Origin of the sequence: Occultella aeris, assembly GCF_902703175.1 — a bacterium.
GTDB classification, from domain to species: Bacteria; Actinomycetota; Actinomycetes; order Actinomycetales; family Beutenbergiaceae; genus Occultella; species Occultella aeris.
The window spans coordinates 112,251-200,232 of the sequence record NZ_CACRYJ010000034.1 but is presented as its reverse complement, the minus strand read 5'-3'; the positions used below and the strand labels follow the sequence as shown (position 1 = coordinate 200,232).

Annotated in this window: 84 protein-coding genes, 1 tRNA gene and 1 pseudogene (1 of these 86 running past the window's edge); 38 read left to right on the top strand and 48 right to left on the bottom strand. The window is 70.4% G+C overall.

The window, feature by feature from the left end; all coding sequences use genetic code 11:
• Positions 1-239: 239 nt before the first annotated feature.
• The 6 genes from ccsB to HALOF300_RS12850 are packed head-to-tail and all read right to left on the bottom strand — an operon-like array spanning position 240 to position 5,597.
• Positions 240-1,232 (bottom strand): c-type cytochrome biogenesis protein CcsB, encoded by a 993-nt coding sequence (ccsB, locus tag HALOF300_RS12875; RefSeq protein WP_231955317.1) that lies wholly within the window; start codon positions 1,230-1,232, stop codon positions 240-242.
• Positions 1,229-2,968 carry a cytochrome c biogenesis protein ResB gene (gene resB, locus HALOF300_RS12870; RefSeq protein ID WP_231955315.1) on the bottom strand — a complete coding sequence of 580 codons (1,740 nt, stop codon included), beginning with the start codon at positions 2,966-2,968 and terminating at the stop codon, positions 1,229-1,231. The genes ccsB and resB overlap by 4 nt, the downstream gene beginning before the upstream one ends.
• Positions 2,969-3,763, bottom strand: coding sequence for a cytochrome c biogenesis CcdA family protein (locus HALOF300_RS12865; protein ID WP_156741326.1), 795 nt, complete (start codon positions 3,761-3,763; stop codon positions 2,969-2,971).
• Positions 3,764-3,791: 28 nt separating this feature from the next.
• Positions 3,792-4,406: a TlpA family protein disulfide reductase gene (locus HALOF300_RS12860; RefSeq protein WP_231955313.1), complete on the bottom strand. Its 615-nt coding sequence runs from the start codon at positions 4,404-4,406 to the stop codon at positions 3,792-3,794.
• On the bottom strand, positions 4,403-5,047 hold the full coding sequence (locus HALOF300_RS12855; RefSeq protein ID WP_156741325.1) for a histidine phosphatase family protein: 645 nt from the start codon (positions 5,045-5,047) through the stop codon (positions 4,403-4,405). The genes HALOF300_RS12860 and HALOF300_RS12855 overlap by 4 nt, the downstream gene beginning before the upstream one ends.
• Positions 5,048-5,090: 43 nt before the next feature.
• The gene (locus HALOF300_RS12850; RefSeq protein WP_156741324.1) at positions 5,091-5,597 is read right to left on the bottom strand and encodes a MarR family winged helix-turn-helix transcriptional regulator; all 507 of its coding nucleotides are present in this window, start codon (positions 5,595-5,597) and stop codon (positions 5,091-5,093) included.
• A 144-nt stretch (positions 5,598-5,741) separates the two neighbouring features.
• On the opposite strand from HALOF300_RS12850, the gene HALOF300_RS12845 reads away from it, so the two are divergent.
• On the top strand, positions 5,742-6,296 hold the full coding sequence (locus tag HALOF300_RS12845) for a YceI family protein (protein ID WP_156741323.1): 555 nt from the start codon (positions 5,742-5,744) through the stop codon (positions 6,294-6,296).
• A 109-nt stretch (positions 6,297-6,405) separates the two neighbouring features.
• Here HALOF300_RS12845 and HALOF300_RS12840 read toward each other — a convergent pair whose 3' ends face one another.
• Positions 6,406-6,669 carry a glutaredoxin family protein gene (locus HALOF300_RS12840; protein ID WP_223408471.1) on the bottom strand — a complete coding sequence of 88 codons (264 nt, stop codon included), beginning with the start codon at positions 6,667-6,669 and terminating at the stop codon, positions 6,406-6,408.
• Positions 6,670-6,793: 124 nt separating this feature from the next.
• On the opposite strand from HALOF300_RS12840, the gene HALOF300_RS12835 reads away from it, so the two are divergent.
• Positions 6,794-7,594, top strand: coding sequence for an HAD family hydrolase (locus HALOF300_RS12835; protein ID WP_231955309.1), 801 nt, complete (start codon positions 6,794-6,796; stop codon positions 7,592-7,594).
• 197 nt (positions 7,595-7,791) lie between these two features.
• Here the strand turns inward: HALOF300_RS12835 and HALOF300_RS12830 are convergent, their stop codons facing one another.
• The 3 genes from HALOF300_RS12830 to HALOF300_RS12820 form a co-directional block, all read right to left on the bottom strand.
• Positions 7,792-7,890, bottom strand: coding sequence for a 30S ribosomal protein bS22 (locus HALOF300_RS12830; RefSeq protein ID WP_003792170.1), 99 nt, complete (start codon positions 7,888-7,890; stop codon positions 7,792-7,794).
• 193 nt (positions 7,891-8,083) lie between these two features.
• On the bottom strand, positions 8,084-8,293 hold the full coding sequence (locus HALOF300_RS12825; protein ID WP_154792838.1) for a helix-turn-helix domain-containing protein: 210 nt from the start codon (positions 8,291-8,293) through the stop codon (positions 8,084-8,086).
• 146 nt (positions 8,294-8,439) lie between these two features.
• Positions 8,440-9,627, bottom strand: a complete 1,188-nt coding sequence (locus HALOF300_RS12820; RefSeq protein ID WP_156741320.1) for an acetoin utilization protein AcuC — start codon at positions 9,625-9,627, stop codon at positions 8,440-8,442.
• A gap of 75 nt (positions 9,628-9,702) precedes the next feature.
• Here HALOF300_RS12820 and HALOF300_RS12815 point away from each other — a divergent pair, with 75 nt between their 5' ends.
• Positions 9,703-11,079, top strand: coding sequence for a TrkH family potassium uptake protein (locus HALOF300_RS12815; protein WP_231955307.1), 1,377 nt, complete (start codon positions 9,703-9,705; stop codon positions 11,077-11,079).
• Positions 11,072-11,770 (top strand): potassium channel family protein, encoded by a 699-nt coding sequence (locus HALOF300_RS12810; RefSeq protein WP_154792836.1) that lies wholly within the window; start codon positions 11,072-11,074, stop codon positions 11,768-11,770. The genes HALOF300_RS12815 and HALOF300_RS12810 overlap by 8 nt, the downstream gene beginning before the upstream one ends.
• A 144-nt stretch (positions 11,771-11,914) precedes the next feature.
• Here HALOF300_RS12810 and proC read toward each other — a convergent pair whose 3' ends face one another.
• The 3 genes from proC to HALOF300_RS12800 are packed head-to-tail and all read right to left on the bottom strand — an operon-like array spanning position 11,915 to position 14,412.
• Positions 11,915-12,784, bottom strand: coding sequence for a pyrroline-5-carboxylate reductase (gene proC / locus HALOF300_RS12805; protein WP_231955306.1), 870 nt, complete (start codon positions 12,782-12,784; stop codon positions 11,915-11,917).
• Positions 12,781-13,371, bottom strand: a complete 591-nt coding sequence (locus HALOF300_RS27345; RefSeq protein ID WP_231955305.1) for a hypothetical protein — start codon at positions 13,369-13,371, stop codon at positions 12,781-12,783. Before HALOF300_RS27345 ends, proC begins: the two co-directional genes overlap by 4 nt.
• A 48-nt stretch (positions 13,372-13,419) precedes the next feature.
• Entirely contained in the window at positions 13,420-14,412 is a 993-nt protein-coding gene (locus HALOF300_RS12800; RefSeq protein WP_156741318.1) for a carbon-nitrogen hydrolase family protein, read from the bottom strand.
• Between the two features lie 343 nt (positions 14,413-14,755).
• Between HALOF300_RS12800 and HALOF300_RS12795 the strand changes: the two genes are divergently transcribed.
• The 3 genes from HALOF300_RS12795 to disA all read left to right on the top strand — a co-directional run bounded on the left by HALOF300_RS12795 (position 14,756) and on the right by disA (position 18,821).
• A complete protein-coding gene (locus HALOF300_RS12795; protein ID WP_156741317.1) occupies positions 14,756-16,195 on the top strand; it encodes a phospholipase D-like domain-containing protein in 1,440 nt (479 codons plus the stop codon).
• 87 nt (positions 16,196-16,282) lie between these two features.
• Positions 16,283-17,686: a DNA repair protein RadA gene (radA, locus tag HALOF300_RS12790; RefSeq protein ID WP_156741316.1), complete on the top strand. Its 1,404-nt coding sequence runs from the start codon at positions 16,283-16,285 to the stop codon at positions 17,684-17,686.
• Positions 17,687-17,741: 55 nt separating this feature from the next.
• A complete protein-coding gene (gene disA, locus HALOF300_RS12785; RefSeq protein WP_154792831.1) occupies positions 17,742-18,821 on the top strand; it encodes a DNA integrity scanning diadenylate cyclase DisA in 1,080 nt (359 codons plus the stop codon).
• 148 nt (positions 18,822-18,969) lie between these two features.
• On the opposite strand, the gene HALOF300_RS12780 is transcribed toward disA, so the two are convergent.
• Both HALOF300_RS12780 and HALOF300_RS12775 read right to left on the bottom strand, forming a co-directional pair.
• Positions 18,970-19,908, bottom strand: a complete 939-nt coding sequence (locus HALOF300_RS12780) for a hypothetical protein (protein ID WP_156741315.1) — start codon at positions 19,906-19,908, stop codon at positions 18,970-18,972.
• A gap of 68 nt (positions 19,909-19,976) precedes the next feature.
• Positions 19,977-20,354: a DUF5997 family protein gene (locus tag HALOF300_RS12775; RefSeq protein WP_156741314.1), complete on the bottom strand. Its 378-nt coding sequence runs from the start codon at positions 20,352-20,354 to the stop codon at positions 19,977-19,979.
• Positions 20,355-20,391: 37 nt separating this feature from the next.
• Between HALOF300_RS12775 and HALOF300_RS12770 the strand changes: the two genes are divergently transcribed.
• From HALOF300_RS12770 to HALOF300_RS12760, 3 genes are all read left to right on the top strand, one after another.
• On the top strand, positions 20,392-21,231 hold the full coding sequence (locus tag HALOF300_RS12770; RefSeq protein ID WP_156741313.1) for a LysR family transcriptional regulator substrate-binding protein: 840 nt from the start codon (positions 20,392-20,394) through the stop codon (positions 21,229-21,231).
• Positions 21,232-21,279: 48 nt separating this feature from the next.
• A complete protein-coding gene (locus tag HALOF300_RS12765; RefSeq protein WP_156741312.1) occupies positions 21,280-22,245 on the top strand; it encodes an HhH-GPD family protein in 966 nt (321 codons plus the stop codon).
• A 154-nt stretch (positions 22,246-22,399) separates the two neighbouring features.
• Positions 22,400-22,951: a hypothetical protein gene (locus tag HALOF300_RS12760; RefSeq protein ID WP_156741311.1), complete on the top strand. Its 552-nt coding sequence runs from the start codon at positions 22,400-22,402 to the stop codon at positions 22,949-22,951.
• A gap of 88 nt (positions 22,952-23,039) precedes the next feature.
• On the opposite strand, the gene HALOF300_RS12755 is transcribed toward HALOF300_RS12760, so the two are convergent.
• Together HALOF300_RS12755 and HALOF300_RS12750 are read right to left on the bottom strand one after the other, a co-directional pair.
• A complete protein-coding gene (locus HALOF300_RS12755) occupies positions 23,040-23,615 on the bottom strand; it encodes an amino-acid N-acetyltransferase (RefSeq protein WP_231955304.1) in 576 nt (191 codons plus the stop codon).
• A complete protein-coding gene (locus tag HALOF300_RS12750; RefSeq protein WP_156741310.1) occupies positions 23,612-24,598 on the bottom strand; it encodes a sugar-binding transcriptional regulator in 987 nt (328 codons plus the stop codon). Before HALOF300_RS12750 ends, HALOF300_RS12755 begins: the two co-directional genes overlap by 4 nt.
• Before the next feature lie 170 nt (positions 24,599-24,768).
• Between HALOF300_RS12750 and HALOF300_RS12745 the strand changes: the two genes are divergently transcribed.
• The 7 genes from HALOF300_RS12745 to HALOF300_RS12715 all read left to right on the top strand — a co-directional run bounded on the left by HALOF300_RS12745 (position 24,769) and on the right by HALOF300_RS12715 (position 34,765).
• Positions 24,769-26,505 (top strand): glycerol-3-phosphate dehydrogenase/oxidase, encoded by a 1,737-nt coding sequence (locus HALOF300_RS12745; RefSeq protein ID WP_231955303.1) that lies wholly within the window; start codon positions 24,769-24,771, stop codon positions 26,503-26,505.
• Between the two features lie 91 nt (positions 26,506-26,596).
• The gene (locus HALOF300_RS12740) at positions 26,597-27,346 is read left to right on the top strand and encodes an MIP/aquaporin family protein (RefSeq protein ID WP_156741308.1); all 750 of its coding nucleotides are present in this window, start codon (positions 26,597-26,599) and stop codon (positions 27,344-27,346) included.
• Between the two features lie 109 nt (positions 27,347-27,455).
• The gene (gene glpK, locus HALOF300_RS12735; protein WP_156741307.1) at positions 27,456-28,973 is read left to right on the top strand and encodes a glycerol kinase GlpK; all 1,518 of its coding nucleotides are present in this window, start codon (positions 27,456-27,458) and stop codon (positions 28,971-28,973) included.
• Positions 28,974-29,386: 413 nt separating this feature from the next.
• Entirely contained in the window at positions 29,387-30,973 is a 1,587-nt protein-coding gene (locus tag HALOF300_RS12730; protein WP_156741306.1) for a glycoside hydrolase family 43 protein, read from the top strand.
• Positions 30,970-32,892 carry a DUF6807 family protein gene (locus HALOF300_RS12725; protein ID WP_231955302.1) on the top strand — a complete coding sequence of 641 codons (1,923 nt, stop codon included), beginning with the start codon at positions 30,970-30,972 and terminating at the stop codon, positions 32,890-32,892. Before HALOF300_RS12730 ends, HALOF300_RS12725 begins: the two co-directional genes overlap by 4 nt.
• 47 nt (positions 32,893-32,939) lie before the next feature.
• Positions 32,940-33,827, top strand: coding sequence for an NAD(P)-dependent oxidoreductase (locus HALOF300_RS12720; protein WP_156741305.1), 888 nt, complete (start codon positions 32,940-32,942; stop codon positions 33,825-33,827).
• Complete coding sequence (locus HALOF300_RS12715; RefSeq protein ID WP_156741304.1) at positions 33,824-34,765, top strand: AEC family transporter; 942 nt, start codon at positions 33,824-33,826, stop codon at positions 34,763-34,765. Before HALOF300_RS12720 ends, HALOF300_RS12715 begins: the two co-directional genes overlap by 4 nt.
• Here the strand turns inward: HALOF300_RS12715 and HALOF300_RS12710 are convergent.
• Positions 34,734-35,957: a glycosyltransferase gene (locus HALOF300_RS12710; RefSeq protein WP_156741303.1), complete on the bottom strand. Its 1,224-nt coding sequence runs from the start codon at positions 35,955-35,957 to the stop codon at positions 34,734-34,736. The two genes, HALOF300_RS12715 and HALOF300_RS12710, sit on opposite strands and share 32 nt — an antisense overlap.
• Positions 35,958-36,222: 265 nt before the next feature.
• On the opposite strand from HALOF300_RS12710, the pseudogene HALOF300_RS27735 reads away from it, so the two are divergent.
• Both HALOF300_RS27735 and tyrS read left to right on the top strand, forming a co-directional pair.
• A pseudogene (locus HALOF300_RS27735) lies at positions 36,223-36,615 on the top strand (tyrosine--tRNA ligase); the annotation flags it as partial.
• A 64-nt stretch (positions 36,616-36,679) separates the two neighbouring features.
• A complete protein-coding gene (tyrS, locus tag HALOF300_RS12705; protein WP_269455287.1) occupies positions 36,680-37,426 on the top strand; it encodes a tyrosine--tRNA ligase in 747 nt (248 codons plus the stop codon).
• 38 nt (positions 37,427-37,464) lie between these two features.
• Here the strand turns inward: tyrS and uppS are convergent, their stop codons facing one another.
• Genes uppS through xylA form a run of 4 tightly spaced genes read right to left on the bottom strand, consistent with a single transcriptional unit; the run spans position 37,465 to position 41,252 of the window.
• Entirely contained in the window at positions 37,465-38,211 is a 747-nt protein-coding gene (uppS, locus tag HALOF300_RS12700; RefSeq protein ID WP_156741302.1) for a polyprenyl diphosphate synthase, read from the bottom strand.
• Between the two features lie 42 nt (positions 38,212-38,253).
• Positions 38,254-38,610 carry a cupin domain-containing protein gene (locus HALOF300_RS12695; protein ID WP_156741301.1) on the bottom strand — a complete coding sequence of 119 codons (357 nt, stop codon included), beginning with the start codon at positions 38,608-38,610 and terminating at the stop codon, positions 38,254-38,256.
• Between the two features lies 1 nt (position 38,611).
• Entirely contained in the window at positions 38,612-40,060 is a 1,449-nt protein-coding gene (locus tag HALOF300_RS12690; protein ID WP_156741300.1) for a xylulokinase, read from the bottom strand.
• A gap of 10 nt (positions 40,061-40,070) precedes the next feature.
• Entirely contained in the window at positions 40,071-41,252 is a 1,182-nt protein-coding gene (gene xylA / locus HALOF300_RS12685; RefSeq protein WP_154792813.1) for a xylose isomerase, read from the bottom strand.
• Between the two features lie 79 nt (positions 41,253-41,331).
• Between xylA and HALOF300_RS12680 the strand changes: the two genes are divergently transcribed.
• Complete coding sequence (locus HALOF300_RS12680) at positions 41,332-42,522, top strand: ROK family transcriptional regulator (RefSeq protein WP_156741299.1); 1,191 nt, start codon at positions 41,332-41,334, stop codon at positions 42,520-42,522.
• 51 nt (positions 42,523-42,573) lie between these two features.
• On the opposite strand, the gene HALOF300_RS12675 is transcribed toward HALOF300_RS12680, so the two are convergent.
• Positions 42,574-43,146 (bottom strand): ArsR/SmtB family transcription factor, encoded by a 573-nt coding sequence (locus HALOF300_RS12675; protein WP_156741298.1) that lies wholly within the window; start codon positions 43,144-43,146, stop codon positions 42,574-42,576.
• 101 nt (positions 43,147-43,247) lie between these two features.
• On the opposite strand from HALOF300_RS12675, the gene HALOF300_RS12670 reads away from it, so the two are divergent.
• The 3 genes from HALOF300_RS12670 to HALOF300_RS12660 are packed head-to-tail and all read left to right on the top strand — an operon-like array spanning position 43,248 to position 46,684.
• Positions 43,248-44,591: an MFS transporter gene (locus HALOF300_RS12670; protein WP_156741297.1), complete on the top strand. Its 1,344-nt coding sequence runs from the start codon at positions 43,248-43,250 to the stop codon at positions 44,589-44,591.
• Positions 44,592-44,630: 39 nt separating this feature from the next.
• Positions 44,631-45,605 (top strand): GNAT family N-acetyltransferase, encoded by a 975-nt coding sequence (locus tag HALOF300_RS12665; protein WP_156741296.1) that lies wholly within the window; start codon positions 44,631-44,633, stop codon positions 45,603-45,605.
• A 56-nt stretch (positions 45,606-45,661) separates the two neighbouring features.
• Entirely contained in the window at positions 45,662-46,684 is a 1,023-nt protein-coding gene (locus tag HALOF300_RS12660; protein ID WP_156741295.1) for a LacI family DNA-binding transcriptional regulator, read from the top strand.
• Positions 46,685-46,772: 88 nt separating this feature from the next.
• On the opposite strand, the gene HALOF300_RS12655 is transcribed toward HALOF300_RS12660, so the two are convergent.
• On the bottom strand, positions 46,773-47,114 hold the full coding sequence (locus HALOF300_RS12655; protein ID WP_197522525.1) for a hypothetical protein: 342 nt from the start codon (positions 47,112-47,114) through the stop codon (positions 46,773-46,775).
• Between the two features lie 240 nt (positions 47,115-47,354).
• Here HALOF300_RS12655 and HALOF300_RS12650 point away from each other — a divergent pair, with 240 nt between their 5' ends.
• The 3 genes from HALOF300_RS12650 to HALOF300_RS12640 are packed head-to-tail and all read left to right on the top strand — an operon-like array spanning position 47,355 to position 50,735.
• Positions 47,355-48,518, top strand: coding sequence for a Gfo/Idh/MocA family protein (locus HALOF300_RS12650; protein ID WP_156741294.1), 1,164 nt, complete (start codon positions 47,355-47,357; stop codon positions 48,516-48,518).
• Positions 48,518-49,390: a sugar phosphate isomerase/epimerase family protein gene (locus HALOF300_RS12645; RefSeq protein WP_156741293.1), complete on the top strand. Its 873-nt coding sequence runs from the start codon at positions 48,518-48,520 to the stop codon at positions 49,388-49,390. Before HALOF300_RS12650 ends, HALOF300_RS12645 begins: the two co-directional genes overlap by 1 nt.
• Before the next feature lie 55 nt (positions 49,391-49,445).
• Entirely contained in the window at positions 49,446-50,735 is a 1,290-nt protein-coding gene (locus tag HALOF300_RS12640) for an alpha-L-fucosidase (RefSeq protein ID WP_156741292.1), read from the top strand.
• A gap of 57 nt (positions 50,736-50,792) precedes the next feature.
• Here the strand turns inward: HALOF300_RS12640 and HALOF300_RS12635 are convergent, their stop codons facing one another.
• A complete protein-coding gene (locus HALOF300_RS12635) occupies positions 50,793-51,875 on the bottom strand; it encodes a fatty acid desaturase family protein (protein WP_156741291.1) in 1,083 nt (360 codons plus the stop codon).
• Positions 51,876-52,080: 205 nt separating this feature from the next.
• Between HALOF300_RS12635 and HALOF300_RS12630 the strand changes: the two genes are divergently transcribed.
• Together HALOF300_RS12630 and HALOF300_RS12625 are read left to right on the top strand one after the other, a co-directional pair.
• On the top strand, positions 52,081-53,424 hold the full coding sequence (locus HALOF300_RS12630; protein ID WP_156741290.1) for an outer membrane protein assembly factor BamB family protein: 1,344 nt from the start codon (positions 52,081-52,083) through the stop codon (positions 53,422-53,424).
• 322 nt (positions 53,425-53,746) lie between these two features.
• Complete coding sequence (locus HALOF300_RS12625) at positions 53,747-54,238, top strand: outer membrane protein assembly factor BamB family protein (RefSeq protein ID WP_156741289.1); 492 nt, start codon at positions 53,747-53,749, stop codon at positions 54,236-54,238.
• 125 nt (positions 54,239-54,363) lie between these two features.
• Here the strand turns inward: HALOF300_RS12625 and HALOF300_RS12620 are convergent, their stop codons facing one another.
• The 7 genes from HALOF300_RS12620 to HALOF300_RS12595 form a co-directional block, all read right to left on the bottom strand.
• Positions 54,364-57,297, bottom strand: coding sequence for a polysaccharide lyase family 8 super-sandwich domain-containing protein (locus tag HALOF300_RS12620; RefSeq protein WP_197522524.1), 2,934 nt, complete (start codon positions 57,295-57,297; stop codon positions 54,364-54,366).
• A 58-nt stretch (positions 57,298-57,355) separates the two neighbouring features.
• A complete protein-coding gene (locus HALOF300_RS12615) occupies positions 57,356-58,039 on the bottom strand; it encodes a DUF1961 family protein (RefSeq protein WP_156741287.1) in 684 nt (227 codons plus the stop codon).
• The gene (locus HALOF300_RS12610) at positions 58,036-59,697 is read right to left on the bottom strand and encodes an extracellular solute-binding protein (RefSeq protein WP_197522523.1); all 1,662 of its coding nucleotides are present in this window, start codon (positions 59,695-59,697) and stop codon (positions 58,036-58,038) included. Before HALOF300_RS12610 ends, HALOF300_RS12615 begins: the two co-directional genes overlap by 4 nt.
• 68 nt (positions 59,698-59,765) lie before the next feature.
• Positions 59,766-60,653 (bottom strand): carbohydrate ABC transporter permease, encoded by an 888-nt coding sequence (locus HALOF300_RS12605; protein ID WP_156741285.1) that lies wholly within the window; start codon positions 60,651-60,653, stop codon positions 59,766-59,768.
• A complete protein-coding gene (locus tag HALOF300_RS12600; RefSeq protein ID WP_156741284.1) occupies positions 60,650-61,678 on the bottom strand; it encodes an ABC transporter permease in 1,029 nt (342 codons plus the stop codon). Before HALOF300_RS12600 ends, HALOF300_RS12605 begins: the two co-directional genes overlap by 4 nt.
• Positions 61,678-61,812: a hypothetical protein gene (locus HALOF300_RS27530; protein WP_269455286.1), complete on the bottom strand. Its 135-nt coding sequence runs from the start codon at positions 61,810-61,812 to the stop codon at positions 61,678-61,680. The genes HALOF300_RS12600 and HALOF300_RS27530 overlap by 1 nt, the downstream gene beginning before the upstream one ends.
• Before the next feature lie 151 nt (positions 61,813-61,963).
• Positions 61,964-62,974 carry a LacI family DNA-binding transcriptional regulator gene (locus HALOF300_RS12595; RefSeq protein ID WP_156741283.1) on the bottom strand — a complete coding sequence of 337 codons (1,011 nt, stop codon included), beginning with the start codon at positions 62,972-62,974 and terminating at the stop codon, positions 61,964-61,966.
• A 164-nt stretch (positions 62,975-63,138) separates the two neighbouring features.
• Here HALOF300_RS12595 and HALOF300_RS12590 point away from each other — a divergent pair, with 164 nt between their 5' ends.
• Genes HALOF300_RS12590 through HALOF300_RS12580 form a run of 3 tightly spaced genes read left to right on the top strand, consistent with a single transcriptional unit; the run spans position 63,139 to position 66,710 of the window.
• The gene (locus HALOF300_RS12590) at positions 63,139-64,593 is read left to right on the top strand and encodes a sulfatase family protein (protein WP_156741282.1); all 1,455 of its coding nucleotides are present in this window, start codon (positions 63,139-63,141) and stop codon (positions 64,591-64,593) included.
• 58 nt (positions 64,594-64,651) lie between these two features.
• Complete coding sequence (locus tag HALOF300_RS12585; protein ID WP_231955301.1) at positions 64,652-66,109, top strand: sulfatase family protein; 1,458 nt, start codon at positions 64,652-64,654, stop codon at positions 66,107-66,109.
• 37 nt (positions 66,110-66,146) lie between these two features.
• Complete coding sequence (locus tag HALOF300_RS12580; RefSeq protein ID WP_156741280.1) at positions 66,147-66,710, top strand: outer membrane protein assembly factor BamB family protein; 564 nt, start codon at positions 66,147-66,149, stop codon at positions 66,708-66,710.
• Here the strand turns inward: HALOF300_RS12580 and HALOF300_RS12575 are convergent.
• The 4 genes from HALOF300_RS12575 to HALOF300_RS12560 form a co-directional block, all read right to left on the bottom strand.
• Complete coding sequence (locus tag HALOF300_RS12575; protein WP_156741279.1) at positions 66,665-67,843, bottom strand: flavin-containing monooxygenase; 1,179 nt, start codon at positions 67,841-67,843, stop codon at positions 66,665-66,667. The genes HALOF300_RS12580 and HALOF300_RS12575 overlap by 46 nt on opposite strands.
• Before the next feature lie 111 nt (positions 67,844-67,954).
• Complete coding sequence (locus HALOF300_RS12570) at positions 67,955-70,069, bottom strand: FAD-dependent oxidoreductase (RefSeq protein WP_156741278.1); 2,115 nt, start codon at positions 70,067-70,069, stop codon at positions 67,955-67,957.
• A gap of 57 nt (positions 70,070-70,126) precedes the next feature.
• Positions 70,127-70,891: a 3-ketoacyl-ACP reductase gene (locus HALOF300_RS12565; protein ID WP_156741277.1), complete on the bottom strand. Its 765-nt coding sequence runs from the start codon at positions 70,889-70,891 to the stop codon at positions 70,127-70,129.
• 276 nt (positions 70,892-71,167) lie between these two features.
• Positions 71,168-71,602, bottom strand: coding sequence for a hypothetical protein (locus HALOF300_RS12560; RefSeq protein ID WP_156741276.1), 435 nt, complete (start codon positions 71,600-71,602; stop codon positions 71,168-71,170).
• A gap of 65 nt (positions 71,603-71,667) precedes the next feature.
• Here HALOF300_RS12560 and HALOF300_RS12555 point away from each other — a divergent pair, with 65 nt between their 5' ends.
• Both HALOF300_RS12555 and HALOF300_RS12550 read left to right on the top strand, forming a co-directional pair.
• Positions 71,668-71,997, top strand: a complete 330-nt coding sequence (locus HALOF300_RS12555) for an ArsR/SmtB family transcription factor (protein WP_156741275.1) — start codon at positions 71,668-71,670, stop codon at positions 71,995-71,997.
• Between the two features lie 28 nt (positions 71,998-72,025).
• Positions 72,026-72,967: an SRPBCC family protein gene (locus HALOF300_RS12550; protein ID WP_197522522.1), complete on the top strand. Its 942-nt coding sequence runs from the start codon at positions 72,026-72,028 to the stop codon at positions 72,965-72,967.
• A 49-nt stretch (positions 72,968-73,016) separates the two neighbouring features.
• On the opposite strand, the gene HALOF300_RS12545 is transcribed toward HALOF300_RS12550, so the two are convergent.
• The 3 genes from HALOF300_RS12545 to HALOF300_RS12535 all read right to left on the bottom strand — a co-directional run bounded on the left by HALOF300_RS12545 (position 73,017) and on the right by HALOF300_RS12535 (position 75,856).
• Positions 73,017-74,000 (bottom strand): NAD(P)-dependent alcohol dehydrogenase, encoded by a 984-nt coding sequence (locus HALOF300_RS12545; RefSeq protein ID WP_156741273.1) that lies wholly within the window; start codon positions 73,998-74,000, stop codon positions 73,017-73,019.
• An 84-nt stretch (positions 74,001-74,084) separates the two neighbouring features.
• On the bottom strand, positions 74,085-74,441 hold the full coding sequence (locus HALOF300_RS12540; RefSeq protein ID WP_156741272.1) for an L-rhamnose mutarotase: 357 nt from the start codon (positions 74,439-74,441) through the stop codon (positions 74,085-74,087).
• Entirely contained in the window at positions 74,441-75,856 is a 1,416-nt protein-coding gene (locus HALOF300_RS12535) for a Gfo/Idh/MocA family protein (protein WP_156741271.1), read from the bottom strand. Before HALOF300_RS12535 ends, HALOF300_RS12540 begins: the two co-directional genes overlap by 1 nt.
• A gap of 329 nt (positions 75,857-76,185) precedes the next feature.
• Between HALOF300_RS12535 and HALOF300_RS12530 the strand changes: the two genes are divergently transcribed.
• Positions 76,186-77,193: a LacI family DNA-binding transcriptional regulator gene (locus tag HALOF300_RS12530; RefSeq protein WP_197522521.1), complete on the top strand. Its 1,008-nt coding sequence runs from the start codon at positions 76,186-76,188 to the stop codon at positions 77,191-77,193.
• A gap of 66 nt (positions 77,194-77,259) precedes the next feature.
• Here HALOF300_RS12530 and HALOF300_RS12525 read toward each other — a convergent pair whose 3' ends face one another.
• The 3 genes from HALOF300_RS12525 to HALOF300_RS12515 form a co-directional block, all read right to left on the bottom strand.
• Positions 77,260-78,072 (bottom strand): carbohydrate ABC transporter permease, encoded by an 813-nt coding sequence (locus tag HALOF300_RS12525; RefSeq protein WP_231955299.1) that lies wholly within the window; start codon positions 78,070-78,072, stop codon positions 77,260-77,262.
• Positions 78,065-79,018 carry a carbohydrate ABC transporter permease gene (locus tag HALOF300_RS12520; RefSeq protein ID WP_156741270.1) on the bottom strand — a complete coding sequence of 318 codons (954 nt, stop codon included), beginning with the start codon at positions 79,016-79,018 and terminating at the stop codon, positions 78,065-78,067. The genes HALOF300_RS12525 and HALOF300_RS12520 overlap by 8 nt, the downstream gene beginning before the upstream one ends.
• 64 nt (positions 79,019-79,082) lie before the next feature.
• A complete protein-coding gene (locus HALOF300_RS12515; RefSeq protein WP_156741269.1) occupies positions 79,083-80,393 on the bottom strand; it encodes an ABC transporter substrate-binding protein in 1,311 nt (436 codons plus the stop codon).
• A 433-nt stretch (positions 80,394-80,826) separates the two neighbouring features.
• On the opposite strand from HALOF300_RS12515, the gene HALOF300_RS12510 reads away from it, so the two are divergent.
• Positions 80,827-81,864: a LacI family DNA-binding transcriptional regulator gene (locus tag HALOF300_RS12510; protein WP_156741268.1), complete on the top strand. Its 1,038-nt coding sequence runs from the start codon at positions 80,827-80,829 to the stop codon at positions 81,862-81,864.
• A 102-nt stretch (positions 81,865-81,966) separates the two neighbouring features.
• Here HALOF300_RS12510 and HALOF300_RS12505 read toward each other — a convergent pair.
• A tRNA-Ser gene (locus HALOF300_RS12505) sits at positions 81,967-82,054 on the bottom strand.
• A 79-nt stretch (positions 82,055-82,133) separates the two neighbouring features.
• On the opposite strand from HALOF300_RS12505, the gene HALOF300_RS12500 reads away from it, so the two are divergent.
• On the top strand, positions 82,134-82,967 hold the full coding sequence (locus tag HALOF300_RS12500) for an NAD-dependent protein deacetylase (RefSeq protein WP_156741267.1): 834 nt from the start codon (positions 82,134-82,136) through the stop codon (positions 82,965-82,967).
• Between the two features lie 142 nt (positions 82,968-83,109).
• On the opposite strand, the gene HALOF300_RS12495 is transcribed toward HALOF300_RS12500, so the two are convergent.
• Positions 83,110-84,198 (bottom strand): mechanosensitive ion channel family protein, encoded by a 1,089-nt coding sequence (locus tag HALOF300_RS12495; protein WP_156741266.1) that lies wholly within the window; start codon positions 84,196-84,198, stop codon positions 83,110-83,112.
• 127 nt (positions 84,199-84,325) lie between these two features.
• Between HALOF300_RS12495 and HALOF300_RS27630 the strand changes: the two genes are divergently transcribed.
• Positions 84,326-85,093 (top strand): VOC family protein, encoded by a 768-nt coding sequence (locus HALOF300_RS27630; protein ID WP_156741265.1) that lies wholly within the window; start codon positions 84,326-84,328, stop codon positions 85,091-85,093.
• A gap of 21 nt (positions 85,094-85,114) precedes the next feature.
• Here HALOF300_RS27630 and tadA read toward each other — a convergent pair whose 3' ends face one another.
• Positions 85,115-85,633: a tRNA adenosine(34) deaminase TadA gene (tadA, locus tag HALOF300_RS12485; protein WP_156741264.1), complete on the bottom strand. Its 519-nt coding sequence runs from the start codon at positions 85,631-85,633 to the stop codon at positions 85,115-85,117.
• A gap of 54 nt (positions 85,634-85,687) precedes the next feature.
• Between tadA and upp the strand changes: the two genes are divergently transcribed.
• Positions 85,688-86,326 (top strand): uracil phosphoribosyltransferase, encoded by a 639-nt coding sequence (gene upp / locus HALOF300_RS12480; RefSeq protein ID WP_156741263.1) that lies wholly within the window; start codon positions 85,688-85,690, stop codon positions 86,324-86,326.
• Positions 86,327-86,333: 7 nt separating this feature from the next.
• Here upp and HALOF300_RS12475 read toward each other — a convergent pair whose 3' ends face one another.
• The 3 genes in view from HALOF300_RS12475 to HALOF300_RS12465 are tightly spaced (each overlapping or abutting the next) and all read right to left on the bottom strand, a layout consistent with a single transcriptional unit that may run on beyond the window.
• Positions 86,334-87,557 (bottom strand): O-succinylhomoserine sulfhydrylase, encoded by a 1,224-nt coding sequence (locus tag HALOF300_RS12475; protein WP_156741262.1) that lies wholly within the window; start codon positions 87,555-87,557, stop codon positions 86,334-86,336.
• Positions 87,554-87,973 (bottom strand): rhodanese-like domain-containing protein, encoded by a 420-nt coding sequence (locus HALOF300_RS12470; protein ID WP_156741261.1) that lies wholly within the window; start codon positions 87,971-87,973, stop codon positions 87,554-87,556. Before HALOF300_RS12470 ends, HALOF300_RS12475 begins: the two co-directional genes overlap by 4 nt.
• Positions 87,970-87,982, bottom strand: the 3' end of a protein-coding gene (locus tag HALOF300_RS12465) for a DUF1737 domain-containing protein (protein ID WP_156741260.1). The gene runs 224 nt beyond the window's last position; the window shows 13 of its 237 coding nt (coding positions 225-237); the start codon falls outside the window, past its right edge; the stop codon is at positions 87,970-87,972. The genes HALOF300_RS12470 and HALOF300_RS12465 overlap by 4 nt, the downstream gene beginning before the upstream one ends.

Sequence of the window (87,982 nt, the reverse complement as noted above, 5' to 3'; positions counted from 1 at the left end):
GCCCCACCCCCGGAAGAAGCCCAAGGACCCGAGCCAGCCCGACGACCCCCGCACCGGCTCGAACCCCGGCGACACCGAGGACCGCGCCTAGCGACCACGGTGCCTCCCGCGTGAGGTGGCACCCCCGCTGTCACACAGAACGCCCCGCCCGACGAAGAACGCCAGGACCGACTTCTTCAGGCATGAGGTACTGCCTCACGGGCGACCCCGGTGAGCGGGAGGTGCTGTCGCGGGGTTGGTCAGACGCCGGCGTAGGAGTGCTTGCCGCTGAAGAAGATGTTGACGATGTAGAAGTTCGCGAGCACCGCCATGAACCCGACCAGCGCGAAGTACGCGAACTTCTCGGCCGCCCAGCCCGTCGTGACCCGGGCGTGCAGGTACGCCGCGTAGATCACCCAGATCACGAACGTCCAGGTCTCCTTCGGGTCCCAGCCCCACGGGCGCCCCCAGGCGTGCTCGGCCCAGATCGCACCGGCCACGAGCGTGAACGTCCAGGCCACGAACCCGACGGCGTTGAGCCGGTAGGCGAGGCGCTCCATGTTGGCCGACGCCGGCAGCGAGCCGACGATCCTGGAGCCGAACGTAGCGCCGGACTCCGTGGCCGTCTCGGCGACCGCGGTCGCCGTCGAGGACGTGCCGCCACCGGCAGCGCCCGAGGTGACCTCCGCCGTCGACCCGGACGCCGCCATGGTGGCGGAGCCGGCCGACGCGCGCTCGCTGCGCGCCTTGATCAGCTGGGCTATCGAGATGATCGCCGCCAGGCCGGACAGGCCGGTGGCGAGCGTCGCCACGGACACGTGGATCACCAGCCAGTAGCTGCGCAGGGCGGGCTGGACCCCGTCCGCCTCGACGTAGAGGACGCTGACCGCGAGCATCAGCGCCAGGAACGCGAGCATCGACACCGCGACGCCGAGGTAGCGCACGTCCCGTCGGGTCTGCAGGCCGAGGAAGATGGCCACGACGAAGAACGTGAACATCAGGGTGAACTCGTACATGTTCGCCCACGGCACCCGCCCGGCGGCGAGGCCGCGCACCACGATCCCGACGAACTGCAGCCCGGCGCCGAGCCACATCGTCGACAGGCCGATCCCGGCGGCGCGGCGCCTGCGATCCTTGGGTGCACCGACGCCGAGCGCGCTGACATCCACCGCGAACGCGATCATCGCGACCACGTAGGACGCCATCGCCCCATAGATCAGCAGCGTGCTGATGTCACCGAGATCGCTGTTCACCGGTCCTCCTTCGACGTTGCGGCCTGATCGGAGTCCAGGACCGCCAGGACCCGGTCCAGTTCACGCTGGAGACCGGGATCGTCGCCGCGGGCCAACGCCGCCGCGGAGACCACTGTATCCCCGTCGGCGCCTGCCACCAGGCGCACCCAGATCCGGCGCCGCGGCAGGAACAGCGAGGCCACCAGTCCGGCGAACGCAAGTCCGGCGAACACCCCCATCCACACGATCGACGGGTCGTAGCGCACGTCGAACGCGGCGAAGCGGGGCAGATCCTCGAAGGTGATGGTGCCGAGCCCGTCCGGCAGGTCCACGGACTCCCCGGGCCGCAGCACCACCTGGACCGGACCCTCGGTCCCGTCCTCGGCGGTGGTCAGGACCTGCTCCATGTTCGTGGTGTCCAGCAGGTAGAGGTTCTGCGGCACGCCGTTGTCCAGGCCGAGGTCCCCGACCCACACGTTGAGCACCACGGCCGGGTCCAGGGGCTGGGGGTAGGCGGACCCGATCAGGTTGCCCTCCTCGTCCGCGGTGGCTGTGGGCAGCAGGACCCCGTTGAAGCCGAGCTGGCGTTCACCGCCGTTCGCGTCCGGCACCATCACCACCCCGTTGGAGGTGTAGTTCGGGTCCGCGGTGGGCAGGAACGGGACGGCGCCGGAGAACGCCACCTCGCCGCTGCCGTCGGTCACCGTGAACCGTGGTGCGAAGCCGTTCCCGGTGAGGTAGATGCGGGTGTCGTTGGTCTCCAGCGGGTGGTTGACCCGGACATCCGCGGTGCGGGTGGCGCCGTCGGTCTCGGTGAGGGTCACCCCGGCCACGAAGTCCCGAGCCTGGGAGTCGACCGTGAACTCGGACTCGAACGAGTCCAGGCGGACCCGGAACGGCTCCTGGGCGTCGGCGCCGTACCAGCTGCCGGTGTCGAAGGAGTCGAAGTCGAGCGGGGAGTTCACGAACGTGTCCCCCTGCACCACGACGACCTGGCCGCGGTAGTGCACCAGCTGGCCCCACGCCGTCACCACGAGCAGGCCGACCAGGGCCAGGTGGAAGACCAGGTTGCCGGTCTCACGGCCGAAGCCGCGCTCCGCGGAGATGGTCAGTGCCGTCCTGGCCTCGCCGTCGGCGGTCCGGCCCCGCTCGCTCGCGAGCCGGCGTCGGTACCGGCGCCCGAGGGCAGCGTCGAGGCTCCTCCGGACCTGCTCCGGCGTGCCGACGGCCCGCGCCTGGCCGCGCACGTCGAACCGGGTGAACCGGCTCGGCACCCGGGAGGGCTCGGCGCGCAGGTTCTTCAGGTGCACCCAGGTGCGCGGCAGGATGCAGCCGATCAGGGAGACGAACAGCAGCAGGTAGACGGCGGAGAACCACGGCGAGGCGTACACGTCGAACAGGTGCAGCGAGTCCAGCAGGTCCGCCGTGTCCGGGTGGTCCAGGAAGTACTGCTGCACCGCGTTCGGGTCGGAGGTGCGCTGCGGGAAGAACGCACCCGGCAGAGCCACGACCGCGAGCAGCAACAACAGCAGCAGGGCCACGCGCATGCTGGTCAGCTGCCGCCACGTCCACCGCAACCACCCCCGCACGCCGAGCCCGGCGTCGCCGCGGGGCGCACCGCTCCCCCGGCCGCCCGAGGGTGACCGCGGCCCCGAGGAGCCCGCGCCGCCGCCGCCGGCCCGCTTCGGGGCGGGTTCGATCCCGTCGGCGGCGTCGTCGGTCGTCGCCAGCCCTTCCGGTTCGTACCTCGTCGCCACTCAGATCACCGTCACGAATCCGTCGATGAAGCCCTGCAGCCAGTTCGCGAGGGCGGACCAGATGCCGGTGACCAGGGCCAGGCCGAGCAGCACCAGGAGGCCACCACCCAGGCGCATGATCAGGAGCCGGTGCCGCCGCAGGAAGTTCATCATGCGGTCCGAGGACTTCAGCCCGAGGGCGACGAGCACGAACGGCAGGCCGAGACCGAGACAGTAGGCGATCACGAGCGTCATCGCCCGGCCCAGGTCGCCGCCGTCGATCGCGAGCGCCTGCACGGCGGCGAGGGTGGGGCCGATGCACGGCGCCCAGCCGAGGCCGAACACGATGCCGAGCAGGGGCGCGCCCCACACCCCGGCCTTCGGGCTCATGTGGAACCGGCGCTCGCGCTGCAGGAACGGGACCGCCCCGAGGAACGCCAGACCCATCAGCAGCACCAGCACACCGAGCACCCGGGTGATCACGTCCTGCCACCGGAACAGGTACATGCCCACCGAGGTCAGCGCCAGGGTCATCACCGCGAACACCAGGGTGAAGCCGGCGACGAACCCGAGGATGCCCAGCACCAGCCGGGCCCTCGATCCGTTCGAGGCACTCGAGCCGCCGCGCCCGGTTCCGCCCGCATCCGCACCGACCATGCCGCCCACGAATCCGAGATAGCCGGGCACCAGCGGCAGCACGCACGGGGACGCGAACGAGACGAACCCGGCCAGCAGGGCGATGGGGACCGCCGCCACCATCGACCCGGAGAACACGGTCTCGGCGAACGTCCGGCTGAGCTGCTCGAGCCAGGTCATGGCAGCTCGACCCGCGGGCGCACGCCGATCATGCGCCGGCGGCGAGTTCGTCGTCGATGAGCCCGCGCAGGATCGTCGGGTCGGCGATCCCGATGATCCGGGCGGCCACCCGGCCCTCTGCGTCGAGGACCACGGTGCTCGGCATCGCGGTCAGCGGGACCACGCCCTGCATCGCGGCGACGCCCGCCGCGTCGTCGTCGTCCAGGCTCGGGTACGGCAGCTCGAACCGGCGCTCGAAGGACTGCGCGGTGCCGGCGTCGTCGGTGTGGTTCACGCCGAGCAGGTGCACGCCCTGACCGGAGTAGTCGGTCGCGATCGCGGCGAGGTCCGGTGCCTCGGCACGGCACGGCGGGCAGGCGGCGTACCAGAAGTTCACGACGACGACGTCGCCGCGCCAGTCCGCGATATCGATCGGCTCCTCGGCGTAGGACCGTCCTGCCAGCTCGACGACGTCGCCGCGATCTGACTGGGCCCAGGACTGTACCGAGCCGTCGCCGGAGACGTAGCCCTGGTTCGCGTCGTCGGCGGTCGACGGTGTCGGGTCGCTCGCGCAGCCGGCGAGCACCAGGGCCCCGGCAAGCAGACCCAGCGCGGTGAGCCGCGCCCTGCCCACGGCACGACCAGCCGGACGGACCCGCGTCACGGAAGCACCGCCGTCGTCGCATCGGGCAACAGGTCCGCGCACGGCTCGGTGTAGTCGACCGCGAGCAGCGTGCCGCGCTCGAACGTCAGCGTGGTCAGCGACGCCAGGGTCAGGCGGCGGCGGCGCGGGTCGTGCAGCATGGACCGGCCGAGGATCGTGCTGCGGGCCACCCAGATCGGCAGCTGATGGGACACGATCACGGCTTCGTGACCGTCGGCCGCGGCGCGGGCGTCCCGGATCGCCGCGTACATCCGCGCGGCCTGCTCGGCGTAGGGCTCGCCCCAGGACGGCCGCATCGGGTTGACGAGCTTGGCCCAGTGCGCGGGGTTCAGCAGTTCCGCCGGGTTCTTGCCGACGGTCGAACCCTCGAAGAAGTTCTCGGCCTCGATCACCCGCTCGTCCGTGCGCACCGGCAGGTCGAACGCGGCCGCCAGCGGGGCGGCGGTCTCCTGGGCCCGCTGCAGCGGCGAGGCGACCAGGTGCACCAGGTCCGCACCGCGCGCGGTGAAGGTGTCCGCGATCCGCTCGGCCATCCGGTGACCGCGCTCGGAGAGCCCGTAGCCCGGGATGCGCCCGTACAGGACGCGATCGGGGTTGTGGACCTCACCATGACGCAGCAGGTGGACGGTGGTACGCGACATGGTCCCAGTCTCGCAAAGTTTTCGCCGATGCCATGCACAGGCCTCAGCCCGCGTGGGACCGGACCCCCTCGTCGATCTGGCTGAACGCCGCACCGAGGGCCAGGAGCTGGTCCCTGCTGAGGACGTCCACCAGCCGTCGTCGGACCGAGGCCACGTGCACCGGTGCCGCGGCCTCCAGCTGAGCCATGCCCGCGTCGGTGAGCATGCAGTCCACGCCACGTCCGTCCTGGGCACTGCTGCAGCGGGACACCAGGCCGGCGCGCTCCATCCGGCTGACCGTGTGGGTCAGCCGCGAGCGCGAGTGCACGAGTTCCTCCGCGAGGACCGACATCCGCAAGACGCGGCCGGGCGCCTCGGAGAGCCGCACCAGCACCTCGTACTCGTTCAGGCTCAGGCCGGCACCGTGTTCGAGATCACGGCCGAGCGCGTCGAAGAGGACTGACGTGCCGGTCAGCAGCGCGCGCCAGGCGACCTGCTGTTCGGCGTCGAGCCAGGGCACCGGGGCGCCTGGCGGCGCCTCGCTCGATAAGTCGATGGGCGTCTGTGTCATGGGACCTGCTCCTGCTCCTGTTCGCTGCCGAGGCTGCTGCGCGGAATCACCCCTTGACATCAGCCTAGGTGTCCGGCATTCTCATTACTACAACGTTCAACTACTCGTTCAACCAATTCGACCCCACCCCGAGGAGCACCCAGTATGAGCAACGTCATCCCCGCCGGCACCTACGTCATCGACGCCAGCCACAGCGAGGTCGGTTTCCAGGTCCGCCACTCCGGCATCGCCAAGGTCAAGGGCCGCTTCACCGAGTTCTCCGGCTCTTTCACCGTGGCCGAGAACTTCGCGGACTCCGCCGCGACCGTGACCATCGCCGCCGGCTCCGTGCACACCGGCAACGAGGGCCGCGACGGTCACCTGACCAGCGCCGACTTCTGGGACGCGGCGACCAAGCCCGAGTGGACCTTCGTGTCCACCTCCGTCGAGGGCTCCGGCGAGGAGTTCGCCCTGATCGGCGACCTCACCGTGAACGGCGTGACCAAGCCGGTCACCCTCGATGTCGAGTTCAACGGCGCGCTTGCCGACGCCAGCGGCGCCGACAAGGTGGGCTTCTCCGCCAGCACCGAGATCTCCCGCAAGGAGTTCGGCCTGACCTGGAACGTCGCCCTCGAGGGTGGCGGACTGCTGGTCGGCGACAAGGTCAAGCTCTCGATCGAGGTCGAGGCCGTCAAGGAGCTCGCGTCGGTCGACGCCTGATCACCCGCACGCCGGGGCACCGTCCCCGAGTTGTCGAACACTGACGACGGAGCGCAGCCCGATCGGGCTGCGCTCCGTCGTCGTTCGTGCCAGGAATCGCCGCAATGAGTCAGTGCAGCGCCTTGCGGATCCGCTCCGGGTCGATGCGCCAGTACCCGACCTGCACGCCATCGACCGTGACCACGGGAACCAGCTCGCCGTAGCGCTCCTGCAACCCGGGGTCGGCGTCGATGTCCACCTCGGCCCACGCGACGCCGTCGGGCTCACAGACCGCGCGCACCGCGCGCCGGGCGGTCTCACAGAGGTGACATTCACGCCTGCTGAACAACGTGACCCGCGGCGTAGCGCCGTCGGTCGTGCCCGTCTCGGCCATGCGGGACATCGTATCGACCACCCGGCCCACGGGCGCCGACCGGCACGCGGAAGGCGCGCCCGACGCACTCGACGGTGCCGGCCGGCCGCGGCCGGTTGCGGGCATCGGTGACTACAGTGAAGTGGTGTCAGCCGACCAGTCGCCGGATAGCGAGCCCATCCGGGCCGCCGCGTTCTTCGACGTCGACAACACGATCATCCGGGGCGCGTCCGCGTACCACCTGGCCCGTCGGCTGTACCAGCGGGGCTTCTTCCGTCGCCGGGACATCGTCTACTTCGGGCTCCACTCGGTCTACTACCTGACCTTCGGGGAACGCCTCAGCGCCATCGACGAACTGCGGGGGCGCGCCCTCGGCCTGATCCAGGGGCACTCGGTCGCCGAGGTCGCGGCCATCGCCGACGAGGTCTACGACGAGGTGCTCGCGGACCGGGTCTTCCCCGGCACCCGGGAACTCATCGAGGCGCACCTGCGGGCCGGTGACCAGGTGTGGATCATCACCGCCGGGCCACGCGAGCTCGGCGACCTGGTCGCCCGCCGGCTGGGCGCGACCGGGGCGCTCGCCACGGTCGCGGAATCGCGCGACGGCTTCTACACCGGCCGGCTGGTCGGGCACATGATGCACGGCGAGCGCAAGGCCGACGGCGCGCGCGGGATCGCCGCGGACCAGGGGCTGGACCTGGCCCGGTCGTCGGCCTACGGCGACTCGGTGAACGACGCGCCCCTGCTGGGCCTCGTCGGGCACCCGTTCGCGATCAATCCCGACGCGCGACTGCGGCGGTACGCCGCCGAGCGCGGCTGGCAGGTCCGGGACTTCCGCCGTCGACGGCGGGACGTGCGTCGCGGGGTCCGGACCGCCTCGTGGGCCGGTGCGGTGTGGGTGACCGCGGTGGCGGCCCGCGCCGTGGTGCGGCGCCTGCGCGGCTGAACGTCCGCCGTCGGGCAGTTTCGCCGACGAGCAGTCGGCAGCGCACCCGCGCGAGGCCCGCCCCCGGAACGCACGAAACCGGACGCCCGGCCCGGAACAGGACCACGGCGGGTCCGGTTCCGGTCGAAGGGTCCGGTCTCGGCAAGGGCCGGGCGCATGAGAGCACCCAGCGCCGGCGGGCGGAACGCCCGCGAAGGCTACTTCTTGTTGCGACGCTGGTGACGCGTCTTGCGAAGCAGTTTGCGGTGCTTCTTCTTCGCCATCCGCTTGCGACGCTTCTTGATGACAGAACCCATGGGACCTCACTACGGCTGGGATGAGGCCCGTCGCGAGCCGGACGGAAGCCGTGCGGCTCCGGCCGAATCTCGACGGAGACTCACCGATGAACAGAGAACTTACGACGGGGTGCTAGCCGACGCCGACCCGGTCGGGGCGCACGCACTGAAACAGACCAGTACTACATCTTCCCGGTATCTTACCCGGACCCGGTCAGCGCCCGGTTCCGGTCCCCTCCCAGGAGCCGAGACCGTCGGAGAGCATCTCCTGCACGGCCGCCTGGGGCACACGATAGGACTTGCCGACCCGGATCGCGGGGAGTTCGCCCGCGTGCACCATCCGGTACACGGTCATCCGGGAGACCCGGGCCAACTCGGCGACCTCGGCCACGGTGAGGAAGCGCGGCGCCTCGGCCTCAGCCATGTGCCTCACCTCTCCCCGGTTCCGGTGCCCGTCGGCGGACACAGCCACGCTCATGCGTGCCGGTGAACACGTCGAAAGGCCCGCGCACCGACACAGGAGTGAATCCTAGAGGGTCAGGGACCCGTTCGGGAATCCAATGACCGAATTCATGCCGTGAGCGGGTCGAGCCCGTGCCACGGGAACACGCTGCGACGCGTCGTCATGATTGCCCGGTCGACCGGATCGTCCGGGTCGAACCCATCCACCCAGGTCCGGAACGTCACATCCACGCCGTCGCCCATCGTCTGCGGCGCGTCCAGGTCACCGAGCGCGGCGACCTCCTCGCGCCAGGACGCCGGCACGGGTGTCGATCCCGGCAGGTCCACGCCGGCGCTCACCGCGACGAGGTGGGCCCAGGCCCGTGGCACCGTGGAGAGGATGTCGTAGCCGCCGCCGCCGGTCGCGAGCCAGCGGCCCCCGGCATGACGCTCGGCCAGTTCTGCGATGAGCACCGCCGCCGCGCGCAGCCCGTCCATCGAGATGTCCATGGTGGTCAGCGGGTCCCGACGGTGGGTGTCGCAGCCGTGCTGGCTGACGATGACCTGTGGGGCGAACTCCTCGGCGAGCGGCGCCACCACCGCCTCGATGGCGCGCAGCCAGGGGATGTCCGAGGTGTGCGCGGGCAGTGGCACGTTCACCGCGCAGCCGCGGGCGTTCGGCCCACCGACGTCCTGGGCGAAGCCGGTCCCGGGGAACAGCGACTCCCCGCTCTGGTGCACCGAGACGGTGACCACCCGTGGGTCGTCCCAGAAGGCCCGCTCCACGCCGTCGCCGTGGTGGGCGTCGACGTCGACGTACAGGACCCGGTCGCAGCCGTGCTCCAGCAGCCACTGGATCGCCGCCGCGACGTCGTTGTAGATGCAGAACCCGGACGCCGCGGCCGCCATCGCGTGATGCATGCCGCCGGCGAGGCTGACCGCATGCCGGGACCGGCCCGACCAGACCTCCTCGGCGCCGGCCACGGTGGCGCCGACGATCCGCGCGGATGCCTCGTGCACCCTCGGGAACACCGGGTTGTCGGTGGTGCCGAGGCCGCGGACCGGGTCGCGGAAGCCGTCGCCACCTGCGCGCACCGCGGCGATGAAGTCCCGGTCGTGCACGGTCGCGAGCAGCTCGTCGCTGGCCTCGGTGGTCTCGACCATGCGCAGCCCCGGCGTGTCCAGGAGGCCGAGCGCGCGGATCAGGTCCATCGTGAGGCGCAACCGGGCGGGCGCCATCGGGTGCCCGACGCCGAAGTCGTATCCGAGCAGCTCGGAGCTCCAGGCGAGCGCGACGGACGCGGGCGGCATGGGCATGGTTCACCGTAACGCCACCAGCGCTTTGGTGGCACAGTAGGCTCCGCATCGTCGGGACAGGGGTGAGGAGAGCGGGTGGCGCGAGAGATCCCGTCGTTCCTGCGCGCCGGACGCGACGCCGTCGACGCCATCGCCCGGCACTCGCCCGCGCGCCTGACCCTGATGGTCTTCCTCGGGGTGATCGCGGTCGTCACTGCGCTGCTGTCGCTGCCGATCGCGACCACCAGCGGCGAGTCGGCACCGTTCATGGATGCCCTGTTCATGGCCACGTCGGCCGTGTGCGTCACCGGCCTGACGATCGTGGACGTGGCCAGCTACTGGTCCTCCTTCGGACACGCGGTGATCATGTTCGCGATCATGGTCGGCGGCCTCGGCGTGATGACCCTCGCCTCGATCCTCGGGCTCGCCGTCTCCCGCCGGATCGGGCTGACCCAGCGCCTGCTCGCCGCGCAGGAGACGAAGACCACCCGGCTCGGGGAGGTCGGCACGCTCATCCGGGCGGTCATCATCGCCTCGCTGAGCATCACCGCCGTGCTCGCGCTGGCGCTCATCCCCCGGTTCCTGGCGTTGGGCGAGAGCCTGGGCTCGGCGGCCTGGAACGGGTGGTTCCTGGCCGTCTCGATCTTCAACAACGCCGGGATCGGGATCATCCCCGGCGGCCTGTACGACTTCGTCGGGGACTGGTGGATGTGCCTGCCGATCATCGTCGGCACGTTCATCGGCTCGCTCGGCTTCCCGGCGATCCTGTCCGTGGCGACGCACCTGCGCCAGCCACGCCGGTGGACCCTGCACGCGAAGCTCACGCTGATCACCAGCGCCTCGCTGTTCGGGCTCGGCGCGGTCCTCATCGGTGCCTTCGAGTGGACCAACCCGGCCACGTTCGGCAGCCTCCCGGTGGGCGATCGGATCCTCGGGTCGCTGCTGGCCGGCATCACGCCCCGCTCGTCCGGGTTCTCCACGGTCGACATCGGCGAGATGCGCGAAGCGACCTGGTTCATGCAGGACGCGCTGATGTTCGTCGGCGGGGGCAGCGCCTCGACCGGCGGCGGGATCAAGGTGACCACGTTCGCGGTGATGCTGCTGGCCATCGTTGCCGAGGCCCGCGGCGACCGGGACATCGAGGCATTCGGGCGCCGGATCGAGCTGACCACCGTCCGGTTGGCGATCGCGGTCTCCTTCATCGGCGCCACGTTCGTGGGCTTGGCCACCCTGGCCCTGCTGGTCCAGACGGACCTGCACCTGGACGTGATCCTGTTCGAGGTGATCTCGGCGTTCGCGACGTGCGGTCTGAGTACCGGGATCACGGCCGACCTGCCGACGTCCTCGCACTACGTGCTGGTCGCGCTCATGTTCGCGGGCCGGACCGGGACAATGACACTTGCAGCCGCGCTCGCCCTGCGTCAACGACGCCGGGTCATCCGGATGCCCGAGGAGAGGCCGATCATTGGTTGAGAACAGAGCACGAGGGAACACGGCCAACGCCGCGCGACCGGGCAGCGACGCGGGGGTGCTGGTGGTCGGGCTCGGCCGCTTCGGCGCCTCGCTCGCCGCCACCCTCGACGAGCTGGGTCGCGACGTACTGGCCGTGGAGCGCGACCCGGACCTGATCCAGACCTGGAGCGGGCGGCTGCCCCTCGTGGAGGCCGACGCCACGAACGCCGACGCCCTGGTCCAGCTCGGCGCGAAGGACTTCCCGATCGCGGTGGTCGGCGTCGGCACCTCGCTGGAGGCGAGCGTGCTGATCACCGCGAACCTGGTGGACCTGGGCACGCCGCTGATCTGGGCGAAGGCGATCTCCGCCGAGCACGGCCGGATCCTGCAGCGCATCGGCGCGCATCACGTGGTCTACCCCGAGCACGACGCCGGCGCCCGGGTGGCGCACCTGGTCTCCGGACGGATGCTGGACTTCATCGAGCTCGAGGACGGGTTCACCATCGTCAAGATGCGCCCGCCGCAGGAGACGCACGGGTTCACGGTCGGCGAGTCGCACATCCGAAAGAAGTACGGGGTCACCGTGATCGGCGTGAAGCCGCCTGGGCAGCCGTTCGAGTACGCGACCGAGAGCACGCGCATCGACGCGGAGGACACCCTGATCCTGTCCGGCGACACGGTGCTGTTGGAGAAGTTCGCGCGCCGGCCCTGAGCACCCCCGCTGCCGTCCAGTTCCGCTCGAGAGCTGTAGTTGCTGCCACTTCAGCACTCACACCGCGCATGACTGCCGACGGCGGTGGTGCCGCCGGGCTCGACCGCTGGACGACGCCGGTGGTCCGGTCGTGCTGCGGACCGGTCAGGGCAGGTCGCGGCCGAGTTCCACGGACCGGGCCCGGGCCGCGTCCACGGCCGCGATGACCGCGGCCCGCACGCCCCGCTCGTCGAGTTCGCGCACGCCCGCGACCGTGGTGCCGGCCGGCGAGGAGACCCGCTCCCGCAGGATCGCCGGGTGCTCGCCGGAGGCCAGCGCCATCGCACCGGACCCGGCGACCGTCGCCCGGGCCAGGTCGAGTGCCACGTCCCGGCTGAGCCCGCCCAGGACCCCTGCCTCGGCGAGGGCGTCGATCAGGTAGAAGACGTACGCCGGACCCGAGCCGGAGATCCCGGTGACCACGTCCTGGTAGGCCTCGTCCACCCGCAGCACCGTGCCGGTCCCGGCGAGCAGCTGCTCGGTGCGGTCCAGGTGGTCCGCGGTGGCACTCGTCCCGGCGCTGAGCACGCTCACGCCGTGCCCGATCGTGGCGGGCGTGTTCGGCATCACCCGCACCACGGGGTTGGTGCCGCCGAGCCGGGACTCCAGGTACGCCGTCGGGATCCCGGCGGCGATCGAGACCACCAGCGCGGCGGCATCCAGCACCCCGTCGATCTCGGTCGCGAGGGCGCCCACGTCCTTCGGTTTGACGGCGATGACCACGGCACCGACGCCGTCGACGGCCTCGGTGTTCGTGGCGCACCAGCGCACGCCGTGGCGCTGCGCCACGGCGGCGCCGTGCTCGGCCCGACCGTCGCTGATCCGGATCCTCTCGGCCCCGACGGCATCGATCAGGGAGACCAGGACGGCCTCCCCCATCACGCCGGCGCCGATCAGGGCGACGTCCGCCCCGGTCCCTGACACGTTCTCGATCGGCACGTCGATGTCCTTCCTCGGCAGTTGTGCGGCACTCACAGCGGATACGCCAGGTACACGGCGCGGACGGAGTCGGCGTCCGGACCATCGACGACGAAGCCGACGGTGCCGTTCGTCCACACGGCCCGGCCCGCGCCGTCGGGCGTCTGAAGGATCTGGAAGGTGCCGGCAGCGGCGCCCGCGACGTCGACCTGACCGTCCTCGACGACGTCTGCGCCGTCGAGGACGGCCACGTCCGGCAGCGCTGCGGCGGCCTCCTCGGCGCTGCCCCACTGGCCGACCCGGACGGTCACGTCACCGTCGGCACCGGTGTAGGTGAGCTGCCAACCCTCGACGGCGCCGGCCGTCACCATCGCCTCGTCGGCGACCTGCGCGCTGACGGCGTAGCCGAGCACCGTGTCCGGGAGCGCCGCGAGCAGCGCGGTACCCGTGTCCCGCGCGATCGGCTCCGCCTCCGGGGTGGGCACCGGCCCCGTGGTGGTGATCGTCACCGACGGGTCACCGGCGTCAGCCCGGTCGGACAGCAGCATCGCCACGAACACCGTGATCACCGCGACCACGGCGATCACGAGCACGCCGATGCCGACGGTGCGCCGGTTCAGTGCGAGTTTGCCGATCGCGGCCATGGACGTCCCTTCGCGTGAGTCCGGGACAGCCTAATGGGCCACCCGAGCTCAGCCCTGCGCGTCGGACCTGCCGGTGCGGTACGCGTGCGATGTCCAGCGGTGCCACTGCCGCGCCGGGTCCTCGGGCCGCGCGGTCACGGTGGCGACCGTCAGCGCCGGGGCGTCGACGGCCTCGCACCGCGCCCGCCAAGTCCCGTTCGGATCGATGAGACCCGACGGCTCGTGTGGCGCCTTGTCACTGTGCACGGCGTAGCTGATCCACATCCCGTCGTGGCGGGCCGCGACGAGCGCCGAGGCGGTGAGAGTGTCGTCCGCCCCGGGATCACCGGGCCCCGCGGTGGAGTACAGCACGCAATCCGCACCGATGGCCTGATAGTCGCCGTAGATCTCCGGGAACAGGATCTCCAGCCCAGAGGTGCACCCGAACCGGACGCCGTCCACCTCGAACAGGATGGGTTCGGTGCCCGCCGCGTAGAGGAAGGCCGCCTTGGTCCGGGACAGCAGTCGTTCGTCATATTTCGCGTGGAGCCGGCCGGCCGAGTCGATGACCAGCAGGCTCAGGTGCGGACGCCCGGCATCCGCGGCCGAGCGGGTGACCGCGCCGACCACCACCCAGATGGTCCGCTCCGCGGCCCTGGCCCGGATCCGGGACAGGGCCGCAGCCTGGGCATCCCAGGCGAACCGCGCCCAGTCCGCCTCGGCCACCTCACCCGGCACGGACGAGAGCAGGTGCTTCGACGGGAAGCACAGAGCCGCCTCGGGCAGGTGCAGGAGGCTCGCACCCAACCCCGCGGCCTCATCGATCAGCGACACCACCTCGTCGCCGGCTGCAACGAAGCCGGCGACGTCGCCGGGATCCTCGCGTGGCCTCGTCTGCGCGACGGCCACCCGCACGGATGGTCCGTCCGACTCCTGCTCCGCGCGGCTCGTACCCGGCCCCGCGTCGGTACGGACCAGGTGCCGGCGGGCCGCTGTGTACGACTCGCCGGTGCGCGCAGCCCGGTCCCGGATCTTGCTCTTGAGTGCTCGATCGATCGTCATGTGAACTCCGATGCCACGCCCCGGCTCCCCCCAGCGGTCCCCGGTGCACGGCGTCCGAGTGACTGACGACGGCGACCTGAGACCGAGTCCCTTTGCCTCCGGTTGCGCAACGGTGCAGTGGACCGAGCTGGGGTCGGTCCGAGGAGGTTCGGCGTAGGCCACGCCGGAAGAACAGGAACGACGTTACCCGGTGCGGTGGTGGGCGCGTGCCCTTCGACACGCGGGGCGATCCGGATCACTTCGTCGCGGGATCTGCCAACTTCGGTCGCGGTTGTGCCAGGATCAGCCAAGACTGAGGAGACGAACTCATGGCTGGTGACGACGCTCGGCCCGGGGTGTTCCGATGACGACGCTCCTGATCGGCCTGCTGCTCTTCCTGATCAACCTCGTGGCCCTCGGGCTGGTCCCGGAGCGGCGGCGCCCGTCCTCTGCGATGGCATGGCTGCTGTTGATCTTCTTCCTGCCGGGCGTCGGCCTGCTGCTGTTCCTGCTGATCGGCAGCCCGTACGTGCCAAGCAAGCGCCGCGAGGAGCAGCGTGTGGCAGGGGAGGTGATCCGCGCCGGCCTGGCGGGGGTCCCCGTGCTGCCCGCCTCGCCGGACCGACCGGACTGGCTCGACCCGGTGATGGTGCTGAACCGGCATCTGGCGTGGATGCCGGCAGTGCAGAACAACTCGGCCGAGTTGTTCGCCGGCTACGAGGAATCGATCCAGGCGAAGGCGGACCTGATCCGCACCGCCGAGCGCTACGTCCACGTCGAGTACTTCATGATCTGCCGGGACACCACCAGCGAGCCCTTCATCGCGGCCCTGCTGGAGGTCGCCGCGCGCGGTGTGAAGGTGCGCGTGCTCTTCGACCACCTCTCCACCATCGGCCTGCCCGGCCACAAGGAGTTGTTGGCCACGTTCGATCGGGCGGGCATCGAATGGCACCCGATGCTGCCCATCCAGCCGCTGAAGCGCCAGTGGCGTCGGCCGGACCTGCGAAACCACCGCAAGATCGTGGTCGTGGACGGCCGGACCGGGTTCGTGGGATCGCAGAACATCATCGACGCGAGCTACCACAAGAAGAAGCACGAGGCGAACGGCCGGAAGTGGCGCGAGCTGACGGCCAGGGTCGAGGGCCCCGTCGTCCAGTCCCTCAGCCTCGTGTTCGCCTCCGACTGGTACATCGAGACCCACGAACGGTTGCGCGACTACGTCCAGACCGAGGAGTTCCCCGCGGATCAGGGTGATCTCACCTGCCAGATCGTGCCGAGCGGGCCGGGCTTCCCGGACGAGAACAATCTTCGCCTGTTCAATGCGCTGATCTACGGGGCGCAGGAGCGGCTGTCCATCGCCAGCCCCTACTTCGTACCCGACGAGTCACTCCTGTACGCCATCACGACCGCGGCCCAGCGTGGCGTCGCCGTCGAGCTGTTCGTCAGCGAGAAGGGCGAGCAGCTGATGGTGAGTCACGCCCAGTGCTCCTACTACCGGTACCTGCTGGAGGCCGGCGTCCGGATCTTCATGTATCCGTACCCGTTCGTCCTGCACTCGAAGCACTTCTCCGTCGACGACCACACGGCCGTCATCGGCTCCAGCAACATGGACATCAGATCGTTCAACCTCGACTTCGAGGTATCTATGATGTGCACCGGTGCTTCCTTCGTGGCGAAGATGCGCGAGGTCGAGGACTCCTACCGCTCGGTCTGCCGCGAGCTGACCCTCGCGGAGTGGAAGAAGCGCCCGCTGACGCAACGGTGGCTCGACAACGTCATGCGATTGACGTCCGCCGTCCAGTGACCTTGGGATGGGCGCCCGCGGCCCGCCCGTCCACACCCCGCTGCGCGCCTCGGCGTGGTGTCGCAGGTCGGCGGTACCGTCGTGGACATGAGCTCGACCGCCCGCGCCCAGCGCCCCGTCCACCGCTGCACCGAGTGTGGCTGGAGCACGGCGAAGTGGGTGGGCCGGTGCGGCGAGTGCCAGGCGTGGGGCACAGTCGTCGAGGCCGGCGCCGCCCCGGCCGGTCCGCGCACGGCCGTCTCCGCGCCGCTGCGGAGCCCGGCGCAGCCGATCGCGGAGGTCGACGCCGAGGAGGCCCGGTTCCGGCCGACCGGCGTCGGGGAGTTCGACCGCGTGCTCGGCGGTGGGATCGTGCCCGGGGCCGTGGTGCTGCTCGCGGGCGAGCCCGGCGTGGGCAAGTCGACCCTGCTGCTGGACGTGGCGGCCCGTGCGGCGGAAGGCGGCTCGAAGGTCCTCTACGTCACCGGCGAGGAGTCGGCGAGCCAGGTCCGCCTGCGCGCGGAGCGCATCGGCGCGATCCGGCCCGGTCTGCTGCTGGCCGCCGAGACCGACCTCGGCACCGTGCTCGGGCACATCGAGGCGAACGACCCGGACCTGCTCGTCATCGACTCCGTCCAGACGATCGCGTCCGCGCAGGTGGACGGCTCCGCCGGCGGCGTCTCCCAGGTTCGGGAGGTGGCCGCGGCGTTGATCGCCGTGGCCAAACGCACCGCAACGCCGGTGGTGCTGGTGGGCCATGTGACCAAGGACGGCTCGATCGCCGGGCCGCGGGTCCTTGAGCACCTGGTGGACGTGGTCTGCCAGTTCGAGGGTGACAAGCACTCCGAACTGCGCATGGTCCGCGCGGTGAAGAACCGGTACGGGACCACCGACGAGGTCGGCTGTTTCAGCCTGACCGAGACGGGCATCCATTCGCTGGCGGATCCGAGCGGCCTGTTCCTGTCCGGCAAGCGGGACCCGGTGCCGGGCACCTGCGTCACGGTCACGCTGGACGGGCGCCGCCCGATGCCGACGGAGATCCAGGCCCTGACGAACCGCACCGTGATGCCGAACGCCCGCCGCACGACGGCCGGTGTGGACTCCTCGCGGGTGCTGATGACGCTGGCCGTGCTCGGCTCCCGGGCGGGCATCGACACCGCTGGCATGGACATCTACGTGTCCACGGTCGGTGGTGCGCGGGCGCTCGAACCCGCCACGGACCTGGCCATCGCACTCGCGGTGGTCAGCGCCCGGCAGGACTTCGAACTCGTTGACGGCCTGGTGGCGATCGGGGAGGTGGGCCTCGCCGGGGACCTGCGCCCCGCCGTCGGCACCCGGCGGCGCCTGTCCGAGGTGGCCCGGCTGGGGTTCTCGCGGGCCATCATCCCCGCTGCGACGGACCTCGAGGGCGCCATGCCGGACGGCATCGACGTGGTCCGGGCCGAGGACCTGCACCAGGCGATCACGGCGGCCCAGTTCGGCGTCCGGCGGCGCCCGATCCGACTCGCGTAGAGTTGGGCCGAGCTGCGTCGGCAGCGAAATTCTCGAACCTCGTTGGGGGACCCCAGTGGCTGACGTGGCGTTGCCCGAACTCTTCCGGGAGACCCTGCGCGCCGTCGCGCCGGGGACCGAGTTGCGGGACGGCCTGGAGCGGATCCTGCGGGGGCGCACCGGCGCCCTGATCGTGCTCGGGTACAACACGGTGGTCGAGGAGATCTGCTCCGGCGGGTTCGAGCTCGACGTGGACTTCTCCTCCACCCGGCTGCGGGAGCTGGCCAAGATGGACGGCGCCATCGTCGTGGACCACAGCCGCAACCGGATCGTGCGGGCGGCGGTGCAGCTGCTGCCGGACTCCACGATCGAGACCACGGAGTCCGGTACCCGGCACCGCACCGCGGAGCGAGCGGCGAAGCAGACCGGTTACCCGGTGATCTCGGTGAGCCAGTCGATGCGGATCGTCGCGCTCTACGTCGGGGCGCACCGGTACGTGCTCGAGGACTCGGACGTGATCCTGTCCCGCGCGAACCAGGCACTGGCCACCCTCGAGCGGTACAAGTCCCGCCTGGACGAGGTGTCCGGCACCCTCTCCGCCCTCGAGATCGAGGACCTCGTCACCGTTCGGGACGTCGCGGCCGTGGTGCAGCGGCTGGAGATGGTGCGCCGGATCTCGGCCGAGATCTCCGACTACGTGGTGGAGCTCGGCACGAACGGACGCCTGCTGGCGCTCCAGTTCGACGAGCTCATCGGTGGCATCGGGCCGGACCTGGAGCTGGTGGTCCGCGACTACCTGGACGTGCGCAGCGCCCGCACCCTCGACGACGTGCTCGGCTCACTCGCGGAACTGGACTCGACCCAGTTGATCGACCTCACCCAGATCTCCCGGGTGCTCGGCGTGGGCGGCCGCCAGGGCGAGTCGCTGGACTCGGCGATCGCGCCCCGGGGCTTCCGGATGCTGACCAAGGTGCCGAGGCTGCCGATGTCCGTGGTGACGTCCCTGGTGGAGCACTTCGGATCCCTGCAGCGGATGCTCTCGGCCACGATCGACGACCTCGAGGTGGTCGACGGCGTCGGTACCCAGCGCGCCAGGGCCGTGCGCGAGGGACTGTCCCGGCAGGCGGAGTCCTCATTGCTCGAGCGCTTCGTCTGAGCACTGTCGCTCCCCGGACGTGTTCTGGGGCGATTCCGAGGCACCCAGTGCGTCGGAATCGCCCCGTTGACGGTCGGACCAGCGCGTCAGCGACCCTCGACGGCGCACGCCCAGCCCGCCGTGCGCGCTCGGTCGAGTGCAGTTCGGCTCACGAGACGGTGAAGGCCTGCTCGGTCGTGACCGGACCACCGTCGGTGGTCAGCCCCAGCACGAGCCGGTAGGTACCGGCGCCGGCGACGGGCTGCCCGCCCGGGCAGCCGGCCGCACTGCGGGTGCCGGGCCAGGTGAACGAGGCCGACTGGGCGGCGCCGGTGTCCAGCAGCACCGGCAGCTCGGCCGCGGCGACCGGGCAGTCCTGGGTGGACCAGACCCGGTCCTCGCCGGAGTAGACCTCCAGCGTCAGTGCACCGGCGCCGACGTCCAGCAGGCAGGCGACCTGGCCGGCATTGACGATCTCGACGGCAACCCCGAGTCCGGAACCGGCCGCCGTGCTCGCGGCCGCGGGGGTCAGGGTCAGCCCGACTGCCGCCGGGACACAGCTGACCGGGTTGGACAGGGCGTCCTCGTCGGGGGCGCCGGTGGCCGCGTCGGTGGCGCCGTCCGTCGGGGTGGGCTCGGCGCCCCCGGCGGAGGTCTCGACCGTGGTCGGTGGGTCCCCGGCGGAGAGCGCAGGCAGCAGGAACCTGGTCACCCCGAATGTGATGGCGGCGATCACGGCCGCGGCGATCAGCAGGACGACCAGCCGACGGCGCAGATAGGTGCCACGCGTCGGGCCGTTGGGGCCACCGCGACCGGAGCCGCCGGCCGCTGAGCGTCCCTTCGCCCCGGCCCCGCCGGCGCCCGGGGCTGCGGCGCTCTTCGAGGAGCCGGTGGCGCGCGTCGCGGAGCCCGCGGTGCTCCGCGTCGTCGTGCCGCGCGCCGTCGTCCCGGCAGCGGAGCGGGCGGTGGCGGTCGCCGTGGTTCGCCGCGAGGCGGTGCCGGCGGTCGCCGACGCGGAACGCGATGCCGAGCGTCGGCCCGCGCCCCTGCCGCCGGCGGCCGGGGCGGACCGCTGCCTCGAGCTCTTCCCGCGCGTCTGGCTGGTCACGACCCGACGTTAACGCCGGGAAAGGCGAACTCCGGCGAGGCTCTCCGAGGTGTGACGCGCTTCTCGCCTCAGTCCGCCGTGCGCTCGGCCGCGAGCCGCTCCTCCTCGGCGCGGACCTTGGCGTGGATGGCCCGCTCGGTCACGAGCCACGCAGGCGGGTCGTCGCGCAGTGCCTGGATCTGTTCGGTCGTGAGTGCCTCGGTCACCCCGCCGCGGGCGAGGCCACCGATCGAGATCGCAAGGCGGCCGGCCACCACAGGGCGCGGGTGCGGTCCGTTGCGACGCAATTCCACAAGCCATTCCGGGGGGTTGCGCTCCAGCTCCTCCAACTCGGCGCGGGTCGGGGTGGCGACCTGGAACTCCTCCGGCGCCGCCGGTAGGTAGATGCCGAGCCGCTTCGCCGCGGTGGTCGACTTCATGGTCTGGGAGGAATCCTTCGGGCTCATGGGCACCAGCGTAGGTCCTCACCGTTAGGGTGAGCGGATGCTGGCCGACGCCGATGAAACCGCGCAGGCCCCCGGCTTCCGCCTCGGCTACGTGCCGGGCGTCACCCCCGCCAAGTGGGTCCGGATCTGGCAGGAGCGGCACCGGATCCCGTTGATGCTCGTCCCGCTCGAGCCGGCGACCGCCGCCGCCGACCTGGTGGCCGGACTCGCGGACGCCGCCCTGGCCGGCCCACCCCTGGATGCCGCCATCTTCAGCGCCATCACCGTCTACGTGGAGGAACCGGTGGTCATGGTCTCCCGCGACCACCTGTTCGCGGCGCTCGGCGAGGACGAACCGGTGACCGCGGCGGACCTGGCCGACCAGACGATGCTGCACCCGCTCGACGACGTGTTGTACACCGGGGCCGCGGATCTGCCCGGGCTCGGCGCCCGCGAGCGGCCCGCGACGACCGCGGCCGCCGTGGAACTGGTGGCCGCGGGCATCGGGGTGCTCGTGGTGCCGAAGTCGCTGGCCCGGCTGCACCATCGCAAGGACGTCACCCACCGAAGCCTCGACGGCGGCCCCGAGGCGCCGGTTCAGCTCGCCTGGGTCAGCGAGCGCACCACGGATCAGGTCGAGGACCTGGTCGGCATCGTGCGCGGCCGCACCGTGAACTCCTCCCGTGGTCGCCAGGCAGAGCCCGACGGCGGTGCCTCCTCCGCGTCCGCCGCGCCTCGCGGCGAGGGTCAGGGCGGAAGGACCCGCCAGGGCGGGAACGACGGGAAGGGCGGGCGCGGGCGCGACGGTTCGCGCGCCGGTGGCCGGGGCGGGAAGGGTGGCCGAGCACGCGGGTCCACCGGCGGGCGGCGCGGCGGTTCCGGGCGACGGCGCGGCTGAGGCCGCGCTCGCACGCCCGGCGAGGTCGACCCACCTAGGCTTGGCGCCATGACCACACCCGTGGAGCGCCTCGACGTCGCTGCTCATGGCGCCGCAGGAGCGGGCCGCGTCGGCTCCGGGTCGGCACCCGATCTGCACCTGGCCCTGCTCGACTGGTTCGCCGCCAACGCTCGCGACCTGCCCTGGCGTGACCCGGCCGCCGGGGCCTGGGGCGTGCTGGTCAGCGAGATCATGCTGCAGCAGACACCGGTGGCCCGGGTGGAGCCGAGGTGGCGGGACTGGATGGCTCGGTGGCCGACCCCGACCGACCTGGCCGCCGCCAGCCCGGCGGACGTGCTGCGGGCCTGGGACCGGCTCGGGTACCCGCGCCGGGCGCTGCGGTTGCGGGAGGCCGCGGGAGTCATCAGCCGCGACCACGACGGCCGGGTGCCCACCGCGACGGCGGACCTGCTCGCCCTGCCCGGCGTCGGCAGCTACACGGCGGCGGCGGTGACGGCCTTCGCGTACCGGCGCCGCGCCGTCGTCCTTGACACGAACGTGCGCCGTGTCCTGACCCGCCTGGTCGGTGGGCAGGCGCTGCCGCCGCCGTCGGTGCTGGCCGTCGAGTCCGAACGAGCGCTGGACCTGCTGCCCGACGGCGACGAGGACTCCGCCCGCTGGAACGCCGCGCTGATGGAGCTCGGCGCGCTGGTATGTACGGCCCGGGCCCCGACCTGCTCGGCCTGCCCGGTGCGGACCGGGTGCGCCTGGCGTCGCGCCGGGGCACCCGCGGACTCACACGCCGCCAAGCGCCGGACGCAGGCCTGGCATGGCACGGACCGTCAGGCCAGGGGCCGGTTCCTGGCAGCGCTGCGGGCCGCGCCCGGTCCGCTCACGACTGCCGAGCTGGCCGCGGTCTGGGAGCCGGGCCCGCAGTTCGAGCGCGCCCTGGCCGGCCTGCTCGCCGACGGTCTGGTCGCCGCCGAGACCGCGCCCGACGGCGGTGTGCGCGGCTACACGCTCCCGCTCGCCTGAGGAGACCTCACCCGGTTCGCCGGAGGACTCTTCACCCAGGCACGGCGGCGCGCTGCGGCGCGCCCCGGCCGGCCGCGCAGTCCCGCACGGTCCACCTCTGTTCGGCCGGACCGTCGCCCGGTCGCGTGCGGTGTGGCCGGTACGCTCGGTTGCCGTGACCACGCCACCCCCGCAGCCCCCGGAGTCGGGTACCCCGGCCGACGACGCCCCGGCCGACGTGGTGATCGCGCGCGGCGTGCAGGCCCACACCCGGACGCTGCTCGCGATGTGCGCCGTGGCGGTGGTCCTCGGCTTCATCGGCGCGGGAGCGCTCAGCATGGCCGGGCCGCAGGGCCGGGACCTGCCGATGGTCGCCGGGTTCACACTGCTGGCGGTCGGCCAGCTGCTCGCGATCACCGGCGCCGTCCTGGCCGGGATCGGCCTTGCCGCGATCCTGCGCGGTGTCGGCGAGCCCGGCAGCACCGACTCGGCCGATGCGGGCCGCCGCCGGCTGCCCGCGCGCACCGTCGAGCGCACCGCCCGGTCGTTCGCGCTGCTGCTGCGCGTCGTCGTGGTGGCGGCGATCGGCGGGGTCGCCGTCTGGGCGATCGCCGCCCCGGCCGGCCTGCTCGGCGCCGTCGTGGGCGCGGTGCTCACGATCCAGGTCGCGGTCGTCATCGCGATCGTACGGGTCAAGGTACTGCTCGCGCCGATGCGGCGCGCCTGAGCCGCCCGCTCCCGGGCGACCATCCGGACCGACCGGGCCTGCGCCGTCGGGCCCTCCCGGCGACGTACCGCCGCCCGAGGCGACGCTGCTACTCGACCGGGGCCGCACCGCCAGGGACGTCAAGGACCTTCAGCATGCGGGTGTTGCCGAGCGTGTTGGGCTTCACCCGGGCGAGGTCGAGGAACTCGGCGATGCCGTCGTCGCGGGAGAGCAGCAGTTCGTGGAAGACGCTCGCCTCGACCACCTCACCGACGATCGGGGCGAACCCGTGCCGGGTGAAGAAGCCCACCTCGAACGTCAGGCAGAAGACCCGCTTCAGGCCGAGGTCGGCGGCCCGCGCCAGGAGCGCTTCGAGCATCAGATGACCGATGCCGGTGCCGCGGGTGTCCGCGCGCACCGCCAGCGTGCGCACCTCCGCAAGGTCCTCCCACATCACATGCAGGGCGCCGCAGCCGACCACCTCCCCGCGGAGCTCCGCGACCAGGAACTCCTGGACCCCCTCGTAGTAGCCGACCAGGTCCTTGGCGAGCAGGATGCGGCGCTCGGCGTACGGTTCGACGAGGGTACGGATCGTCGGCACGTCCCGGGGCAGCGCAGGACGGATCAGCGGGACCACAGCCGAATCGTCGATGCCGCTGGGGCCGCCGGAGCTGTCTGGTTTCACGGCACCAGCCTGCCACCCTCGGCGGTGCCCGGTGCACCGCGGAGCAGACCGAGCACGTGCCGTGCGGTCGTCTCGTCGGTCACCAGATCGGTGACCACGCGGGCCCGCAGGGCGCCGAGCAGCGCGTGTGCCTTCGCCTCGCCGACGACCACGCACACCCGGCGTTTGATCGTGCGCAGCTCGAGCGGGCTCGGGCCGGTGGCGCGTGCGTTGATGTCGATGTCGCGGAAGCTGCCGTCCTCGCGCAGGAACACGGTGCACACGTCGCCGACCACGCGGTCTGCGGCGAGCGAGGCGATCTCCGCGTCGTCGAGGTAGCCGGAGGAGTACACGTGGGACGGCACCTCGGCCGACAGCGCCCCGACGCCGAAGAGCGCAACGTCCACCCGCTGCTGCATCTGGAGCACCCGCCGTACGCTCCGCTCGCGCCACATCATCCGCTTGGTCTCCGGGAAGTCGAAGAACGCCGGCACCGGGAAGTGGTACATCGTGGAGTCGAACGCCGCGGCGATCGCCGCGATCAGGTCGCTGGCGTAGGTGACGCCGCTGGCATAGGTGTTCGCGGCGCCGTTGAGCTGGACCACCACGCTTCCCGGGCTCGGCGACGACTTCAGATGACGCGAGATCGCCGCGACCGTGGTGCCCCAGGCCACCCCGAGCACCATGTCCGGCCCGAACCACTCGGCGATGAGGCCGGCGGCGACCATCGCCACCTGCTCGAGCCGGTGCACCTCCGAGGCGCTCTCCCGGACCGAGACCACGTGCGCCTTGATCCCGAACGTCGCGGACAGCCGGTGCCCCAGCTGGGACCCCGTGCTGCTCGGCGGACGCAGCGAGATCCGCACCATGCCGTCCTCGCGGGCGGACTTGATGAGCCGGGACACGGTGGACCGGGAGATCCCGAGCGTGCGGGCGATCACATCCATGGTCTGGTCCTGCAGGTAGTACATCGTGGCCGCCCGGAAGGCGTCGTCCTCACGCATCGCTCACCTCACCCTCACGTATCGGTCACCTCGCCCGAGCGGCGCTGCACATTCGTGCACGATGATTGCGCACTCGTGCGGACAGGGCAAGCATGTCCTCAGGGCCTGTCGGGCGAGGAGTCCAGGTTGGAATCGGGCCCCGACAGCAGCCTCGAAGAGGAGAGATATCCGTGGCCACGATCGCGTTGACCGCCCAGACCCGAACCGATGCGCTTGCCGCGATGTCCGACGGCACCCCGCTCGACGTCCTCGTGATCGGGGGTGGTGTGACGGGCGCGGGAATCGCGCTCGACGCCGCGACGCGTGGCCTGCGAGTGGGCATCGTGGAGGCCCAGGACTGGGCGTCCGGCACCTCCAGCCGGTCCAGCAAGCTCGTGCACGGCGGACTGCGCTACCTGCAGATGCTCGACTTCACCCTGGTCCACGAGGCGCTCACCGAGCGGGACCTCCTGCTCACCGAGATCGCGCCGCACCTGGTGCGTCCGGTGCCGTTCCTCTACCCGCTCGAGCATCGGTTCTGGCAGCGCTTCTACGTCGGCTCCGGCGTCGGGCTCTACGACGCCCTCGCCTCGCTGACCTCGCGCCGTCGGGCACTACCGTTCCACAAGCACCTGTCCCGCTCCGAGCTCGAGCGGGTCTTCCCGGACCTGCGGCACGACGCCGCCATCGGGGCCATCCAGTACTGGGACGCGAGTGTCGACGACGCCCGGCTCGTGGTCACCCTGGTCCGCACGGCCGCCGAGTACGGTGCCCTGGCCGCGTCCCGCACCCAGGTGGTCGAGCTGACCAAGACCTCCGGCCGCGTGGACGGCGCGGTCCTGGTGGACGCGGAGACCGGGGAACGGCTCACGGTCAAGGCCGACCAGGTCATCAACGCCACCGGCGTGTGGACCGAGGAGACCGAGGGCCTCGCCGCCGAGGAGGGCGGACTGCACGTGCTGGCGTCGAAGGGGATCCACATCGTGGTTCCTCGCGAGCGGATCCGCGGCGAGAAGGGCCTGATCCTGCAGACCGAGAAGAGTGTCCTGTTCGTGATCCCGTGGTCCCGGTACTGGGTGATCGGCACCACCGACACGCCCTGGAAGCAGGAGTTGCGGCACCCGGTGGCCACGAACGCGGACATCGAGTACGTCCTCGAGCACGCCAATGCCGTCCTCGCGAACCCACTCACCAAGGACGACATCATCGGCACCTGGGCCGGGCTGCGCCCGCTGCTGCAGCCGGGCACGAAGGAGGGCACGTCCTCGGCGAAGGTCTCCCGTGAGCACACCGTGGCCTCCGTCGCCCCCGGCCTCACCGCGATCGCCGGTGGCAAGCTCACCACCTACCGGGTGATGGCCAAGGACGCGGTCGACTTCGCGCTCGGCGACCGGGCCGAGTCGCTGCCCTCGATCACCGACCACATCCCGCTCGCCGGCGCCGTCGGACTGCAGGCCGTGCGCCGCAAGTCCCGCGCCTACGCCGAGAAGTACGGCTGGACGAAGGCGATGGTCGATCACCTGCTGCACCGTTACGGATCCCAGCTGACCCAGATCGTGGACGCGGTCGAGGCACAACCCGACCTGGCCCGGCCGCTGGAGCACGCCCCGGCGTACCTGCGGGCGGAGATCGCGTTCGCCGCGACCCACGAACTCGTGCTCCACCTGGAGGACGTGCTGGCCCACCGGACCCGCCTCGAGTACGAGGTCCCGGACGCAGGCGAGGCCGCGCTCGAGGAGATCCTCGACGTCATCGCCCCCATCCTCGGGTGGGACCAGGCCCGCCGCGAGACCGAACGGCGCTCCTACCTCGACCGCCGGGCGGCCACCGAGGCGGCCGCCCTTACCACCACCGACGAGGAGGGTGAGCAGGCACGACTCCAGGCTGACGACATCGCCCCGATGATTTCGCTCGTCGAGCCTTCCTGACCACAAAGCTGTGAAGCGGCAGTATTTGCGTTGTGGCGCGCGATGGGGCGTTCACAGGTAACACCTCCCGAATCAGAAAGAGAGGCACATCGTGGACTTCAGTGCAATCTTCTTGCCGGAACTGCTCGGAACCGCAATGTTGACGTTGCTCGGCTGTGGTGTGGTGGCAAACGTCTTGCTGCCGAAGACCAAGGGCAACAACGGTGGCTGGCTGCTCATCAACTTCGGCTGGGGCCTCGCGGTGTTCGCGGGCGTGTACGTCGCGTATTCCACGGGCGCGCACATCAACCCGGCCGTCACCCTGGGGCTGCTCGCCAACGGATCGGATTTCTTCGCCGGCAATCCGGACGAAGGCCTCCCCGTGATCGCGGGCACAGTCCCGAATGCCTTCGTCTACATCCTCGCCCAGATGATCGGAGCGTTCCTCGGTGCGATCGTGTGCTGGCTGGCTCACAAGGCGCACTTCGACGAGCAGGGGCCCGCGGGCGACAAGCTCGCGGTGTTCTCGACCGGCCCGGCCATCCGTTCCTACGGCTGGAACTTCGTCACTGAGGTCATCGCGACCTTCGTGCTCGTCTACGTGATCATCGCGTTCGGCAGTACGCCCTCGGGTCTGGGGCCGCTCGCGGTTGCTCTGCTCGTGCTCGGTATCGGCGCCAGCCTCGGTGGCCCGACCGGGTACGCCATCAACCCCGCTCGTGACCTCGGTCCCCGGATCGCGCACGCCGTGTTGCCGATCAAGGGCAAGGGTTCCAGCGACTGGGGCTACTCCTGGGTGCCGGTCGCCGGACCGATCGTCGGTGGCGTCATCGCCGGCCTGTTCGCCACCGTTTCACTCTGATCCACCCGGCCGGGCGCGTACTCCTACCGATACGTGCCCGGCCATCTCAGTCCCCATCGCATGAACGTCCGCACACCGGGCGCACCACAAGGAAGTGAGAGGAAACACCATGGCCGACTACGTACTCGCCATCGATCAGGGCACCACCAGTTCCCGCGCGATCATCTTCAACCACGCCGGGCAGATCGTGGAGTCCGGTCAGCTCGAGCACGAACAGATCTTCCCCAAGGCCGGATGGGTCGAGCACGACGCCCTGGAGATCTGGAAGAACGTCCGTGAGGTCGTCGCGCTCGCCCTGACCCGGGCCAACCTCACCCACCGCGACATCGTGGCGGTCGGCATCACGAACCAGCGCGAGACCGCGGTGGTCTGGGACAAGACCACCGGGGAGCCCGTCTACAACGCCATCGTCTGGCAGGACACGCGCACGCAGAAGATCGTCGAGGAGCTCGGCGGCACCGAGGGCGCCGAGAAGTACAAGGCCAAGGTCGGCCTACCCCTGGCTACCTACTTCTCCGGACCGAAGGTCAAGTGGATCCTCGACAACGTCGAGGGTGCCCGCGCGAAGGCCGAGGCCGGAGACCTGCTGTTCGGCAACACGGACACCTGGGTGCTGTGGAACATGACCGGCGGCAAGGACGGCGGCGTACACGTCACCGACGTCACGAACGCGTCCCGCACGATGCTGATGGACCTGTCCACGCTCAACTGGGACGAGGGCATCGCCGCCGACATGGGCATCCCGACCTCGATGCTGCCCGAGATCCGCTCCTCCTCCGAGGTGTACGGCAAGGGCCGCGAGGGCGGCATGGTCCCGGGCGTCCCGATCGCGGGCATCCTCGGCGACCAGCAGGCCGCCACGTTCGGCCAGGCCTGCTTCGAGGTCGGCATGGCCAAGAACACCTACGGCACCGGCAACTTCATGCTGATCAACACGGGCACGGAACAGATCCCGTCGGAGAACGGCCTGCTCACCACCGTCTGTTACAAGATCGGGGACCAGCCCGCGGTGTACGCGCTCGAGGGTTCGATCGCCGTCACCGGGTCGCTCGTGCAGTGGCTGCGGGACAACCTCGGCATCATCTCCTCCGCCCCGGAGATCGAGGACCTGGCCAACACGGTCGACGACAACGGTGGCGCGTACTTCGTGCCCGCGTTCTCCGGGCTGTTCGCGCCGTACTGGAGGGCGGACGCACGTGGCGCCCTGGTGGGCCTGACCAGGTACGTGAACAAGGGCCACATCGCGCGAGCCGTGCTGGAGGCGACCGCTTTCCAGACCCGCGAGGTCCTCGACGCCATGAACGCGGACTCGGGCGTGGACCTGACCGAGCTGAAGGTCGACGGCGGCATGATCGCCAACGAGACGCTCATGCAGTTCCAGGCGGACATCCTGGGGGTGCCGGTGGTACGGCCACAGGTCGCCGAGACCACGGCGCTCGGCGCGGCCTACGCCGCCGGGATCGCGGTCGGCTTCTGGAACGGCGAGCAGGACGTCATCGACAACTGGGCCGAGGACAAGCGTTGGGAGCCCTCGATGGACGAGGGCGACCGAGAGCGCCTGTACCGGACCTGGAAGAAGGCCGTGACGAAGACGTTCGACTGGGTCGACGACGACACCGAGGCCTGAGCCACGCAGGTACACCGCCGAACGGCCCTCTCCCGCCCGGGACGGGGCCGTTCGGCCTCTGACCACTCCACTGTCCGACCTGACGATGCACCGGCGCCGAGCGGCGCAACCCCGTACAGTTCGAAGAACGCGCGAAGTCCTCGGAATCCGATCAGCGGCAACCGGTTTCCTCGCGATCGCAGTTCACGAAGGGCTCGCCCGGGGATCGGATCCGTCGAACCGCTACCACACCGTGGTGCCCGTGGATATGCCGATTGGAGCACTCTGTCGGCCATCGGAACCTCCAGCGACGGGCTCCACGCTGCCTTCGGATGTGCGACAGTTGCACGCGATTGCGGCCAAGTGACGTGCAACCGGTTTCTGATCGGGTACTCTGCACGCAGACCTCATGATCCGGAGGACACGCGATGCCGATGACCACCACGCCGCCCGGGCGATATCTCAACCCTGTCCTCGACGCGGACTGGCCCGATCCTGACGTGATCCGTGACGGCGACATCTATGTCATGGTCGTCTCCAGCTTCAACCGCGCACCCGGTCTACCGGTGCTGACCTCTCCCGACCTGGTGAACTGGGCGGTCGCCTCCCATGCCCTCGCGGCTGTGCCACCGGTCGACCACTTCACCCTCCCTCGGCACGGTGACGGGGTCTGGGCCCCCGCGATCCGGCGGCACGGCGACGACCTGGTGATCGTCTACCCCGACCCGGACCACGGCATCTTCACCACCCGAGCCACCTCGGCGGCGGGCCCGTGGTCCGAGCCCACGCTGCTGCTGGCCGGCTCGGGCCTCATCGATCCGTGCCCCCTCTGGGACGACGACGGCCGCGCCTACCTGGTGCACGGCTGGGCCGCGAGCCGGGCCGGGGTCAAGAACCAGCTGACGGTCGTGGAGGTGGCGCCCGACCTGAGCCGTCCGATCGGCCGCCCGCGCACGGTCATCGACGGCGACGCGTTGCCGGGCTACACCACCCTCGAGGGCCCGAAGTTCTACAAGCGGGACGGTTGGTACTGGATCTTCGCACCGGCCGGCGGCGTCAGCACCGGCTGGCAGTCCGTGTTCCGCTCCCGCGACGTGTTCGGCCCGTACTCCGGCCGGATCGTGCTCGCCCAGGGTGACACGCCGATCAACGGTGCGCATCAGGGTGCGTGGGTGGACACCGCCGACGGCGCCGACTGGTTCCTGCACTTCCAGGACCGTGGCGCGTACGGCCGCGTGGTGCACCTGCAGCCGATGGCCTGGGACGACGACGGCTGGCCGGTGCTCGGTGAATCGGGCCCCGACGGCGTTGGCCGGCCCGTGCTCGAGCACGAGACCCCGGTGCCGGGAACCGTACAGGCCGGCCACGGGCCGGACGGCAGCGACGACTTCACCGCCGCCGGGCTCGGTCCGCAGTGGCACTGGCAGGCGAACCCGGCACCGCATTGGGCGCACCCGGACGGGTCCGGTTCGCTCGCGTTGGCTGCCGTACCGGCGGACCGAGGCGACCTGCGCCGGCTCGGCAATGTACTCGGTCAGGTCCTGCCGGGACAGCCGCTCACCGCGACCACCAGCCTGAGCCTGCCCGACGGCGTTCCAGGCACCCGCGCCGGGCTCGTGGTCCTCGGTCAGGCGTACTGCTGGCTCGGGCTCGAGCACACCGACGACGGTGTCACCGTGGCGGCCGGCCGGTTGCTCGACGGCGTCACCGAGGAGCGCGTGCATCGCTCGGACCTGCCCGGCCCGGCAACGATCGAGATCCGCCTCACCAGCGACGGCACCGGCACCGCCGACCTGGCCTACCGGCTCCCCGATGGCGCGGACTGGGTCCGGGCCGTCGGAGGATTCGAGGTCCGCCCCGGCCGGTGGATCGGGGCCGAGCTCGGCCTCTTCGCCGTCGCCCCGGTCGGCACCGACGACGGCACCCGCGCCCGGTTCGGCCCGGTCACGCTCAGCATGCACGCCGCGACGTACGCGGCCCAGGTCCGGGCGAACGCGTCGACAACCGGGGTGATCGCGTGAACACCCCACGGGTCGCCACCATCGCCGAGGTCGCTGACGCCGCCGGGGTCTCCCGGGCCACCGTGTCCCGAGTCATGAACGGGCGGTCCACCGTCCGCGCCGACTTGGCCGCGCGCGTGCGCGCCGTCGCCACCGAGCTCAACTACAGCCCGAGCACCGTCGCCCGGAGCCTGTCCCTCGGCCGCACCCAGACCGTGGCGCTGTTGGTGCCGGACCTGTCGAACCCGATGTTCCAGCAGATCCTGCGCGGAGCCAATCAGGCCGCGGCCCGGGACTCCTATCGGGTCCTGGTCGCGGACAGTATCGAGGACCCGAGCCGCGAGCTCGAACTGGCCCTCGAGGCCCGGCGACGCTGCGACGCCCTCATCCTGTGCTCGCCCCGGATGCCGGACGCGGACCTCGCGCAGGTCCTCGCCACCGCCGGACCCGTGGTCGTGGTGAACCGGGACCCGGAGGACGCATCCGTACCCGTGCTCTCGGTCGACTACGCCGACGGTATCCGCACCCTCACCCAGCGCCTGATCAAGCTCGGGCACACCGCCTTCATCTACCTGGCCGGACCGGAGAGCAGCACCTCGAACACCGTCCGGCTGCGTGCACTGCGCGCCCTGGAGGGCGAGAACCCGCACATCAGCATCCGGTACGAGCCATGCGGCGCGATGATCGAGGACGGCTACGCCGCCCTCGACGCGGTACTAGGCTCCCGGGCGACGGCGGTCCTCGCCTACAACGACCTGGTCGCCTTCGGGCTGCTCGGCAAGCTGAACGAGTCCGGGGTGGGCGTGCCCGGGGACATCTCCGTGGTCGGCTTCGACGACATCGCGTTCGCCCGGTACGCGACGCCGGCGCTGACCACGATGGCCGTGCCGCAGGCCGAGCTGGGCCGCCAGGCATGGGAACAGCTGCACCAGCTGATCCTCGGCGGCGGCGAGCGCCCTTCCCTGTACTTCCGGCCACGACTGGTGGAACGGGCCAGCTCCGGTCCGGTCCCCCGCGAACGCAGCGGCCCGGCCGCCGAGGTCACCGGCGCGGAGGCACCCGCGACCCTGGCGGCGCCCGGGGTGCTGCTCTGGAGCCGGGACGACGAGGTGGGTGTCCTCGGCGTGGACGGCCTCGAGCTGGCCAGGTACGAGCGCCACGCGGCGATGCCCGATGTGCACGCCCCGCGCCCGTACCTCCACCCGATCTACACCCTCGCGGGCACCATGCTCACCGAGCAGAGCCCGGTCGACCACCGGCACCAGTACGGGCTGTCCCTGGCGGTCCCGGCCGTCAACGGCACGTCGTTCTGGGGTGGTCGCACGTTCGTGCGCGGCGCCGGACCGACGCTGCTCGAGAACCACGGCACCCAGGTCCCGCACGACCTGACCCTGACCGGCGCGACCCTGTCCGAGCATCTCGTGTGGCATTCCCACGAGGGCGAGGTGCTCGTCGAGGAGGACCGGACCCTGACCGCCGCGGCCCGCCCCGGGGCGGATGGCTGGCAGCTGTCGTGGCGCAGTGACCTACGGGCCGTGCGGGCCCTGACCATCGAGAGCCCGGCCACGTCCGGCCGCCCGGGAGCCGGCTACGGCGGGATCTTCTGGCGATTCCCGCTCGGCGGCCCGGCCGGCCTGCTGGTGGCCGACGGTGAGGGCGAGGACGCCGCACACGGCTCGACGTCCCCCTGGCTGGCCGTCTCCCGGGCCGGCGAGGAGGGTGCGTGGACGGCCCTGCTGATCCAGGGGCCAGCCGTGCGTCCGTGGTTCGCCCGCGCCGGGGACTACCTGGGGGTGGGTCCCGCGCTGGTCTGGGACACCCCGCTCACCGTCACCGAGGGTGCCGACCTGCCGCTGGAGCTGCATGCGCTCCTGGTGGACCGCGCCCTGGACCGCGACGAGATCGAGGCCCTGCTGCCAGGCCTGCCGGGCGTCCACTGATCGGCCGGGCAGCCGGCGGGCATCGCATCGGCGGTAGGTTGCCGCCCATGAACATCGGCGTGATCGGCCTGGGCACCATGGGTGCGCCGATGGCCGGGCACCTGCTCCCCGCCCGACGCGAGGATGGCCGGCTGCTCGTGACGGCGCGCCGCCCTGGGTCGGCGGCCGAACTCCTCCAGGCGGGCGCGGACTGGGCGCCGACCCCAGCGGCCCTCGCCGCCGAGTGCGCCGTCATCGTCACCGTGCTGCCGGACCTGCCCGAGCTGCGCGAGGTGCTGGAGGGTCCGGACGGTCTGCTCGCCGGACGCACCGGTGACCTGCTGCTCGTGGTCTGCTCGACCTCGTCGCCCGACGGCGTCCGCACCCTGGCCGGCGACCTCACCGAGCGCACGGGTGGCGCCGTGCGAGTGGTCGACGCCCCCGTCAGCGGCGGCCGGGAGGGTGCCGTCGCCGGGACACTGTCGATCCTCGTCGGGGGCGCGGACGAGGACGCCGCGACCGTCGTGGAGCTGCTCGCCCCGTGCGGGCGGGCCGTCCACCTCGGCCCACTCGGCTCGGGCCAGGTGGCCAAGGCGTGCAATCAGCTGATCGTTGCGGCCACCACGGTGGCGCTCGCGGAGGCTGCGGTGATCGCCGAGCGCTCCGGCCTGGACCTGGCCGCGATGTTCGACGTCCTCGGCGGTGGTTACGCCGGCAGCAGGCTTCTCGACGTGAAGGGCCCGAGGCTCGTCGCCCACGACCACGAACCCGCGAGCGCGGCGCGGTTGATGATCAAGGACCTCGACTTCGCCCGGGCGCAGGCACGGCTGACCGGCGGCCCGACCGAGCACGCGCAGTTCCTCCAGCAGGTGTTCGCCGGCGTCGTGGCCGCGGGACTTGGCGACCTGGACTCGTCGGTGGTGCAGCGCTACCTCGACGAGCGGTCCGCCTCGTGAGCGGGATCCTCATCGCGCTGGGCACGATGACGGTGATCGCCGTCATCGGCTGGATCCTCGGCACCACAAAGGTCCTCGGACCGAGCGCACAGCTCGTGCTCGCGAAGCTCGTGTTCACGGTCGCGACGCCGTCGCTGCTGCTCACCACGATCGCCGAGACGGACCTGGGTCTGCTGTTCACCTCCAGCGCGCTGACCACGGTCCTGGCCACGTTGATGGTCGCGGGCGGTGCGGGCGTGATCTTCAGGTTCGTGCTGCACCGCAGCACCGGGGAGGCGACGGTGGGCGCGTTGTCGAGCTCCTATCTGAACGCCGGCAATCTCGGCCTGCCGCTCGCCGTGTACGTGCTCGGCACCGCCGTGCCGGTGGTGCCGGTGCTCCTGGTGCAGCTGCTGGTGCTGGCGCCGGTGGCGTTCGCGGTCCTGGACACCCGGCCCGCGGGCAGTGCCTCCCGGCGCCAGCTCATCCTGCGACCGCTGACGAACCCGGTGACCATCGCCGCCGGCCTCGGCATCGTGCTCGCGGTGCTGCCGTGGTCGCCTCCCGAGTTCGTCCTGGAGCCGTTCCGGCTCGTCGGGGCGGCGGCCGCGCCGCTCGCCCTGATCACGCTCGGGCTCTCGCTGGTCGGGTCGAAGAAGGGCTCCGGCGCGGCCGAGCGGCCGGTGGCCACGCGCGCTCCGCTGCCAGACCTGATCGTGGTGACCGTGATTCGGGCCGTGGTGCACCCGCTGCTCACTTTCGGGATCGCCGCCGCACTCTCGCTCAGCCCCGGCGAGACCCTCGCGGTGGTCCTGATGGCCTCCCTCCCGACGGCGCAGAACGTGTTGGTCTATGCCCTCCAGTACGGGCAGGGGCAGGCGATCGCGCGGGACGCACAACTGGTCACCACGGTGCTGTCGCTGCCGGTCATGATCGTGGTCGTCGCCCTGATGCACTGACGTAGGCGGCGAGCAGGTCCCGGGCTGAGTTCTCCCAGTCCAGACCGAGCGCGCGCTCCCGCCCGGCCCGCCCGAGGCCGCCGGCGAGCTTCGGCTCGGTGAGGATCCGCTCGACCGCGGCGGCCCAGTCACCCGGGTCCCGGGTGGGCACGAGCAGACCGGTGACGCCGTCGACCACCGCCTCGGCGAGCCCGCCGGCGCCCGCGGCGGCCACCACCGGCACCCCGGAGGCGGAGGCCTCGAGGGCCACCAGGCCATAGGTCTCGGAGTGCGACACCACCAGGACGGCCCGTGCGGTACGCATCAGGCTCGCCAGATCGGCCCGGTGCTGCGCCCCGGCGAACTGCACGACTTCAGCGACGCCGCGATCCCGGGCAAGCGCGCGCAACCGCTCGGCGTAGGCGGCGGTGTCACTGGCCGCGTCGCCCGCGATCACGAGCAGCGGACGAGGTTCGGGCAGCAGCGCGAGGGTCTCGATGGCCAGGTCGATTCCCTTGAGTGGGTGCAGCCTGCCGGCCACAAGCAGATGCCCAGGCTCCTGGTGCTGCGCACCGGTGTCCTCATGGTGGCGCAGGTCAGGGTGGAACAGGTTGTTGTCCACGCCGGGTCCGACGATCACTACTCGTCCGGGATCGGCCCCGAGGCGGGTCGTGACCGTCCGCGCCTCGGCGGCGCTGATCGCGACCACCAGGTCGGACTCACGCGCCAGCATCGCCTCCCCGACGAGGCGCCCGGGCGACTCGGGTCGCTCCCCCGCCGACAGCGGGGTGGACTCCGGGGCCGCGATCGAGTGGAAGCTCTGCACGTGCGGCACGCCAAGGGTCCGCGCGAGGGGAAGTGCCGCGATCCCGGAGAACCAGTGGTGGGAGTGGATCAGGTCGTATCGCCCAGGACCGGCCAGCTGTCCCAGCGCGGCGCCGAACTCCGCCATGACGTCCTCGTGTGCCCCCTTCGGCAGCGGCTGGGGCGGCCCCGCGTCGAGGAACCGCAGGGTCAGGTGCGGGCTCGGCGTCGACTGATCGCTCTGGCCGGGATCGGATCGCCGGGTGATCACCTCGACCCGGTGCCCGAGCGCGGCGAGTGCCTGCGCCTGCTGCCAGACGACGACGTTCATCCCGCCCGCGTCACCGGCACCCGGCTCCGTGGCTGGTGAGGTGTGCAGGCAGACGAGCGCCAACCGCAGAGGTGACATCTGCACACGGTAGTGCGCGATCCGGGAGCGGCGCCTCGCCGACCGTCTCCGTCTCAACCCCGGTGATCGGATAGGCTGCCGAACGTGCTGATGCGTCGCGTGTATCCGAACGGCTCTGGTGTGAGCCGTTCGCCCGCGCGCCCCTGACGTAGCCGGCCGCCACCCCAGAGTCACTGGTGAGGACCACATGGTCCTCACCTTTCGTCGTCTCTGAGCGAGTGGCTGCATCGGTCCTCGCTCGAGCGCACCATCGAGGAGGACCTAAATGAACGACAGCCAGGCCGTGCTCACCCACCTGGGACGGACGACCGACCAGATCTTCGGCCGCACCGACCTGATCGACCGACTCGCATCGGGGCGGCCGATGCGGATCAAGTTCGGCGTCGACTGCACGGCGCCTGACCTGCATCTGGGCCACGCGGTCAACCTCTGTATGATGCGCTACCTGCAGGACCTCGGGCACGTCGTCGTGTTTCTGATCGGCGACACCACCACCCGGATCGGCGACCCGACCGGACGCAGCCGGACCAGGCCGGTACTCACCCCGGACGAGATCGAGACGAACGCCCAGGCGTTCCTGAGCCAGGTCACCATGGTGCTTCGCGACGACCCGGAGGTGCTCGAGGTCCGCCGCAACTCCGAGTGGTTCGACGGGATGGCCATCGCCGACCTGGTCAGCGAGCTCGGCCTCGTCACCCACGCCCAGCTCATCGCACGCCGACATGTTCAAGGCACGCATCCGCGAGGGTCAGGAGATCGGCGTCCACGAGCTGATCTACCCGGTGCTGCAGGGCTACGACAGCGTCGCGCTCGGTTCCGACCTGACGATCGTCGGCTCGGACCAGCTGTTCAACGAGACCGTCGGCCGCGACCTGCAGGCCAAGCACGGCCAGCGCCCGCAGACCGTCATCACGAGCACCATCACGCCCGGGCTGGACGGTGGCGCGAAGCAGTCGAAGTCACTGAACAACTACGTCGCCCTGGCGCACGCCCCGTCCGAGAAGTTCGGACGGTTGATGACGCTCCAGGACGACCTGATCGGCGCCTGGGCGCGCGTCTACACGGACCTGCCCGACGCCGTCGTGAAGGATCTCGAGAGCCGAGCGCGGCAGGGCGGCGCGAGCAGCCGCGATGCGAAGCTCGACCTCGCCGAGGCGGACGTGGCCCGCTACCACGGCTCGGTCGCGGGCGGGCGGGCACGGGCGGAGTTCACGCGCGTGTTCTCGGGCAACGGACTGCCCGACGGCGTCCCTCACCTCACCGTCTCGCCCACCAGTGCGGTGCTCGAGATCGTCCTGGCTGCCCGACCGGAACTGTCTCGCAATGCCGCCCGACGCCTGATCGCCGACGGCGCCGTGTCCCTCGACTCGGCGCCGCTGCGGAACGGCGACGCGCGCCCGGCGATCTCGACCGGCGCCATCCTGAAGGTCGGCCGGCGGAACTGGTTCGAGGTGGTGGTCGGCCCATGAGACGAGATCGGGCGCCGGACCGGGATCGACCGTCGCGGTCAGGTGTCGGCTGCCGCGCGTCGGCGGCCGTACTCCGCGAGCGCGACATCGAGGTCGGCCTCGGTGAACGCGGGCCACATCTTGGGTGAGAAGATGATCTCGGCGCGGGCGGCCTGCCACGGGAAGAAGCCCGAGATCCGGCGTTCACCGCTGGTGCGGATGACCAGGTCGATGTCACGAACCGGCCCGCCCGGCAGCCACTCGCTGATCGCCTCGACCAGGCCGGCGCCGTCCCGATCCGCGGCACCGTCCGCTAGCGCCGCACGCACGCCGGCGACGATGTCCGCGTGTGGGTCATAGCCGATGGCGAGCGTGAGATGGCCGGCCCGTCCCTGGCTGCTCTCGACGGCACGTCGCAGTGCTCGGCGCGCGCCTGGCGACACCAGGGCCAGGTCGCCGGAGAGGTGGACCTGCCAGTGCTGCGTCCGCTCGATGGTCGCCGGCAGGACGGACTCGATGAGGTCGAAGAGGTAGCCGACCTCTGCGGTCGAACGCTTCCGGATGTTGTCGGCCGAGAGGACGAACACGCTGACGTGGTCGACGCCACGCGTCCTCAGCCAGTCCAGGACCTCGCCGAGATGGTCGGCGCCCGCCCGGTGGCCGAAACTCGGGGCCCGGCCGATCGCCTGGGCCCAGCGCCGGTTCCCGTCCATGACGATGCCGACATGGCGAGGGTGGACCTGCTCCGGTGCGTCGCCGACCCTGCCGTCACGCGGCCGCCACCAGCGCCTGCCCTCCGTCTTCACCACCCCAGTATCGGCCAGGCTTGCTCGACACCTCGTCGACGCCTACAGCTCACGGTGATGCTCGGTCGTCTCGAACCGCCCGTCCGACTCGACGATCACCACCGACATCGCCGTGCTCGCCCAGGACTGGTGCATCTCACCGGCTTCCCAGATGACCAGCTGGCCAGCGGACAACGTGACGCGCACCCCATCGGAGCTCGCCACCTGCCCCTCGCCCGCGATCACCGCGAACATCTGCGACTTCGTGGCGCGATGCAGACCGATCGTGCCGCCCGGCTCGAGGGTGGCGACGTGCACGGACGATTCGGCCGCGCCGGCCACGCGAGGCAGGAAATCCATCTCGATGCCGACGCTCTCGAAGGCCTCGATGGTGCGCCGCGGCAGCTCGAACCTGCGCACGTCAGCGCTCGGCGGTCAGGGTCAGCTCGCGAGCGAGGGCGTAACGCTCGCGCAGCCCCGGCGTGACCCCTGTCTCGGCGCTGTAGGTCTGCTCCCCCGCGAGCGGCCAGCGCGGCGCCTCGTCCTCGCCGAGCAGCACCCACGCGGCCTGGCGGGCCGCGCCGTCGGCCACGTACTCACCCGGCTTCGGCACGGTCACGTCCAGGCCCAGCACACTCGGCGCGATCCGCCGGACGGCCTCGGACTGGGCGGCGCCACCGATCAGGACGATCCGGTCCACCTCGGCGTTCTGGCCGCGCAGGGCGTCCAGTCCGTCCGCGAGGCCGCAGAGCAGGCCCTCGACGGCGGCCCTGGCCAGGTGCGCGGGCGTCGTGTTCTGCAGGCGTACGCCGTGAATCGCGCCGGTGGCGTCCGGTCTGTTCGGGGTGCGCTCGCCCTCGAAGTAGGGCACCAGGACCAGGCCGTCGGACCCGGCCGGGGCGCTCAGCGCGAGTTCGGCGAGCTCACGGTGGGGCCGCCCGAGCAGGGTACCCATCGCATCCAGGACCCTGCTGCCGTTGAGGGTGGCCGCGAGCGGCAGGAACAGACCCGTGGCATCGGCGAACCCGGAGACCAGACCGGACGCGTCCGCCGTCGGGGTCTGCGACACGGCGCTGACTACGCCGGAGGTACCGATCGAGATCGCGACGTCACCCCGGCCCAGGCCGAGGCCGAGCGCGGCCCCCGCGTTGTCCCCGGCGCCCGCGCCGAGCACCAGGCCGTCGCGGCTGCGGGCCTGCTCGCTGGGGCCGATCACGGCGGGTACGCCGATCCGGCGCCCGAACGCGCGCTCGAGCAGGTCGAACCGGTAGGCATTCCGGGCGGCGTCGAAGTAGCCTGTGCCGGAGGCGTCCGAGCGGTCCGTGGTGAGGCGGCTCAGGCCGTCGGTGCCAGGCCCGTCCCCGGCCAGGCGCCAGGTCAGCCAGTCGTGCGGCAGCGCCACGGCCTCGACCCGGGCGGCGTTCTGCGGCTCGTGCTCGGCGAGCCAGCGCAGCTTCGTGATCGTGTACGAGGCGACCGGCACGCTGCCGGTCGCCTGCGCCCACGCCCGCTCGCCGGAGCCCGGCGTGCCGTCGCCCAGTTCGGCGATCAGGTCAAGGGCCGCCTGCGCGCTGCGGGTGTCGTTCCACAGCAGCGCAGGACGGACCACGGCGCCATCGGCGTCGAGGGCGACCATGCCGTGCTGCTGGCCGCCGACCGAGACCGCGTCGACGTCGTCGAGGCCACCGGCAGCGCCGATCGCCACCTGGAGGGCGTCCCACCAGGCCTCGGGATCCACCTCGGTGCCGTTCGGGTGCGGCGCGGAACCGAAGCGCACAAGCGCCCCGGTCCGCGCGTCGCGGATGACCACCTTGCACGACTGGGTGGAGGAGTCCACCCCGGCCACGAGCTGCTGCGACGTCGACGTCATGGGTCTACACCTAGCCGATGAGGTGCTGGATCGCCAACTGGTTCAGCCGCACGAACGCGTACTCACGCTCACCGGCGGCATCGGCGTCGTAGTCCTCGAACGCGGTCCGGTCGGCGAGCAGGTCCGCCACGCTCTCGCCCTCGCCAAGGGTGCTCTCGGAAAGCTCGAGCACACCGGAGGTCACGAACGCCTCCTGCACGGCCGGGTCCGCCCGGTAGGCCTTCGCCTTCTCGGCGAGCAGCAGGTAGGTCTCCATGTTCGCCCGGGCGGAGTCCCAGACGCCCTCGAGACCCTCGGTGCGGGACGGCTTGTAGTCGTAGTGGCGGGGACCGTCGTAGGTGGGTCCGCCACCCGGGAAGCCGTTCTCGAGCAGGTCCACGGTGAAGAACGCGGAGAGCAGGTCGCCGTGACCGAACACCAGGTCCTGGTCGTACTTGATGGACCGCTGCCCGTTCAGGTCGATGTGGAAGAGCTTGCCGGACCACAGCGCCTGGCCGAGGCCGTGGGTGTAGTTCAGGCCCGCCATCTGCTCGTGCCCGGTCTCGGGGTTCAGGCCGACGATGTCCCCGTGCTCGAGCTCGGCGATGAAGCCGAGCGCGTGGCCCACGGTGGGCAGCAGGATGTCGCCGCGCGGCTCGTTCGGCTTCGGCTCAAGGGCGATCCGGAGGCCGTAACCTTTTTCCTTGATGTACGCCGCCACGATGTCGACGCTCTCGCGATAGCGGTTCAGGGCGGCGTTGACGTCCTTGACGCCGTCGTACTCGCTGCCCTCGCGCCCGCCCCACATCACGAACGTGGACGCGCCGAGGGAGGCGGCCAGGTCCACGTTGCGGAGCACCTTCCGCAGCGCGAACCGGCGCACGGAGCGGTCGTTCGACGTGAACCCGCCGTCCTTGAACACCGGGTGGCTGAACAGGTTCGTGGTGACCATCTCGATCACGAGACCGGCCTCGTCGGTGGTCTTCTTGAAGTCGGTCAGGATCTGCTCACGGGTGGCGTCGTCGCTGCCGAACGGAACCACGTCGTCGTCGTGGAACGTGATTCCCCAGGCGCCGACCTCGGCGAGCTTCGTCGCGTACTCGCGGGGGTCAAGGGCGGGGCGGGTCGCTTCGCCGAACTGGTCGCGGGCCGTCCAGCCGACCGTCCAGAGGCCGAACGAGAACTTGTCATCAGCAGTGGGCGTGCGCACCATCGCGGGGCTCCTTGGTCTGGGTGGAACTCAGATTTGTTGTGCTGCTGAACTTATCCATCGATTCGGTTAGGGTCAAGCCATGCGAGGCAACGGCGGACGAGGCGGCGGCGCCGTGCGCCAGGAGACACTGCGTGAACACAACCTGTCCCTGATCGCCCGGACCGTGGTGAGCGCACCGACCCCGCCGTCACGAGCCGACGTGGCCACGGCGACCGGCCTGACCCGGGCGACCGTCTCGCGGCTGGTCACCGAACTCATCGAGGGTGGGCTCGTCGCCGAGGACGCCCCACTGACGGCCGGCCTCGCCGGGCGACCGGCCATCCCGCTGCGACCCGCCCCCGGCACGGTCGGCGCCCTCGGCCTCGAGGTGAACATCGACTACCTGGGCGCACGGGTCCTCGACCTGTCCGGGACCGTGCTCGGTGAGGCGACGCGCGAGCGGGACCTGCGCGGGTCCGATCCGGCGCAGGTGCTCGCCGAGTTGGGGGCACTGGGAGCCGAGGCGGTGACCACGGCCGGCGGTACCAGGCTGGCCGGAACGGGCCTGGCCCTGCCGGGCCTGCTGCGCGGCGGCGTGCTGCTGCGGGCACCGAACCTCGGCTGGACGGACGTCACCCCGGCGGACCTGCTCGGCGCACCGATCCCGGGCGGGCGCCTGCACCTGGGCAACGAGGCCAGGTTCGCGGCCGGTGCCGAGCTGGCCGCAGGCTCCGGGGGCGACTCGTTCCTGTACCTGTCGGGAAGCGTGGGCATCGGTGCCGCGATCGTGCACGGCGGCGAGTTCTTCGCCGGCGAGCACGGCTGGAGTGGCGAGCTCGGGCACGTCTGCGTGGATCCGACCGGCCCTGCTTGCCGGTGCGGCGCGACGGGATGCCTGGAGACCTACGCAGGAACCGCGGCCCTGCTCAGCCGCGCCGGCCTGGCCGAGGATGCCCGCACGCCGGACCTGATCGCCGCCCTCTCGGCGGGAGATCCGGACGCGCGCGCCGCCGTCGACGCCGCGGCACGTGCACTCGGGACGGCCGTCGGGGCCTTCATCAACCTCGTCGACGTCTCCGAGGTGGTGCTGGGCAACACCTTCGCCCCGTTGACCGAGCACCTCCGGCCCGAGCTCGAGCGGGAACTCGCCCTGCGCGTGCTGGCCGCGCCGTGGGCACCGGCGCAGGTACGTGCGTCGGTCGCGGGCGACCGACCCGCGCTCACCGGCGCGGCCCGTGCCGCGCTCGCGACCGTGATCGAGGACCCGAGCGCCTGGCTCGCCTCAGCCTGAGAACGCGCCCCGGGCGTCCACCCCGGTGCGGATCCCGGCAGCGTCGTGCGGTCAGTCCAACGGGAGCGGGAACCCGTCGTAGTACACCCTGATCCGACGCAGGCCCGCCGACCCCTCGCGCAGCGCAGCTTCTCGCCCGGACCCCGCTGAGGTATGCCGGTCGATCACCTCCTGGACCTCCCGGTTCAGAGCGGCCAGTTCGGGCGCCGTGAGGACGGCAGTCGTGGACTGCTCCAGGGACGCCGTCACCCACTCCTGCGGGGCGGAGTCGTCGGAGAGCCAGGTCTGCAGGGTCGCCGCCTGGTCCTCCACGATCGCCGAACGCAGGATCGCCTGCACCGGCCCGGCCCCATCGTCGGTGCGTTGCATGCTGAACGAGGCGGCGCGCCACCAGCGTTCCCGCCCCTTGCCGAGGCCGGTGTCCTCCTCGACGAGTCCGTGCCGCTCGAGCTGGCGCAGGTGATAGCTGGTCTGGGCGGTGTTCTCGCCCAGCCGCTCCGCCAGGCGGGTGGCCGTGGCCGGGCCGCCGTTCGAGAGCACCGAGAACATCCGGAGCCGGAGCGGGTGTGCGAACGCCTTCATCGCCGCGGCATCCAGCCGCGGCTCATGCGCGAGTTCGTCCATGTCCTTGCCCTCCCGCGCACACGGCGCTACAGTTCCAGAGATTTCTCTGCATAGGTTTCTCTGCATCACTTTCTCTGTTCAGTCTATGAGGAGCTCCCACCGTGACCGCATCAGTCGACACCGCATCGAAGACCCTCGTGCCACTGGGGCGCCGGTTCGTCGCCCTCTTCGCCTCGACCGCCTCCTCCAATCTGGCCGACGGGATCCTGCTGGTGGCCGTGCCGCTGATAGGCCTCGGGCTCACGACGTCGCCGCTACGGATCTCACTGCTCTCCGCCGCGACCTGGCTGCCGTGGCTGCTGCTCGGCCTGTACGCGGGTGCGCTGATCGATCGCGGTGATCGACGGCGGATCATGCTCGTGGCGATGGCGCTACGGATGGCAGTGCTCACCCTCGCGACAGGTGCCGCGCTCGCCGACGCGCTGTCCATGCCGGTGCTGCTCGGCCTGTTGCTCGTGTTCGGTGCCGCCGAGGTGTTCGCGGACACCGCAGCGGGCACCCTCATCCCGGCCGTGACGCCGCGTTCACGCCTGGCGTCCGGGAACGGCCGGTTGCTCGGCGTCCAACAGGTCGCGAACCAGTTCGTGGGCGCGCCGCTGGGCGGCTTCCTGCTCACCGTCGGGCCGGCCTGGGCGTTCGGTGTGCCGGGACTGCTCTGCGGTATCGCGATCGGGTGCATCGGCCTCGGCCTGCGGGGCTCGTACCGGGCGGGCGATCATGTGGGCGGGGTCCGAATGGCGGAGCCGGCGGTCCGCGGATCCCAGGATGCGACCCCCGCCGAGTCGATGGGCGCCCGAATCCGGGAGGGCCTGCGCTACCTGCTCGCTCACCCGGTCCTGCGACCGCTGGTCATCACCGGGGCCGCGATGAACCTCGCGAACACCGCCTACTTCGCCGTGTTCGTGCTGTGGCTCGTCGGGCCGACCTCGGCCGTTGACCTCACCGAGCAGTTGTACGCGATCCTCATCACCACCGTGGCGATCGGGGCCGTGCTCGGCTCGGTGCTGGCCGAGCATCTGCTCGGACGGATCCGCGAGACGCGGCTGCTCGCGATCGTCTGGATCGTCAACTCCGCGCTGCTAGCCGTCCCAGTGCTGATGCCGAACGCGTGGGCGATCGGCACCGCGTTCGTGGTGATCGGCTTCACCAACATGGTCGGCAACGTGATCACCCGAGCCATGCGCCAGCGCCTGATCCCGGACGTCATGCTCGGGCGGGTCGGCGGGGCCTCGGCCACCCTCATGTACGGCACGATGCCGGTCGGCGCCCTGCTCGGCGGCGTGGTCGGGGAGGCGTTCGGGCTGCCCACCGTGTTCCTCGGTGCGGTCGCGGTGTGTCTGATCTTCGTCGCCTACGCGATGGCCCGGGTCACGCCGGCCGTGGTGGCTCGAGCCGACGCCGACCGGGCCGCACTGGAGGATGCCGACGTCGGCACCGGGTACTGACGAGCACCACGTCCCGGCGTGCGTGGTCTACTGGCCGCCATGCAGGTTCGCCCCGCCACCCACGCCGACGTCGAGATGTCCCGGGCGACGTTCGACGACCTGCTGCCCGACCGATGGCGCGGCGGCAACAACCGGCGGTCCTTCGTCGCCGTCGACCCGGCCGGACGGGTGCTCGGCCACTGCCGCGGGATCGACAACGATTTCCACCCGGCCTCCCGCGTACTCGTGCTCGAGGTGCTGCCCGACGTGCGCGGGCAGGGCGTCGACGATGAGCTGCTCCGCGTGCAGGTCGCGGTCTCCTCACCGTCCCTCCATCTGAAGCTGACGGAGCCGGATCGCGACCTGCGCGCACTGACGGAGCGTCACGGCGGCGTCGCTATCCAGGCGATGCCGCCGTGGCGCTACGTCGTGGGTCCCGAGCTGCGTGCCTGGGCGGCTGCGCAGCCACGGCCGGAGGGCTCGGTCGGACCGATCCGGGACACCGAGCGCGACGAGGCACTGGGACTCTTCCTCGAGCACTACACGGTCCAGCACGCGGCGTGGTCGCCGGCCGCGCCGATGAGGCGTCTCCGAGCGGAGTTCGTCGCGGACTTCACCGCCGGTTCGCACACCGCCTTCGATCCCCTCGCCAGCGTGGCGCTACGGCGCGACGGCCGACTCGTGGCGCAGGCCCTGCTGTACCCACCGGACCCGGAGGATCCGACCGGTGGACGCGAGCTCGGGCTCCAGTCCCGCCCGTACGCCGGTCCCGACGCCCGAGCCGACCTGGGCGCGTGCCTGGCCGCGGTGATCGGCCTGGTGCCCGACGGTGCGGCACTCCTCATCGACTCCCACCTCACCGAACGCGCCGAGTACCGGATGATGGAGGAGGTGCCCGGTCCCGCACCGGGGGGCAGCTGGACCGCCATAGTCGCGATCGGTGTGCCCGGTGGCAAAGTCCCCGTTCCGCTGCCGCGCGACCTCCTCCCCGAGGACGCCGCCTGGATCCGAGGCATGGCCCAGCCGGACAGTTGACCGCCGCGGTTCGGATCCTCCCCCACTAGGTCCGTGAAAGCGCTTACCCTGGTGCCATGCCCTCGGTCACCCTCAGCGACGTCGCCCGCGAGGCCGGCGTCTCCCTCGCGACCGCCTCGCGTGCCATCAACGGCAGCGCCAACCGCACGGTCCGACCCGAGCTGCGGGACCGAGTGCTCGCGGCGGCCGCAGCGCTGCACTACTCACCGGACGCGAACGCGCAGGCGATGGCCCGTGGCCGCACCACCACGATCGGTCTGATCGTGCACGACATCGCGGACCCGTACTTCTCCTCGATCGCCTCCGGCGTCACCGCGGCCGCCGAGCAGGCCGGGCTGATGGTTACCCTCGCGAGCACGGGCCACGACCCGGAGCGCGAGATCGCCTTCATCGAGGTGCTCCAGAGCCAGCGGGCGCGGGCGATCGTGATGGCCGGTGGCCGGACGGACGACGAGGCCGTCAACGACCGCCTCCGCGCCGCCCTCGCCGCCTACCGTGCCGGCGGTGGCGCGGTCGCCATGATCGGCCAGCCGCTGTTCGACGTGGACACGGTCGTGATCGAGAACGCCGCCGGGGCCGCAGACCTGGCGGGAGCGCTCCACGGAGCCGGCTACCGCCGGTTCGCGGCCCTCGCCGGCCCGGCCGGCCACCTCACCGCTCGGGACCGGATGGACGGGTTCACGGCCGGCCTGGCCGCCCACGACGCCGCCCTGGCCCGCGACCACGTCGTGCGCTCGGCGTTCACCCGCGACGGCGGCTACGAGGGCATGCGCCAATTGCTCGAGTCGGGCGCCGCCGTCGACGTGGTCTTCGCCGTCAACGACGTGATGGCTGTCGGCGCCATGGCGGCCGCGCGCGATGCGGGAGTCGCGGTCGGCACCGGGATCGGGATCGCCGGTTTCGATGACATCGTCACGCTGCGGGACCTGACGCCATCGCTGACCACGGTGCGGGTGCCGCTCCTCGAGGTCGGGACCGCCGCCACCGAACTGACCCTGGCCGAGCCTGCGCCCGAGCCCCGCGTCCAGCAGGTGGCGAGCACCGTGGTCCTGCGCGACTCCACACCGCCGCGGAACTGATCCCGCACCACTGCGGCAGGTAGCGGCAACCCGACCGGCAGCTCGACGGGAGCGGCGCACCTGCAACGCGCCCGTCGACAGCGGGGCATCAGGCGGGCGGTGTCGGCGTCTCGGGAGCGGGAGCGGCCTCCGGAACTGCAGCGGCCTCCGGAGCAGCGGGCACTTCGGCCGGCGCCTCGACGTCGTCGTCGCCGTCGAAGCGGTCCTTGACGTCCTCGATCACGTCGCCGGCCTTCTCCTTCACGTCCTCGAAGACATCCCCGGTCTTCTCCTTCACATCGTCGAAGACATCCCCGGCCTTCTCCTTCACATCCTCGAAGACGTCGCCGGCCTTGTCCGTGAGACCCGCGACGGCGGGGCCGACCTTGCTCTTCGCGCTCTCCAGCGCCTCGCCCGCCTTGTCCTTCAAGTCGTTGAGAATCTCCGACATCGATTCGTCCTCCAGGTTCGCCTCGGTTGCTGCAGTGCGGGGCCCAGCATGGCGCGATCGGCCGATGGCCACAATTGGGAGGCCGACCCAGCACCCTGACGACCGACGATTCGCACCCGCCAGACTCATCCGACGTGGCAGATCTTGACGTCCTCGGACCCCGGCCGTACGCTACGGAAAGCGCATTCCAACGCGGGAGTGCCTCACTCCCCCACCGATTCACAGGAGACGACGACCCCGATGACGACCCGCACCCTCCGCATCGCCATGAACGGCATCACCGGCCGCATGGGCTATCGCCAGCACCTGCTCCGCTCGATCCTGCCGATCCGGGAGGCCGGTGGCGTGCTCCTCGAGGACGGCACCAAGGTCCAGGTCGAGCCGATCCTGGTGGGCCGGCGCGCGGATGCGGTCCGAGAGATCGCCGAGAAGCACGACATCGCCGAATGGACCACCGACCAGGACGCGGTCATCGACGCCGACGACATCGACGTCTACTTCGACTCCCAGGTGACCTCCCGCCGCTACGCCGCGCTGACCCGGGCGATGCGCAACGGCAAGCACATCTTCACCGAGAAGCCGACCGCCGAGACCCTCGAGGAGGCCATCCAGCTGGCTCGGCTCCGCACTGAGACCGGCGTCACCGCCGGCGTCGTGCACGACAAGCTGTACCTGCCGGGTCTGGTGAAGCTGCGCCGCCTCGTGGACGAGGGCTTCTTCGGCCGCATCCTGTCCCTGCGTGGCGAGTTCGGCTACTGGGTCTTCGAGGGCGACCACCAGTCCGCCCAGCGGCCCTCCTGGAACTACCGCAAGGAAGACGGCGGTGGCATGACGACCGACATGTTCTGCCATTGGAACTACGTCCTGGAGGGCATCCTCGGCTCCGTGAAGTCTGTGGTCGCCAGGACCGCGACCCACATCCCCACCCGCTGGGACGAGCGCGGCGAGGCCTACGACGCCACCGCCGACGACGCCGCCTACGGCATCTTCGAGATCGCCGGCCCGAACGGCGAGGAGATCATCGCCCAGATCAACTCCTCCTGGGCCGTGCGCGTCTACCGCGACGAACTCGTCGAGTTCCAGGTGGACGGCACCCACGGGTCCGCCGTCGCCGGGCTGCGCAAGTGCGTCGCCCAGCAGCGCGCGCACACCCCGAAGCCGGTCTGGAACCCGGATCTGCCCGTCACCGAGCCGTTCCGCGACCAGTGGCTCGAGGTCCCCGCGAACGACGACCTGGACAACGGCTTCAAGCTGCAGTGGGAGGAGTTCCTGCGCGACGCCGTCGCCGGTCGTGAGCACCGCTACGACCTGCTCTCCGCCGCCCGCGGCGTGCAGCTCGCCGAGGCCGGGCTGGCGTCCTCGGCGGAGGGTCGCCGCATCGAGCTCAGCCCCATCACGCTCTGATGGCGGACCTGAGCCGGCTGTCCCTGAACACGGCCACCACCAAGGCCTGGACGCTCGCCGAGGCGGTCGACGGCGCCGCGCGAGCGGGACTGCCCGCCGTCGGGCTCTGGCGTGACCGGGTCGCCGAGGCCGGCCTGGAGAACGCCGCGAGGATCGTCGCCGACGCCGGGCTGCGGGTCTCCTCGCTGTGCCGCGGCGGGTTCATGACCGCGGCCGACGAGGCGGGCAAGGCTGCCGCGCTCGACGACAACAAGGCCGCGATCGTCGAAGCCGCGACCTTGGGCACCCGCGAGCTGGTCATGGTGGTCGGTGGCCTCGGCGCGGCGAGTGCGCCCGGCGGCCCGGCACTGCCCGACGGCGACCGCGACCTGGTCGCGGCGCGGCAGCGGGTGGCGGACCGGGTCGCCGACCTGGCCCCGTTCGCGGCCGAGCACGACGTGCGGATCGTCCTGGAGCCGCTGCACCCGATCTTCGCCGCGGACCGGGCGGTGCTGTCCACGATGAAGCAGTGCCTGGACCTGGCCGAGCAGTTCCCGGCCGAGACCGTCGGAGTGGTCGTGGACACCTACCACGTGTGGTGGGACCCCGACCTACGCGAGCAGATCGCCCGGGCCGGCGCACAGGGCCGGATCGCGTCCTACCAGGTCTGCGACTGGCTGCTCCCGCTGGCCACGGACGCACTGCTCTCCCGTGGCTTCATGGGCGACGGGTACATCGACTTTCCCACGATCACCTCCTGGATCGCCGGGACCGGCTACACCGGCGACGTCGAGGTCGAGATCTTCAACCAGCAGATCTGGGACGCCCCCGGCGACGAGACGATCGCCACGATGGCCCAGCGCTACGACACACTGGTGCGCCCGTACCTGTAGCCGACTCGGCGGGGCGTGCGAAGGGCGCCGGGCCCGGATCGGCGAGGATGGAGCCATGACCAACCCCGGCCCCCCGAGATCCGTGCCCACCCCGGCGCAGCTGCGCTGGCAGGAGGCCGGGCTCGGGGTGTTCTGGCACTTCGGCATCAACACCTTCAACGACCGCGAGTGGAGCGACGGCACGCTCGATCCGGCCACGTTCGACCCGGGCGACCTCGACGCCGACCAGTGGGTCCGGACCGCCCTCGAGGCGGGCGCGCGGTACGCCGTGCTCACCGCCAAGCACCACGACGGGTTCTGCCTGTGGCCGAGCGCCACGACCGACTACTCCGTGGCCTCCTCTCCCTGGCGCGACGGGCGCGGGGACGTCGTGGCGGAGGTCGCTGCCGCCTGCCGGCGCCACGGTCTGGCGCTCGGGCTGTACCTGTCCCCCTGGGACCGCAACGCGCCCTGCTACGCGGACCCCGACGCCTACGACGAGCTCTACCTGACCCAGCTGCGCGAGCTCTGCACGAACTACGGCGAGCTGTTCGAGCTCTGGTTCGACGGCGCCGGCTCGGCAGGACGCAGCTACAGCTGGGACCGGATCGCCGCCCTGATCGACGAGCTCCAGCCCGGTGCCATGGTCTTCAACATGGGCCGCCCGACGATCCGCTGGGTCGGCAACGAGGACGGCCTCGCGGCCGATCCGGTGGAGTACGAGGTCGATCGGACCCACTCGGACAACTACACCGAGGGCACCGCGGACCTCGCCGAGGCGCAGTACCTGCCCCCGGAGTGCGACGTCTCGATCCGCCCCGGCTGGTTCCACCACGATGCCGAGTCACCGAAGTCGGTGGACCACCTGCTCGCCATCGCCTACCGGTCGATCGGCCTCGGCGCAGGCCTGCTGCTGAACCTTCCACCCGATGCCCGCGGGCACATCCCCGACGAGGACGTGGCCCGGGTGCGCGCGTGGCGGACCGAATGGGACCGCCGGTTCGCGGCCCCTGTCCCGGCAACCCTGACCTCGTCGGGGGACACTGTGCTGGCCCGGTTCGAGCGACCGGTGACCATCGATCACCTGGTGCTGCGCGAGGACCTCACCGCCGGCCAGCACGTGCGCGGGCACGAGGTGCGCACGCCCGACGGCGTGGTGCTGGTCGCCGCGGGCACCGTCGGGGTCCGCCGGGTGCACGTCTTCGAACCGGTCCGGGTGCGCGAGTTACTGGTCCGGGTGGATGCCGACGGCGGTGCGTCCGCGGCCGGTCACGTCACGTCCGTCACGGGGCACGACACCGGCGGCGCGGTCGTGCCGGACCTGCCAGCGAACTACCGTGCGCCGACGACACCACCGCCGGACTGACGCGGCCCACCCGGCCGGCCACCGCCGTCGGGCATGCGCCCGTACCGCCTGAGATGCTCAGAGGCGGTACTGCGCCGCCAATGGACATGCCCATACATCCAGGCCGCCGCGGCCGACCTTGTTCAGGTAGGCGATCACGGCCCGGTAGGACTGCATCAGAGTGGTCTCGGTGTAGCGCACCCCGAGGGCCTCGCAGTGGGCTCTCACCATCGGCGCGACCTTGCGCAGGTTCGGGCGGGACATCGAGGGGAACAGGTGGTGCTCCACCTGGAAGTTCAGGCCACCCATGAACGTGTCGACGGCCCGGCCGCCGGAGATGTTGCGGCTCATGAGCACCTGGCGGCGCAGGAAGTCGATCTTCGCGGTCGGCGGCACCAGGGGCATCCCGATGTGGTTCGGCGCGAACGAGGAGCCCATGTACAAGCCGAACACAGCGAGCTGGATGCCGATGAACGCGGCGGCCTTGCCGGGCGGCAGGATGATGAAGACGAGCGCGAAGTAACTGCCGAGGCGGAACGCGATGAAGCTCAACTCGACCCAGCGACGCTTGACCTTGCCCTTGGAGAGCACGCCCTTGATGCCCTGAACGTGCAGGTTCACACCTTCGAGCAGCAACAGCGGGAAGAAGAAGCGGCCCTGCTGGGTGGCGAGCCACCGGGTCAGCGGGTTCTTGCGGGACGCGTAGCCCTCCGGGGTGAACGCGAGCACGCGGCCCCCGATGTCCGGGTCGGCGCCCACCTTGTTCGGGACCTGGTGGTGCTTGGTGTGCTTGCGCTGCCACCAGCCGTGACCCATGCCGACGAAGAGGTTGATCAGGATCAGGGAGATCCACTCGTTCCACTTGCCGGAGACGAAGATCTGCCGGTGCGCGGCGTCGTGCCCGAGGAAGGCGACCTGGGTCATCAACATGGCCAGGCCGACCGCGAGCGCCATCTGCCACCAGCTGTTGCCGATCAGCACGAACGCCGCGGCGAGTGCCAACCCGCCGAACGTCAGGCCGATGATCTTCGACCAGTAGTAGGCGTAACTGCGTTTCAGCAGACCGGCAGCCTGCACGCGCTGGGTCAGTTCCTTGAAGTCGCTGACATGCCGTTCCCGGACCGTACCCGTCGCCGGACGCTCGATTGCGATACTGCTCATACTGCCGCCTCGGGCTCATTCGTGCGTGGTGACGCACGGCGGCGCCCTGGGCGTGACCGCTTGATCGCGCCGGACACTTTCTCAAGTGTCGCATGCCGGCGCAGGAGCGGCAGGTCGTGTCCAGGGCCTTCACCTTCGGCGCAACGAGCCCACTCCCGTCGGTCAACCACCGGGCGGACCCCCGCGTACGGGACGACAATCGAGTATGGGCGCCCCAGGCGACTACGACGAGTTCACCCTCGCAGCCGAGAACGTCCCGGCCGAGGCTGACTCCCCCGTGGACGCCGGCGAACCCGGTCCACGCCTGCGACCCAGCCCGGTGACGACCTCCTCGGCCCCCGCCTGGGTCGCCGCGGCCGTCTCACTGATCGTGGTCGGCGTGCTCACCGTTCCGCCCACGCAGCCCGCGTGGGGCGTGGTCGCCGAAGCCGACCTGGCCCAGGCGCCCGACGAGGTCTGGAGCGTGCCGATGCCGAACCTGACCTCGTGGCTCGACACCCCACGGGTCGCAGTCTTCGAGGACCGTGTGGTGGTGGGCACGTGGTCGACCGTCACCGGCTACGACGCCGCCGACGGCCGCGCGATCTGGTCCGTCTCCGAGCCCGGGATGACCTGCGCGTGGGAGTTCGAGCCGTTGCTCTGCCGGGCGGGGCGCGACGTCGATGCCGCGATCCTGAGGGTCGACGTTGCCGACGGCACCGTCAGCCGCACCCCGATGCCCGGCGCCCTCCTGGTCACGCAGACCGACGGTGACATCATCGCGTTGCGCCAGGACGCGGACGGCCAGCGGGTGGTGCGTCTGCAGGGCTCGGACCCCCTCGCCGAGCCCCGGTGGAGCACCCTCATCGGCCCTGGCCTGCGGGGAGAGCCCTACGCGCCGGTGCTCCGGGTGGTCGACGGGGAGGTCTTCGTCTCCGTGTTCGCGGGGTTCGTGCTCGATGCCGAGACCGGCGAGATCCGTCTCGACCGCGGCTTCGTGTACGAGTTGCCCGGCGTGATCGTCGCCCTGGAGTCCGGGAACTCCGGCGGCCGGCAGGTGGTCACGGACGGCGAGACCAGCGTCGAGCCGGTCCCGATCGCGCCGTACGGGGTGACGATGCCCGTGGACGACGACCCGGACTCCGACGTCGTCTTCCAGGTGCGCGGCGGCACGCTCGACGCGTTGACCAGGACCACCGGCGAGCCGCTCTGGTCGCTCCCGCAGGCCTACCCGTACCCGTTCGCCCGGCTGGACGGGCGCGTGCTCGTCTACACCGACAGTGCGCTGTTCGGCCTGGTCGAGCAGACCGGGGAACAGATCTGGACAACGTCGGCCAGCCGGGGGCGGCTGGCCTGGTGCGCCTGCGTCGGCGCCGGTGACACGGTGCTGGTCGGTATCTCCGACGCCGACGGAGGGACCTCGCTGGCCGGCCTGGACACGGCGACCGGTGCGCTGCGCTGGCGGATGCCGACCGTCGGGGACTACCCGCTCGACGTCGCGCCGACCGGGGACCACCTGGTCCTGCTCACCAACACCTCGCTCACGATGTGGCGGTTCGAGTCCGAGTGAGGTCCCGGCACAATGGCGCCATGGCGTCGCGGGGTGACGAGTTCGTACTGACGTTCGCCGGCGACGACGAGCCCGAACGCCTATCCGACCGCGTCGCTGGGCTGGCACCGCGGGAGGTGCGTCGCCGACCCGGTGCGACCCGAGGCAAGGACCGCTGGGGCGCAATCATGCCCTGGGCTGCCGGCGCGCTCGCCCTCGTGGGCGCCGGCGTCCTGATCGCACCGGCCGCGCCCCCGGAGCCGTCATCGACAATCCCACGACGGTGTTGCCCCTCGCGTTCGGTCGACCGGATTGGCTGGTCGATCGGGCCGATGGTGCCGTCGTGTACTCCGCCGACCGGGATCCGATTCCGTTGCCTTCCGGCCAGGACTACCTCCAGGTTGATGATGATCCGACGTCTTCGGTAGTCATCGGCACCGCTGAGGTCACCGACGACGAGTCCGTTGCCGAAAGCGAAATGGTGGCAACCGACGCGGACACCGGCGAACGCCTCTGGCGCAGGGCCGACGCGTGGCCGGTTGCACGCTTGGCCGGCCGCCTCGTCGCCTCCGCCGAGACCGGCCTCGTGGGCATCGATGAGGTGACGGGTGCGCAGGAATGGTCGCTCCCGTCGCAGGCATGGGTTGCGTGGCCGCCCGTGGGTGCTGGCAGCGTCCTGATGGGGTCTGCGGCGGACCTCGAGGCCTTGGTGGCGATCGACATCCGCACTGGGGAACCGGTCTGGGAGGCCCCGACCGACGGATGGTGGGGCCAGATGGCCCTGACGGCGACCGGTTGTACGCGATCGGCCAGGCGGGCGGCCATGTCACGTTGACCGCGTGGGATGTGGGCTGAGTCCACCGGCACCGGCGACCGAGCGTCAGGACGGCGATTGAACGCCCCTCGATCCAGCCGCCTCGAGGTACCACCTCGAGGCGGGCGCCTGAGCGGTCGGGAGCGTCAGTGACGACGGAACACCGCGGTGTGCGTGGCACCGTCGGTTCCCCTGGTGTCGACCCTGACGCTGACCAGGCGTCGCGCTACCGTTGCACTCACCCCGTTGTGACCGCCGGCCGCGGTCCGATACCCGGCACGCGCCAGCGAGAAGGACAACGATCCCGGCTGCTGGGTGGGGTCGGAGATCGCCGCGCTGAGCTCGCCGCCGCGTTCCCGGATCATCACCGAGCAGGGCTGCTCGACGGTGATCCCGGCGATGGTGCCCGGGACCCAGAAGTTGACGGCGGTGATGCCCAGTCGCGGTACCCGCACCGCTTGCCGGTTCGCGTCGTTCGCCAGGATCTGGACCTCTCCTGTGTTCGTGGCGAGCTCGGCCGTGCGCTCGATGCTCGCCCCTGGGACCAGGAGGTAAGCGTACGTCTGGTCGACCGGGTCGGTGCCGTGGTCGAACCACAGCGTTAGATACCGGCGGGTGATCGGAGCTTCACCTTCCTCACCGATAGCCTTGTCGTTGATCTGCGCCCAGCTGCCCGTGCGTTCCTCGCGGCGTGCGCTCAGCGACGTGCCGCCCGGGAACACGTAGCCACCCACATCCTCCAGGTGCGCCCAGCCGACCCCGTCGAGCTCGGCGCTCCACCCCTGCTGGGGAGATTGCTCGACGCCGTCGACGATGAGGGTGTTCACCCCGTCGGCGTGCAGGTTGCGGTTCTCGACGATCGTCTCGATGTGGCTCGGGGTGGTGGCCTCCGACGTGTCCGCGAGCTCGAGCCGGAGGTAGGGCCGCCAGATGGCGTTGCCGGCACGACCTACGACCGAGGTGAAAGGACCCGGTCCGTCCGGAGATCTCTGCGTGAGGGCGAAGCTCAGCCGTGCAGGCTGACCGGCACGCTCCTGGACGTACGAGGTGACGTCGGTGGAGCACCACTTGAGGGCATGGTCCACGTGGACCGAACCCAGGGGGTCGCCGACTGCAGGTCGGTTGTTCCAGGTGATCGTGCCCTCGGCCCACTCGCCGTCGACGCGATGGATGTCGAGGTCGGTCTCGCCATGCGTGCCCTCGTCGACCTTGGCGTACAGATGCAGCGACGCCGCCACGATCTCGCCCTCGACGGCGGAGATGTCGAACGCGAGGTACGCCTCCCGGGCGTAGTGGCTACCGGCGGCCTTGAGGGTCAGGCTCGGCTCCGAGCCGTAGTTCCTGTCGGCGTGCTCGCCGCTGCGGACGTGGGCGTCCGCCGCCGGTGCGAGGTCCTGGTGCGGCCTCGCGGTGATGCCCGAGCCGAGCGCGACCACGTACTCATCCAGGCAGAACCAGGACTTCTTGCCCCTCAACGGCGACGTTAGCGCGTCTACCTCTGTCCCGATCACGGCAAAGTCGTCGAGCACCGTCCCACCCGCCCAGGTCGCGTTCTCCGGCCGCGGGTAGGCCCCCCAGGGCCGGTTCGGCAGCGGAGCCTTGTCCACGGTGGTGCCCGGGATCCGATAGGGGTCCACCGTCGGCTGGTACTCATCGGCGTAGTGACCGTCGTCGTCGGTGTACAGGTAGGTCGCGGCGTTCCCGGTGTGGAAGCCGTGGTGGTTCTCGCCGTTCAGCGTCTCGTAGAACGCGATCCGCTGGCTGGCCATGGCGATCGCCAAAGCCCAACCCGGTCGGCGATGGACCGCGCGGGCCATGCCGTTGAAGAGGTAGTGCCCGGTCATCTCTGGTGCCGGTGGGACCGACGCATCGTCCATGAGGCTCTTGATGGCGACGGTCTCCTGGACCGATCCGCTCAGCGGGTCCTGGAACGCCATGCGATCGAGCCAGCCCTGACAGGTCGACCTCCAGCGGGCCGCCGTCGCAGCGTCGGCGGTGTCGGCGAGCGTGAGGGTGTGGTGCACCATGGCCAAGCCGTGACCGCCGATACCCCGCCGGGACGCCGCTCGCCCGCGCACGAAGTCCATCGTCTCGTTGCTGTAGATCAGCGGATGGAACGCCTTGTCCACCGCGTCGAACATGAACTGCCGCTCGGCGACGCTGAACTCCCACGGCGTGCCGGCCAGCAGCACCATGTGCCTGGCGTTGCCGCCCAGGAAGGTGCCGCCGTAGGCGCCGTTGTAGGCGACGAACTGGTGCTGGACGAAGGACCCGTCCTGGTAGACGCCGTCTCGACGCGTGCTGTAGACGAGCACCTCGGCCAGGGCGTCCCGAGCGGCCCCGATCCGGTCCACGTCCTGCTCGAGCATCCCGCGCAGCGCGATGGCCTGGCACAGATCGATCCGGTTCGCGCCGGTGGAGAGCCGGTACAGGTCCGAGTCCGGCGGGTAGCAGTAGCGGGGGTCGGGCACGAAATGGTCGATCGCCGCCATGTACCGCGCGAGTGCCTCCTTGGGAATGTGGTCGTACACGAGTGTGCAGACGTCAGTGATGGCCTTGGTCGCCGCGATCTCGAACACGTACCAGCTGCCGAACTCTTGCTGGGTCTCGTTGTAGAAGGTCTGGTTGCAGGTCTCCAGGGCCTCCAGCAGGTCGGCACGCAGACCCGGGTCCTGGTGGTAGCCCGAACCAGCGGTCGCGTACGCGAGCGCCAGTGCTCGCATCCGCAGGAAGGTGTCGCGGATCCCTTCGGGGCTGCCGGCCGAGTCCACCTCGGTCAGCGGCAGATCGGTGAACACCCGGATGCGGCCCGCTGAGCGGTCGATCAGCGGCATGTGCTGCTCGGCCTCGGTGCCGACCGTGGCGGCCGCGTTCGCCAGCACCGGGTCGGACAGGTCGATCTGGCCGCCGGTCAGATAGTCGCTCCAGCGTGCACGCATGGCTGCGAACGTGTCCTCGGTCGGTGCGGTATCCGCCCGCGCCTCCGACGTCACCACAGGGGAGAGCATCGAAACCGCCGTGAGGCCACCGACGCCGGTCACGAACTGGCGGCGGGACACGCGTCGAAATATGTCAGGCATTGAACTTCCTCCAAGGATTTCTGGTCGGGGTAGCGGTGGCATCGGTGCCCTGTGGCGGTCACCCCAGCCGGTGGACCTCCAGGTCGGCGTACTCGCCGATCATCGGGGCCATCTGACGGAAACCGAGCTGGCCCGCCGTGAGCGGAGCGCCGCCCGTGGCTCCGTCGTCGGTCCAGGCGAAGCTGCGTACCTGGTTGACCCAGACCTCGACGCGAAAGCCGTCCTTGATCACCGTGATCGTGTACGGCGGATCGGCATCGGCGACGTCGGGGATCGGGTCGGCGCCCTGCGCGACGAGGTGGCAGCCCGGGCTCTTGCGCAGGTTGCACAGGTGCAGCGCACGCTCGCTCGGATACCGGCGCCGGAAGTAGGAGGCGTGCAGGGTTCGGATGTCGCCGCTGTGGTACTGCTGGTAGTCACCCGTGCGTGGTGTCAACGTCGGATCGAGGACGTTCTCGCCACGCAGGCCGGTGGCCGCGAAGAACATGATCGCCAGCCCCGGTTCGCGGACCGGCCAGAACCGCCACCGGATGGCTACGTGGTCCGGGAGCACCTGCGGGCACCACAGCACGAGGTTGGCGGCCTGCCCGTCATCGGCTGATCGGGTGGACTCGATCCGCATCCGGCCCTGGGGGAACGTGACGGCGCCGTCCCCCTCCATCCGGAACCCCTCGATGTCAGCCGCGGCGCGCAGCGAGTTCGCGTAGACGACCTCAGCGGAGAGCGCCGGACCGGTGGTCACTCACCGGCCTCGATCGACTGCTCGAACTCCTGACGCACGTCGTCGCCGCCCTGGCTCGCCCACGTGGCGCGGAGGTCGTCCAGGGCGGAGAGCTCCTTGCGTCCGAGGACCATCGCGATCACGTCGTCGAGGATGAGCTGGTTCAGGCTCGCCTTCTTGGAGGCCCAGGTCTCGGAGTAGTGGCCGTGGGTAGGGTCGGCCACGGCGATCTTCTCGATCTCGGTCTGCCACGCGTGATATGGCTTGGTGTACTTCTCCTCCTGCCCGGCAAAGAACAGGTAACCGGAGGAAGCCGAAAGGAAGCGGTAGCTGTTGTAGACCTCCTTCTTGCCGAGGTCGTTCGGGACCGGGCCGGCGTCGGTGTGGTCGAAGTGGGTGCCCTCGACGCCGAACGCGAGCAGCTGCTCCTCGACGGTGCCGAACGGAGCCGCGGTGTAGTTGATGATGCCCAGCATCTCCTCGACGCGTTCGCTGGCGGTATTCGTGATGGCGACGAAGCTGAAGGATCCAGGGTCCAGCCATGACGATCCTTCACCGCCGTCGTGGCCGAACGGGACGATCGCCCCGATCTGGAGGTCAGGCTTCTGTTCGAGGCCGAGCTGGAGGTAAGGCTTCCAGGCGCCGTTGCCGTCTTCGATGATCATGCTCCGGCCGGAGGAGAACAGATCCTTCGACTGAGGTCCGGTCATCGTGGGGCTGTCGGGGTGGTAGACGCCCGCCTCCCAGAGCTTCCGGGTGTAGGCGAGGGCCTCCGCGAACTCCTCGGTCTCGATGTAGTACGTCAGCACTGTCTCGTCCAGACGCCAGAGGGTCGGCACGTGGAACATGCCCTTGACCAGGAACAGCGGGAAGGGACCGTAGGCGCCGGTGTTGGAGCCGGAGATGGCGTACTCGCCCTTGCTGGGGTCGGTGAACTCTTGGCAGAACGCGAGGAACTCGTCGGCGTTGGTGGGCAGCTCGACGCCGCGGCCATCGATGATGTCCTTGCGGTAGAAGGTCGCGCGGGGGAACGGGTTGTTCGCCTTGGGCACGCCCCAGATGCGGCCGTTGATGCGGGCGTTGCGCCAGCTCATCGTGGGCAGCGCGGCGAGGTTGGGGTAGGTGGCGACGTTGTCGCCGCTGAGGTGGTCGGTCAGGTCGACGCAGGTGGCCTCGAGGAACTCCCCGAGCCTGGGCAGGTTCGCCCACACCGGGAGCTGGATCAGCTCGGGCAGGTCGTCACCGGCGCTCGCGGTCGCGAACCGGGTCTCGTACTCGGCGTCCGGGACGAACTCGAAGTCGATCGGGGCGTTCAGGGCCTCGTTGACGGCGGCGATGTACTGCGATCCGGGTGCGGGCGGGCTGTAGGTGATTACCATCGCCCGCAACGGTTCACCCGATCCCGGGGGCTCCGGCACCGAGACCGTCAAGTCGGTGGGGAACGTGAAGTAGCCAGGCTCCACACCGCCCGGCGATGCCGGCAGGTCAGGCGGGGGGACGGTCGCCGCGATGAACGTGGGTAGCTCGGCCGCGGCGGCGGCACCGCTGCTGGTGGGGGCGGTCCCCGACCCGCCCGCGGGGGCGCAGCCAGCCAGCAGCACGCCGCTGCCTGCCAGTGCTGCCGTGCTGAGGAAGGTCCGGCGTGAGAATGCGGACGACATGGATCCCTGCGGGTTCATCCAGTGCTCCTTTGAGTGGATGGGAGGGGTGGTGGCTGGCTGATCGGGCGGCGGCATCGCGATGCCGGTTACCCCTTGACGGCGCCGATGACGACGCCTTTGGTGAAGTGGCGTTGGACGAAGGGGAAGGCGATCAGGACGGGAATGATGGCCAGGACGACGATGGCCATCTGGATCGCTTGTTGGGGTGGAGGTATCTCGCCGGCGGGGATCTCGATCTGCTGTCCCTGCAGCCCGTAGAGGCGCAGGATGACCTGCAGCGGCCATTTGGCCTCGTCGGTGATGAAGAGCATGGCGTTGAAGAAGGAGTTCCAGTAGGCGACGCCGTAGAAGAGTCCGACGACGGCGATCACGGCTTTGGAGATCGGCAGCACGATGCTGCCAAGGATGCGGAGCTCGCCGGCTCCGTCCACCCGTGCGGCATCGAGAAGCTCGCCTGGGAGTCGCATGAAGAAGGTGCGCACAATGACGAGGTTGAAGGCGCTGATCGCGGTGGGCAGGATGAGCGACCAGTAGCTGTTGAGCAGGCCGAGTTGTTTGACGGTCAGGTACATGGGAATGATGCCGGGGGCGAACAGCAGCGTGAACAGCGCCGTGTACAGCAGCGGCCGGTGCCCGAAGGACTCCGGCCGTGACAACCCGTAGGCGGCCAGTACCGTGACGGTGACGCTGAGCAGGGTGCCCACACCTGTGATGCCGATGCTGACGAGCACAGCTTGGGTGATCACGCCACCTGTCAGGATCTGCCGGTAGGCCTCGAAGTTGACCTCGGTGGGGATCACCACTAGGCCGCCGGCCTGGGCGATCGCATGCTCGGTGGAGATGCTGGTGGCGACGACGACCACGAACGGGAACAGAACCAGGAACACGATCGCCGACAACGCCACGATCTTGAGTGCCAGCACGGCGGGGGAGGGTTTCTCCATCCAGGCCGGACGGTTGGAGGCGTATCTCATGACCGCTGGTACACCCCCTCCTGGCCGAACCGGTGCGCGAGCGAGTTGGCTGAGAGCACCAGCCCCAGCCCCACGACCGCCTTCAGCAACCCGGCCGCTGCGGCGACCGACCAGTTGCCGCCCTGCACCCCGAAGAAGTACACGTAGGTGTCGAGCACTTCGCCGGCCTGGGGGCCGACCATGTCGCGTTGCAGCAGGACTTGCTCGAAACCCACGGTCAGGGCGTCGCCGAGGCGCAGGATCAACAGGATGACGATCACCGGCATGATCCCGGGCAGGGTCACGTGCCACAGGCGGCGCCAGTACCGGGCGCCATCGACCGCGGCCGACTCATACAGCTGCGTGTCGATGCTGGCCAACGCCGCCAAGAAGATGATGCAGGCCCAGCCGGCGTCCTTCCAGATCACCTGCGCCACCAGCAACAGCTTGAAGATCGAGGCGTTCCCGATGATCTGCACTGGGTCCATCCCCTGCTGCAAAAGGAACTGGTTCAGCAGCCCGGCCCCTCCCAGCAGCTGGGTGAACAGCGCCACGATCACCACCCAGGAGATGAAGTGCGGCAGGAACATCACGCCCTGGACCAGCTTCTTGACCCGGTCGTGGAACAAGCTGTCCAGCAGTAACGCCAGCACGATCGGCACCGGGAAGAACAACGCCAGGTTCAACAACGTGATCAGCAGCGTGTTGACCAACGAGTTCCAGAACGCATCATCAGCGAACAGGGTCCGGAAGTTCTCCAGCCCCACGAACTCCGAACCCCCGAACCCGAGGAACGGCACGTAGTCCTGGAACGCGATCACGTTGCCCAACAACGGCACGTACTGAAACAGCACCAGCAGCACCAGACCCGGCGCCACCATCGCCACCAGGACCCAGTCACGGCGCAGCCGGGACCTCCAGGACCCTCGCCCGTCCCTGCCCTCGGTCACGCGCCTGCGCAGGCCCGGACCCAGGGCAGCGTCGCCGGAGTGCGCCGGTGAGCGGTCGGCCGACTGGCTGGCGATCGTCTGGGGAAGCGTCGCCATCACTGAGCGGCGGACACGGAGCCGAAGCCGTCGAGCGACCCGCTCGCGGACGTGGGGGCGCCGCCACCGACGACAAGCCCGGGCAGTCGGCGTCGGAAGACGTGATCGCCCGGCATCGGGGATCGTGAGGTCATCTCGGTGCTCCTTCGCAGCGGGTCCGCACTGGCGTGATGAGCCAAGTTTAGGCGAACGTTCGTCTACGGTAGAGCCGAGCATGGATGGCGGTCAAGGGGCAGCGACCGCAGACTTGGGACGGCGGTCGACGAGACCGCCAGCGGAGATTGGTCAGCGGGGCTGTGGTGACGCCGTCGACGACCGGTACACCATCGACACCGGCAGTGTGATCGATCGGGGTTTCGACTGGCCCGAGATGATGTCCAGCAGCAGCCGTGTGGCTGTCTCGCCCGTCTCGTGGAAGGGGATGTGCACCGTGGTCAGCGGTGGGATGGTGCGCGCGGACTCGGCGACACCGTCGCACCCGACGACGGAGCAGTCGTCGGGGACGCGGAGTCCGCGGTCGTGAAGGGCGCTCAGCGCACCGATCGCCATCCGGTCATTCTGGACATAGATGGCCGTGACGTCCTCGGCACGGTCCAGCAGCCGGTGGGTCGCCGCATAGCCACCCTCGACCGTCCATTCCCCGGGTTCGACGATCGTCGCGTCGAACGCCACGCTGCGCTGCTCGAGGGCCCGCCGATATCCCTCGGTGCGGTGCTCGGTGATCCGCCTCCCGGCCTGGCCTGTGATCGTCGCAATCCTGGTGTGGCCGAGCTGGAGGAGGTGGCGTGTGGGAAGAAGGCCGGAATCCTGGGCATTCGGGCGGACCACGGGAACGCCTCCACCCGCGACCTCGTGCAGCGAGACCGCCGTGAAGCTGTCGCGCAGCAACTCGCCGACACGGGGGTAGTGCTCCGTCGCCGGAGCGTTCATGATCACGCCGTCGACCCGTCGTTCCAGCATGACTCGCAGATAGCGCTCGCAGTCCGTGCCGTCGGGATCCAGGCTTCCGATGATCACCGCGACGTCGTGGCGACGAGCCTCGTGCTCGATCCCGACGATGTTCAGCGCAACCTCGGGCCTGCTGAAGTCGGTCGAGATCACGCCGATCGTATGGGTGCTCGTGCCCTGCAGGCTCCGGGCCAGCGCGTTGGGAACGTAGCCCAGGGACCCGGCGGCTTCGAGGATCCGGCTGCGGGTCTTCGGGGCCACGCTGCCCTTGCCGTTGAGCACCTTGCTGACAGTCTGGAAACTGACATCGGCGGCAGCCGCGACATCCTTGAGCGAAACCGAGGACACTCGTCATTCCCTCCTCAGGCGAACGTTCCCTGCACCTTACTGCGGTCTGCCGTGGTTCAGCGGATGCGATCGAGCCGTTCTTGACGAATCGGGGGTTGGATGGCCTACGGTAGGCGAACGTTCGCCCGCGTGCAGGGCGAGAATCAGCGGCGAATTGGGGCACGATGGAGAGCAGTGCGAGACCGGTCCGACCCAACATCGTGGTAGTCCTCTCGGACGATCACGGATACGGAGACTTCGGCCGGTTCGGCCACGACGACCGAGTCCGCACACCGCACTTGGACCGCCTCGCCGCGGAGGGAGTGGAGTGCGCCAACGCCTACGTGACGGCCCCGATCTGCAGCCCGTCGCGGTCCGGTCTGATCGCGGGGGCCTATCAGCAGCGCTGGGGGGCAACGTGGTTCGGCACCAGTCGGTTCCCCAATGAGCGCACGGTTCTGCCCGAACGCTTCGGTGCGCTGGGATACGCCACCGGGTACCTCGGCAAGGTCCACTACGGTCCCGAACAGCCCGGTGACCGAGCATGCCCGCCGAATCACGGGTTCGACGAGTCGTTCTACGGGCTTGCCGGGATGCAGATGGGCCGGCTGAACTATCTGCGCCACTCTCGGGCTGCGGTCGAGGAGTACGGCGAGGAGGCGTCGTGGCGCATGGCAGTGCAGCCCTTGTGGGAGAACGACGCGGAGGTCGAGTTCGAAGGCTTTCTGACAGCCGAGCTCGGGCGGCGGGCCCGGCAGTTCGTCGATGATCATGCCGAGGTCCCGTTCTTCCTGATGCTCTCGTTCAACGCGGTGCACAACTTCTGCGCGCAGCTCCCCGATACCGAGCTCGCCGAACGTGGGCTCCCGCACCAGTCCGACTGGGGGCCGGAGTCCACGGACGACTATCCGACCTGGTACGACGGCGCGATCTGGCCCGAGCTTGAGCACGGGCGCGACTACTACGCGGCCCAGCTGGAGCTCATGGACGCCGAGATCGGCGGCCTGTTGCAGACGTTGGAGGAGCGAGGACTCGCCGACAACACGATCGTCGTCTATCTCACGGACAACGGTGGCTCCACCTGTAACTACGGTGACAACGCCCCGCTGCGGGGCGGGAAGTACACGCTGTGGGAAGGCGGGATCCGCACCCCGTTCATCGTCCGCTGGTCAGGCGGCGGAATCGACGGCGGGCGACGCTGCTCGGAGCTGGTCAGCTCGATGGACCTCTATCCCACGCTGTTGTCAGCGGCCGGGGCGGACCGGTCGGACTGGGCCGCGACCGACGGCGTGGACCAGCTGGATGCGCTCCGTGGTCTGCCGGGTCCTCGCCCAGTCGGACGGGCGAGCCACGCCGCCTTGCACTGGGATACCAACTTCCAGTGGGCCGTGCGTGACGGGAGCTGGAAGCTGCACACCATCGAGCCGTCGCAGGACCTCGACGACCTGCGGGATCGCGAGCACATCGCCGTCGAGGCGGGGCAGTGGCTGACCGATCTCGACGCAGACCCGGCCGAGACAACCGACCTGTCCACGGAGCATCCGGAGATCGTGCAGCGGCTGGCTCGACTGCACGCGACATGGCGGCGCGAAGTGGGCATGGCGGACCTGAATATCGATAGCCGTGAACATGTCTACTGAGGGTGCGCCGTCGGGGATCGCTTCACAGGGAGCCGCGGCGCCCAGAGGACCGAACATCGTGCTCATCCTCTCGGACGACCACGCGGCGCAGGCGATCAGCGCGTACGGCTCGCGGATCAACAGCACCCCGAGGATCGATGAGATCGCGTCACGGGGAGCGCGGCTCGACAACTGCTTCGCCACCAACGCGTTGTGCTCGCCCAGTCGGGCGAGCATCCTGACGGGAACGTACAGCCACATCAACGGTGTCACCACGCTCGAGACGCCCATCGATGCCAGCCAGCCTACATTCGTCTCGCAGCTGCGCGCAGCGGGGTACCGCACGGGCATCGTCGGCAAATGGCACATGGGTGACGGCCCGGGGCACGACCCCGAAGGCTTCGACTACTGGGACGTCATCCTCGAGCAGGGCGAGTACTGGAACCCACAGTTCCTCTCACCCGACGGCTTGCGCCCCGTCGAGGGGTACGCCACGGATGTGATGACCGACCTCGCGCTCGAGTGGGTGGACCAGCTCGACGAGGACCAGCCGTGGTGCCTGCTGCTGTTCCACAAGGCACCTCATCGGCCCTGGGAACCACATCCCCGCCACATGGAGCTCTACCGAGATCCGATCGACATCCCTGCGACGTTCGAGGACGACTACGCCAGCCGAACGGCGTCCACGCGACGGGCAGCCATGCGCATCGCCGACAACCTGACGACCACCGACCTCAAGGAGGACGTTCCCGAAGGGTTGTCCTACCAGCGGCAGACCGAGTGGAAGTATCAGCGATTCATGTCCGACTACCTGCGGTGCGTGGCTGCCGTCGACGAGTCCGTCGGACGCGTCACCGATTGGCTAGCGGCCAACGGCCAGTTTGAGGACACCGTGCTCATGTACTCCTCGGACCAAGGATTCTTCCTCGGGGAACACGGGTGGTTCGACAAAAGGTTCATGTACGAGGAGTCGCTGCGGATGCCGTTCGTGATCTCCTACCCTCGAGCCATCGCTGCGGGCACGGTCCATCCCGGCATCGTCACGAACGTCGACCTTGCGCGCACGCTTCTCGAGGCAGCCGGCGTCGAGCCTCATCCGCGGATGCAGGGGACGAGCTTCTGGGGCGCACTGACCGGCGACGCGACAGCGCCGGTCGCTGACGGGGTCTACTACCGGTACTGGGAGAACGGTGACGTCTTCCACAACGCGCCCGCTCACTACGGCTATCGGACCCAGCGGTACAAGCTCATCTACTACTACAACGACGGTCTGGGACTGCCGGGCACGGGAGTGTTCAGCTATCCACCGGAGTGGGAGCTCTATGACCTGGCATCGGATCGGTCGGAGCTGCGCAACGTCTACGACGACCCGGCGTACCGAGCCGTGAGGGAGGCCCTCAAGATCAAGCTGTGGCTCGCCCAGGCTGCCGTCGACGACGAGCCGCACGTGAGTCAACCGATGCCGCCAGGAGTGTCGGAGCATCGGGACGCCAGCCAGGTTGTCGTGCCCGAGCCATGCTCGGCGGCGCGGCTCTGACCGCCCGGATTGCGCATCGGCAGCGGTCAAGCACGTGATGAGGGCGCATCGCGAGCACCCTCGGCAGGCGCCGTCCGGTTCCGGCCGTGACTCAGGTGCCACCGTCCTGCCCGCCGACCAGGAGTATCTGGGCGTCGATGACGACCCGAGCTCCGGAATCCTCATCGCCGAGGAGGATGCCGGTCCCAGCCGGCTGGAGGGACCGCCGATCGATGCTGTCGCCAGCTCCATCGAGACCGGTGAGGTGCTCTGGGTTCGCACCGGAGAGTGGCCGGTGGCCCGTCTCGGAGGCACCGTACTCACCACGGACGGGAACCGATCGGTCCGGGCGCTGAGTGAGGAGACGGGGGCCGAGGAGTGGTCCCTGCCGCCACTGGCCGGCTTCGGCTGCACCAGCATCGGCGACGGGTACGTCATCGCGGGCTGGGCCGGCGCCCAGTCCGGCTCGGGCGACGACGGCGCCTTCGTCGGTTTCGATGTACGCACCGGAGAACAACTCTGGGAGATCCCGATCCGCGACTGGTGGAACACGGTGGTACCCGACGGGGATCGCCTCTACACCGTGGGTGGAACCACCCTGACCGCGTGGGACGTCCGCTGACGGGCGCCGGCGGCGATCGCGTTGGCGAGGCGGCGGGACTCGATGCGGATCTCACGGAGCATCCCCGAGATCGGGTCGGTGTAACCGATGAACCATAGCCCCGGCGCTCCCGGTACCTGGCGCCCGCCGCCGCCTCGAGGACGTCCCGTCCCGTCGAGGACGCCGAGCGCACCGACAAGCGGCTCCAGTCCCCGCCGGTAGCCGGTGGCGGCCACGAGGGCGTCCACCGCGAAGCGAGAGCCGTCTACGAGCACGGCGTCCGAGCCATCAAGGCGGGCCAGTGCCGCGACCGGGCGGACCGTGCCGGCCTGGATCGCTCCCACGATGCCGTGGTCCAGGACCGGGATCTTGCCGTCGCGGACCACGCGCGTCAGCAGTCCGGTGCGCGGCCGGCGCAGCCCGTGGGACCGCAGTCCGGGGGTCGCGATGCGGGTGACGACCCAGCCGAGCCGGTCGGCGACCGGCAGCGGCAGGTGCCGCACAATGACTCCTGCGTGCTGGGCGGCCACCGGCCCACGGTTGCGGGGAAGGATGTGCGGCGGGGTACGGACCGCGATCCAGACGGACGCGGCCCCGTGCCCGACCAGATCCACCGCGACGTCGGTGCCGGTGTTGCCCGAGCCGACCACGAGCACGCGGCGGCCGGCGAACCGGATCCCGTTCGTGTACTCGGAGCCGGGCACCAGGTCACCGGTGAATGTGTCCGCGCCGGGAACGCCGAGCGGCACGGTCGTGTTGCTGTTGCCCGCTGCGACGACCACATGTGCCACCGTGAGGATGCCGCCGTCGGTGAGCGTCACCCGCCAGGCTCCGGTCGGCGTCCGATCGATCCCGGTCACCTCGGCGCCGAACTGGACGTCCAGCCTGTGATGGGCCGCGTACTGCTCGAGATAGCTCACGAGATCGTCGCGGGCCACCCAGCGAGTCATCTCCCGTGGGATGGCCAGCCCGGGTAGACCGGACAGCTCACGGGGCGTGTGGAGGCGGAGGCTGTCGTAGCGGCCGCGCCAGGCGGCGCCGACTGCCTCCGACCGCTCAAGGATCAGGGCACGCACGCCGTGACGGCGGAGCTCGGCCGCGGCAGCGAGGCCGGCGGGTCCCGCGCCGATGACGACGACGTCCTCGGAGCTCACGAGCGGAGCCTAGGCCGTTTTCCGACGAGCCACGCCGTATTCGGGGTCACCCGATGCCCGGAGTTGAGAGCGAGTCCGGACGCGCCCGGCTACTGCGGTGCCCACGCACGATCAGTGGATGTTGCCGTCCTCCCGGAACTGGCGCCAGACGTTCTCGAAGAAGTCGTCGCCGGACGGGATCGGCCGCACCGGTCGCCACCGGAACAACGGCCGACCGGCCGGGTCGGCGACCTCCCGCGAGACCGGGCCGACCCACCCGGCCAGGCCTGCGCCGTCGCCGGACTCGCCCGGGCGAGCCCACGCGGACTCCTGGACCTCCGGGTCGAGGGCGCCGCCGTCGAGCGTGAACCGGAAGATGTCCGGGAGGTCCAGCTCCTGCTCGGCATTCTCGCCATGACCGACCAGCGGCAGTCCGCCGTCGGGGTCGGTGTACAGGACCGAGCCGCGCGAGCGGCCGCCATGGCCCACGTAGTCCGCCATCGCGGACAGGTACACGTACGCCGTCGTGAGGATGTCCCGAACCAGGAACGTGCGGTTCACCGAACGACGAGAGGAGGCGTCCGCGCTGACAAGTTCGTCGTACTGGCTGAGCCACCTGTGGACCTGGACGAGCGCCTCGTCGATGGACGCCGCCGAGCGGACCGGACCGGCCTTCGCGCTCATGAGCTCGGCTACCTCGCGCAGGAGGTCGCCGGTGTTGTCCGGAGTACCGGCGGCCGCGCGCGCGGTGGCGCGCTCGACCAGGGCGAGGGCGTCGGCGAGGACGGGCCTCGCCGCGGCGCTGAACTTCTCGACCGCGACCGGGTCCTGCGTGCGGCGGGCCGCGATGAACTGGGCCGCGCGGGTGGCGCCCACCTGGCCGCTGTTCAGGGCAGCCCCACCCGGGCGGTAGACACCGTGAGCACCGCCGGCTTCGCCGACGGGGAAGAAGCCGGCCACGTTCGACTGCCACCAGGCGTCGACGACCAGGCCGCCGTTGTTGTGCTGGGCGCAGACGTCCACTTCGAGCAGCTCAGTCTCGAGGTCCACGTAGGGGTTGCGGTCCAGGTAGAACTGGTAGGCGGGCTCGTTCATCCGGCGTAGCCGCTCGATCGGGGTGCCGAACAGCACGCCGGCCTTGTCCAGGTATTCATACGCCTCGGGGGCGAGCGCGCTCGGGTCGAAGTCGGGGCGGACCGGGTTGGACCGGAAGTCCAGGAACACCCGTCGCCCCCGCAGCACGGTCTCGCGGTAGACGAGCAGGTCGATCAGGGAGGACCCGTCGCGGGCCTTGCGGATGTCGAAGGGCCACTGGTAGCCCTTGAGGAACACCAGGGTCATGAGCCGGCCGTAGTCGGGAATGGCCTCGGTGAGGAACTCGCGCTCGTCGTTGCCGTCGGCGTCGGTGGAGACGAACCGCGGGATGACCTGCATATAGGTGCCGGAGACGTTCCAGCGCGGTTTGGTCGAGGCCAGCCCGAACTGCCACTCGGTGAGGTTCTTGCCGTGCACGCCGCCGCGGTAGGCAGCGCCGGACGCACCCCACTGGCCGTTCGGAAACACCCGGGTGGCGTAGATCCCGGCCGGCCCACCGGTGGCGTAGACGATGTTCATCGTGCGGAACAGCAGGTACTGGGACTCCTCGGAGTCCGCCGGGACATCCTGGCGGAGCACGAGCAGGCCGGCGATCGCGCCCTCGATCACGATCAGGTCGATGACGCGGCACTCGTCGTAGATGCGGGTGCCGTTGCGGTGGACCTTCTTCTCGAGCTGCTCGACCATGGACCGCGAGGTGTACGGCCCCACCGAGGTGGCCCGGCGGCGCGGGTCGTGGTCGGTCTTGTAGCCGATGAACTCCCCGTACCGGTTCTGCGGGAACGGCACGCCCAGGTCGCACAGGCGCAGGAACCCGCGGGCGGAGAGCGCGGCCTCGGCGAGCGCGTTGTCGCCGTCCATCGCGCCGCCGGAGAACAGCGTCTTCGCCATCTCGTGGACCGAGTCGCCGTCGTCTCCGGAGAGGGTCAGCTTGTAATAGGTCTGCTTGTCCGAGCCGGCGTTGCGGCTGGCCCCGGCGCCGACCTTGTCGGTGACCATCACGACGTCGTCCTGGCCGAACTCCCAGAGCCGGTCAGCGGCGCAGAAGCCGGCCGAGCCGGTGCCGACCACCACGGTGTTGGCGGTGACCACGGGCACCTCGATCCCGGCGATGGTGAGGGTCTCGGATCCGGGGACTGCGGTCTCGGTCATCGTGTGTCCTTCTCGAGCATGGTGACGGTCGGCTGGAACCGTCGGGAGCGTGTGGCTTCAGAGCCGCGGGATCTGCATGCCGCCGCCGACGTTGATCACGTCACCGGTGGAGTACGGCATCCGTCCCGCCGAGAGCTGGACGACGGCGCCCGCGACGTCCAGCGGGGTGCCCCACCTCGGTATCGGAGCGAGCCCGCCGGCGAACTGCGCGTCGTACTTCTCCTTGACCCCCGCCGTCATGTCGGTCGCGATCACGCCGGGGCGGACCTCGTACACGACGATGCCCTCGGGGGCCAGGCGGACGGCCCAGAGCTGGGTCGCCATGCCGACGCCGGCCTTGGAGATGCAGTACTCGCCGCGGTTGACCGAGACGGCCTGCGCCGAGATCGAGGAGACATTGATGATCGTCCCGACGACGCCATCGGGGTCCTGCGCGCGGCGCTCGATCATCGCGTTGGCGACCAGTTGGGTGAGGAAGTACGGGCCGCGAAGGTTGATCTCGAGGACTCGGTCGAAGCTCTCCGGCGTGGCTACGAGGAGGTCGTTGCGCTCGGCCGGCGCGACGCCTGCGTTGTTCACGAGCAGGTCGATGCGGCCCCAGCGTTCGAGCGCGGCATCGACGTAGCGGCGATGGTCGGCCAGCTCGGCAACGCTGCCCCGCACGTAACTGACCTCGCCGAGCTCGCTCAGTTCGGCGATCAGCTCGGTGGGTTCCTCGCGGGTCGCGAGGATCGCGACGGCGTACCCCTCGCCGAGCAGCTCCTTGGTGATGCCGAGGCCGATGCCACGGTTTCCGCCGGTGACGAGTGCGACCTTGGGCACGCTGGGCTCCTTCGTGGGTTTACAGACCGGGTTTCGGACGCGGACCGAGCGTCCGGGCCGGGCGTCCCCGCGCGGCGGCGTGCCGAGCGGGACAATCCATGATCACCGATCCCGACGCGATTGGCAAGCGCTTTCCGTACTGCACGACCCTTGGGCGAAGCCAGCCCGGCGTCCGCTGCGGTAGCGGTTTGGTCTCGACGTACCCGGTACGACGGAATCGCACCACAGGGCGGGCGGGCCGGCCCCTCGGCGGTCGGCCTCCTCGACGCTCTCGCCTCAGGCCCGCCCGATGCTGACAACCTCGGTGACGGAGCCACCGCCGACGTACCGGACGGGCATGCCCGGGTGTGCGGTCGCGAACCAGAACGTCATGAGACCCTCGCGCCGGACCGAATAGCGCAGGCAGTCGAGTTCGCCGAGCGGGGTCGTGATGCGCTCCGGCTCGATCGTGGTGCGCTCGGCGGGGAAGGAGGCGTGCGTCTGCAGATCGACCCAGCGCACCCGCCGGGAGCTCACCTCGCCGTCGACTTCCTGCGAAAGGGTCACGCCGCCCGCATCGCCATCCTCGAACCGGTGCACGGCCTCGCGGACCGCGTCCCCGGCCGTGGTGCGGACGCGCAACGTGTGGCCGTCCGGGCAACCCATCCGGATCTCGTCGGCGGTGAACGGCGTGGGGGCGCAGCCCTCTCCCATGATGTGCGGATCGTCCATGGACCCATCCTGCCCGTGGGGCATCGGCCCTGGCGAACATCATCGATCCGTGATATCACTATCTTGTGAATTCATTCGCCCTCCTCGCCGATCCGGTCCGCCGACGGATCGTCGAGGTGCTCGCGGAGGGCGAACGGCCCGCAGGCAGGGTCGGCGAAGTCATCCGGGCCGAGTTCGGCGTGGGCCAGCCGGCGGTCTCCAACCAGTTGCGCGTGCTGCGTGAGGCCGAGGTCATCGAGTCCCTGCCCGCGGGCTCACGCCGGATCTACCGGCTGGTCCCCGGCGCACTCGACGACGTGACCGCCTGGATCGACCGATACGCCCGACTCTGGCCACAGCGGCTGGATGCGCTCGAGACCGAGCTTGCCCGCGGCGCCCGCCCAAAGAGGGCCTGACGCCCCACCAGTTGCGAGAGGACAACCGATGGAAGACACGATCCGGCGAGCACTCACCGGTACTGCCGAGCGACCCACCCTGACGTTCCGGCGCACGTACCGCGCCACACCCGCGCAGGTCCACGACGCCTGCACGGACCCTGAGCGCCTCGCCCGCTGGTTCGGCGACGTCGCCGGCTCGCCGAGCGCTCCGGGCGACGCGTTCACGGCGCTGCTCAGCGATGAGACCGACGACGTCGCCGCCGGCCGCGTGCTGTCCTGCTCAGCCGAGGAGATCGCCGTCTCGTGGTCGTGGCAGGGCGAGGCCGAGAGCGTCATCTCCGCGCGCATCACCGCGCTCGACGCCGGGACGACCGAACTGAGTCTGCAGCACTCCCTCGCCGAGCCGGCCCACGCCGTCGGGTACGGCGGTGGGTGGGAGCAGTGCCTGCACGCACTCGCACGCAGCCTCGGCGCGCCGGACGGCGCCGCCGGCGACGCGGTGCCGCCGGACGGCACCGCCGGCGACGTGGTGGAGGCGGACGCCGCCGCGCAGTGGCGCACCATCACGCGGGCTCCGCTCGAGCTCGCGCAGCGGGTGGAAGCATCGCCGGACCGGGTCTGGGCCGCGTTCACGACGACCGACGGCCTGCGCTCCTGGTGGTGGCGCCACTGGGCCGACGTGCGGTTCGAGGTCGACGCGCGCATCGGCGGCGGCTACCGCATCGAGGCACCGGGTGCGGGCATCACGCTCCGGGGGTCCTATCTCGCGCTCGAGGAACCCGGGCACCTGGCGTTCACGTGGGTCTGGGAGGACGCGGACGGTTCCGTGCCGGACGAGGCCGTCGACGTACGGATAGTGCCCGACGGCGGAGGTTGCGTCGTGCGGGTCCGGCACAGTGGGCCGTGGGTCGACGACGCGCCCGCGGCCTCCTACCGTCAGGGCTGGGAGTTCACCCTCGGCCAGCTGGCACAGTCGCTCGGCGCCTGACTCGCGGTGTTCAAGGTCACGCGCCCGCTCCGCGGTCGTGCGTGGTCGGCTACCGCTCCGCGGACTCGTCCCGGACGGTGACGACCACGTTGCCGATCTTCTGCCCGGTCTCGACGTAGCGGTAGGCCGACACGATGTCCTCGAGCGGGAAGCTGCGGTCGATCACCGGTCGGAACGTCCCGGCGGCGAGGCGGTCGCGGATCCCCTCGACCACTGCCTGCCCCTCGTCAGGGAACGGGAACACCACGCGCTGCCGGCCGCGCCGCAGCGTCCCGACCAGCGCCAACGGGATGTTCTGCCAGCCGGGACCGAGCTCGGAGGACAGGTAGACCCCGTCCGGCTCGAGGATCCGGCGGCAGCGGCCGAACGTGCTCTTGCCGACCGCGTCGATCACCACGTCGTAGCGCCGGGTGGTCCGGGTGAAGTCCTCGGTCAGGTAGTCCACCACCTCGGCTGCTCCCAGTCCACGCACCAGGTCGGCCTGCTCGCCGGCGCACACCGCGGTGACCGTGGCTTCCATCGCCGCGAGCAGCTGCACGGCCGCCGAGCCGATGCCCCCGGTCGCCCCGTTGACCAGCACCCGGTCCCCCGGCCGGACCCCGGCCCGGCGGATCGCCGACAACGCGTAGTGGCAGCCCTCGGTCGCGGCAGCCGCCTCACGCTGCCCGATGCCGTCCGGCACGGTCGACACCATCGCGTCCTGAGCCACCACGAGGTACTCGGCATGTGCCCCGAACGGGCCCTCGCAGTAGCCGAAGACCTTCTCACCCACCGCGAACCGGTGCACCTGCCCGCCGATCCGGACAACCTCACCGGCGAACTCGGTACCCAGGATCGTGCGCCGCGGCCGACGCAGGCCGGTGAAGGACCTGACGAAGAACGGCCTGGCCGTCCGGTAAGCACAGTCGGTGCGGTTGACCGTGGTGACATCGACCCGCACGAGCAATTCGCCGGGCCCCGGGACCGGGGCCGGGACGTCCCGGACGGAGACTACGTCGGGCGGCCCGTAGCGCGTGCTGACCGCTGCCCTCATGGGCCGAATCTACCCCGCTGCCACGTCCGCGCACCGACCAATTCGAAGGCGCCGGTCATGGTTCCGGGTCGGCCGGGCGCCAGGTCACGGTGCGGGACGGGTGGCCAGTCCGTTCGCGCGGAGCTGGTCCTCGAGGTGGAAGACCTCGTCGAGGACCTGGAAGCCCTCGTCCGGGTTGCCCGGATCCACGAAGAACTGGCTCATCGCGGCCTGCCAGCGAGGGTTGACCGCAGTGCGGTTCATCGCCTCCTGGGCAGCGGGGTAGTCGTCGGTCTCCAGGTGTCCGACGAGCAGCCCCTCCTCGGACAGGTACAACGAGTAGTTCCGCCAGCCCGTGTCCCGCAGGGCCTCGAGCATCTCCGGCCACACCTGCGCGTGGGCCTCCCGGTAGGCGTCGAGACGGTCCGGTCGGACCCGGGAGACGAAGCAGACGCGTGGCATCAGGCCACTCCCCGGCCGGCTGTCTCCGCTGCGCCAGACTCCCGGTCGGCGCCCGCGCCGGCGTCAGCGCCCAGCCCGGTACCCACGTCCACGCCGAGGTACAGCTCGTCGATGAGGACCGGGCCGCCCGAGACGAGCGAGATGTTCCCGGCGATCCCCACGCTGACCGCGCGGACGCCGTCGAGGTAGCCGGCGCGACGGCCGAGCGGGTCGTCGCCGGAACCGTCGAACACATCGCGAAGCAGGATGGCGTCGCCGCCACCGTGCCCGCCGACGCCCTCCGGGATCTGGTACTCGTACGCTTCCTGCCAGTGCTTCTGCACGATCAGGTGGTCCCCGCGCGGCCGCAGGTCGTCGCCGGCACCAACGTCGGGCTTGGCACTCGGGTCCACGATGGACCGGCCGTCGGCGTCGATCAGCACGGCGCCACGCTCGACCACCTGCAGCTCCGCGCGGCCCTTGGTGCCGTTGACCGTGACCCGGTAGCCCTCCCACGGGGCGTGGGCGTTGAGCGAGTACGTGAGGGTTGCGCCGCGCCGGTAGTCGACGATCACGGCGAGGTTGTCCTCGATCGTGATGCCGGGGGCGAACACGTCCTGGTCGCGCACGTACCCGTCGTGATGCTCGGCGTCGAGGTAGAGCGCCTTCAGCCGCGGGTCCGCGGCCAGGTCGATCGACCAGTTGTCGCCGGGCGCGGCGTCACGACCGCGAGAGGGGCGCGGACCCGCCTGGGCCGCGCCTGCGCCGTCGGGCCCGTAGAACTTCAGATCGCCCGAGGCGTACACCCGCCGCGGCGCGTCCTGGAGCCACCAGTTGACCAGGTCGAAGTGATGGGAGGACTTGTGGATGAGCAGGCCGCCGGAGTTGGCCTTGTCCCGGTGCCAGCGACGGAAGTAGTCGGCGCCGTGGACGGTGTCGAGCGCCCATTCGAAATGGACGGAGGTGACGTCGCCGATCTCGCCGGAGGCGATCACCTCGCGCAGGCTCGAGTTCCGCGGCGCGTACCGGTAGTTGAACGTCATGATGAGGGACCTCCCGGTCTCCTCGATGGCGCCGGTGATCGCCCGGCACCCCTCGACGCTGATCGTGAGCGGCTTCTCGACGACCACGTCCGCGCCGGCCCGCAACGCCCGCGTGACCAGGTCCGCGTGGGCGTGGTCGGGCGCGGTGACGATCACGACGTCGACCTCGCGTTCGGCGATCATCGCCTCCAGGTCCGCCGGGTCGTAGCGCGGGATGTCCACCTCGCGGCCGAGGTCGCCCGCCACGGTCGCGGTGTGGAACTGCGCGCGGCCCGGGTTCGGTTCGCACCACGCGACGATCTCGCCGGCGTCGGCGTGCGCTCCGGTGAGTGCGTTCACGTACATGCCGGCGCGGTGTCCGGTGCCGGCGACGGCGTAACGGCGGTTGGTCATTCGGCGCTCCTGGGTGGTGTCGGTGGTCGACGGACCGAGTGCCCTCTCACGAGCAGACCCGGCTCTGGGTGTTGTGTTCGCGGAGCGAATGCTATGCGCACGGTCACATGGGGGTCAACCTCCCATCTGCATGGCCCACCGTGCAGTCGCGAGCCGCTCTCAAGCGCGGCAGATTCCCAGGAATGAGAGGCACTTCCGGAGCATCACCGGACAAGTGCCGTCGATGGAGGCCGGGCTCGGAGTTGACGGCCATGTGACCGGTCATTAGCGTTCGCGACGTCACACGGGCACGGCGATAGGCGGGGACACCGACACCGAGGAGGCTGGACGTGAGCCAGGGCACATCCGGAACACGCCGACCCACGATCCGCGAGGTCGCCAGACTCGCCGGGGTCTCCCACCAGACCGTCTCGCGCTTCCTGCACGACGACCCCCGGGTCGCCACGCAGTCCGCGGCCCGGATCCGCACCGCGATCGACCAGCTCGACTACCGCCCGAACCTGGTGGCGCGTGCGATGCGCGGCCGCAAGACCGGCCGGCTGGCGTTCATCCTGCCCACGGGCACCGCCGTGAGTTCCCTCGAGGTGCTCGCCGGCGCGAGCACGGTCGCGCACGAGGCCGGCTACATCCTCGACGTCGTCACGCTCGGCGGGCCGGTGGACGAACGGACCGGGCGGGTGCTCGAGCTCGCCGAGTCGGGACTGTTCGAGGGCATCGCCTCGCTGATGCCGCTCCCCGAGTCGACCCGGCGCCACAGCGAGCGCACCCCGATCGTGATCTCCGCCGAGTACGACGCGAGGATGCGCAGCATCGGCGAGCTCGCCGAGGCTGCACCGATCGCCGAGCTCGTCGAGCACCTCGCCGAACTCGGACACCGGCGGTTCGTGCACCTGGCCGGCAACTACGAGCACACCTCAGCCCGGCTCCGGCGGGAGGTGTACCTGGCCACGATCGAGCGCCTGGGCCTGCACTCCCACGGGATCATCGACTGTGACTGGCACGCCGGACCCGCAGAGCAGGCGATGCTCGCGCTGCCCGCCGGCGCGGCCACGGCCGTGATCGCCGGCAACGACGTGGTCGCTGCGGGCGCGCTCCGCGGCGCCGCCGCCCGCGGCTGGCGGGTGCCGCAGGATCTGAGCATCACCGGCTGGGACAACCACACGCTCGGCGGCATCCTGTCGCCGACCCTGACCACCGTGCAGATGGATCACGAACGGCTCGGCGGGCGGGCGATCACCCGGCTGCTTGCGGCGCTCAGGGCCGAGCCGGAACCTCAGGACGACGCGCCGATCGGCACGGTGCTCTGGCGGGAGTCGACCGGCCCGGCACCGGGCTGACCGACCCCGTCCCGGCACCCACCCGCCCACAGGCCCGCGCGACGGGCACCGGGCGGACGTGGATCCTCACTTGATGGCGCCGGTGATCCCCTGGGCGAACGCACGCTGCAGCACCAGGAACAGGACCATCGTCGGGAGCGACGTCAACAGCACCGCGAGCATGAGCACGCCGTAGTCCGTGACGTAGCCGGAGGTCAGGTTCGAGATCAGCATCGGCATGGTCTGGAACGCCTCGTTGATCAGGATGACCTTGGGCCAGAGGAAGTTGTTCCACGCGGTCATGAAGATGACGACCGCGGCCGCGGCATAGGTGGAGCGCATCGTCGGGACGAAGATCCGCAGGAAGATGCCCAGCTCCCGCAGCCCGTCGATCCGGGCGGCCTCGACGATCTCGTGCGGGAAGGACCGCGCCGCCTGCCGGAACAGCAGGATGATGAACGGCACCGAGATCGCCGGGAGGATCACCGCGATCGTGGTGCTGGTCAGTCCGAAGTCCGCGAACATCCGGAACAGCGGGATCATCGTCGCCGCGAACGGAATCATCATCGCCAGCAGTAGCACCGCCATCAGGCGGTCCTTGTTCCTGGAGTGGAAGACCTCGAACCCGTAGCCGGCGATCGAACACACGAGCAGACACAGCGCCGTGGTGCCGACCGCGTTGAGCGTCGAGTTCCACATCGCGGCGCCCAGGTCCTGGGCGGCGAGCAGCTTGTTGAGGTTATCCACCAACTGCCCGCCCGGCAGCAGCCGCGACCCCAGGACGTCCTGGCTCGTGTTGGTCGCGGAGACCACCATGAAGTACAGCGGGAACACCGAAGCGAGCGCGGCCACGGTCAGGAAGACGAGGCTTGGCACACTGCGCAGCGAACGCCTAGTCACGCTTGTCACCCACCTTCAGCTGGATGGCCGCGAGCAACGCGACGATGACGAGGATCACGTAGGAGATGGCGGCCGCGTACCCGAAGTTCGGGTTCTGCACGAAGGACACCTCGTACAGGTAGTGCGACACGGACATCGAGGTGTACGCGGGCCCGCCCGCGGTGAGGTTGTACGACTCGTCGAAGAGCTGGATGGTTCCGTTGGTCGACATGATCGCGGTCAGCAGGATCATCGGCTTGAGCTGCGGCAGGGTGACGTACCAGAACGTCTTGACGGCGTTGGCACCGTCGACCTTCGCCGCCTCGACGGTGGAGTGGTCGATGTTCTGCAGACCGGCCAGGTAGAAGACCATGTTGTAGCCGGTCCAGCGCCAGAGCAGCCCGATGATGATCACGAACTGGGCCGTCTGGGTCTGCCCCAGCCAGTTGATCGGCGAGTCGATCAGGTTCATCCCGGTCAGCACGTCGTTGACCAGCCCGTCGGTGGCGAACATCGTCCGGAACACGAGGGCATAGGACACGAGCGAGACGGCGCAGGGGAGGAAGATCGCGGTGCGCCACATCCCCTTGAACCGCAACCGGGGGTTGTTCAGGATGTTGGCCAGGACCAGCGCCAGCACCAGCATGATCGGCACCTGGACGACCAGGTACAGCAGCGTGGTCCGCAGGGTCATCCAGAACGTCTGATCGGCGAGCATGCGCTGGTAGTTGAACCAGAGCGGCTCGGCGAAGGACAGCTGGGCCCCGCGGCCGGTCTGCAGCGACAGGATGAACGCCTGGAACATCGGCCAGAAGTTCATCACCAGGATGAGCAGCGCGGCAGGCAGTAGGAACACCCAGCCGGTCAGTGAACGTCGCCCGCCCAGGCTCGAGAGGCCGCGACTGGACGGCGGCCGCTCCTCCTGATGGTCCGGGACGGGAACCACGGGTGTGAGTTGGGTTGACATCGTCAGTCCTCGTTTCGTTCGCGGGAGGGGGCCGGCGCGGCCGGCCCCCTCGCTGCAGGATCGGTTACTGCATCGCGAACTCGACGGTGGCTTGCGCCTCGGCCAGGGCCGCGTCGGGGTCGGCACCGTTGAGGATGTTGGTGATCGCGGCGCTGACGGCGTCGCGGCCCTCGTAGTAGTACGCGCCGGTGTTGACGCTCGGCACCTGCGCGCCGAACTCGACGGCGAGCTGGAAGACGGGCTGGTCGGCGAAGAACGGGTGCGGCTCGGCGTAGACGGCCGACTCGCTCGCCGGGATCCAGTTCGCGATCGCGCCGGACGAGGGCAGGATCGTGTCGTAGAACTCCGTGGACCCCGCGAAGGTGGAGCCGAGGAAGTCGGCTGCCAGCTCCGTGTTCGCGTTGGAGCTGACCACCCAGGACGATCCGCCGTTGGCCGAGTAGTTCGTCGCCTCGCCAACACCTTCGAGGCTCGGCAGGTTCGTGATGTTCCACAGGCCGGACTGGTCTGCGGCCGTCTGGATCGAACCCAGGATCCAGACACCGTTGATGGTCCCCGCGACGTTCGAGTTCACGAAGGTGCCGATGTACTCGTCCCACGAGTTGACCTCGACCAGTACCCCGCTCTCCACCAGGCGGGTGTAGATGTCGATCGACTGCAGAAGGGCGTCGTTGTCGGTGATCGTCGGGTTGCCATCGGCGTCGAACAGGCTGGCGCCGGTGCTCTGCAGGATCATCGTGATCAGGTCGGACTCCCCGGCGGTCCCGGACAGCAGCGGCTTACCCGTCTGGGCCAGGATGTCCTCGCCGTTCGCGATGAACTCGTCCCAGGTGATGTCGGTGAAGTCCTCGATCGTGTAGCCCGCCTCGGCCAGGATGTCGGTACGCAGTGCGGTCACCGCGGCCCCGTTGTCGAACGGGACGCCGTAGTTGTCGCCCTCGGTCGTGGAGAACGCGACGACCGACTCCGGGAACTCCGTGAAGTCGATGCCCGAATCGGTGATGGCGGTGAACAGCTCGGGGTAGTTGATCAGGTTCTTCTGGAACGCGTTGTTCTGCATCAGGAAGATATCCGGGAGCTCTTCCAGCTCACCCGTCTGGGCGAGCGTCGTGAGCTTGGTCTGGATGTCCTCCCAGGGTGTCTCGATCACCTCGACCGTGACGTCCGGATTGTCCTGGGCGTAGATCGTCGCGGCTTCGTTCATCGCATAGACGTTGAACGCGGGGTCCCAGGCCCACACGGTGAGGGTCTGGTCGTCGCCGTCGCCCCCGCCGCCGCCGCCTTCGGTCGGGCCGGAGCCGCCACCGCAGGCGGCCAGTGCCAGCGTGATCGTGGCCACGCCGGCCACGGACGCGAGTGTCATCTTCTTACGCATCGGATACAAGTCCTTCGTTGGCCGTATCGCACCGAGGTACGGGTCGGTGCCTCCCCGGAGAGCGACGCCGCCCTCCCGATCATCTGCTCGCTCGTGGACCCACCCGCAGCTGTCGCCGGGAGGTCCCGGCGCCCGGCTGCCCACGAACCGGTGTGCGCTTCGTCGCGCGTTCTCCTCATCTCTGAAGCGAAAGCCCTGAGGCCGTCCATCCGGGCCGGCTACCGACACGGCATGTCGGTCGCCGTCGGCGTTCGGCATCGTCTCCCGGTCGGGACCACGATGTCGGGCGCCAGAATGTTGACGTCAACTTAGCACCGTCACACGGTGCGATGTCACTCTCTTTGCTATCACGCTCTGGTAACAATCAGAGCGCCGGACGTCCTCTGCGTGATCCAAGTGTTGACGTCACCATTCGCCGCTAGACTCGACCGTCATGGTGAGCAACAGGGGCTCCCAACGCAGGAGTCGCGGCCCCTCGATCGAAGATGTGGCCGGCCTCGCGGGTGTCTCCGCCCAGACCGTCTCGCGCGTCGCGAACGAGGCCGACAACGTGCGCCCTGCGACCAGGGAGCGAGTGCTCCAGGCCATGGACCGCTTGGGCTACACCCCGAACCGCGCGGCCCGAGCCCTGCGCAACGGTGCCTTCGGTTCGATCGGGCTGATCGCGCGCACGTTCGCCCGCACCGGCGAGGCCCTGACGACCCAGTCGGTCGTCGAGGCCGCCGAGGCGGAGGGGTATTCCGTCACGTTGCTCGCCGTCCAGGAGCCCGAGGCCAACGGCTGGCGGCACGCGGTGCAGCGGTTGTCCCATCAGGCCGTCGACGGCCTGATCATCATCCGGGCCGAGGAGACCACCCCGGAATCCTTCCTGCTCCCGACCGGCATGCCGGTCTCGGTCTCAGACTCCCGGTTCATCGGCTACTACCCGGACGTCGGCGCCGACCAGGTGCAGGGAACCCGGGACGCCGTCGAGCATCTGCTCGGGCTCGGCCACCGCACCGTGCACCACCTCGCCGGCCCGGCCGACTCCGAGCCCGCGATGACGCGCAACGCGAGCTGGCACCGCACCCTGGAGGGCGCCGGCATCAGCCCGCCGGCGGTCTGGCGTGGGGACTGGACGGCTCAGTCCGGCTACGAGGCGGGCCGGGAGATCGTCGCTGACGCGTCGGTCACCGCCTTGTACGTGGCCAACGACGACATGGCACTTGGACTGCTGAGCGCCGCGCACGAGGCCGGCCGCCGCGTGCCCGAGGATCTCTCCGTGGTCGGGTTCGACGACATCGACCTCAGCAGGTTCGCCCACCCACCACTGACGACCGTGCGGCAGGACTTCGACCGCGCCGGCCGCGAGCTCGTCCGTCTCGTGCTGCAGCAGGTCACCCAGCCCGGCAGCGTCCGCTACGACGAGCGCGTCCTGCTCCCGACCACGCTCGTGGTGCGCGCCAGCACCGCGCCACCGCCCGCGCGCTGACGGGCAGTCACTGTCGTCACATCACGATGCGCCGTTCCTGGTCACGGGCAATCGACCGGCGAGAGCCCCGCCCCACACGCGGGGCGAGGCTCTCATCTTCGGCGGTAGCGGTGGGATTTGAACCCACGGTGGGCTGTTGACCCACACAGCATTTCGAGTGCTGCACCTTCGGCCGCTCGGACACGCTACCTGGCCGGGACAGGTTACCCGGCTCGGCCCCTCGCGCCCAAACCGGCCGCACATGGCCGCCCGGGAATCCGCCCCGTAGGGTGGCGAACGTGACCAATGCCACCTCGTCCACGTTCGCCGACCTGGTGGAGTTGCTCGCGGGCAGGCGGTTCGCGGTCCTGACCGGCGCGGGAGTCTCGACCGACTCCGGGATCCCGGACTACCGCGGCCCGGATTCCCCGCCGCGGACCCCGATGACCTATCAGCAGTTCGTCTCCGACCAGGGTTTCCGCCGGCACTACTGGGCTCGCAACCACGTGGGCTGGCGGCACATGCGCACGACCGAGCCGAATGCGGGCCACCGCGCCCTGGCCGCGCTCGAGGAGCGTGGGATCGTCCTCGGCGTGATCACCCAGAACGTGGACCTGCTGCACGAGCGCGCCGGCTCGAAGCGGGTCATCGACCTGCACGGGCACTACAACGAGGTGAGGTGCCTGAACTGCGGGACCGTGTTCACCCGGGCCGAGGTGCACGAGCGTCTGGATGCCCTCAACCCCGACTTCAGCGCGGAGGTCGGTGACGTCGAGATCGCCCCGGACGCGGACGCCGTGATCGCGGCCACGGAGTCCTTCGTGATCGCCGACTGCCCGGTGTGCGGGGGGATGCTCAAACCGAACATCGTCTACTTCGGTGAGAACGTCCCGAAGGAGCGGGTGCGGGCGGCGTTCGAGCTCGTCGACTCCGGGCAGGCGCTGCTCGTGGCGGGCTCGTCGCTGACCGTCATGTCCGGGCTCCGGTTCGTCCGGCACGCCCACCGCGAGAGCATGCCGGTGGGCATCGTCAATCGCGGTGTCACCCGCGGCGACCCGCTCGCCGACGTGAAGGTCGACGGCGGCACGTCCGAGACGCTGCAGGAGCTCGCCCGGTTGCTCTGACCGACGGCGCCCAGGTCGTTGAGCCCCCGACGGCGCACCCACCTCGGGTGCACCGGCCCGCCGGCCGCGTCGGTCAACTCGGGCACGCGGTCGATGCGGGTACGTTCCGGCCCCGGCGGGTCTCGGCCGCACCGGCCGACCGTTACCGCGCCCGCGCCGGCTGCCACTCGTCCACGGCGCCGTCGTGCTGACGGCGTGGACCAGGGGCGACAATCATGACCCGCTGCAGCGGCAGTGCCTCGGAGTTGTGCTCACGGAGCCAAGTCGCGAGCCGCTCACGGACGAAGCACTGCAGCGTCCAGTCGTCGTCGGTGTTCGCGGTAGTGACGAGCACCCTCACGCTCAGGCGCTCCCCCTCCGCGTCCGTGACCAGGACCGAGCGGGACCGGCCGTCCCAGAGTCCGCTCTCGTCCACCACCCGCTCGAACTCGGCGCGCAGGCCGTCGAGGTCCACTCGCCAGTCCAAGGACATCAGAAAGGTCCCCGTCACGCTGTTCCCTGTGCGGCTCCAGTTGATGAACGGCGTTGTGGTGAAGTAGGTGGACGGCAACACCTTGTGGCGCTCATCCCAGATGCTCACCACGACGTAGGACAACGTGATGTCCTCGATGGTGCTCCAGGTACCGTCGACCTCCACCACGTCCCCGATGCGGATCGCGTCGGTGAATGCCAGCTGCAACCCGGCGAGCACGTTTCCCAGACTCGCTTGCGCTGCGATCCCGATGACCACCGAGAGCACCCCGGCCGAGGCGAGGATGGTCGCCCCCACCCGCTCCACGCCCGGGAACGTGAGCAGCACGAGCGCGGCCCCCACGACGACGAAGACCACGGCCACCACCCGCCTGACCAGTTGCATCTGGGTCTGCGCGCGACGCCGTCCGCGGTCGTCCGCCTTCCGGGAGACCACGCGGCGCTGGGTGTGCTCGAGCCACGCGAGCACGAGCGTCGCGGCGAGCCAGACGGCCGCGACGACCACGGCGATCAACAGGACATGCAGGCCGACCTCCCGCAGCGCGCCGGGTTCGGCGTTCGCGGCTACCGCCGTCCGTAGTGCGATCGAGAGCAGAAGGGCGCCGAAGGGTCTGCGGACCCGCAGCCACCCGCTCCGCGCCCAGGGCGTCCGGCGACCGAAGCGAGTGAACGCGAGGTTGGCGACCAGGAGAACGAGTGTGACCGCGCCCGCGGACAGGGCGACGGCGATGAGCCAACTGAGGATGGGCCAGATGTCCATGGTTCCTCTCTAACAGAGGAGTCTGGGTGTCGGCAGGGCGCCGATGACTTCGCGGCACGAGTCGGGTCTGACCCTGATGATGGGCACCGGAGCGGCCGCTGCCCGCGAACCGAGCACGGAGGCAGAGATGGCCAACACCATCGACTCGATCATGCTGGGCACCACCGACCTCGATCGCCTGCACACCTGGTACACGACCGTGCTCCCGCCCGAACGAGCGGACCGCGCGGGCGCGTACTGGGTACTCGACTACGGAGGGTTCTACCTGTTCCTCGACCCCCGCGACGACGTGCACGCGGCCCACCCGGATCCGGCCCGCCTCATCCTGAACTTCGACGTGGCCGACGCCCGGGCCGCCTCCCGGCGCATCGACGCCGCCGGCGGGCACTGGGTCGCGCCGCTCGAGGACCGCGACGGGAGCCTGTTCGCGACCACCCAGGATCCGGACGGCAACTACGTCCAGATCATCCAGACCAGTCCGGCCGAACGGGCCACCATGGAGGCCGGCGGGGATACGAGTCTGCCCGCCGGGCTGCTCCCGTCCGCGTCCTACTCCGGCTTCGCCGCACCCGACACGGTGGCCGCGGCTGCGTTCTACCGCGATGTGCTCGGCCTGCAGGTCGCCGAGGACGACGGCATGGTCACATTGCGCCTCGGCCACCGCAACGTGCTCATCTACCCCAAGCCCGACCACGTGCCGGCGACGTACACGATCCTCAACCTGCCGAGCGCCGATATCGAGTCAACAGTGCGTGACCTCACGGCACGGGGCGTCGCATTCGAACGGTACGAGCAGATGGAACAGGACGAGCTCGGCATCCATCGAGGCGGCGGGCCGCTGATCGCGTGGTTCACCGATCCGGCCGGGAACATCATCTCGGTGATAGCGGAGTGAACCGACCCGACGACGGCCCGTTCAGCGGGACGGCCGGGGCGCCTCGTCGCCCCGGTCGCGCCGGGCGGCGAAGAACTCGGTGAGCAGGGCCGCGCACTCCTCGGCGCGCACTCCCCCGGTCACCTCGGCGCGGTGGTTCAGCCGGGAGTCGCGGACGACATCCCGGGTGGACCCGCAGGCGCCGGCCTTCTCGTCCCAGGCGCCGAGCACCACGCGGGCCACCCGGGCCAGCACGATCGCGCCCGCGCACATGGTGCACGGCTCCAGGGTGACCACCAGCGTGCAGTCGTCCAGGCGCCATCGAGCGCGCCCCACTCCCGCCGCGCGCAGGGCGAGGATCTCCGCATGGGCGGTGGGATCGCCGTCGACCTCCCGCCGGTTGTGCGCGACGGCGAGCACCTCGCCGGAGCCCGAGACCAGCACTGCGCCGACCGGCACGTCGCCGGCGGCCGCGGCCCGCCGCGCCTCGTCGAGTGCGAGGCCCATCAAGGCGTGTTCGGACGTTTCGGCTGCGCCGGAAGCGGGCTGGGGCGAGTTCATCACCTCCTAGTGTGGAGCAGCGGCCGCCACATCGGGGCCGCTACATTTGAGACCATGCGCCTCCACGTCGCCGAGCACCCGCTGATCGCCCACAAACTGACCGTGCTGCGCGACGTGCGGACGCCGTCGCCGTTGTTCCGGCAGCTCACCGAGGAACTCGTGACGCTGCTGGCCTACGAGGCCACCCGGGACATCCGCACCGAACCCTGGGAGATCACCACCCCGGTCACGGACACGGTCGGCAGGAAGCTGACCGAGCCGCGCCCGATCGTGGTGCCGATCCTGCGCGCGGGGCTCGGCATGCTCGAGGGGATGACCCGGCTGCTGCCGACCGCGGAGGTCGGGTTCCTCGGCCTGCAGCGCAACGAGGAGACGCTCGAGGCGATCACCTACGCGAACCGCCTGCCGGACGACCTCTCCGGTCGTCAGTGCTACGTGCTGGACCCGATGCTGGCGACCGGCGGCACCCTGGTCGCCGCGATCGAGTACCTGTTCGAGCGCGGCGCCCGGGACGTCACCGCCGTGACCCTGCTCGCCGCCCCAGAAGGGCTGCGAGCGGTCCAGGAAGCCATCGGGGAGCGCGCCGACGTGACCATCGTGACGGCCTCCGTCGACGAGCGACTGAACTCCAAGGGCTACATCGTGCCCGGCCTCGGCGACGCCGGCGACCGCCTCTACGGCGTCGTCGACTGACGCCGCCTCAGATGTGACCCAGGGCCTGGGTCAGGTCCGCCTTGAGGTCGACCGGGTCCTCCAGCCCGACGGACAGCCGCACCGTGGAGTCGTGGATGCCGACGGCGGCCCGTTCGTCCCAGCTGATCTTCGAATGGGTGGTCGTCGCCGGGTGTGTCACGATCGACTTCACGTCGCCGAGGTTGTTCGAGACGTCCACGAGGCGCAGCGAGTCCAGGAACGCGAAGGCCCGGTTCTTGACCTCCTCCGGTTCTCCGTCGATCGCGAGGTCGAACGTGACGACGGTGCCGCCACCGCTCATCTGCTCCCTGGCCAGGGTCGCCTGCGGGTGGGAGTCCAGGAACGGGTACCGGACCCGGGAGATCAGCGGGTTGTCCTCGAGCCAGTGCGCGAGGTCCAGCGCGGCGGCGGTCTGCGCCCGGACCCGTAGTGCAAGTGTCTCCAGCCCTTTGAGCAGCACCCACGCGTTGAACGGGCTCAGCGACGGTCCGGTGTTACGGATCATCTGCTTGACCGGGCCCTCGATGTAGTCCCGGCCGCCGAGGATCGCGCCGCCGAGGACGCGACCCTGGCCGTCGATGTGCTTGGTCGCGGAGTAGACCACCACGTCCACGCCGAACTCCAGCGGCTTCTGCAGGATCGGGGTCGCGAAGACGTTGTCGAGGATGACGACGGCGCCCGCGGCGTGCGCGAGTTCGGTCACCTTCGCGATGTCGACGATGTCCTGCATCGGGTTGGACGGCGTCTCGAACAGCACCACGTCCGCCGGGGTGGCCAGGGCGGTCTTCCATTGGGACAGGTCGTGGGCGTCCACGTAGTCGGTGGTGACCCCCCACTTGCTGAAGATGTCGTTCAACAGCACGACGGTGGACCCGAACAGCGCACGTCCGGAGACGATCCGGCTGCCGGAACGCACCAGCGCCGCGATCGAGGTGAACACCGCGGACATCCCGGTGGCCGTCGCGAAACACGCCTCTGCGCCCTCGAGCAGGCGCAGCCGCTCCTCGAACGCGGACACGGTCGGGTTGCCGTACCGGGAGTAGATGAACCGGTCGAGCTGGCCCTTGAACGCGGCCTCCGCATCGGCGGCCTCGTCGTAGACGTAGCCCTGGGTCAGGAAGAGCGGCTCGGCCATCTCCCGGAACTCGGTGCGCTGGATCCCGCCACGCACACCAAGGGTGGCATCGGACAGGCCCTCGGGCAGCTCGGCGCGGGGTCGGGGATCGCTCACGACTGCCGCCAGGGCAGGCCCTCGGCGCGCCAGCCGCGTTCGCCTCGGTGGCCCTCAGGGCCGACGCCACCCTCGAACCCGTCCACCACGTTGTAGGCGGGGCCGAACCCGGCGGCGGTGGCCGCCTCGGCGGCACCGATGGAGCGCTGGCCGGAGCGGCACAGGAACACGACGGGGCGCTGGTCGCCGGGGGCGAGGCCGGTGGCGGCGAGCTGCTCGAGGAACGAGGGGTTGCGTTGGCCCTCGGGAAACGTGTTCCACTCGATCAGCGCCGTCGGGCGGTCGATGGAACTCGTCTCGGGAACGCCCACGAAGGACCACTCGGCGCGGGTGCGGACATCCACGAGCACCGCGTCCGGGTTCTGCTCCAACAGTTCCCACGCCGAGCGTGGACTCAGGTCACCTGCGTAACTCAAACGAATCGA

What these genes read in the sequence shown, in the direction of transcription:
- HALOF300_RS12520 (WP_156741270.1), bottom strand. Translation starts at nt 79,018, where the DNA reads ATGTCAACCCAACTCACACCCGTGGTTCCCGTCCCGGACCATCAGGAG.
- HALOF300_RS27345 (WP_231955305.1), bottom strand. Translation starts at nt 13,371, where the DNA reads ATGGCCGCGATCGGCAAACTCGCACTGAACCGGCGCACCGTCGGCATC.
- HALOF300_RS12515 (WP_156741269.1), bottom strand. Translation starts at nt 80,393, where the DNA reads ATGCGTAAGAAGATGACACTCGCGTCCGTGGCCGGCGTGGCCACGATC.
- HALOF300_RS12820 (WP_156741320.1), bottom strand. Translation starts at nt 9,627, where the DNA reads ATGCCCATGCCGCCCGCGTCCGTCGCGCTCGCCTGGAGCTCCGAGCTG.
- HALOF300_RS12710 (WP_156741303.1), bottom strand. Translation starts at nt 35,957, where the DNA reads ATGTCACCTCTGCGGTTGGCGCTCGTCTGCCTGCACACCTCACCAGCC.
- HALOF300_RS12795 (WP_156741317.1), top strand. Translation starts at nt 14,756, where the DNA reads ATGACGACGCTCCTGATCGGCCTGCTGCTCTTCCTGATCAACCTCGTG.
- xylA (WP_154792813.1), bottom strand. Translation starts at nt 41,252, where the DNA reads ATGGTGCGCACGCCCACTGCTGATGACAAGTTCTCGTTCGGCCTCTGG.
- upp (WP_156741263.1), top strand. Translation starts at nt 85,688, where the DNA reads ATGCGCCTCCACGTCGCCGAGCACCCGCTGATCGCCCACAAACTGACC.
- HALOF300_RS12545 (WP_156741273.1), bottom strand. Translation starts at nt 74,000, where the DNA reads ATGAGGGCAGCGGTCAGCACGCGCTACGGGCCGCCCGACGTAGTCTCC.
- HALOF300_RS12660 (WP_156741295.1), top strand. Translation starts at nt 45,662, where the DNA reads ATGCCCTCGGTCACCCTCAGCGACGTCGCCCGCGAGGCCGGCGTCTCC.
- HALOF300_RS12865 (WP_156741326.1), bottom strand. Translation starts at nt 3,763, where the DNA reads ATGACCTGGCTCGAGCAGCTCAGCCGGACGTTCGCCGAGACCGTGTTC.
- HALOF300_RS12730 (WP_156741306.1), top strand. Translation starts at nt 29,387, where the DNA reads ATGACCACCACGCCGCCCGGGCGATATCTCAACCCTGTCCTCGACGCG.
- HALOF300_RS12825 (WP_154792838.1), bottom strand. Translation starts at nt 8,293, where the DNA reads ATGGCTGAGGCCGAGGCGCCGCGCTTCCTCACCGTGGCCGAGGTCGCC.
- HALOF300_RS12775 (WP_156741314.1), bottom strand. Translation starts at nt 20,354, where the DNA reads ATGAGCCCGAAGGATTCCTCCCAGACCATGAAGTCGACCACCGCGGCG.
- HALOF300_RS12610 (WP_197522523.1), bottom strand. Translation starts at nt 59,697, where the DNA reads ATGAACCCGCAGGGATCCATGTCGTCCGCATTCTCACGCCGGACCTTC.
- HALOF300_RS12720 (WP_156741305.1), top strand. Translation starts at nt 32,940, where the DNA reads ATGAACATCGGCGTGATCGGCCTGGGCACCATGGGTGCGCCGATGGCC.
- tadA (WP_156741264.1), bottom strand. Translation starts at nt 85,633, where the DNA reads ATGAACTCGCCCCAGCCCGCTTCCGGCGCAGCCGAAACGTCCGAACAC.
- HALOF300_RS12840 (WP_223408471.1), bottom strand. Translation starts at nt 6,669, where the DNA reads ATGGCCGAGACGGGCACGACCGACGGCGCTACGCCGCGGGTCACGTTG.
- radA (WP_156741316.1), top strand. Translation starts at nt 16,283, where the DNA reads ATGAGCTCGACCGCCCGCGCCCAGCGCCCCGTCCACCGCTGCACCGAG.
- HALOF300_RS12590 (WP_156741282.1), top strand. Translation starts at nt 63,139, where the DNA reads ATGGAGAGCAGTGCGAGACCGGTCCGACCCAACATCGTGGTAGTCCTC.
- tyrS (WP_269455287.1), top strand. Translation starts at nt 36,680, where the DNA reads ATGTTCAAGGCACGCATCCGCGAGGGTCAGGAGATCGGCGTCCACGAG.
- glpK (WP_156741307.1), top strand. Translation starts at nt 27,456, where the DNA reads ATGGCCGACTACGTACTCGCCATCGATCAGGGCACCACCAGTTCCCGC.
- HALOF300_RS12635 (WP_156741291.1), bottom strand. Translation starts at nt 51,875, where the DNA reads ATGAGCAGTATCGCAATCGAGCGTCCGGCGACGGGTACGGTCCGGGAA.
- HALOF300_RS12750 (WP_156741310.1), bottom strand. Translation starts at nt 24,598, where the DNA reads ATGCGTGAGGACGACGCCTTCCGGGCGGCCACGATGTACTACCTGCAG.
- HALOF300_RS12640 (WP_156741292.1), top strand. Translation starts at nt 49,446, where the DNA reads ATGACCAACCCCGGCCCCCCGAGATCCGTGCCCACCCCGGCGCAGCTG.
- HALOF300_RS12630 (WP_156741290.1), top strand. Translation starts at nt 52,081, where the DNA reads ATGGGCGCCCCAGGCGACTACGACGAGTTCACCCTCGCAGCCGAGAAC.
- HALOF300_RS12535 (WP_156741271.1), bottom strand. Translation starts at nt 75,856, where the DNA reads ATGACCAACCGCCGTTACGCCGTCGCCGGCACCGGACACCGCGCCGGC.
- HALOF300_RS12855 (WP_156741325.1), bottom strand. Translation starts at nt 5,047, where the DNA reads ATGTCGCGTACCACCGTCCACCTGCTGCGTCATGGTGAGGTCCACAAC.
- HALOF300_RS12690 (WP_156741300.1), bottom strand. Translation starts at nt 40,060, where the DNA reads ATGACGTCGACGTCGCAGCAGCTCGTGGCCGGGGTGGACTCCTCCACC.
- HALOF300_RS12765 (WP_156741312.1), top strand. Translation starts at nt 21,280, where the DNA reads ATGACCACACCCGTGGAGCGCCTCGACGTCGCTGCTCATGGCGCCGCA.
- HALOF300_RS12550 (WP_197522522.1), top strand. Translation starts at nt 72,026, where the DNA reads ATGGAAGACACGATCCGGCGAGCACTCACCGGTACTGCCGAGCGACCC.
- HALOF300_RS12680 (WP_156741299.1), top strand. Translation starts at nt 41,332, where the DNA reads ATGCGAGGCAACGGCGGACGAGGCGGCGGCGCCGTGCGCCAGGAGACA.
- HALOF300_RS12570 (WP_156741278.1), bottom strand. Translation starts at nt 70,069, where the DNA reads ATGACCGAGACCGCAGTCCCCGGATCCGAGACCCTCACCATCGCCGGG.
- HALOF300_RS12850 (WP_156741324.1), bottom strand. Translation starts at nt 5,597, where the DNA reads ATGACACAGACGCCCATCGACTTATCGAGCGAGGCGCCGCCAGGCGCC.
- HALOF300_RS12800 (WP_156741318.1), bottom strand. Translation starts at nt 14,412, where the DNA reads ATGACGATCGATCGAGCACTCAAGAGCAAGATCCGGGACCGGGCTGCG.
- HALOF300_RS12495 (WP_156741266.1), bottom strand. Translation starts at nt 84,198, where the DNA reads ATGGACATCTGGCCCATCCTCAGTTGGCTCATCGCCGTCGCCCTGTCC.
- HALOF300_RS12600 (WP_156741284.1), bottom strand. Translation starts at nt 61,678, where the DNA reads ATGGCGACGCTTCCCCAGACGATCGCCAGCCAGTCGGCCGACCGCTCA.
- HALOF300_RS12540 (WP_156741272.1), bottom strand. Translation starts at nt 74,441, where the DNA reads ATGCCACGCGTCTGCTTCGTCTCCCGGGTCCGACCGGACCGTCTCGAC.
- HALOF300_RS27630 (WP_156741265.1), top strand. Translation starts at nt 84,326, where the DNA reads ATGGCCAACACCATCGACTCGATCATGCTGGGCACCACCGACCTCGAT.
- HALOF300_RS12510 (WP_156741268.1), top strand. Translation starts at nt 80,827, where the DNA reads ATGGTGAGCAACAGGGGCTCCCAACGCAGGAGTCGCGGCCCCTCGATC.
- HALOF300_RS12605 (WP_156741285.1), bottom strand. Translation starts at nt 60,653, where the DNA reads ATGAGATACGCCTCCAACCGTCCGGCCTGGATGGAGAAACCCTCCCCC.
- HALOF300_RS12620 (WP_197522524.1), bottom strand. Translation starts at nt 57,297, where the DNA reads ATGCCTGACATATTTCGACGCGTGTCCCGCCGCCAGTTCGTGACCGGC.
- HALOF300_RS27530 (WP_269455286.1), bottom strand. Translation starts at nt 61,812, where the DNA reads ATGACCTCACGATCCCCGATGCCGGGCGATCACGTCTTCCGACGCCGA.
- HALOF300_RS12650 (WP_156741294.1), top strand. Translation starts at nt 47,355, where the DNA reads ATGACGACCCGCACCCTCCGCATCGCCATGAACGGCATCACCGGCCGC.
- HALOF300_RS12770 (WP_156741313.1), top strand. Translation starts at nt 20,392, where the DNA reads ATGCTGGCCGACGCCGATGAAACCGCGCAGGCCCCCGGCTTCCGCCTC.
- HALOF300_RS12845 (WP_156741323.1), top strand. Translation starts at nt 5,742, where the DNA reads ATGAGCAACGTCATCCCCGCCGGCACCTACGTCATCGACGCCAGCCAC.
- HALOF300_RS12655 (WP_197522525.1), bottom strand. Translation starts at nt 47,114, where the DNA reads ATGTCGGAGATTCTCAACGACTTGAAGGACAAGGCGGGCGAGGCGCTG.
- HALOF300_RS12645 (WP_156741293.1), top strand. Translation starts at nt 48,518, where the DNA reads ATGGCGGACCTGAGCCGGCTGTCCCTGAACACGGCCACCACCAAGGCC.
- HALOF300_RS12675 (WP_156741298.1), bottom strand. Translation starts at nt 43,146, where the DNA reads ATGGACGAACTCGCGCATGAGCCGCGGCTGGATGCCGCGGCGATGAAG.
- HALOF300_RS12665 (WP_156741296.1), top strand. Translation starts at nt 44,631, where the DNA reads ATGCAGGTTCGCCCCGCCACCCACGCCGACGTCGAGATGTCCCGGGCG.
- HALOF300_RS12830 (WP_003792170.1), bottom strand. Translation starts at nt 7,890, where the DNA reads ATGGGTTCTGTCATCAAGAAGCGTCGCAAGCGGATGGCGAAGAAGAAG.
- HALOF300_RS12580 (WP_156741280.1), top strand. Translation starts at nt 66,147, where the DNA reads ATGAGGGCGCATCGCGAGCACCCTCGGCAGGCGCCGTCCGGTTCCGGC.
- HALOF300_RS12560 (WP_156741276.1), bottom strand. Translation starts at nt 71,602, where the DNA reads ATGGACGATCCGCACATCATGGGAGAGGGCTGCGCCCCCACGCCGTTC.